The sequence below is a fragment of the Nonomuraea polychroma genome (genome assembly GCF_004011505.1).
GTDB lineage: Bacteria > Actinomycetota > Actinomycetes > Streptosporangiales > Streptosporangiaceae > Nonomuraea > Nonomuraea polychroma.
In genome coordinates this window covers 3,924,567-4,036,854 of the sequence record NZ_SAUN01000001.1, presented here as the reverse complement: position 1 = coordinate 4,036,854, position 112,288 = coordinate 3,924,567, and the positions used below count along the sequence as shown (strand labels likewise).

The following is a 112,288-nucleotide window of genomic DNA, read 5'->3' as shown; positions in this document are numbered from 1 at the left end:
TCAACTCCGAAACCCCTTATTACGCAACCTCCTGGTTCATGTGGGGCGCTTGGGTGTCGAGTTGCTCGAGCTGCTTGCTCAGCAAAGCGCCCAACGCCTGCGGCGCCACCCGATGGCCACGCCGTTGGAGGTGGCCTCCCGGTGCGGGCTCGCCTGGGTGCGCGGGCGACCCGCACCCGAAGTTGGCGATCAAGGCCTCAGGGCACCGTGATGGTCAACGACATCCCCCGGAAGTCGTCGATGTTCGAGTCCAGGATTCGCCCTTCTTGCTGCCGCTCACGCCGACGACCTTGTAGGTCTGCCCCGCCTGCACGGTTATCTCCGAGGTTCCGCCTGATCGCCGGTTGGTGGTCGGTTCGTCAAAGTAATGCTCGTCGACCAGTCCGAAGCCCCGTCGCGCGGTCTCGTAGACCTTGATCCGGCCCGTCCAGCCGGCGCCGTAGCCTTCGCTGTACCAGGCCAGCCGAAGTAGTACTGGAACGTGCCGCCGTACTCGGTTGTGAGCTTCAGGTTGTTGCCACGTTCAGCCCGGCGGCCCGCGCAGCGGTGCCGGAGCTACTCGTTGTGGAGGACGGCGGCAATGGTGAGGCGGGCGGCGGACCGGGCGGGGATGAGCGCGCCGAGGACGGCGATGGCCACGCCCGCCGCGGCCAGGAGGGCGAGTTGTGGCGGCTGCCAGACGTCCTTCATGAATTCGGGGAACACCACGATGCCGACGTTGTCCACGAGCAGGCGGTGCGCGGCGATCCCGCAGGGGATGCCGATGAGGGCGCCGACCAGACCGAGCGCCGCCATCGACGTCACGGTCATGGTGGTGACCTGGCGGGGCGTCATGCCGATGGATTTGAGCATGCCGAGGTCACGACGGCGTTCGCGGGTGTTGAGCAGGACGGTGTTGAAGACGCCCAGCGCCGCCACCACGATGATGAGCGTGGTGAAGACCGAGGCGAGCCCCACGACGGTGGTGGTGACGAGGGAGTCGGGGACCGCGACGGAGGGGTAGAGACCGGGGTCGGCCGCTTTGACGGCCCTGGCGTAGGCCTCTGGGTCGGCGTGCGGGGTGAGTTGCACCTCGTAGTGGTCGGCACTGGTCTGCGGGGCCAGCGTGGCGAGGGTCTGCCAGGAGGACCATAGGAAGCGGACGTCGCCGTTCATGAGCTGGCCCACGATGGTGGCGCGGGCCTGCTTGCCGTCCAGCTGCAGGGTGACCTGGTCGCCGACCGTCAGGTCGCGCTGGGTCAGGAACGGCGGCGGGGCGACGATCTCGCCCGGCCCTTCCAGCCAGCGGCCTTGGACGACCTGCGGCGCCAGGGTGGAAGGGCCGCCCCGCTGGAAGTTGACGTCGCTGCGCTGGGCGTGGCCCGCCAGGTGCACTTCGACGAACACCTGTGCGGTCACCTTGCCGGCTCCCGGCAGTGAGCGCAGCAGCGCCTCGATGCGCTCGTCACTGAGCGTGGGCGCGGTCTGCTGGAAGGCGGGCTTGCCGGCGCGCACGACCACCCGGGAGGCCGAGTCGGCCTCGGCGAAGGCGAGCATGGTGCTGGTCAGGCCGGTGGTGAGGGTGACGGTGGTGACGCCGAGGACGATCGCCGCCAAGGTCATCATGGTACGGCCGGGCCGGGCCAGCGGCTGGCCCAGCCCGAGGCTGACCGGGCGGGGAAGCCATGTGCCGCCGAGCCATCGCTGGACGGCCAGGGCTCGGCCCCGGGCGGGTGCGCTGCCGGCGCTGATCGCCCGGGCTGCTGGCAGCCGATGGGCGCGCAGCGCGGGCACCAGCGCGGCCAGGAGGACCAGCACGAGCATGCTGGCCGGCGCGGCGACCGGCACCCAGGGGCTGATCCCGATGTCGGCGGCGCCGTTCTCGACGCCCTGGAAGGCGGCGCGCAGCACGGGCCCGGCCAGCATGCTGCCCAGGAGCGTGCCGAGGACGCTGCCGGCGCCGGCGGGCACGGACACCATCGTGAGGTAGACGATGACCACCTGGTTGGGGGTGAAGCCCACGGTCTTGAGCACGCCGATGTGCCGGGAGCCGGACACGACCGCGCCGCTGACGACGTTGGCCACGATCAGGACGGCGACGAGCAGGCTGAGAGCGCTGAAGAGAGTTATGAACAGCAGGTAGGCGTCGGCCGAGCCGGCGTAGGCGTGGCGCAGCGCGAGGTGGGACTGGGCGACGCTCAGCGCTCCGGCGGGCAGCCCGGCGGTGGCCGCCTCCAGGGCGGCTCGTACCTCCTGCTCGGTGTCGTGGTCGGTGAATCGGTAGAGCATCTGCATGCTGCCGGGGCGCAGCGCGGCGGCCTGCTGGGGGGTGACCCAGGCATCGGCCGACTGGCTCATGCTGGAGGCGAAGCCGACGACGGTGAGCGGCGGGAGGCCGGGGGCCTGCAGGCGGGAGCCGAGCGCGCCGGGCCGGGGCGGGGCGTCGGCGTTGCGCAGGTTGAGTACGATCTCGCCGGGGGCGGTGGCCCAGCGTCCTTGCAGGGGGCGGACGCGGTCGACGGGGTCTGCGGGCACGGCGCGGCCCACGATCTTGAGGGGACCTTCGGCCTCGGGGATGTCGGTGGTCCGGGGAAAGGTGATCAGGGCCTGGTCGAAGGGGCCGGACGCGGCCTCGACGCCGGGCCGGTCGCGGGTCTCGGCCAGCTGCTGCCTCGACACCTTCGTGGTGTCGAAGACGGCCACCGCGTGGGCGCCGCTCTGCTGGTCGAAGGCCCGGTCGAACGGGGTGGTGGTGGCGTCGAGCAGCCCCAGGGCCAGCATGGTGGTGATGGTGCCGGACAGCACGACCAGCCCGGTGATGACGGTTTGCAGCCGTCGGCGGCGCACGGCCGCGCGGGCGGCGCGCCACACGGCGCTCATTCGACCCCCTCCAGCGAGCTGTGCCGGGTGATGCGGCCGTCGGCGAGTTCGACCAGGCGGCTGGCGCAGCGGGTGGCGAGGTGCGGGTCGTGGGTGACGATCAGCAGGGTCTGGCCGATCTGGTTGAGGTCGATGAGCAGGTCCATCACCTGCTCGCCGGAGCGGCTGTCCAGCGCGCCTGTCGGCTCGTCGGCCAGGAGCAGGGCCGGGCGGTTCATCAGGGCGCGGGCCACGGCCACGCGCTGCCGTTCGCCGCCGCTGAGCGTGGCCGGGTAGGCGTCCTTGCGGGCGGCGATGCCGAGCTCGCCGAGCAGTTCGAGGGCGCGTCTGCGGGCGTGGCGGGCGGAGGTGCCGATGAGTTGCGCGGGCAGCGCGACGTTGTCCAGCGCCGGCAGGTCGTCGATGAGGTTGAAGAACTGGAAGATCATGCCGATGTGGCGGCGCCGGAACAGCGCCAGCCCGGTCTCGTCGAGCCCGCCCAGGTCCTGGCCGTCGACCTCGACCGTGCCCGCCGTCGGGCGGTCAAGGCCGGCGATCATGTTGAGCAGGGTCGACTTGCCGCATCCCGACGGTCCCATCACGGCGACGGCTTCCCCGGCGTGGATCCGCAGGTCCAGGCCGTTCAGCGCCGTGGTCGCGCCGTACTCCTTGCGCACCCTGTTCAGCCGTACGACGGGCTGTCCGGTCCGGTCATCACTGTTCACCTGGAGAACCGTAGGGCAGGCGTGCGGGCGACGGCATCGGCCCGCGGACTGAATCTGGCGGCCGTGTCGTACCACAGATGTACGGCTGTGGGACCTGGGTCTGATGCGCTGTCGGCCGGCATCTGGGAGATTGAAGGTCGTGTGGGATTCGGGGGCCAGGTGGCTGCTGGTGGCGCTGGTGTCGGCCTGCGCCGTGGCGGGGTGGCTGGGCGTGGCGCTGGTGCGTGCGCGCCGCCTGCGCCGGCGGGCGCTGGAGGAGCGCGGCTGGCTGCTCGAGCGGGAGCGGGAGAGCGCGGCCCGAGCCGCGGTGGAGGGCGAGCGTTCCCGAATCGCCCGTGAGCTGCACGACATCGTCAGCCACAACGTGAGTTTGATGGTGGTGCAGGCCGGGGCGGCCCGGGAGGTGCTGGCGACGATGCCAGGGGAGGCGGAGCAGGCGCTCAGGGCGGTCGAGGGCGCGGGCCGGGACGCGATGACCGAGCTGCGTCACCTGCTGGGGCTGCTCGCGCCGTCGCAGAGTGGCGAGGACGAGCCGTACGGGGGCGAGTTGTCGCCGCAGCCGGGCCTGAGCAGGCTGAGCGCGCTGGTCGACCGGTTCGCCTTCGCTGGTCTGCCCATCGAAGTGCGCATTTCGGGGGCGCCGCGGCCGCTGCCCGCCGGGATCGACGTCACTGCGTACCGGATCGTGCAGGAGGCGCTGACGAATGCGCTCAAGCACGGTAGCGGCGTGCAGGCGCAGGTGACGGTCCGCTACGCCGAGCACTACCTGCGGGTGGAGGTGCTCAACAGCGGGCCGAGCGTCCTGACCGGCGATGCGCCGGCCTCCGCCGATCAGCGGGACGGCGCGGGCCGCGGGCTGGTGGGCCTCCGTGAGCGGGTCGCCGTCTACGGCGGCGACCTGGATGCCCGGCGGCGGCTGGGCGGCGGCTTCCGCGTGCGGGCGCGTATCCCGCTGGACCGGCCGTGAGCGCGGGAGAGGTGGTGCCGCGGGTGCTCATCGCCGATGACCAGGCACTGGTGCGAGGCGGCTTCCGGCTGATCCTGACCACGCGCGGCATCCCCGTGGTGGGGGAGGCCGCCGACGGGGCGGAGGCCGTCGCGGCGGCGCGGAAGCTGCGCCCCGACGTGGTGCTGATGGACATCCGCATGCCGAACATGGACGGCCTGGAGGCCGCCCGGCGCATCCTGCTGGAGCTGCCGGACTGCCGGGTGATCATGCTGACTACGTTCGACCTGGACCGCTACGTCTATGCCGCGCTGTCGCTGGGGGCCAGCGGCTTCCTGCTGAAGGACGTGACCCCCGAGCATCTGGCCGCCGCCGTGCGCCTAGTCAGCACCGGCGACGCGCTGCTGGCCCCCTCCATCACCCGCCGGCTGGTGGAGCGCTACGCCTGCGCCGACGTGCGGCCCGCCCCCGCCCCAGCCGCCGCACACCGCGAACTGGTCGGGCTGACGCCTCGGGAGTTGGAGGTGCTGAGGCTCCTGGGGCAAGGGCTGTCCAACACCGAGCTGGCCGAGGCCCTGACCCTCAGCGAGTCGACCGTCAAAACGCATGTCGGCCGCATCTTCACCAAGCTCGGGCTGCGAGACCGGGCGCAGGCCGTCGTGCTCGCCTACGAGACGGGGCTGGTCTCCCCGGGCGAGAGCGGGTAGGAGCCTGCGCCGCGCCGGTGCTGGCCCCTTCCGCCCCAGAGCACCCGCAGCCCGACGTCGCCCGCGCGCGCCTTGGGTCAGCCGCGCACCGTGGTGGTGCGCAGCTCCGGGTCGGAGTTGATCTCATGTTCGGTGAACCCCACGTTGACCCACTTCTTGCGGGAGTAAAGCTCGGTCTGGTCGGTGTGATGGGGTGAGGCGGGGTTGGCCGACTGCGAGTAGGTGAGGATCGTGCGGGCACGGGGCCCCTGCGGGGTCAGCTCGACGGCCATGATGAAGCTGGAGCCGTTCGCGATCTCGGGATAGCGGCCGTCTGACCGCAGCGGCCCGGAGGGCTCGACGAGGTCGAAGCAGCCTTCCAGATCGGTACAGCCGTGCAACGGGACCGCGCCACGGCGCTGGGCCTCACCCAGGGTGACCGCCGGCGACGTGCCGCTGTCCCGGAAGGCCCGTACGGTCTCCGCCAGGGCCCGCCGTGCCGCCAGGTGGTCGCGGTCGAGTCCGCGCGGGGTGGTGAGCGGGTCGTCCCGGTCGAACGGCACCCGCCACCAGCCGTCCTTGGCCGCCTTCTCACCGCCCGGCGCGCGCCTTTCGGCATTGGCCTTCGCGCCCGCGTCGCGGTGCAGCCGGGTGAAGAACTCGCGCCACAGCACGGCGCCGCGGCTGTCGAGGCCGCTGCGGCCGTTCCAGCGTGCCAGAGTGTCGCACGCCTGGCGGACGTTGACCCGCGTGCCGTCGCCGGCGGTCATGACCGGGTGGGCGCGGCAGATCGCCACCAGGTCGGCGCGGGCGAGGTCGGCGCTGTGGTTGCGGCCGCTCAGCGTCGTGGCCTGCAGAGTCTCCAACGTGAACCCGGCTTCGCGCAGCCCGTCGGCGCCGCTCAGCCGCTGGGAGATCATGTCCAGGCTGAGCCGGGGCCGCAGCCCCGGATCGGCCCCTGTGTCGCCGTAGATACGCGGGTAGCCGCTGATCGGCGCCTCCGGGTTGGTGAGCCAGGGGCTGTTGTTGGAGTTGCTCACGTAGTCGGTGCGGGTCAGCCGCGGGTGGCGGCCGGGCCCGAAGACGCCGGGCTCGACGGCGTCGGCGTCGGCGCCCCAGGCGCAGGCCGCCGTCGAGCCGTCCAGGATGAACCTCCCCGGGTACCGGGCCCTGCCCTGCGCAGTGGTGATGCAGCGCCGGGTCTGGGAGTCGGTGACGTGCGGGACGACGGAGGCGTCGGCGAAGGAGACCGTGCCGCCGGAGTCGGCGGCGATGGTGTAGACGAACGGCAGGCCCTGGTAGGTGTTCTGCGCGGCGCGCAACTGGGCGAGGTTCTGCGCGGCGCCCATGGCCAGCCATTCGTTCATGGAGCGCAGGTTCGCGGCGTTGGGGTCGGCGAGGGCGAAGGCGGTGGTGGCCGTCCAGCCCGTGGCCAGTACGGGCCCGTAGCGCGAACTGTAGAGGACGCGGGTGACGGGCCGGGCTTTGCCGTCGGCCCCGCGCACGGTGACGGTCACCCGCTGCTGTCTCATCGGCTCGGCCCTGCCGTCGACGACGTAGCTGGTCGGGTCACCGTCGGCCAGGTCCAGCTCATAGAGCGTGAAACGCCGGGCGTGCGAGACCGTGTGGGTCCAGGCCAGGCCGGCGGTGTGGCCGATCTGGACCACCGGCGTGCCGTACAGGCTGGCGCCCGACACGTTCAGCTGGCCGGGGATGGTGAGATGGACCTGGTAGAAGCGGTTGGAGCCGGTCCACGGGTAGTGCGGGTTGGCCAACAGCATGGCGCTCCCGCCACGGGTCGCCTCACGGCCCAGCGCCCACCCGTTGCTGCCGGGAACGGGGCCGGATGACAGCACCGGATCCGGTGACGGCACCGGGCGCGGCCGCGACGGCCGGGCACGCGGAGGGGCCGCGGTGGCGATGTCCTTCTGGAACGTTCCGCTGCCGGCCTGCCGGTTCACCTCCAGCGCGCCGTGCCAGATGTCGGACGCGGTGATGGGGCCGACCCAGTCCTTGCCGCGGCAGGTCGGATCGGGCAGCCTCGCCACCCCGGTGTCGCGCAGGTAGCGGTTGTACCCGGCGACATAGCCGTCGACCAGGTCGCGCACCTGCCGTGTCGGTCCCAGTGGTGCCGCCCGGTCCAGCAGCCGCCGCACGAGCCCCGACTCCTGGACGGCACGGTGATAGATGTCGCTGTCCAGGTCGGCCACGCCGAAGTACCGTGATCGTTCGCCCCGCAGCGTCACCACCCGCTCGGCCAACACGCACAGGTTGTCCTGCGCGAAGGCGTAGCCATAGCCGAAGCCGAGACTCGCGTGGTCACGCGCGAGGACGTGCGGGATGCCGTACGCCGTACGCCGGATGGTGGCCTGATATCCGGCATTCCCGCCGTCCGGAGTGGTGGACGCCCGGTCGGTCACCACAACGACGGCGACGGTCACCGCGGACAGCGCGGCCACGAGAGCCGTGATCCACCATCTCCGAAACCTCCGGGCATTCGCCATCCGGCGGGAAGGACAGTTCCTCACGTTGATGCGTCCTTTCTGACGCTTCCCGGGTACACCTGGATCCGGCTGCCCCGCCCCTGATCATCGTGCCGAACGCTAGAACCGGCACCGCTCGGCCTGCATCCACCCCCAGGACCAACCCGCAGTCAGTGTCATACCGCAGGCCTACGCCGGTGAGCCTGTGGCATGACGACGCGACCGTTGCCGCCAGCGCGCAGACCTCGGCCTACGTGTTCTCGATCGCCGCCTACGACAGCCCGCCACTGGGGGCGTCCCGTTACGAAATTTGCGAGACCTGCAGCGTTGGCCTGCTCAAGAAGAGATCAGCTTCTCTTGAGTAGCAGTTCTGCGGGCTCGGCGGTCGGGCCCTGCGCGAGCTGGAGATCCGCCCTCCCGGCCTGACGTGGTACACCACTCATCGAGATCGAGCTCCTCCAGCCCGCCACCACGTGACAAAGCCGCAACCCCAGCCACGACCGAGGGCACCGCGCACGTGCGGGCCCTTGTTACGTCCGGCCTCAGCATCACTGACTGATGGCCGGGAAGTGCTAGTCCAGGACATGCGGCACACTCCAACAGGACGATGACGCCGCCGCTCTCCTAGAACCGTCATTGCGTCAATCAGCAGAAACACCATGATCTCACTCAAGGTGGGTTTTCGGCTTATGTGTGCTGACCCCGTGATGCCGATGCTCGGAGTGTCGTTCAGCGGAGCTCCTCGACCAGCCCGTGATGATGCCGTCGGGGCCGCGGACGTAGCAGTACCGGTAGATGTCCCTGTACTGCGCCACCACGAGTTCGGCGCCGTGGGCGTGCAGGCGCTGCTCAGCCGTACGCGGTCGAAAAGGGGTCGTCACGGACACATGGGCGCATCTGCATGTACGCCCGGGAACGGCCCTGTTACGCGGTGCCGGCGAGGTGCTCCGAGACCGGGCCCAGGGTGAGCAGGCCGCTGCCCGCGCCCGCCAGCTCCGCGGCCGCCGGGGTCAGCCGGGCGCGGGCGCGGCGCATCGCCTCCCGGTCGCCGGAGGCCACCGCCGCCCGCGCCACCAGGCACCACATCGCCTCCATCAGCAGATCCCGCGGCGGTTCCGGCACCCCGGCCAGCGCCGACGCGGCCTCGTCACGGCGGCCATCGGCCAGGAGCACCAGGGGACGGACCCACGGCTCGTACGGTCCCCAGTCCACCTCACCGGTCTCGGGCGGCAGGCCGCGGCGCACACGCGCGCACAACAACGCCAGCGGCAGCAACCCACGCTCCAGGCCCGGCATGCCGGCGCCGGCCAACCGCGCGGCCGCCTGGCGGTAGGCCGCCTCGACGTCCTCGATCGCCGTGGCCGCGCCGGCCGCCTGATCGGCCGCCTCCGTCTCATGGGGTTCATCGGGCGGCGTCCGTCCCGTCGCGTCCAGCCGCAGCGCCCGGTACCAGCCGGTGAACACGCTCACCAGCGGCCGCTCATGCCGCTCGGCCAGCCGTTCCGCGGCGGCCGCGTGCCGGTCGGCCTCGGTGAAGTCGGCGAACGCGCACCGCGCCTGCAGGCGGATGAGATGCCCGAGGACCTCGAACGAGGCCAGTCCGTGCCGGGCCGACAACGCCACCAGCTCCGCGCCGATCCTGTCCCGGTGACCGGCCAGCCCGGCGTGGGAGAAGCTCTGCATGAACACCCCGTTGAGCGCGAAGGCCAGCAAGGCGGGATCGTCCAGCCGGCGCGCGATCTCCTCCGCCTGCCGGGCCGCGGCACCCGCACGCGCGGCGTGCGTGCCGCGCGACTCCAGGGCGATCGTGGCCAGCAGGCGGGCCCGCACCGCGTCCGGCGCGTCCGGCGGGAGAGCGGCCAGAGCACGTTCGGCAGCCGCCACGATCCGCGCCGCCTGCCCCGGGTCGTCCGAACGGGTCCATATCGCCGGCACGTCATAGGAGCCGATCACCCGTGCCGTCAGCTCCGCCTCGCCGAGTTCCTCGGCCGCCGCGATCGCCGCCACCCAGTGCCGGCGTGCCGCCTCCAGGCCCGCGCCGCCGGTCACGGCCAGATCGCGCATCAACGTCACCGTCGACTCCAGCCGCGCCCTGGCGCCCGCCGGCACGCTGCGGTCGTAGGCGGCCGCCGCCTGCGCCCACACCGAGTCCGCCGTACCCGACACCGGGTCGAGATGCGGGGCATGATGCAGGATGTCGGACTCCAGACGGCGCAGCCGCGGCCCCGGATCCACCCCGAGGTGCTCCGCCAGCAGCCCCCGCGCCCGCCGCAGCACCGCCAGCGCGTCGCCCTGGCGGCCGGCACGGTAAAGCGCCAGGGCCAGCAGCCGCCAGCCGTCCTCCCGCCACGGGTGCTCGGCCACATGCGCGTCCAGGTCCGGCACCGCCTCGCCGGCCAGCCCGAGGGCCAGTCGTGCCTCGGCCCGCCGCTCGATCGCGTGCAGGCGCAGCTCGGCCAGGCGCGAACGCTCCGCGCGTACCCAGTCCTGGCCGGCGAACTCGGCATAGGCGGGCCCGCGCCACCATCCCAGGGCCTCCTCCAGCCGCTCGAGAGCCTGCCGGGGCGGCAGCGCCGCGGCGGCGGCGACCGCCTGCTCGAACCGCCAGGCGTCCACCGCGTCCGGGGCGGCGCGCAACGCGTACCCCGGCCCTTCGGTCACCAGCAGCCGCGGCGCGGCACGCGGCGGCCGGTCCGGCTCCAGCGCGCGGCGCAGCGCCGCCACGAACGTCCGCAGCGCCCCCACCGCTCCCGGCGGCGGCTCGCCCTCCCACAGGTCGGCGGCCAGGCGCGTCACCGGCACGACGCGGCGGCGGGCGACGATCAGCCGGGCCAGCACCGCGCGATGCCGCGGCCCCTTGACGTCGATCACGCCGCCGGCCTCGTCCCACGCCGTCACCGGCCCCAACACCCCGAACCGCACCGTACGCCCCTCCTCAGCCAGCCACGGTAGCGCGCTGACCGGATGCTCATTCGCGCCCGGCACGCTGAACGCAGTCACCGTCCGCAAAGGAGATCATCATCATGACGAGCACCCCCGCCATCGCCGGCTTCGACTACCGGCGCGTCCCCGTCGCCGACGGCGTGTCACTCAACGTGGCCGTCGCGGGCGCCGGCAGCCCCATCGTGCTGCTGCACGGCTTCCCCCAGACCCACCTGATGTGGCGGCACGTGGCCGCCGACCTCGCCGCCGACCACACCGTGATCTGCCCCGACCTGCGCGGGTACGGAGCCAGCGACAAGCCCGCCGAGGCCGGCGCCGCCACCTACGCCAAGCGCACCATGGCCGCCGACGTCGTGACGCTGGCCCGCACGCTGGGGCACGAGCGGTTCGCGCTGGCCGGGCACGACCGGGGCGCCCTGGTCGCCTTCCGCGCCGGGCTCGACCATCCGGCGGCGATCACCCACCTGGCCTGCCTGGACGTGCTGCCGACTCTGGACATGTGGGAGGTGATGCGCGGCGCCGGCGCGGCCGTCGGCTTCCACCTGTACCTGATGGCCCAGCCTCCCGGCCTGCCGGAGAAGATGATCGCCGCCAGCGCGGACACGTTCTTCGGCCACTTCCTCGACCTGTGGACCGGCGACTCGCAGGCCGTCCCGGACGACGTGCGCGCCGCGTACCTGCGCGCCTGCCGCGAGGCGATCCCCTCCATCGTGGCCGACTACCGGGCCTCTGCCGGGATCGACGCCGAGCACGACCGGGCCGACCGGGAGGCGGGCAACCGGCTGCGGATGCCGGTCACCGTGCTGCAGCAGGACTGGGGTGCCGCGCTCGGCTACGACGCGGCGGCGCTGTGGCGGGCGTGGGCGCCCGACCTGCGGCACGAGACCGTCACCTGCGGCCACTTCATGGCCGAGGAAGCACCCGCCGACATCACCAAGGCGCTGCGCGCCCTGCTGTCTCGCTGACGCAGACGTCGTGCTCGGCGGACAGGCGGGACGAGCCGGCCGCATCGGCAGAGGACGCGGCGTCAGCCGGAAAGCGGCAGCTCGTAGCGGCTGACCCAGGTGAGAGGGCCGTCGTCACGGCGTTGGCCCGGAGCGCCGCCCACGGGCACGTCGCCGCGGTGGAGGAAGCCGCGCGCCTCGTAGTAGGACCGCAGCCGGCCGTTGGAGGCCACACAGTCCAACCGCAGGACATCCCGCCGGTTGCTCCGCACGGTGCCGGCCGTCCATTCGAGGATGACCGCGCCCAGCCCGGCGGCCCGGCGGCGGACGGCCATGCGGTGTACGTACCCGGCGGATCCGGCCGTGTCCGCCCACAGAGGGTCCGACCAGTCCAAGGTGAGCGTGCCGACGGCCGTGCCGCTGTCGCGGACCAGCCACGTCTCTCCCCGCGTGATCGCCTCTTCGATCCAGGAGCGCTCGAAACGGTCCGGCCACTGGGTGATAGCGCGCCGCCTGAGCCAGTCCGCCGCCTCGTTCAGCACGCTCAGCACCTCTGCCGTGTGGGCCGGGCACGCGCGGTGGAAGGTGAGGTGCGCGGGTGTCGACATGCGATCGATCCTACCCATGGCGTTTGATAAAGTGAACGTATGGTTCATGGAAATAGTGCACTGCAGGGAGCGCTCTACCTCGACGACACCCATCTCACTGAGATCACCACGAGCGTGATCGCAGCAGGGCGGGACGAAGCCGGTGGCGAGTGGGTCGCGGTACGGGACAACCTCTTCCACCCGCAAGGCGGTGGCCAGCCCGCTGACCGCGGCTGGGTGGGGGAGCGGGAGGTCGTTCCCGTCCGCCATGCTCCCACCGGCCTGGTGGTGCTCACCGGCGCCGAGCCGGGACCGGTCGAGGGCGACGTCGTCCACACCCGCGTCGACGCCGGCCTGCGGCTGCTGCATGCGGCCCTCCACACCGCCGGCCACCTCGTCGAAGCGGCGAGCCGGGCCCAGGGATGGACGCTGGCCGGCAGCAACCACTTCCCGGGCCAGGCCCGCATCGAGCTGACCCCGTCGGAGACGGGCACGCAGCTCGCCGACGCCGAGGACCGGGACAAGGCCGCCGACCGGCTGCGCGCGTTCGTGGCCACGGCCGTGGCCGACGACCTGCCGGTCACCGCCGAGCACGACGCCGGGGGCCGCCGGATCGTCCGGCTCGGCGACCTGCACGCCGCCCCCTGCGGAGGCACGCACGTCCGCAGCCTCGCCGACCTGGCGCACGTGACGATCTCCGCCGTCAAGCTGAAGAAGGGCCGCGTCCGCGTCTCCTACTCCGCCTCCCACAAACCGCTGCGATGAGCACCGCCGACGAGGGCCCCCGTCCGGCCGGCAGCGCAGCCACCGGAAGCGACCGCCGTCCCGCCGGCACTGCGGCCGCTGACCGCGACCGCCGTCGCACCAGCAGCGCGGCCGCCGCGGCCGGCGCGCAGATTCAGCGGCTCCGCCGGCAGCGCGGCATGAGCCAGGCCGAGCTGGCCCGGCGCACCGGCCTCAGCAAGGCGACGTTGTCGCAGCTGGAGGCGGGCATGGGCAACCCCACGATCGACACGCTGGACGCCGTCGCCGTCGCCCTGGCCGTCCCGCTCACCGACCTGCTGACCCGGGCCGGCGATCCCGGCGTGGTGCACCTGCCGGCGACCGCCGCTGCCGGCGACGGCCCCACTCGTGAGCTGTTGCGCCGCATCAGCGGCGGTCACAGCCTGGAGATCTGGCGGCTGCGCCTCCCGCCGGAGACCGCCGTCGACGGCGTGCCCCACGCGCCCGGCACGACCGAGCATCTCCTGCTCGCCTCCGGCCATCTCGTCGCCGGTCCGGCCGACGATCCGCGCGGTCTGGAGCCCGGCGACATGCTGGCCTTCGCCGGAGACGCCCCGCACTGCTACCGCACCGGTGACCTGCCTGCCGACGTCACCGTCGTCATCGCCTCCCCGGTCGCGGGCTGAGCCCCTGAGCGCTTCGGCACGCTCACCCGCCGGCCTCGTCGTGCCGAGACGACGCGATGTCCAGGCAGCAGCGTACGAAGTCCCGCACCACGGGATTGTCGTCATCGGCCGGCGCCCAAGCGACGCCCACCTGGCTCGGGCTCACACCGCTGACGGGCCGGTACGTGACTCCGGGCCGGGCATAGAAGCGGGCGGCGGACTCGGGGGCCAGGGCGACGCCGTACCCGTTGGCGATCGCGCTGAGCCAGTCGTCGGGCTGCTCGGTGACCGCGCCGATGCGCACCGGGCGGCCCTCGCGTTCGTCGGCGGCCAGCCAAAAGTCCCGCCATCGCCCCGTCTCGGCCGGGGCCGCCACGAACGGCTCGTCCCACAGCTCACGGAAGGCGATCCGCCGAGCTCCGTCCCGTACGGCCAGGGGGTGGGTGGCGGGCAGCGCCACCCACCGCGGCTCGGTGAAGAGGACCTCCACCCGGACGTTCTCCTGGCCGGGGAAGGGCAGCCGGAGCAGAGCGGCGTCGACGTCGCCGCGGTCGAGCCCGGCCGTCGGGTTCGACCAGGCCGCCTGCCGCATGTCGGCCCGCCACCCCGGCCGCCGGCGGGCGAACTCGGCGACGATGTCCTGAGTGGCCTCGTTGGCGGCGCTGGCCAGAAAACCCACCCGCAACACGCGCGCCGCCCGGCCGGCGGTTCTCCTGGTCTCCCGCAGCACCTCATCCCAGCCGCCCAGCAGCGCGGGCGCCCGCTGCGCGAGGGTCCGGCCCGGCTCGGTCAGGGCCATGCCGGTCTTGGACCGCGTGAACAGCCGCACTCCGAGTTGCGTCTCGAGCTGCCTGATCTGCTTGGTCAGCGCCGGTTGCGACACGAACAGCCGTTCCGCGGCACGGGTGAGGCTGCCTTCCTCCGCCACGGCCACGAAGTAACGCAGCAGCCGCGTGTCGACATCCATGCCATCAGGTTATAGATGCGGATCCGGGCCTGTCGGGGCGCCCTTAACCCCGTCTGAAGAAGACCGTAAGGTCTCCCTGGCAGTGTGGAGCCATCACCACGACAGAGGAAACCCCGAAGGAACGAGATCTCATGCGTACGTTCAAGCTCCAGGTCCAGACCACCGTTGACGGCTACATGGCCGGGCCGAACGGTGAGATGGACTGGATGACGTTCCCGTGGACCGACGACATCAACGCCTACATCGATGCGATCACCGATTCGGTCGACTGCATCGTGCTGGGCCGCAAGCTCGCCGAAGGTTTCATCCCGGCCTGGAAGTCCGGGCCGCCCGGGGAGACCGAGGAGTCGATCGACTGGATGAACAACACGCCCAAAGTCGTGATCTCCAACACCCTCACCGAGTCGCCCTGGGAGAACGCCACCGTCGCCGGCGGGGACCTCGCCGAGACCGTCAACAAGCTCAAGGCCCAGCCGGGCGGGGACATCATCGCCTACGGTGGCGGCACGCTCGTCCGGGACCTGATCGCCAAGGACCTGCTCGACGAGCTCCACCTGTTCGTCAACCCCGCCGCGATCGGCACCGGGATGCCGGTGTTCCCCGACCTCGGCGCACCCCAGCGGCTGCGTCTCGTGACGGCGCGGCCGTTCGAGTGCGGGATCACCGCGCTGCACTACGAGCCGAAGCGCTCCTGAACGTTCTCCGGCGATCAGGCGATGGCCTTCCGGATCGCTGGGACGATCTCCCCGGCCCAGCGTCCGAGGGCGAGGTCGGTGGGTGTGCCGTCGGGCGGGAAGTAGACGAAGCCGGAGGCGTCGTGCTCGAGCACCGCACCGGTGAGCTCCTCGGCCCACTGCTCGACCGAACCGCCGACCCAGCGGCCTTCGCCGTCGCGGGTGGCGGCCAGCGGGCGCGGCGTGATGACGCCGGGGATGTTATAGATCGTGGCGATGTCGCGGGGATCGCGGCCGGCGTCGGCGGCCGCCTGGTCGATGACGGGGCGCGAGTCGCGGTAGCGCGGGCTGAGCCAGTCAGCGGCGTGTCCGGGGATCCATCCGTCGGCCACGCGTCCGGTGACGGCCAGCGACTTGGGCCCGACCGAGCCGGTTCACACGGGCGGGGCGGGGATCGGCGCCGGCTCGAGGTCGGTGACCTGGTAGAACTCGCCGTCGAACGTCACCCGGTCGCCGCCGCCGCACAGCGCCCTGACCAGGATGATGGCTTCCTCGAGCGCCCGGACGGCCGCGCCGGGCCCCAGCCGCGGCAGGCCCAGCCTCGCGATGTCGTCCCAGAGGCCGCCTGCGCCCATGCCCAGCACGATCCGGCCCTCGGCCAGGGCGGACAAGGAGGTGATCGTGCGCGCCAGCATCGGGGCGGGACGGCTGGGGAGGTTGGTGACGCTCACCAGGCCCGCGATGTTCGTGGTACGGCCCAGAGCCACGCCCACCAGGGAGTAGGCGTCCAGCCGGTCCGCGAAATAGGGATGATCCGACACGGTGAACAGGTCCAGCCCTTCCCGGTCTGCCTGGGCCGCGTGGCGGAGGGTCTCCTGCGCCGCGCCGACCGCGGTCGAGATCCCGACCCCGAACAACACTTTTCGCGCCGGAATAGTCATGTGCATCCTGCATGACGTGAGTAGTTCGTGTAGCGAATCATGTGGTGGTAATCTAATCGAATGCGTGAGGACGAGGACAATCTGGGGGTGGTGACCGCACTGGTGCGGTCAGCCTTTCTGGTCAACGCCGTCTATGCCGAATCGGCCCGCGAATACGGGCTGACCCCTCAGCAGGGGCAGCTCTTGTGCGTGTTGATGGCGCAGCCGTACGGGATGAGCGCCCTGGGCCCGATGTTGCGGCTGGCCAAGTCCAGTCTCACCGAGCTGGTGGACCGGACCGCCCAGCGTGGCCTGGTCCGGCGCGAAGCGGACCCGGCGGACCGGCGCGTGGTCCGGGTCGCGCTCACCAAGCGGGGCAGCGAGCTGGCCGAGGAGTTCTACACCGCCACCTGCCGGCGGATCGAGGAGCTTCCCGCGACCCTCGACGGCGCGGCACGCGACACGCTCGCCGATCTGCTCAGCCGGGTGGTGCGAGACAACAACGTGCCGATGGTCTTCCTGGAGCGGGACGAAGCCCCGCCCGTCGCAGGCGGCCGCTGACCCGCCGCCTGCCTCGCCTCCGCGGGCGGCCCGTATCAGGCCGCCGTGGGCACGTCGCGGGCGACCCCGAACAGTTCGGCGAACCGGCCGGTGAACAGATCCGCGCCCTTGTACGCGGAGACAGCCTCCGGGGCCAGGACGATCGGCCCCTCGGGGGAGGGCAGCTGACCGACACCGCCCTCCGGCCCGAGCGGGAGCAGCACGAACGGCGTCGCGGACGGCTGGTAGACGGCGTCGGGCCGGCCACCGCGTACGTGGGCGATGATGTTCTGCGCGACGACCTCGGCGTGGCGCATCGCGTTCCCGGCCATCTTGGCCTCGGCGATGTCGGTGATGTCACCGATCGCGTAGATGTGGCCGTGGCCCTCCACGTTGAGCGTCTCGGTCACCCGGATGCGGCCTTCCGGCGTGCGCACGGAGCCCAGATCCGCGCTGAGGTAACCGGTGTCGAGGCTGACCCCGTAGGCGCGGAACCAGATGTCGGCGGAGATGTCCCCGCCGCTGGACGGCACCGTGAACGACCCGGCCCGTCCTGGCTCGGCCGGTGGCTCCGCACCCAGCGTGATTCCCAGCCGTACGTCCACCCCGAGCGCGTCGAGCTGGTGCCGCAGATCATCTCGCATCTGCGCCTCGAAGCCGGGGACCAACTGCGGCGTGGGGTCGACGACGGTGACGTGCTTGTCCGGCCAGACCGTCTTGATCTCCCCGGCAAGCTCCAGGCCGACCGGCCCGGCACCCGCGATCAGCACCCGGGAGGCTCCCGCGAGCTCGGCGTGGGCGGCCAGCAACCGCTCGCGCGCCGTGCCGGAGACAGCGTCGTCGAACTTGAACGGAAAGGGATAACCGGAACCGGTGGCCAGAACGAGATAGTCGGCGTCCACCCGGTCGCCAGAGGCAAGGACGACGCCTCCGGAGTCGACCGAGACCGCGCGGTCATGGACGACCCTGCCGTGCCGAAGCAGCTTGTCATACGGGAAGAACAGGTTGACCGTCCAATCCGGCTGAACCAGCGCGCGCGGGGAGACCGCGTTCTGGACGAAAGCGTCCTTGGGCTCGATCAGGACGACATCGGTGTCCTGATCGAGCGCCTTGGCGGCGGTGACGCCGCCGTACCCGCCGCCGATGATCGCGACCGTACGCCTCATAGTGCCTACTCCTCACAAGGGTGAGCTGAAGTTCGTGTCCCGAACAATATTAGTTCGGGACACGAACTGCAACTCAAAGCCAAAGACGTGGCGGGCCGTCGGGTGTATTCGGTTTGCAGAATGCCGCCCGCGGAGCGGCGGTCGCAGACGCGGGCCGGCATGGCGACCCCGCAGCCAGCACCACGGTGAGCAGGTACCACAAGGGCGGGATGGTCACCGGGCCGTCGTCGAGGTCTCGGCCGGCCCGATCCCTCTGGCGAGCCCCAGCGGGGGCGGCTCTAGTTCCTCGGCCAGCGCCTGGCGGGCGTCGCGGCCGAGGAAAACGGTGCGGCTGGTGCGGCCAGCCCTTGCCCCGCACACCCGCTAAGCGCGCCTATGGCGGCTACGGGGTGATGATCTATTGGCATGGAGGGAGCGGCATCGCGAAACGGGGAGCGTCAGAGGGCCAGTTGCCAGGCTGCTGTTCCTGTGCCAGGGAACCGCGGGCGGAAGAGGGCTGGTCCCGGCAGGCGGCAGAGCGTCCAGGAAGAGGCGCGCGTAGCGCCGCCGGCCGTCGCTTTGGGGTTCCACGGTCCACAGCACGCTGACCAGCAGGGACCGGCCCTGCAGATCACTGCAGAAGCGTCTTCTTCACTGGATTTCGGGCGGTATCTTCTGGAGTCAGGGCAGGCGCCGGCGGATCGGACTTCCGCAAGGTAGATCTTTTGTCCGATTTGTCATAGAAAGGCGACGAACGCATACAATTTTCGAATGCGTTTCGTCCCTTTTGTCGCGATTGCTGCTGCAGTGACCTTCGGTGTCGCCACCCCCGCGTCAGCCATCACCAACGGCTCGCCTGACGGTGACGCGCACCCCGAAGTGGGCGCCCTCATCGGCGACAAGGCCAACCCCGACGGAACGTGGTCCTACTGCACGGGCACCCTCATCTCTCCCACCGTCTTCCTCACCGCCGCCCACTGCGGCGAACGCAAGCAGAAGACCGCCCGGGTCTCCTTCGCCAGCCACTACGAACCCGGCGCCAAGCTCTACACCGGCCGGTACGTGCCCGACCCGCGCTACAAGGACAAGTCCGACCTCCATGACATGGCCGTGGTCATCTTCAACACGCCCATCACGGACATCAAGCCCGCCCAGCTGCCGACAGCCGGCCTCCTCGACAAGCTCAAAGCCGACAACCGCCTGAAGGGCACACGATTCACCCCGGTCGGATACGGCTCCGTGGACCCCGCCAAGAACAAGAAGGGCCGCGGAGGGCGCTACCACTACACCGACACGCGTAACCAGACGTCCATATCGTTCGACGCCCTCTCCCGCAGGTGGCTGGACCTGAAGCTGAGCTCCAAGACCGACGGCAGCACCTGCTTCGGCGACTCCGGCGGACCGAACTTCCTGGGCGGACCCACCTCCCACCTCCTCGTCGCCACCTCGATCAGCGGAGCCGACGACGCCTGCAAGGGGACCAACTTCGACTACCGCCTGGACACCGCCTCGGCCCGGGAGTTCCTCGGCAAGTACGTCACGCTGCCCTGAACCGCCGACACGGGTGACCGCCCGCTCGGGCGCGCTCGGTGGACCCGGGCAAAGGGGCTCGCGCGAAAGATGGGCCTTTGTGAGTGGGTCGCCTCAGAGCACGGCCCGCGCGGGATTCCGTTCGGTTTCACAGCGCAACCTTGATCTACAGAGTGTTACGAGCGGGAGTGCGCCACCCGGGAACTGCATGACACCCTGGCCCTGCTGATCAGCCCGCAGCAGCGGGCGGCCCTTGACCTGCTGCTGGACGAGCTGGCCCGCTACGGCCTGACCGCCCACCCGGCGCAGCTGAAGAAGCATCCCCCCTCGCGGCGCCTGGCCACGCTGCCGGCCACCGCGCAGCGGCTGGATTGCGTGACGTTCTGGTTCTCAGAGCTGTGTGACGGGCTGGTTTGCGACCGCAGAGGCTGCGCAGGAGGCAAGATCCTCGCGTAGCCGGCGCTGCTGCTCCTGCGACAACGGCGCGAAGATCTGCCGTTCGACGCCGCGTACGGCGACACTGGCCTCGCGCAGCGTCGATTGTCCGGCTCGGGTGAGCTCGGTGGGCAGTGCCCGCCCATGAGCGGCGTGAGCAGGCCGGGTGAGCAGGCCCCGCTCTTGTAGCCGGCGAAGGACGACGTTCATCGACTGGCGCGTGACGAAGGCGCGGCGGGCGAGTTCGGAGTTGGACAGCCCCGGATGCTGGCCGAGCAGTTCGAGGCATGCGTATTGGGCAACGGTGAGGCCCAGTGGACGCAGCACTTCATCCATCGCGGTGTGCAGTGACGCTTGCACCTGCTTGAGGACGTAGCCCACCGACTGGTCAAGGTCGCCAACGGCCTCTTCTTGCGTCATGTCAGTAGTATGACATAGCTTCTATGTCAGAAGCCCTGACATACAGAAGGGATAGGCTATGAGTGGCGAGGTCACGTACTTTGAGCTGCCGAGCAGGGACATCGAAGCAACCCAGCGGTTCTGGGGCTCGCTGTTCGAGTGGACCTTCTATGAGGGCAACTTCCCGGGTTACTCGATGATCCAGGGGCCCGAGCCCATGGGCGGATCGCCGCACGATGATTCGTCACGACACCCGCGCATCTTCTTTGCCGTCGACGACATCACCGCCGCTGTCGCTCGGGTGCGCGAACTCGGTGGCACGGCAGAAGATCCGGTCAATATCCCGTCTGGTGCCTACGCCCACTGCACGGATGACCAGGGCGTGGAGTTCAGCCTGTCCCAGCAGGCAGGTAACCACGATTGAATCGCACCGAGACCACCGGGTCGGGACCGAAGGGATCCGGTCACTTCCTTAGACCACTGCTTCCACTGGCGCTGGCCACCTTCGCGGTCGGCACCGACGCGTTCGTGATAGCCGGTCTCCTGCCGGCGATTGCCGCCGACCTTGAGGTAGACATGCCGGCCGCCGGCCAGCTGGTGACCGTGTTCGCGTTGACGCTGGGCCGCGTCCAAGATCGTGGTGTATGAGATTCGACCACTCTGCGATCTGAATCGCTATTTAAGCAGCAATAGCACCATTGGTCACATTGACATCAGCGGCGTCTTCTTTGGCCTTTCTTCCGGCTGCTTTGCGGCAGTCGGCGAGGATTTCCAGGCCGAGGTAGCGCCGGCCTTCGGTCCACTCGTCGTGCTGCTCGGCCAGTACCGCGCCGACCAGCCGGATGATCGCGTCTCGGTGCGGGAAGATGCCGACCACGTCGGTACGGCGGCGGATCTCCTTGTTCAGCCGCTCTTGGGGGTTGTTGGACCAGATCTGCCGCCACACCGCCTTGGGGTAGACGGCGAAGGCCAGGATGTCCTCGCGCGCCTCGTCCAGATGTTCGGCGGCCTTGGGGTACTTGTCCTCCAACGCTTGGACGACCTGGCGGTGCTGCGCGCGCACCGAGGCGGCGTCGGGCTGCTCGAAGACGGTGCGCAGCATGGTCGACACCCACGGCTGAGCCGCCTTCGGAACGCAGGTCGCCAAGTTGCGCGCGTAGTGCGCGCGACACCGCTGCCAGGAGGCGCCGGGCAGCGTGGAGCCGATCGCATCGCGCAGCCCGGCATGACAGTCGGAGATCACCAGACTGACGCCGGACAGGCCGCGGGCGACCAGACCGCGCAAGAACGCCAGCCAGCCCGCCCCATCCTCGCTGGAGACCACGTCGATGCCGAGGATCTCGCGGTGCCCGTCGGCGTTGACGCCGGTCGCGACCAGGGCGTGCACGTTGACCGTGCGCCCGCCCTCGCGCACCTTCTGCGTCAGCGCGTCGATCCACACGAACGTGTACGGCCCGGCATCCAACGGCCGGTTGCGGAACTCGCTCACCATCTGATCCAGCTCCCGGGCCATCACGCTGACCTGCGACTTGGACAGCTTGGTCACCCCGAGCTGCTCGGCCAGCCGTTCCACCCGCCGGGTCGAGACACCCAGCAGATACGAAGTCGCCACCACCGAGGCCAGCGCCCGCTCGGCCCGCCGCTGCCGCTCCAGCAGCCAGTCAGGGTAGTACGAGCCCTGCCGCAGCTTGGGGATCGCCAACTCGACGGTCCCGGCCCGGGTGTCCCACTCGCGCCGCCGATAGCCGTTACGCGAGTTGATGCGCGCCTCGGACACCTCGCCGTAGCCGGCGCCGCAGCGCTGCTCGACCTCGGCGTCCATCATCATCTGCGCCATCCGCACGACCATCTCGCGCAGCACATCGGGCGAGGCCTGCGCCAGGCTCTCGTCGAACCACTCGCCCTCAGCAGGCAGAATGTCCATAGCGGCCACTTCTCGTTCTCCTTCTTATGCCTTCGACAGCTGTGAAGGATCGCGGAGTGGCCGCCCTCATGTCACATCGATCTTCCCTCACGGGCATCAAGGTGACGAGTAGGTTCAAACCCGTACACCACTCCCGTGGACGCTAACTGACGCTGGCCGTCGCTGCGCCGGTTCTGAGTTGGCTGTTGAGCCCACTGGATCCCCTTACGGAACACACCAGCTCACTCCCTCCATCCTTCACGCCTGTCTCCCTCACGAGTCGTCCGTAAGGGAGGTGCGCGCGATCTACCTCGGTAGCATGCGTCCATTCAGAACGGTAGGGAGCTGCCGAGAAGACAGGCTGGCTGGTCAGGCAGGTGAGCGGCTGATTGGGAACGCGGACGCCAGATGTGCAGGTCACCGGTGAGGTCGGTCGGGTCGGAGTTCCTTGATGATTCGGGTGCGCAGGGAGTGCAGGGCTTGCCTGAGTTCGGCCGGTTCGATGTCTGTGATGTCGGCGTCGAAGGTGAGGAGCAGTCCTGCCAGTCCTGGCCATGACCATGCGCCGAGTGGTGAGTCGGCACGTGGTTTCGGTGACGTACCCGACTGTTGATCCGCCGGGGGGAACCGGGCGACGGTGGAGGCGGGCAGCGCGACGATGGCTGAGCCACGGCATGGCCATTCGGCGGCGGCGTCTCCGCGGTCGTGTGCGGTCATGACTAAAGGCGGCGGGATCGCCGTGCGGGATGTCACGTCGGTCGAAGGGGGTGTGCGTGGGCATGTGTGGTTTGATGCGGTCCACGCGCATCGCGCGCCATCGGTCCGCATCCGGGTCGAAGGCGACCATGTACCAGCGTGCGGCCCAGACCACGAGATCGTGCGGCTCCAGCGTGAGCGTGACGGGTTCGCCGTCACCGGTGTAGTCCACGCGAACGAGGTGCTGCCGGTTGATCGCGCTGCCAACGGCGCGGATGATCTCGGCGTCGATCGGTGGCGCGGGGAACTCCCAGTAGTTGCGGGCTGAAAGGACGGTGAACGCTTCGGCGTGCAGGCGGCTGCGCACGGGCATCGCCTGGTGCAGCGTGGCGAGAGCACGGGCCGCGTTCTCGCGGATGCCGGAGAGGACCGTCGGCACGGTCTGGAGGGCGACCGCCATGGCGACGGCAGCGGACGCGGAAACGAACCTGTCTTTGACCCGGCTCTGCTGAGAATCCGCGCCTTCGCAGTCGGCATGAGCGCTTCGGTACTCTTCTTCGGCGGCATCGGGTCGTACTTCCTCACCCTCTCGGTCTACCTCTCAGAACGGAACCGGCCGAACCGCATGGGAGACCGGCCTGGTGATCCTCTCCTACGCGCTCGGCTCGATCATCACCTCCGGCCTCGGCGTCGCTCTCGCCGCCAAGGCGGGCAGAACGCTCCTGATCGCCGGCTCGCTCACCATCGCGGCATCTCAGCTCGTCCTGTGGTACATCGTCAAGGACGGCAACGATCCCGGATACTGGCTCCTCGCTCTCGCACTCTTCATCGGTGGCCTGGGGCTTGGCCTCGCCGCACCCATTCTCGTCAACGTCGTCCTCGCAGGCGTCCCCGGACGCAACGCAGGCGCCGCGGGCGGGGTGCTCTCCACCGTCAACCAGATCGGCGGCGCCGTCGGCATCGCCGTTCTCGGTACGATCTTCTTCACCTCCGTCACCGGTTCAGCCACCGGAGCACCGGTGCTGCCCGACTACAGTCACGCGCTCAGCATTGTCCTGATCGTCTCCGCCGCGCTCTACCTGATCACGGCGCTCGTGATGCTCGCACTCCCGAAAGCCGCAGTCGAGCACGCCGAGTAGAGAACCCATGCCGCCCCACGTCACGAGCGGCTGACTGGTCGGCAAGCCCGTACGTAGAATCCCCCCTTCATGTACGTGGTAAGGGCCGATTATCACGTACATGAAGCGATCATGAATTGTGTGACTTTCACCGGTTCTTGCGATGCGTCTTCAGCGCTAATTGGCGTCGCCATAACAAGATCTTCGGCCCGGCGAGAGCCATCCATCGAACCTCCGTCTGCAGCACCGCCAGAGCTGGAGTTAAGGGTGTTCCCACCACGCAGATCCGGGACGATCACGAAGATCGTGGAGGCGGGGGTCACACAGGAAAGTGTGAGCAGGGTGCCGCCGACGACGCCTATCGAGCGTCTGAGCTTCTGGGGACTGCCGGGCTCCTGCGGCAGAGCCGTCTCGGCAGGGCGGAGCGTATCGGTCATGGGGACGAGTTCCGATCGACTCGTGCGATGGGCATGAGGGGCGAGCGCGCTATCGTCTCCGGCGGCTTCGGGGCGTCCTCGATTCGTCCACTCCCGGCGGCCGTATGGAATACCTAGGGAAACCAGTGCGTCAAGAGGGGTTCGTCCACGAGATCCATGGATCAAGGCGGGCCGCGGTGCATGGGTGGGCCGTTCCGAACCAGGCCACACGGCATAGCGGCGAAGAGCTTGGCCGCCCGCTGTACACGAAGGTGGCTGAAGCCGCTGGCGCGGGCCAAAGTCGGCGAACACCGCGACCGGCCAGGTTTCAGCGGGCGGGCGCCGCGCGTTCGGCGGTGCAGACTCGGGCCGCGGTGGGCGCCGGAGGGCCAGCCGCACAGGGCGGTGACGTGCGCCTCAGTGCTCAGGGAGGAGATCACCGTGCCCGTGACGGCCACCGACAAGCGATTCATCTTCGTAGACTCCGTCTTCGAGCGTTCTTTGGCACTATTGCACGCGATTCGATTGAATGGTTAGCTCTTTCACGCACAGGAGGTGAACGCCATGGACGACATCGACCGGGCCATCCTGCGGGAACTGCAGGTGGACGGGCGGATCCCGTACAGCGATCTGGGGCCGAAAGTCGGGCTGTCGCCCTCGGCAGCCCGCCAGCGGCTGCAGCGACTGATCGACACAAAGGTGGTACAGGTCGTCGGGGTCACCGACCCGATGGCCATGGGCGGGCAGACCATGGCCATGCTCGGTCTGCGCGTGGACGGCGATCCCCGCGCGGTGGCCGACGAACTCTCACGCCACGACGAGGTCGTTTACGCCGTCCTCGTCTCGGGCACCTTCGACCTCTTCGTGGAGGTCGTCTGCCGTCGCCCGTACGCCCTCCTGGATTTCGTCAACGTCGTCGTGCGTCCCATCGAGGGCGTCGCGGCGGTGGAGAGCTTCCCGTACTTCGGGATCCACACCCACCGCTTTCTGTGGGACGTCGATTGAGCACTCCTGCCTCACCACCACCGAGGTGACAGCGCGACCGGACAGAGCAGCTCCGGTGGTCGGCCCGACCTGTCGTCGACGCGGCGCGTCCCGTCCGCCTGTCCGGGGCCTCTCGCCTTTGTGCCGACGGCCGCCACGGCGGCCGATCACGTGCTGCCGATGCTTCACCCACCGCCCCTGCCGGTCAGCATCCACCCATCCCTCCACCGAACCGCTCCGAGGTACCCGGCATGACGCATCACCAGCCCCTCACCATCGACTTCTTCACGCATCAGGGCCTGCCTGCCCCACGGCTGACCACCGAAGAGGCCCGCCGGACCGCCGCCGAGCACTTCGGGCTCGCGGTCCGCGCCGAGGCGCTGGGCAGTCAGCAGGACGCCAACTTCCTGCTGACCCACGACGACGGATCGCCCGTGGCCGTCCTCAAAATCGCCAACCCGGCGTTCACCGCGACCGAGATCGACGCGCAGGACACCGCCGCAGACCTGATCGCCGACGCACATCCCGGTCTGCGTGTCGCGACCGTTGTGCGCGATGTCGATGGTGTCCGCAGGACTGCCACCGTCCCAACCGACAACGGTCCGGTCACCGCCCGCCTGCTGCGGTATCTGCGCGGTGGGACGCTCTCCGGCTCACGTCACCTGACGCCCCGGACGGTCGCGGCCATGGGTCGTATCGTCGGCCAGGTCAGCACGACCCTGCGGTCCTTCCGTCATCCGGGCCTGGAGCGGGTCCTGCAGTGGGATCCCCGCCACGCCGACCGCGTGGTCACGCGACTTTCGGACCACGTCGTCGAGGCGGAGCGCAGATCCGCCGTGCTGGCCGCGACCACGGAGGCCTGGGCCGTTCTCCTGGGGGTCGCCGACCGGCTACCGCGCCAGGCCGTGCATCTGGACCTGACCGACGACAATCTCGTCATCTCGCCCGAAAGCCCCGTGCCACTGCCCGACGGGATCATCGACTTCGGCGACCTGACGGACAGTTGGGCGGTGTGCGAGCTCGCCGTGACACTGTCCTCGATCCTCCACCACGACGGCATGGAACCGCACCACGTCCTGCCCGCCGTCCGCGCGTTCCACGAGATCAGGCCGCTGTCCGGGGACGAGGCGACGGCTCTGTGGCCCCTGGTGGTGCTCCGGGCGGCCACCTTGGTGGTCAGCGGACGGCACCAGGCCGCCGTCGACGGCGACAACGCCTACGTGAACGCCGCGCTCGAGCGCGAGTGGCGCATCTTCGAGCAGGCCCGCGCCGTGCCGACTGCGGTGATGACCGAACTGATCGTCGAGACATTCGGCCTGACCCGCCAACGGGCCACCGCCGCGGTGCCCGCGGTGCCCGTGCTGGCCGGACCGGACCCCGCAGGCATCGCTGTGCTGGACCTGGCCGTCGGGTCCGACACCATGGACCACGGCACCTGGCTGGAGGACGCAGCCGTGGACCGTCTCGCTGCCGGCCTGCTCACCGCCGGCGCCACCACCGTCACCACCCGCTACGGTCAGGCGCAGCTCACCGCTGCCCCCGCCCTGTCCACCACCTCGCCCGCCACCATCGCCACGGGCGTCGACCTGTGGCTCGACGGGCCCGCCGTCCTGCAGGCGCCGGGCGACGGCGAGGTGCTGGCGGCGGTGCCCGGCCGCGCGGCCGTCACCTTCGGGCCCCACGTGCTGCATCTGTCCTTCCCCGACGCCGCCCACCCGATCCCGCCCACTGGCAGACCCGTGCACGCAGGCGACCAACTGGTCGCCCTGCCCGCCGGCGCTCGCGTCCACGTCTCGCTCCGGCGGCCCGAGGCACCCACGATCCCCGCACTGGTGCGGCCCGAGTACGCCGTCGGCTGGCTCGCGCTCACCGCCGATCCCGCCCCGCTGCTCGGGCTGCCCGCTGTCGGCGGTGCCACCCCGGAGGACGACCTGCTCGCCCGGCGCGACGCGGCATTCGCCCCGGTCCAAGAGCACTACTACGAGAACCCGCCCCGCATCGAACGCGGTTGGCGCCACCACATGGTGTCCGCCGAGGGCCGCTCCTATCTGGACATGGTCAACAACGTCACCCCGCTCGGCCACGCCCATCCCCGCGTCGAGCAGGCGATCTCGCGGCAGCTGCGAAGGCTCAACACCAACTCCCGGTTCCACTACGCCGCCGTCGTGCAGTTCACCGAACGCCTCGCCGCTCTGCTGCCGGCCCCCCTGGACACCGTCTTCCTGGTCAACTCGGGCTCCGAGGCCGTCGACCTGGCGATCCGGCTCGCGATCGGCGCCACCGGACAGCACGACGTCGTCGCCCTGCGCGAGGCTTACCACGGCTGGACCTATGCGTCCGACGCCGTGTCCACCTCTCTCCAGGACAACCCCAACGCACTGGCCACCCGCCCGAGCTGGGTCCACACGGTTGACTCACCCAACTCCTACCGGGGGCGTTGGCGCGGCGAACAGGCCGACAACTACGCCCTTGAAGCCGTCCAGGTGATCGATGAGCTGGCCGCGTCCGGCCGCCCGGCGGGCGCCTTCCTCAGCGAGTCGTACTACGGCAACGCCGGCGGCGTCGCTCTGCCCGAGGGCTACCTCCCGCAGGTGTACGCGGCGGTGCGTCGGCACGGCGGTCTGGCCATCGCCGACGAGATCCAGGTCGGCTACGGCCGCCTGGGTACCTGGTTCTGGGGCTTCGAGCAGCAGCAGGCCGTCCCTGACATCGTCTGTGTCGCCAAGGCCATGGGCAACGGCCATCCACTGGGCGCCGTCATCACCACCCGGGCCGTCGCCGACCGCTACCGCGACCAGGGCTACTTCTTCTCCTCCACCGGCGGCAGCCCCGTCTCCAGCGTCGCCGGCCTCACCGTCCTGGACACCCTGCGCGACGAGGACCTGCAAGGCAACGCCGTGCGCACCGGCGCCCACCTCAAGGCAAAGCTCCAGGCCCTCGCCGAGCACCATCCCATCATCGGCGCCGTGCACGGCTCCGGCCTCTACCTCGGCCTCGAACTGGTGCGCGACCGCCACACTCTGGAGCCCGCCACCGAGGAGACGGCCGAACTCTGCGAGCGCATGCTCCACCTCGGCGTCATCGTCCAGCCCACAGGCGACCACCTCAACATCCTCAAGATCAAGCCACCGCTGTGCATCGACCCAGCCGGCGCCGACTTCTTCGCCGACACCCTCGACCGCGCCCTCACCGAACTCGGCCACCGCGGCACGGGCGGGCACACCCGCTGAACGACAACGGCGCTCCTGCTCCCAACGTCGATCGGCAGCCCGACTCAGGCCACGCCTTTGCTCCTCTGCATGGCCACCGACGCCATAGCCCTGGGCAGGCCCCGCCAGTCCAAGGCGAGCGGCAACCCACTGCCCGAGGGCACCGCCACCACCGAGGATCCCCAGAAGTTGATCTTGTTTGAAATCGCGTTTCTCGACAAGATCACCAAGGCCTCTCTTATCTCGTGATCAACTTCCCTGGAGTGTCCAAGAAACGTGTCGAGAAGTCGTGGTGTCCAACAACTTCGCGAGTGCCGTTTCTCGTACAATTGCGGGGTGGCGATCATGCCATCCGACGCCAGGGACGCCGACGCCGCGGGTGGCGAACTCGTCGTTGATGACCCGCTGGCCGCTGAGCCCGCCAGCGCCACCGGCGCCTTGATCGGTTACGCCCGTGTCTCCACCGCCGGGCAGCTCCTGGACCGGCAACTGGCCGCCTTGACCGAAGCGGGCTGCCTGCGCATCTTCGCTGACAAGAAGTCCGGCAAGAACGCCGAACGCGAAGAGCTTTGGAAAGCCCTGGACCATCTGCGCGCCGGCGACACCCTCGTGGTGCCCTCGCTGGACCGGCTCGGCCGCTCCCTACAGGACCTCATCTCCATCGTGGCCGGGCTGCGCAAGCGCGGTATCGGCTTCCGCTCGCTGCACGAGCGCTCGACACCACCACCTCGGGCGGTCGGCTCGTCTTCCACGTCTTCGCCGGGTTGGCCGAGTTCATCCGCGAGCTCATCGTCGAGGGCACCCGCGAAGGCCTGCAGGCGGCACGCGCCCGCGGCCAGCGGCTCGGCCGCCCGCCGGCGATGACACCGGAGCAGATCCGGCACGCCCGCGACCTGCTCACCCACCCGGGCAACACCGTCTCCAGCATCGCCCGCCTGCTCGGCGTCAGCCGCTCCACCATCTACAAGTACGTCCCCGAGCTAACCACCGACTCCCGGCCCGCCCTCTCGGCGAGTACCCCGGCCGCCTTGCCTGCCGCCGAGTAACCCGCCGCCGCTGTCCGGTCTCGGCCGCAGGTCTGTACGCGGCCCCGTACCGGGACGACCGTGAAAGGGTGAGCAAGCCGCGGCGGCAGCTGACCGACCTGAGCCCGACGCGGCGCGAGCAGGCGCTGGAGCGCTACCGCATCCTGCGCCCGCACCTCGAGGACGGCGTGTCCCTGGCCCGCGTCGCCGTCACCGACGGCCGGCCGTACCGGACGCTGCAGCGCTGGCTGGCCGACTACCGCCGCGACGGTCTGGCCACGCTGGCCCAGGACGGCACACGCGGCTATCGGGAGAGGTGTGAGCTGGTGCATCGCCGGGAAGCGAGCCGGCCCAACCACGGCTCCACGATGCGCCCGACCACCATGGACACCGGCCGCCCCGCCACCGCGGCCTCGTGAGCAACCGCCGCAACAAGGCAAACTTCCCAATGCCGCCGGGACCGTGCACGTACAGAACGCTGCAGCCGCCGCCGTACAACGCCGCGTGGAAAAACCGCCCGCCCCAGAAACGCCATCTCGCGAGCTGCTTGCAGGCGCCATCCCAGCAACCCGGACTTATGGGTACTTCCCGATGACGCACCCCTAACCCCAATGCCGGTTAGTTAACGCTTGAGGTGTGACGTCAAGGGTTCACGGAAAACTGGGACAGAAGAACGGAGATCCAGTAGAACGGGTGATCTTCCACAACCATCCGTAACAGACTGGATCTCCGTTGAGCCGACAGTCTGCCAGGTCTGTCCTGGCGTGCGCCATCAGCACGGTCACATCGACCACCCGGACCGCGGCGGGGGTGTTCGCGCCGGGTCATCTGGGCGAGCTGACCCAGCTCATTCCCTTTGAGATGGTCGATGAGGCGCTGGCGGAAACGGGTGCGGTCGAGCGGAGGTTGCGGGACCTGCCCTCGCGGGTGGTGGTGTATCTGCTGCTGGCGGCGGGGCTGTTCGCCGGGCTGGGATATCGGCAGGTATGGGCTCGGCTGGTGTCGGGCCTGGCCGACCCGGGCTCGCTGCCGTCGTCCTCGGCCTTGGCCCAGGCGCGACGCCGGGTCGGGGTAGCGCCGTTGAAGGCGCTGTTCGACCTGCTGGCGGGCCCGCCCGCGGGTGCGCTGCGGTGGCGGGGGCTGCTGGTTTGTGCGATAGACGGCACCACGATGTCGGTGCCCGACAGCCCGGCGAATCTGACCCGATACGGGCATCAAAGCGGTTCACATGGCGGGTCGGGCTATCCCCTCGTCCGGCTGCTGGCCGTGGTGGTCTGCGGCACTCGGACCCTGCTCGCGGTGACCTTCGGCCCGTTCAAGACCGGCGAGACCAGCTATGCGCCCGCCTTGTTCGGCTGCCTGCGGCGGGGAATGGTGCTGCTGGCCGACCGGAACTTCGCGGTCAAGGACCTCGTCACAGCGATCGCCGACACAGGAGCGGACCTGGTGATCCGCTGCAAGAACAACCGGGCCCTACCCCGGCTGGCCACCCTGACAGACGGGTCGTGGACCAGCGTGCTGGGCGGGGTGCCCATTCGCGTCATCGACGCCCACATCACCGTCACCCTGTCTGGCACCCACCGGCGGGCCATCCACTATCGGCTGATCACCACCCTGCTCGATCCGCACCGCTACCCGGCCCGGGACCTCGTCGTCCTCTACCACCAGCGCTGGGAAATCGAAACGATCTACCTCGAGCTGAAGGCGACCATTCTGGGCGGGCGGGTCCTGCGCGCCCGCACCCCGGCAGGCGTGGACCAGGAGATCTACGCCCTGCTCACCACCTACCAGGTCCTGCGGCTGGCGATGGCTGAGGCCACCGCCATCCATCCCGGCATCAGCGATGACCGGGCCAGCTTCACCATCGCCCTGCTGACCGCCCGCGATCAAGTGATCCACGCCGCCGGCATCCTCGCCGACACCACCATCGACCTGCTGGGACGTATCGGCCGCGCCCTCCTTGAAGATCCCCTGCCACAGCGCCGCGAACGCATCAGCCCACGCATCGTCAAACGCGCGATCTCCAAACACCGAGCCAAAGGACAAGTCGACCGCACCAACCACCGCGCGAGCACCACCATCGACGTCCTCACCGAACACCAGTTGACAGCAGCCCAAAGCCCTTAACTTCACGGCATTGCCCCTAACCCCTCTCCGGACACCCGGTCGATACCGCTGTTGAATGCCGGACCGAACCCTTGGGCGCGCTGGTCGGATTATCGGCTACATCTGCTCCCCGTTCTCGATGACGTAGCCCACGCCGGGGTGGGGTCGTCGTGGTGGTGGCGTGCCGCCGCTGTCTGGGCGGTACTCGAAGTGCCACCACTCGTTGTCGTACATGCGGTAGAGGTCGTAGCGGGCGCCGTGTTCCTCGAGCCAGCGCGCGCCTTCGTGGGGGCGCACGTCCAGCGCGATGCCCTTGACGTGGCTGGATTCCGCCGGTGGTAACACGAGCATGCGTGCCGAGGCCGGGGAGCCGGAGCGGCGCACCTCCTCGTCGAACATCCGTTGTTGGACAAGGGGATCGCGGTATCCCGAGGTGAGGCCGATGAGCTGGCCGTGACGCCAGAGCGCCTCGGTGCGCGCCGCGGTGAACGCCGCCATGGCGCCGTCGGTGAGCCCGGTGAGGTCCTCGGCGGGGAATCGCATCCCCAACGCCCAGCGGCAGGCCAGTTCGCGGGCGCGGCCGGGACGGCGAACGAACGCCACGGGCAGCAGGAGCACGGCGAGCACCAGCGTGACCGCAGCGTACAGCCGGTCACAGGGCCGAGGTGGGATGGTGCGTGGTTCGTTCATGACGAACTACGATTGGCACCAAATGTGCGTGCGTTGTCCGCCGCATGTCACCGTTTCTCGACGGCGGCCACCGTGAGCGCGGCGGTGACACAACCATGACACGGCGCGGACGAGGCGGGGACACGGCTGGCCGACAGTGGATGGGGTTGACCGGCGGCGAATTACGGAGCGTGCTGTGAAACTCGGCGGCGTGTCGCGAGTGTTGTTGATCGAGGATGACCCGGCCGTGCGGGAGGGCCTTGAGCTGGCCCTGACCCGGCATGGGCACCGCGTGCGCGCGGTGGAGTCCGGCGAGCAGGGGCTGGACCGGCTGCGTACGGACCTTCCCGACGTCGTCGTGCTCGATCTGATGTTGCCTGGCATCGACGGGTTCGAGGTCTGCCGCCGCATCCGAGCCGCCGGTGAGGTACCGATCATCATGCTGACCGCGCGCGGCGACGACATTGACGTGGTGGCCGGGTTGGAGGCGGGCGCCGACGACTACGTGGTCAAGCCGGCGCAGCCCAGGGTGCTCGATGCACGCATTCGCGCGGTGCTCCGGCGGATCGGCCGGGACCAGGCGGAGCTGGAGCGGCACGGGGACCTGACCATCGATCGGGCCGGGCTGGTGGTCGCCAAGCGCGGCGTGCCGGTCAGCCTCGCCCCGACCGAGCTGCGCCTGCTGCTCGAGCTCTCCGGCACGCCGGGCCGGGTGCACAGCCGCCAGCAGCTGCTTGAGTCGGTGTGGGAGCACGGGTATTTCGGCGACTCGCGTCTCGTGGACGCGTGCGTGCAGCGGTTGCGCGCGAAGATCGAGGACGACTCGGCGGCGCCCGTCTACGTGCAGACGGTGCGTGGGTTCGGGTACCGGTTCGGGCCGGTGTGAGCCGCCGGTGGCACCTTGGCCGAGCCTGGGGCTGCGTGCCCGGCTGTTGTTCGCCTTCGCGCTGCTGTGCGTGGTCACCGCGGCGGCGGTGGCCGGCGGGAGCTACGTCCAGGCCCGCAACGCCATCCTGAAGAGGACCCAGGATGCCGCGGTGCAGGCGGTGACGAGCCGCCTGGAGGCGCTCTACCCGTTGCGGAGTGCGACGCCGGGCCCGGCCGAGCTCGACGAGATCGCCACCGCCGCGGCCGATCAGAACAGCTTTGCGGTCGCCGTCTACCGCGAGATGCACTCGCCGCTCGCCCCGCCGCGGTGGCACTGGACGCCGGGCGGGAGGGCGCCGGTCTTGGATCTCGGGATGATTTCACCGGAGTTGCGGCAAGTGGTGGCCGGCGGCAGTACCGCATGGCAACGTGTGGTGTGGGAGGGCGAGCCCAACCTGATCATCGGCACGCCGTTGCTGATCATCGGGCAGGACCGGACGACGCGAGTGTCCGGCATCGAGGTCTACACCGTGCGCAGCCTGCTTCCCGAACAGCGCAGCATCGACGGGCTCGCCGCATCCGCATGGCTCACCGGCGGGGCGGCCTTGGCGTTCGCGGTCGTCCTCGCGTTGCTGGCCACCCGTGGCGTGCTGCGGCCGGTGCGCGAGCTCGGTCGGGCGGCACGCCTGCTGGGCGAGGGTGAGATGCGGACCAGGATCGCGGTCCGCGGCTCCGATGAGCTGGCCGACGTGGCACGCACGTTCAACAACACCGCCGCGGAGCTGGAACGGCATGTCAAGCAGCTGCGCGAGATGGAGGCCGACGCCCGCCGGTTCGTGGCCGACGTGTCCCACGAGCTGCGCACCCCGCTGGCCGCGCTCGCCGCGGTCGCCGACGTCCTGGACGAGGAGGCGGCCCGGCTGCCCGAGCCCGCCGGCAGGGCCGCCAGGCTGGTCAGCCAGGAGACGCTCAACCTCACCGCTCTGGTGAACGACCTCATCGAGATCAGCAGGTTCGACTCCGGCGTCGCGGCCCTCGCGCTGAACGAGGTCGACGTGGCCGAGCTGGTGCGCGCGACCTTGCGCGTTCGGGGCTGGTCGGAGCTGGTGCACACCGAGCTTGCCCCCGCGGTGACGGCACGGCTGGACCCGCGCCGAGTGGACGTCATCCTCGCGAACCTGGTCGGCAACGCCCTGCGGCACGGCGAGCCGCCGGTGTCGGTACGGCTTTGCGCCGACCCGCACTGGATCGCTCTCGAGGTCCGCGACCACGGAGCGGGGCTGGACGAGGCGGTGCTGCCGCACGTGTTCGACCGGTTCTACAAGGCCAGCGCGGCCAGGGCCAGGTCCGAGGGCAGCGGCCTGGGCCTCGCCATCGCGCGGGAGAACGCGCGCCTGCACCGAGGCGACCTCACCGTCACCAACGCCCCGGACGGCGGCGCCATCTTCACGCTTCGCCTGCCACGCCGGGCACACGATCCGGACGGGGGCCCCGAGTGAGAGCCGGGCTCGCCCGCCGCGTGCTGGCCGCGGGCCTCGTATCGCTCGTCGCCGCGGCCGGCTGCGGCGTGCGACCCAGCGACGTCATCGAAGCCGGCGACCCGCCGAGCGGACGCGTCGCACCAACCACGACGATCACCCTCTATCTGGTGAAGAACGGCCGACTCAGCGCGGTAACGCGGCCCGGGCCCGGTGGTCGTCCACTGTTCCAAGCGGACACGCTCGCGCTGCTGGCAGCCGGACCCACCGCGGAGGAACAGGCGCACGGATTCACCACCGACGTCCCGCCTGAAGCCGGCCCGTTCTCGGTGACCGCCAAGCCGGCAGGCCACTTGGCGGTGACGATGTCCACTGCGGCCGGCGAACTGTCCACACTGGCCGTCGAGCAGATCGTGTGCACGGCCGCCGCCACGGCGCCGGAAAGCATCGCCCAGGTCACCGTCGTCGGTGCAGGGCAGAGCGTCGGCCCCCGGAGCTGCCCGGCTCGGTAGCCCAGGTGGCCGCGATACGCGAGCACTTCCTCCAGGGGCTGCGCGAGCGGGACCCGGGCACCGGGCTCGCTGCCGTCCAAATCGTCGCGGTCCACTGGGCGCTGGCGCAGGACAACGCCGAACGCCTGGCGTACGGGGAGCCGGCCGACGAGCGCCATCCGGGTGCGGTGGCTGACGCGGAACATGCGTTCGCGCTGCTGGAGAACGGATTGCGGCACCCGACGCCGCAGCAGTCAGCCAGTCACTGGCGGGCGAAACGACCGCGGGCGACCAGCTCCACCGTCACCAGGATCGCCGTGGCCTCGGCCGCCAGCAGTGCCACGAGAACCACGAGCTGTACGATCCCCGCTTCGATCGGGCTCGCCCCGCCGATCAGCATGCCCACGAACGCCCCTGGCAGGGTGACCAGTCCCACGGTCCTGGTCTGGTCGAGGGCCGGCACCAGCGCTTGCGCAGCGGCCGGACGGCAGATCTCCAGCGCGGCGTCGCGTGGCGTGAACCCCAGAGACAGTGCCGCCTCCACCTCGCCTTTGCGCTGGACCAGCTCGTCCGTCGCCCGCCTGCCGGCCAGGGTCGTGGCCGTCAGGCAGCCGCCCAGCAGGATTCCCGCGATGGGGATGACGACGATGCCCTGCGTGGAGATCGCCCCGCTGACCAGCAGGATGGCCAGCACCGGCACGGTGCCCGCCGCGATCGGCACCCCGGCCCACCACAGCTCCCGGCCGACCGCGATGCGCCGGCCCGCCGTGAAGGTGGCGACGCCGTACATCAGGAGGATGAACGCCGCGACCGCCGCGGAGTAGGCGACGACCCAGGCGATCACCACCGACACCACGCCGAGCTGCAGCGCCGCCCTGAGGCAGGCGGTCACCACGGCGTTGCGATGGCCCAACCGGCCTGTCCAGGCCACGAGCGCGCCGAACGCGACCAGCAGGACCAGGACAACGGGCAACCACGACGTGAGGGAGATCAATGATGAGCTACGCACGGCAAGCAGTCTCCCGCACCTCGCATAGCGGCCTTGGGGCGGGAGCCGGGGCGGTGGCGTGCCTGCGTTCACCTTGTCCGCGTGAGAATCCATCAAATGGGCTTGATGCATCAAACCAGTTCGATGTATGTTCGTGAGCATGACACGGTCGGGTCATGGCTCCATCCCGCCGGCGTTCGTCCGGCTGGCCGGTCACCCGCTGCGCTGGCGGCTGCTGACCGAGCTCGCCGACAGCGACTACCGGGTCCGCGAGCTGGTGACACGGGTCGGCCAGCCGCAAAACCTGATTTCCTACCACCTGCGACTGCTGCGCGACGGCGGGCTGGTCACCGCCACGCGCAGCAGTTTCGACGGCCGGGACAGCTACTACCACCTGGATCTGGACCGCTGTGCGGACGCGCTGAGAGACAGCGCCGCCGCGTTGCACCCGGCGCTGCACCCGCAGGCCGCGCCACCGGTCCCTTCGGACGACCAGCTGTCCCCGCGCATCAGCGTGCTTTTCGTCTGCACGGGCAACAGCGTCCGCTCACCGATCGCCGAAGCGCTGCTGCGCCACCACACCGCCGGCCGCGTGACCGTGACCAGCGCCGGCAGCCGGCCCAAGCCCCGGCTGCATCCCGAGACCGTACGGGTGCTGCGCGAGGAATTCGACATCGACGTCTCCGGCCAGCGCCCCCGGCACCTGGACACGGTCGCCGGCCACAGGTTCGACCGTGTGATCACCCTGTGCGACAAGGCCCGTGAGGTCTGCCCGGAGTTCTCTCACCACCCGCGCCGGGCCCACTGGAGCATCCCCGAGCCGTCCACGGCCGGCGACAGCGGCCCGGCCGGCTACCCCCCCTTCGAGCGCACCGCCGCAGAGATCAACACCCGCATCCGGCATTTGCTGCCCGTCCTTGCCGCTCCCAGCCATCAGGAGGCTCCGCTGTGACCGCACCCGACCACTACGCCAGCGTCCGTTACCTCGTTGACGACGTTCAGGCCGCCATCGACTTCTACACCACCCATCTCGGCTTCACGCTGAAGACCAGCGCCGCACCCGCCTTCGCCGACGTGGTCCGTGGCCCGCTGCGGCTGCTGCTGTCCGGACCCGCCAGCTCCGGCGCCCGGGCCACACCCGACGAGGCCAACACCGCCGGCCGCAACCGTATCCACCTCACCTTCGACGACCTGGACACCGAGATCGCCCGGCTCCGCGACGCCGGCCTGTCCTTCCGCAGCGAGGTGATCGCCGGGCCCGGCGGACGTCAGATCCTGCTCGCCGACCCCGCCGGCAACCTGATCGAGCTGTTCCAGCCGGCCCAGCGGACCGATCCGCTCACGAACGCCTCGTAGACCGCCGTTCCGATGTCGCCTCGGCCTTGCGGCCCCCTCCAGGCGCTGGACGCCTGGGCCGCCTGGCGACCAGCACCTCGGTCACCAGCACCTGTTCCCACCGGCCTGCCGGGTTGTCGGCGAGCAGCGCCTCTCGCAGCGCGTCGACGAAGGCGGGCAGCTGGTCGCCCAGCCGCGCGGGGGAGCTGTAGGAGTAGGAGAGCTGGAGCCCGATCAGCGCGTCTGCGTCCCAGGTCAGCCGCCGCGCGAAAACTCTGGACTCCACGTCACTGAAGGATGAGGCGGCCAGCACGTCGCGGTGGTGCTCGCCGGTGGCGTGAAAGGAGTTGGCGGCCGTGTGGATGTCGAGGCCGAACTCCTCGCACACCCGCCGCTCGACGGGCTGCCACGGCTGCGCGGCCGGCTGCCACGGCTCTCCCGGCTGCCTCGCCGGGCCGATCACCGCCACCGCGCTGCCGGGCGGCAGCAACTCCTCCAACTCCGCCAGAACGGCCCTGCGGTCCATCCAATGGAACGACCGGCCCATCACCACGTGGTCGAACGGCGGCAGCGCCCGCAGCGTGGTCGAGTCGCCACGCACCCACGCGATGTTGGTGACGCCCCCGGCCAGGCGCCTGCCCTCGGCGAGCATCTCCTCCGCGGGGTCCACGGCGAGCACCGTCTTGACCTTCCGGGCCAGCGGGACGGCGATCGTTCCCGGGCCGCAACCGAGATCAAGGACCCGGCCGCCCGCCTCGAATGCTCGCGCGAGGTGCCCGATCGTCGCCTCGCCGTAGCCGGGGCGGTATCTGGCGTAGTACAGCGCAGCGCCGCCGAACAGATCCTCCACGGTGGGACCATAGACGATCTCCAGCAACTCTGCGGGTACGTGGTCGCTCGCCTCGAGGCCCGTTCCATGGGGCTGCCCGGCATGACGACGCTGGCCCGGTTCGTGGCCCGAGTGCGTGATGAGGCCTACGAGCGGTTGTGGCAGACCATGCATGACCTACTCGCGTCGAGCACCCGGTGGTGCGGCGGCTGGCCACGATGCTTAGTCTGAGCAGAGTTGAGCGTGCAGGGTCTGGAAGGCCCACCGCTCCCAGCGCTCGCGCGGCCAGCCGCGTTCGTGCACGAGCAGCAGATACAGTTCGGGGCTGAGCAGGCCGTAGAGCAGGTCGGCGGCCTCCGCCACCGGCATGTCCGCCGGCGCGCCGGGCTTGCCGACCAGTGCTTTGGCCGCCCGCTGCTGGACGACGTAGCGAGGGTCGACGTCGTGCGGCCACAGTGCGGCGACCTCGGGGTCGCTCGCGGCCGCCGCGTCCAGCATTTTGCCGATCGGCGCGACCCGCTCCAGGACCGAGGTCGTGCCCGTGACGTAGGCGTGCAGTATGTCCTGGACGGTGCCGGCCGCCAGCGCGTGGGTGAACCACGGCCGGTCCATGGTGGCTACCGGCTTGTCATCGCCCGCGATCGTCACGTCGACCAGTTCCTTCAGCAGGGCGCGCTTGTTGCCGCAGACGAAGTAGATCGTCTGCACCGCGACCCCGGCCCTGTCGGCGACGTCCTGCAGGTTCGTCGCGCCGTAGCCGTCCTGCACGAACAGCTCCAGTGCCGCCGCCAGGATGCGCCGGCGGGTCTCTTGCGCCTTCTGCGCCCGCTTGCTGGGCCGCTTGACATCGCTCATAGCTAGAGTCTATCTCTAGACTCGTTCACTAGAAGTCACATCTAGAGATGAGGGCTAGTAATGCCGGTCATCACCGTCACTCGTTTCCAAGCCGATCCCTCTGACGCTGAGGAGCTCCGGGCCAGGCACGCCGCACTGGTGTCGGCGACCAGGGCGGCCTTCCCCGGGCTGACCGAGGCGCGCCTCGGCCGGATCGATGAGTCCACATGGGTCGGCGTCTGGCGCTGGGACTCGGCCGCCAGCCTGCAGGCGGCCCGCCAGGCGGTGCCCGGCGGCGCCGTGGCTGCCGCGGCCTTCGCGCTGACGCGCGAGGCCACCGTGGACGACATCGACGTCCTGGACGAGCACTGATGGCATCCCCGGCCCCGCAAGTGGGCCGGGCCTTTCCCCCGATTGAGGAGATGTCGTGATCGAGATTGACGCGTTGACCAAGGTGTACGGCGCGGCACAGGTCCGGGCGGTCGACGAGGTGTCCCTGCGCGTCGACGCCGGAACGGTCTTCGGCTTCCTGGGCCCCAACGGCGCCGGCAAGACCACCACCATCAAAATGCTGGCCGGACTGCTGACCCCCACCTCGGGCCGGGTCCGGCTGGGCGGCTTCGACGTGGCCCGGCAGCGTCCGTCCGCGATGGCACAGTTCGGCGCCGTGCTGGAAGGCTCGCGCAACGTCTACTGGAGCATGTCGGCCTGGCAGAACCTGATGTACTTCGGCCGGCTCAAAGGCCTGCGCAAGGCCCAGGTCGCCGAGCGCGCCCAAGATCTGCTGACCGATCTGGGGCTGTGGGAGCGTCGCCACGACAAGGTCGGCAGCTTCTCCCGGGGCATGCAGCAGAAGGTCGCAATCGCCGTCGCCCTGATAGCCGACCCTCCGATCGTCCTGCTGGACGAGCCGACGCTCGGCCTGGACGTCGAGGCCACCCGTACCGTCAAGAACTGGATCGCCGAGCAGGCCCGCGAGCTCGGCACCACCATCCTGCTCACCACTCACCAGCTGGATGTGGCCGAGGAGCTGTGTGACCGGGTGGCCGTCATGCGGCAGGGGCGGCTCGTGGCTGACCTGCCCACGCGGGAGCTGCTGGCACGCTTTCGCGAACGCGACCGGTACGAGATCCGCGTCGAGGGAGCGGCGCCGCCTGGCTTCGACGCTGTCAGCCGCGACGGCGTCACCACGATCAGCGTGCGGGTGAGCGATCCGAGCGAGGTGTATGAGGTAGTTGAGCGGCTGCGCGCGCAGGGAGCCGTCCTGGAGTCGCTGATGCAGGTGCAGCCCGATCTTGAGGACGTGTTCCTCGCTTTGGTGAGCGAGCCACCCCATGCATGAGGTCCTGCGCGCGGAGATCGGCAAGGGCCTGCGCGTTCAGCTCGCGCACCCGGCCGGACATGTGATCACGCTGTTGATCAGCACCATGATGTACCTCGGCCTGCAGTTCGTCCTGGGCCAGGGCGAACTGCGGCAGGACCTGCTGCCGCAAACCCTGGTCGCGATCGGCGGCTACTGGTTCCTGCAGTACGCCGGCCTGGTGATGGTGGCCGACCTCATCGAGGAGAAACGCGCGGGCACCTTCACCCAGTCACAGATGAGCCCGGCGCCCCCGTGGCTGCTGATGCTCGGCCGGCTGATCACCGCCTCGGTGTTCGGGCTGGCCGTGGCCGCCGTCGCCGCTCTCGTCCCGATGCTCTTGGCCCAGATCGCAATCCCCTTGCGCTGGGCGGCGCTCCTGCCCGCCGCGCTCCTCGTGGTCAACGCGCTGGCCTTCACCTTCTTGCTGGCAGCCCTCGCCCTGGTCTCCCCGATGATCGGCGCCCTGCAGTCGCTGTTCACCTCGCTGGTGCTGCTGCTCAACGGCTCGTTCCTGCCGCTGAACCTGTATCCGGACTGGCTGGCCGCAGCGGCCAGACTCCTGCCCACCACGCTGGGCATCGAGGCGCTCACCCAGACGCTGTTCGAGGGCCGCACCCTGGCCGAGGTCTGGACCGGCGGCGCGCTGCCCTGGCTGCTGGCCCACACCCTCGTACTCACCGCCGTCGCCGGCCTGCTGTTCGTCCGCAACCACCGACGAGCCCTGGAGTCGTCATGACCTTCGTCCGCGGATTCGCCGCCGAAGTCCGTAAGGGCCTGCTCAACCTGCTCGCCGGATGGCGCGAAGCCCTGCTGGAGATGATCACGTTTCCGCTGTTCTACCTGCTCATCGTGCTGTTCATGGGACGCGGGCAGCTGCGTGCGGATCTGCTCCTGCCGGTGCTGCTCGGCATGGTGGCGCTGACCTTCATCCACGAGCAGGTCAACCGGGTGTTCTGGAGCTACCTGGGCGACATCCAGTCCGGCGTACTGGAACAGACCTACCTGACCCCGCTGCCCTCGGCCGCGAGCATCCTCGGCCGCCAGGTCGCCGCCGTGATCGCGGCCGTGCCCACCGCGCTGGCCGTCCTGGCCACCGGCGCTGTCGCCATCACCCTCCAGGGCGGGCGGCTGCCTGTCGACGCGCAGGTGATCGTACCGTTGGCCGCCATCGTGCTGGGCACCTGCGGGCTCGCGCTCATCTTGTGCGGCCTGACCTTGGTGTTCAAACGCATCGAGATCATCACCCAGGTGTCCGTGGCCGTCTACGCCATCGCGGGCGGCACCCTGGTCCCCCTGGCCGCCATGCCCGACCCGATCGCCTTCCTCAGCCGGCTGGTCGTCCCCATCGCGCCCGGTATCGAGGCGATGCGTGACATCCTGCTCGGCGGGCATTCCCTCGCCGCCCTCCCGACCGGCTGGGGTCTCGGCTGGCTGCTGGCCCAGCCGCTGCTCATCACGGCGGTCGGGGTGGTCCTGTTCAACCGGCTCGAAAATCTCGCCCGACACCGCGGCACCCTCGGCCGCTACTAGGCCAGGAACCTGAAGGAAAGTGAGCAACTGACGTGAATGTGTTCCTGTGGGTACTGCAGGCCGTCCTGGCCGCTGTCTTCGGCCTGGCTGGGATCATGCATGCCACCCAGACCAAGGAGAAGCTGCACCCCATGGCGCCCTGGGTGGAGGACTTCACCCTCACCCAGATCCGCCAGATCGGCGCGGTCGAACTGCTCGGCGCCCTCGGTCTGACCCTGCCCGCCGTCACCGGCATCGTCCCTGTCCTCACCCCGCTGGCCGCCGCCGGCCTGGCCGTCACCATGCTCGGCGCCGCCGCAACCCACGCCCGCCGCAAAGAGCCGGCGGCCATCGCCGTCAACGTGGTGCTGTTCGCACTGGCCGCGGTCATCGCCTGGGGCCGCTTCGGCCCCTACGCCTTCTGACCACCTGAACACTTCGAGAGCCGTCACCGCAGGCGGGAGGTGCATCGATGCCGGGGACAGCCAGAACCAGGAGCTCACCATGGCACCACAGAACGTGACCGTGCGCCCCATCGGCCACGTCGTAGAAGGCCGCGGCGAGATGTATGGAGACAAGAGCCGACTTGGACGACCGAACTCATGACCCACCATTACTGAGGCTTCATGCGCAGGCAGGCCTGGCGAAAGCCTTCGGGTTGCGCCAAGGTCCCAAAGAATCACGCCATGCCCCCCATGGCCTGCAAATCCTCGATGTAGCCGGCGGCGATATCGTCGGGTGGGTTGGTGTACACGCGCAGGGAGCGGTCGTTGGCGTGACCGAGGCGGCGCTCTAGTTCGGCACGGTGGTGCCCGGAGCGTTGCGACAGCTGGAAGGCGAAGGTGTGCCGGGCGTCGTGCGGGCGCAGTACGCCGAGCTTGCGACCCGGGTCGGCGGTCTGGGCGTCGTGCAGGCGGCCGCCCCCCAAGGAGAGTGTTGATCGAACTCGGCGACAACCGGCCGTCCGGGCGGGGGCGGTGATGGACGCGACCGAGAGGAACAGGGCGGCCGCCTGCGCGAGTTGCATGATCCGGCCGCCGCTGACGAGGAGGAGTGACCACGATGGGTGAGCCGCGCGAGGACCTGGGCACGATTGGCGCAGCCGCGGGCGCCGACCCCGCCAGGATTACCCGAACATCGTCGTTCACCTACACCGGCGCCAACGTCGAGTTCGTCGACGAGGGCGAGGAGGCGGGCAGGTCATGGTCATGCGGGTGCAGGCCCGCGCGGCTGGTCAACCCTCTAGTTGAATCCGGTCGAACGACATTCAACCTGGCAAACGTGGCCAACGTGATCGCCGCAGATCGGGGAGATGGGTCATCTTCATCTAAGGCTGTCGTTTCGGCGTGCACTCCACACGGCCAGCCCGGCCACCAGGACGAGAACGCCGGCGAGCCATAGGATGCCCTGGAGTGGCAGGGCATCGACGATTGTGCCGCCGGCCAGCGCGCCGAGACCGATCGAGAGGTTGAACACCGCCACCCACAGCGCGGAGGCTTCCTCGACCGCTTGTGGCGCGGCCTTGATCATCCACGTCTGGAGGCTCGTGGAGACCCCGCCGTACACCAGGCCCCAGACGACGAGCAGCGTTAGCCCGCCCGCGGCGGTGAGCCCTGCTATGGGGTAGAGCAGCACGGTCACCCCCAAGGCGGCGGCGATGGTGAGGACCGTCCGATGGAGCCGCTTCGCCACGGCGGCACCCGCGATGAAGTTTCCCGCGACGCCTGCCACGCCGAATCCGAACAGCAGTGGCCCGACGAGTTGCGCGTCAATGCCGGACAGATCCTGCAGCACGGGGCTGATGAACGTATAGGCCGCGAAGTGGCCGGTCACGATCAGGAAGGTCGCCAGGATGCCGACCCGGACGCCCTGGTTGCGGAACTGGTCGGCGAGCCGCCGCAGGCCGACGGGTTGAGCGGCGGTCAACGGTGGCAGCACGGCCAGCAAGGCGACCAGCACGATCAGTGCGAGGGCGCTCAGCGCGCCGAACGCGATCCGCCAGCTCGCCAGCCCGCCGATCATGGTGCCGATGGGGACGCCGAAGACGTTCGCTGCCCCGACGCCGCCGAAGATGATCGCCGTGGCCCGCGGCACGAGCGGGGCGGGGACGAGCCGGACGGCCAGACCGCCGGCGATGGCCCAGAACCCGCCGACCGACACCCCTACCAGCACGCGGGCGGTGATCAGGAGCGGATAGTTCGGGGCCAGGGCGGAGGCCAGGTTGGCGAGCGTCATGAGTCCCATCAAGGCGACGAGCAAGAGCCGGCGATCCATCCTCCCGACGAGTACCGGGACCGATGGCGCCGCTACGGCGGCGACGATGCTGGGGACCGTGACCATCAAGCCCGCCGCGCCCTCAGAGACCGACAGTGCCGATCCGACGGGGGTGAGCAGCCCGATGGGGAGCTGCTCGGCCGTCACCAGGAGAAATGTGCCGAAGGCCACGGCGGACACCGCGATCCAATGATTCCTCGCTGACGCGTCCCGCCCGGTCATCGTAGGGTGCGTTGCCGCCACGTCGATCTCCCCTCTCTCATTCGGGAGCGATCGCTCCCGTACGACGGCACACCCTAATACGGGAACGATCGCTCCACAACATTGGTAGAGTGGCGACCATGGCACGGCCCAGGGAGTTCGACGAGCAAGACGTGATCGCCAAGGCGACCGACCTGTTCTGGCGTCGCGGTTACAACGCCACGTCCGTCCGCGACCTGGGCGCCGAGCTCAGACTCAAGCAAAGCAGCCTGTATCGGACCTTCAACGACAAGCGCACACTGTTCTTGCGGACGCTGGACCACTACCGGGCGACGGAGTCCACGCAAGCCGAAGAGCAGCTCAGCGCCCCCGGCCCCAGCCTCGAGATCCTGCGGGAGTGGTTGACCTGGATGATCAGCCACGAGGCAGGTCGCGGCTGCTTCGTGGTCAATACGGCTGCCGAACTCGGCACCACCGACCCCGACGTCCAGCAAAGGACCGAGGACGCGTTCGAAGTCACCAGGAAAACCCTGGCGTCACTGCTACGCCGCGGCATCCACGACGGCGACCTGCCCGCCGCATTGGACGTCGACGCCGCAGTGGAGCTGCTGTTCACGACGGTGCTTGGACTGCGCGTACGCGAACGCGCCGGACACGACCCCCAACGGCTCGCCACAGCAATCGACTTCACGATCAAAACGCTCGCGACATCTGCGACCTGACCACACCTATCCCGGTCGCGGAGTATCGAGGCACCGGCCGCCCCTGGAGCTCGTCATCGGCTCAGCAGAGCTTCTGAGACGACGCCTTCTCGGAAGTTCACTCCGGTGGTGACTTTCGAGAATCCGTTCCAGGCCGGATCACAAACGCCCGAGACAACTTCGCCAGGCCGGCCAGAGACGGGCACACCAGCGACGAGATCGCCGCCCAACTGTTCCTCAGCCCGCGCACGGTGGAGTGGCACCTCGGCAACGTCTTCGCCATGCTCGGAGTCAGCTCTCGCAGACACCTCCGTTCAGTGCTGTCTCCTCCGAAACCGGGAACGCCGCAGCGTAGCCGGCAGCGGACGACCCATCGTGTGTGAGTCCGCCGCTTCTAGGAGAGCGCGGATTCCGCTGGGTCGCCGACGCCGAGATTCGTGCCGCCCGAAGGCTGGCCCGGTGCTCGTCGCGCGGTGATCGTCATGACAGCGAGTCCGGCCAGGACGATGGCGGCGCCGACGTACAGGGGAGCGGTGTAGCCGAGGCCGGCGCTGATGGCGAGGCCACCGAGCCAGGCCCCCAGCGCGTTCCCGACGTTGGAAGCCGACACGTTGGCACTGGCAGCGAGCGGGACCCCGTTCGCGTAATCGGTGACGCGGGTGATCATGCCGGGGACGCCGGCGAACCCGAACAAGCCAAGCAGGAAGACCAGGACCACCGATGCGACGGGACTGGCGGCCAGTAGCCCGAACGCGGTGAGCGTGACGGCGAGGCCGGCCAGGGAGACGATCAGCGTGCGGTCCCGGTTGGCGTCTGCGGCCCGCCCGCCGCCCACGTTCCCGATCACCAGGCCGCTGCCGTACACGACGAGCAGCCAGGCGACGTCGGTGCTGGAGAAGCCGGTGATCTGGGTGAAGGTGTAGGCGATGTAGCTGAACGCGCCGAACATCCCGCCGTAACCGAGTGCGGTGGCCGCCAGCGTCAGCCAGACCTGCGAGGAGCGGAACGCGCGTAGCTGGACACGCAGCCCGTTCAGGCCGGAAGCCGTCGAGGGATGCGCGCGGTCCACCGCACCGGCCCAGCCCGGCACCAGCGCCGCGATGGCAATCAGGGCGATCACCCCGATCGCGGTGATCGCCCAGAATGTGGCGCGCCAGCCCCAGCGTTCGCCGACCAGGGCGCCGAACGGAACGCCCAGGACGTTGGCGAGTGTCAACCCGGCGAACATCACCGCCACCGCCCTCGACGCCCGCTCGGCCGGAACCATTCGCCGTGCGACGAGCGAGCCGATGCCGAAGAACGAACCATGGCACAGGGCGGCGACGACGCGTCCGAACAGCATCATCGGGTAGCTGGGTGCGACGGCGGACAGGAGATTGCCGACGACGAACAGCGCCACTAACCCGATGAGGACCGACTTGCGGGACATCCCGCTGGTGGCGGCGGTCACCACGATGGCGCCGACCGCGACGCTCAGCGCGTATCCGGAGATCAGCCATCCTGCTGCGGCTTCGGACACGGCCAGGCTCCGGCTCACCTGGGGAAGCAGGCCCGCGATCACGAACTCGGTCAGGCCGATCCCGAAACTGCCGAGGGTCAGAGCGATGAGCCCGACGGGCATTCGCCGGCTGCCGGTTGCCTGAATTCTCACCCGAACATCATCCACTGGGACACGAGCCGACCGATCGCCGACCCCTGTCGCGCCCGTGCCGGCCGCCGACCACCGCCGATGGACGCCGAAGCGGGCTGGGCCGTGCTCGCGTGCGCCCATGGTGCCGGATGGGGTCGAGCCGGCGAAGGTCCCGAGGTCGAGCCGGTGGAAGCGGCCCGTCGCGGGCGTCGAAGCGGACCATCGCCGCCAGCGGGCTCCCTTCGCTGACGCTCGACCGATCCTGACCTCATGTCCTGCGCCGTTCAGGATCGGGCGCGCGCGCCGTTACTGAACGGCGGGATGTTGTGGTTGATACGGAAAAGTTGGTTCGGGTCGTACTTCGCCTTCAGCGCGGCCAGCCGCCGGTAGTCCGCCTCGGTGTAGGCCCGCCTGACCCGCTCGGGAGCCGAGTCGTGGTCGAACAGGAACCCCGGAAGCATGGCGCCGGTGTCCCACCGCCGGAGCCGCTCCAGCACCTCGTCGGCGGCCTTGCGCGTCGCGTCGGCCTGCCCGGCCGAAGCCGGCATCCGCATCCACAGCTGGAAAGCCGCGCCCTGAGTGCTGACCGCGTGCGGGCGGCCCGGCGGCCGGTTCAGCGCTCCGCCCAGGTGACGTAGCTCGATGCCGAGGAACGGGCCGCCGGGCGTCGACGGGTCGATGAGTGAGACCAGCTCCTGCACGGCCTCGTCATCCAGTTCGTGCAACAGCGCGCTGCGCAGGTGCGTCATGACCGGGTTCTTGGGGTCTTGGTAGATCTCGGTGATCTGCGTGTACGGCATGGCGCCGCAGGTGTCCTTCTCCGGGCCGAGCGCACGCAACGGCTCCACCAGCCGCGCGCCCTGCTCCTCGTCCCCCGTGTAGACCACCCGGACCTGCACGAACGAGCGGCCGCGGAACGCCTCGGGCAGCTGCGGCACGTCGGGGAAGCGCAGCAGCGTCACCGAGGACGACATCTCCTCCGGCTGCTCCTTGGCCCAGGCCAGGTAGGAGCCGAGCACGTGGGCGGCGTGCCTGGGGTCCTCGCCCGGGTAGTAGAGCTCACCACCGTAGATGGTGCGCAGCGGCAGCAGCTCGATCTCGGCCGCGACCACGACACCGAAGTTGCTCTTGCCGCCCCGCACCGCCCAGAACAGGTCAGGCTCCTGGGTGGGCGAGACGGTGCGCAGCAGGCCATCGGCGGTGACGATGTCGAGCGAGCGGACGTAGTCGGCGGCGAAGCCGTACGTGCGACCGGTCAGCGGGAGCCCGCCGCCGGTCAGGTAGCCCATCACCCCGACCTGGCCGGAGGAGCCGCACAGGGGCGCGAGGCCGTGCTCGGCTGCTGCGGTGAGCACTTCACCCCACCGCAGCCCGGCTCCGATCCTCGCGGTGCCGGCACGCGGGTCCACCGACAGCTCGCGCAGCTCCCCGGTGGCGATGAACACGGCTCCATCGGCAGGCACCGACTTGCCGTGCCCGGTCGACTGCACCGCAACCGGGCGTCCTGCCTCCGCCGCGAACCGGACGGCAGCGGCCACGTCATCGGCGTCGGCGGCGACCACGACCGCCGCGGGCCGGTGCTCGACCGTCAGCAACCAGCCGGAGCGGGCCTCCTCAAAGCCCTCGTCACCGGGGTAGAGCGTGCGCCCCCGGATCGGCGCGCCCAGGCTCACCAGGGCGTGCCAGTCCGCCTGCCCGCCGGCGAGGCGGTCGCCGGTGAACGTGGCCGAGGTGGTGGTGTGCACCAGCACGCCGTCGGGGGTGTACACCCTGGCGGTGCCGACCCCGCGATATCCGGCCCCCTCGAGATGAGCCTCGACATGGATCTGCACGCGGCCCGAGTGGCCTGCGGCCGGAGTGAAAATCTCGGTGAGCTCGTAGGAGAAGTGGCCGGGCTGGCCTGCGCTCCAGACTCCGGTGCCCACGCTGCGGGGGGTGCGCAGTGCAAGTGTGCCGTCGGGGGCGAACGAAATGGTGAAGGAGTCGGTCTGGTCGTCGTGGTGCATCAGACCGGTCCAGACTCCCGTGGGGGTCTGGAGCGCGTCGGCTGCGGAGTTCGTATTCAGCATGTCAGTTATCCGCCTTTCCAGGATGTCAGTTATGCGTCTTCTCGAAGGACTTCGCCGCGTCGTCGACCTCCGCGGGCGGCGGAGCGCTCGGCATCCGGGCGTTGCGCAGCAGGGGCGCGGCCGCCATCCAGCGGCGCGCTGTCGGGCGGGCTGTCTGGCGCCTTGATGGTGGCTGTGCTCATGAGAGATCACACCTCTCCACGATGAAAATGTTGGACAAACCAACGTTGGTACGGCCAACCATACATGTAATCGTGGGTGGGGCCAACAACTTGCTAGATTGCCCTTGTGGACACCGCAGAGGGAACGCTGCCGCAGCGGCTGCGCACGCTGCCGAGCAGGTTGACCAACCATGCAGCACTGATCGCCAACCGGATCGTGGATCAAGCGCTCGCCCAAGCCGGCGCTCGGCGCTACCACTACGCCCTGCTCGCCGCGCTGGAGGAGTTCGGCCCGGCCAGCCAGGCCGCCCTCGGTCGCCGCACCGGCATCGACCGCAGCGACATGGTGGCGACCGTCAACGACCTCGCCGAACGGCAACTCGTCGAGCGCGCACCCGACCCAGACGACCGCCGACGCAACATCATCACCATCACCGCGGCAGGCCGAACACAACTCACCCACCTCGACCGGCTGCTCGCCGCCGCCCAAGACGAGTTCCTCGCCCCATTGCCCGCGGCCGACCGGCGGAACCTGATCGACCTGCTCACCCGCCTCGTCAATCCTCACGGCGACAAGCACAACTGATGTGTCATTCGCTGATCGGGAGTACGCCAACCCCTCCCGCCGCTGGTCCGATTCCCCGCGCCCGGCTGCTGGACGGCGCCCAGTGGCAGGCGGTGCGCGACGACGTGCCGGCCGGCCTGAACCTGGAGGCACCGGTCGACGAGCACCTGGCTGAACGGGTGCGGGTGATGGATACCGCGGCCATGCTTCCCCGCATCGACCTGCGGTGACCTGCTGTTTGGGGTGCACGCCTGGATGGACGGGCTGCGCTTCATCGTGCTTCCGGCCGGCGTGGCGGCCGATGGCATCGGCTGGGCGCGCGACGTCGGGGCGGATGCCATCGCCGTGCAGACGGATCAGCCTGGTGACACATCTGGGTGCCGGAACCTCCGGACTGGGCCCCCGGCCCGGTTCCGCCTGTGCGACAGGTCGCGACGGATCCGGCCGAGACCCTGGGCCTGGCTGGTCACCGCCGTGCAGGCACGCCCGATCGCCATGCCCCTTGCGGCACGACGGGACACCGCATATCGTGCCGATGTATCAGCCCGATATATCGAGCCAACGGTTTGCCGGTAACGCGACTGACGCGGGAGCTGCGATGAGGCGGATCGACTACGACACGGAGCAGTACCAGGACTACGCGCGTGGCCGGGCGCTTACCGAGCAGCAACTGCAGACATGGATCAGTGCCTTCGGAGCGGTGCTGCCCGAGCGGCGTCCGCTGGCAGGGCTGGACGTCGGCTCAGGGACCGGCAGGTTCACCCCCGCGCTGGCGCGAGCGTTCGGGCCGGTGACCGGCGTCGAGCCGTCGGTCCGCATGCGGGAGATAGCGCAGGCGCAGTCCCCGCATCCCGGTGTGCGGTATCTGGCAGGCTCCGCCGAGGACATGCCGGTGCCGTCCGGCAGCGCCGACTACGCTCTCATGTTCTTGTCCTGGCACCACGTCCAGGACAAGCCGCGGGCGGCCCGGGAGCTGGCCAGAGTGCTCAGGCCCGCCGGGCGGCTGCTACTGCGCGCGAATTTCAGCGACCACCATCCCAGGCCGTGGTGGCTGGAGCACTTCCCCCGCGGCTTTGAGGTGGACGCCTCGCTGTTTCAGCCGCTGCACGAGGTCATCGCGATGTTCACGTCGGCCGGCTGGCGCGTTGCCGGCTTCGGCACGGTTACCGAGCCGTCCTCCGGCACCCGCGCTGACATGCTCCAACGGCTGCGCCTGCGCACCCTTTCGTTCTTCGCTCAGCTCAGTCCCGACGAGCTGGAGGCCGGCTTCCGCCGCCTGGAACAGGCTGTTGCCGCAGATCCCGGCGCACCAGCGCCTGTGTTTTCTGAGCCGCTGCTCACGCTCGAACGGCTCTAGTAACGCCATGGCGCCTGGTTGACCTGCGTTGTGGTTTGTTCGTGGGAACGGGCTGCGCGTCCCTCCGCCGGCACGCGGCGAGCCGCGCGGATTCTGCATCGGGATCACCTACTCCGGGCCCCGGCCACCTCGACCCGGAACGTGCTGGTGGACCGGCTGGCGGAGTGCGCGGCGGCGGGCGTCGAGCCGCCGCCCGCCGGCCTGGCACAGGCACTGGTGCGGCTGCCGCCGTGTGGGACGGCAGCGTCTTCACCGTGACCAAGTTCGACCGGTTCGCCCGCAACATGGCCGAAGCCGATGAGATCCTGGCCGACCTGCCTGGACGCGGCGTCCTGTACGGCCTGGGCGCATCCGTCTATGACTGGAACGACCCGTTCGGCCGGCTGTTCCTGCAGGCCCTCGCGATGGTCGCCGAGTTCGAAGCCAACCTCGGGCACATGCGCACCCGCGAGGGCATGGCCCTGGCCAAGAAGAACGGCAATGTTCCTGGGTTCCAGTAAGTAACAAGCCCGATGACGCTGGTCAGATGATCCGGAAGTTGGCCATCATCATCATGTCCTCATGTTCGAGGTTGTGGCAGTGGAAGACGTACTTGCCGCGGTAGGAGTCGAACCGGACCAGGACCTCGACCTGGTCGCCGCTGGCCAGGTCGACGGTGTCCTTCCAGCCGGTGGCGTAGGGGCCGGGGTCCAGCACCTGGAAAGGCGTGAGGTGGATGTGGATGGGGTGCGCTACATTCTGCGCGCGCAACGTCCACCGCTCCACAGTGCCGAGCCTGGGGGTGGCCGCGATGTGGTCGGGGCTGAACGCCCGGCCGTTGACGGTCCACAGGCTCGTGCCGTGCCGTTCCGCACCGCCGCGCTGGAAGGTGAAGGTCCGCTCCGCGACGGCCTCCGACGGCGACAGCGGCCGGAAGTCGGTCAGCTTGCCCGGGACGCGGCTGTCGTCGGGTGCCTTGCGAGCCACCACGAAGCGCATGACGTTGGCGGTGCCGTCCTGGCCGAGCCGGTTCGTCAGCGTCACCTCCTGCCCGACCGGATATCCCGAGAAGTCGACCACGACGTCGAACCGCTCCGCCTGCGCGATCTGCAGCCCGGGGTGCGCCACAGGCGCACCGAGGAGGCCCAGGTCGCTGCCGATCTGGATGAAGGATGCTCCGCCGGGCGGCGGCGGGTCGAGCGCGAGCCGGTAGCGGCGGGCGTTGGAGGCGTTGAGCAGGCGGAAGCGGTAGCGGGCGGCGGTGACCTCCATGACAGGCCACGGTGCCCCGTTCACCAGCACGCAGTCCCCCAGCACGCCGCTGATGAAGTCGCTGTGCACGTCGGGGTAGATCATCGAACCGTCCTCGGCGAAGGAGCGGTCGGCGATCATGAGGGGGACGTCCCGCTCGCCCTTCGGCAGCGGCAGCGCTTCCTCCTCATCGTCGTGCACGAGGTGGAAGCCGGCAAGTCCCTTGTAGACCTGCGGTCCGGTGTGGTCCATCCGATGGTCGTGATACCACAGGGTGGCCGCGGGCTGGTCGAGCGGATACACGTACTCGTGGACGGATCCGGGAGAGACGAGGTCGGTGGGATACCCGTCGTGCTCGGCGGGCGTCCTGCCGCCGTGCAAGTGCACCACGACAGGCTCAGGCAGCTCGTTGCGGTGGCGCACGACGGTCTTGTGGCCGCGCCGCGACACGATCGTGGGGCCAGGGAAGATCCCGTTGTACCCCCACACCTGTGTACGCAGGCCAGGCAGGATCTCCGCCTGGCCGACCCGCTGGGTGATCTCGTACACGCCGGCGCTGGAGGGGCGCAGCACCGGCGGGATCGGCAACGGCACGGTGAACGGCTCCGGCAACCGGGCCGTACTGCGGAGCAGGCTTCCGGCGCTGGACTCGGTCTCCACGTTCGCGCCGCCGGTGGACCCGCCGCCGTTCGTGGACCCGCCACAGCCCGCCAAGGGGGCCAGGATCAGGCCGCTCGCGGTGGTCCGCAGAAGGCGCCTCCGGGACAGACTCACGACTTGCTCCTCCGCGCGTTATCGATCAGTACCGCGGCGACGGCACCCACGACGGCCAGGACCTGCGGGCCGAATCCGATGATGAACGTCCACGGTGCTTGTATCGTGCCGTTGCTCACGACCAGCCTCGCCAGTACCTCGCTGAACAGGACGAATCCCACGGCCAGCCCAGCGAAGAGGCCGAGAATGGCCACTCCGAGTGTTCTCATGCCGCCGTACGCTAGATCGCCGTGGCAGCCGTGGTAATCGGCTGGAGGCGACAGCAGGTGTCAACATCGGGCGACTGCGGGCTATCGGCCGGCCTGGCTATCCTCGGGGTGGTGCAGGCAGGAAACCGTCAATTGCTCGGCGACGCGGTGCTGGGCATGGCCGTATCGGCCGTCGTGGCCGTGGCCGTCACGATGGATCTCGGCGGCACGCGTGGTCCCGACCTGGTGGCATACGTGTTCGCGGCCGGGCTGGGCGCGCTCATGCTCGTCCGGCGGCGCTTTCCCGTGCTGGCGCTGGCGGCGACCGCGGTCGGCCTGATCGCCTACCACGCCGCCGGCTATCCGCCGATCGGGCTGGCCCTGCCGGTGGCGGCCGGGCTCTACTCCGCGGCCGAGGCGGGCAGCCTCGTGGTCGCCGCGACGGTGGCGGTGGCCCTCGTGCTGGTGAGCACCACGTTCCGGCTGATGGAGGGCGAGGACCCGGAATACCTGCTGGGGTTCGAGCTGTCGTCCACGATCGGGCTGATGGTGGCCGCGATCGCGCTCGGCGCGGCCGTTCGGGCGACCCGGCTGCTGCGTGCCGAGCAGCGCCGTACGATCGCGCGGGCCGCGGCAGAGCGCGAGCACGAGGCCCGGCGGCGAGTGGAGGAGGAGCGGCTGCGGATCGCGCGGGACCTGCACGACGTGCTCGGCCACACGATCGCGGTGATCTCCGTCCAGGCCGACGTGGCCAGGGAGGCCCTCGACAACGACCAGGCCGGGGCCCGCTCGGCGCTGACGATCATCCGGCGGGCCGGCGACGACGCCATCCGCGAGCTGCGCGGCACGCTCGGGTTGCTCAGGGACGCCGACCAGGGCGACGGTCGCGCGCCCACCGCCAGCCTGCGTCACCTGGACGCGCTCGTGGCGGCGACCACCGGCAGCGGGCTGGCGGTCCAGCTCAGTACCGAGGGCGAGCCGGTGGCCCTGCCCGTGGTCGTGGACGCCACGGCCTGCCGGATCGTGCAGGAGTCGCTGACCAACTGCCTGCGGCACGCCCGGGCGACCAAGGCCGAGGTCCGCCTGCGCTACGAACGCGACCGGCTCGGCATCACCGTCGCCGATGACGGGCGCGGCGCCGACCTGCCTCACGAGCCGGTCGGGCGCGGGCTTACCGGAATGCGGGAGCGGGCCGCGCTGCTGGGCGGCCACCTGGCGGTGAGCTCGCGGCCCGGCGCCGGGTTCCTCGTCGAGGCGTCGCTGCCGCTGGAGGCGCCGCGATGATCCGAGTCGCGCTGGTCGACGATCAGGAGCTCATGCGCGCAGGGGTGCGGGCGCTGCTGGAGCGGGCCCCGGACATCACCGTCGTCGGCGAGGCCGCGGACGGCTTGGCGGGATACGCGCTGGCGGTCGCGGAGCGGCCTGACGTCGTGCTCATGGACATTCGCATGCCGGGGGTCGACGGGATCGAGGCGACCCGGCGGATCGTGGCCGACGAGCGGCTGCGTGACGTGCGGGTCGTCGTGCTCACCACCTTCGACACCGACGAGCACCTTTTCGACGCCATCCACGCGGGCTCGTCCGGGTTCCTCCTGAAGAACGCCGCCCCGGACGACCTGCGTGCGGCGGTGCGTACGGTGGCGGGCGGCGAGGCGCTGCTGTCGCCCTCGGTCACCCGTCGCGTGCTGGCGGCCGTCGCCCACCGGCATCCTCCGCCTCGCGGGCAGTTGCCTGCGGCGCTCACCGAGCGCGAGCGGGAACTGCTCGCCGAGATCGCCGCCGGGCGCTCCAACGACGAGATCTCCCGGCGCCTGTTCCTCAGCCCGGCCACCACCCGCACGTATGTCAGCCGGCTGCTGACCAAGCTCGGGGCACGCGACCGCGCACAGCTCGTACACTTCGCCTATGAGAGCGGCCTGGTTCAGCCGGGCGAAAATGACGGGTCTCCGGTGGCCGACCCGCTGCCGCGCTCCAGGCCATAGATGAAGCCGACACCGACAAGCGAGGCCTGTCCCCGCTGTTCCGGTCCGACGACAACCTCTACGGCACTATCGACATCGATATGGGCCGCCGCCTCGACCTCGACCTCGCAGCCTGACCGCTTCCGCCGGAAAACCGTTTGAGCCTTCCTTCGGTGTTGCCGTAGGTTGCCTGCGGCCCGTCGTAGTGAGGACAGAGGACAAGACCGCGTGACCCCGCCTGCTCTTTAGACCTGACACCTTCTTCCGCTCATCTTCAAGCCGACCCTCCCGTCGGCTCTGCCGGGCTGCACGTGTGCGCCCGGTCGTACAGCGTTTGAGGCCGCGCGCAATCGGCCTCGTGTCAGGTCTAGAGAGATCATGTCTTCACAACCTCATACTGTGCTGCCCTGGGTCGTTCGCCGGACCAGGCTGCCTCTGCTGTCGTTGCGGTGCGTGGACTGCGGGTCGGAGTCGGCCACCACCGGCGAGGGCAGGTTCCGCGTCAACGCCAACGGCAAGCGGCTGCACGTGTGGCTGCTGGTGCGCTGCGTGTCCTGCGATCGGACGAGCAAGCTCGCCGTGTACGAGCGAGTGCCGGTCACCTCCATCGACCCGGCCGAGCTCGACGGCTACCACGCCAACGATCCGGAGCTGGTGGCGTCCACGCTGTTGGATCCGCTGCTCGCCCGGCGCAACCGCTTCACCCTGGACTGGAAGGGGGCCTGGCGGCTGGACACGCCGTCGGCATGGCTCGATGAGGCGTGGCCGGTCAAGGTGGAGGTCGTCTTCGAGGATCCGGTACCCGTGCGCCCCGACCGGCTCATCGCGCACAGGCTCGGCCTCAGCAGGAACGAGGTGCTGCGCCGGATCAAGTGCGACGTTCCGCTACGCCGTCCGACGAGCGCCGGGTTCACCTTTACCGTGATGGCCGGGGACTAGCGGGATGTAGCCGGGGCGCGCGTTCCCGTCTCAAGCATCCGGGCGGAATCCCTCTCGCCCCCTGGGCGGCTCCGGCGGCACGGAGTCGCCCAGGGACAGGCGCCCCCTTCTCCGCCCCTTGATCATCCTGACATCGGGGTCTGGTGGCCACCCTGTCGGGAAGCCGTCTAATTCCGACACCCCTGCAAAGGCGCCGCAGCGCGATCAAGACCTACTTTGGGGCTGGGACACCTTCGGGAGCGGAGGGCCCGAACGAGAGGCGTGGGCTGCGCGGGGTGCTGGTCAAAGTGTCCCGATAAAATAGCCCGGTGATCTTGAGTCTTCCCCCCGGCGAGTTCGGCGCCTACCTCTTCGACTGCGACGGGACCATAGCCGATTCCATGCCGCTGCGCTTTCTCGCTTGGCAGCAGGCGTTGAGCGAGTGGGGATGTGAGCTCTCCGAAGAACTGTTTTACGCGTGGGGCGGTCGGACGGTGGTCGATATCATCACCGACCTCAATGCAAGCCAGGGGCTGGCCATGCCGGTGCTGGCCGTCGCTCGCCGCGGTGAGGAGCTCTGCCAGGAGATGCTGCCCCAGCTGACCGCAGTGCCCGGCGTGCTCGAGCACATCGAAGCTGAATTCGGACGCATCCCGTTCGCTGTCGTTTCTGGTAGCAGTCGTGAGTCGGTGACGGCTACGCTGACCGCCCTGGCACTGCTCGACAAGTTCGAGGTGATGGTCTGCGCCGGCGAGTATCCGCGGGCTAAACCCGCCCCGGACCCGTTTCTGCTAGCAGCCCAGCAGTTGGGCGTCGACCCGAAGCACTGCTTGGTCTTCGAGGACGCCGACAACGGGATCCAGGCTGCTCAGGCCGCTGGCATGGCCTGGGTCCACGTTCCGCCGCCAAGGCGACGCTGACCCTCGCCGACAGGTGGACCTGAACAACTCCGCTCGAAACCGTCCGGAACAAGATGTCGTCCCACAGGTCAGCAGGTGTCCCTTCCGACAACTTCATGCGGAAGGGACAGCAGGATCGTGATGCCCTGCGGTCGGCGGCGCCAACTATGAGGGCGACGTCATCATCACCGGCTCCGGCCCGAGCCCATCACCTCCCGCCCCCGGCTGAGGGGCGGGCGGCGGCCCCAGGTGGCCCAGCGCCAGAGCCACTCGATCGGGCCCTGGCGGAAGCGGCGCAACCAGAGGGCGGACCACAGCCACTGGACGGCGAGGACGGGACCGGCGATCAGCAGCACCGTCGTCGAGGACCAGGTGTCCGGCGAGCCGCCGATGACGCGGGCGGTCACCAGGACCAGGACCGTGGCGGTCAGGTAGTTGGTCAGCGTCATCCGGCCCAGCGGTGCGAACACCGCCTGCATCGCCGGCCGGAGCGGCGTCCTGAGCAGGACCAGGAGGGTGCACACGTACAGGCCCGCCATGAGCAATCCGGCGGGGGCGAACCAGGAGGTGGAACGGCCCGCGCCGGCGGCCTCTGAGTCGACCTGCAGCCACACCGCGGGCACTGCTCCCGCTGCGAAGGCCAGGCCCAGCCCGGCCGGTACCAGCGTGGATCGCTCGATCCGGTCGATCAGGCCGTAGCGGGCCAGTGTGGAGCCCAGCAGGAACAGTCCGGGCGCCAGTGACGGGCCGCTGTGGCCGAGAACCAGGGGCGTCACGATGAGGACGGCGGCGAGCCCGGCGACGGCCCAGCGCGGCAGCCAGGTCGAGGGCAGCAGCACCAGCAGGCCGACGACGGCGTAGGTGGTCAGGATGTCGCCCGGCCACAGCAGGAACATGTGGGCCAGGCCGATGGCGAGCAGCACCAGGAGGCGGCGCAGCAGGAGCAGTCGCGGACGGGGGACGCGACGTCCTGCGGAGTTCAGCAGCAGCGTGAAGCCGATCCCGAACAGCGTGGAGAAGATCGGGAAGAAGCGCTGGTGGACCAGCAGCCCGAGCCAGTCGCTGTCCGAGCTGCCGGTTGTGGCCTTCAGGGCATCGCCGACGGCGGCGATCGACGGGACGCTGGTCAGCACGATTCCGCACAGCGCGAACCCGCGTAACACGTCGAGCGCGATGATGCGGGGCCGACCGGAGGAGAGCGCGGCGGTCTGGGGCTGGCCGGACGCGGGCGCGGCGCTCTGGGGCCGATCGGGGGAGGCGGTGGCGAATCCGTCGTGCGGGAGACGGTGGCCGGGATGGCTGGCCGGGCCCTTGCCGGGGGGTTGCTGGGGGAGATCTTCGCGTGGCATGGGGCCTCATCCTGCGAGGGCCGCCCGGGGGACGGCACCGGTCGAAAGCAGGGTTCACGGCGTCCGAGACCGTACTTTCGACCGGTTGATCGGGCGAGGGCGACCGCCTAGCCTGAACGGCGTGAAGGTCCGGCTGACCAGGGCGCTGCACCAGGTGATGGCCACTCTCAGGCCAGGAAATCCACGGCTTCGGGCGTTTCCCAGGCCGTCAGATGCCGCTCAGGGCCGGTTTCCTCCTGCGCGCACTGGTTGATCAGCTCGGCGAGGGCTTGCCGGTCCTGCTCGGGGAGACTCGGCGGCGGTCTGCGCGGGCCGCGTCCATGCCTCGACGCCCGGCGGGCCCGCCGCCGCCGAGGAACGGTTCACTCCTCGATCCACGCGGTAGCCGCGTAGCCCGCCAACATGTCCGCCACCTTTTTGGGGCGGCTGAGTGCGACGCAGTGGCCGCCCGCGATCTCGTCGGGGACGATACCGAGGCGCTCGGGCACCAGCCGGCGAAAGAAGTCGGGCGGGAAGAAGCGGTCCTCGCTGCAGAGCACGAACTTCGTCGGCACGTTCGGCCACGCATCCAACGGCCATGGAGCGGCCGATGCGGCCCTGGACGGATGGTCGCGCTCCTTGCCCATCGCCTCCTCGGCCAGCTCCCGGGGTACATCGTGGTAGAAGCTCACGAATGGATCCGCGCTGCCGGTCAAACCGCCATCGCGCTTGGCCTGCTCCTCCACCGCGCTCTGGTAGCCGGTGTTGGCCCACCACTCATCCGGCGACTCACCCGGCGACGGGATCATGCCGGCCAGGAGGACCAGCACATCGACGGGCAGCCGATCGGCGACCAACGGGGCGGTGAACGCACCGAACGAGTGGCCCACGACGACCAGGTCCTGCTTGTCACCGACGGCCTCGACCACGGCGTCGGCGTAGTCCGCCAGGGTCTTCGAATCGTCATCACCCGGAAGGTCGGGAGCCAGCACGTCGTGCCCACGCGCTCGTAGCTCGGCCTCCACCAGGTGCCAGGACCATCCGACGTCTCCTCCGCCGTGGATCAACACGAATGTGCTCATTGGACTCTCCCTTGATTGTTGGAACCCGGATCTATCGTTGGAACTCGGAGCGCACGACGACGGCGACCGCGAGCACCACGATCACGCCGCCGACGAGGGTCGGCACCGTCACCGGTTCGGCGAGGATCAGCCATCCCAGGCACACGGCCACCAGCGGATTGACGCACGCGTACGTGGCCGTCAAAGAGGTCGCCGCCGACTGCAACAGCCAGATGTAGGCGGAGAACGCCAGGACGGATCCGAACAGGTCCAGGTAGCCCCACGCCGCCCAGGATCGGGCCGAGTAGGCGACCAAGTCGAAGCGCTCGCCACTGGCCACCCCGATGATCGTCAGCACCCCACCACCGATGAGCATCTCGTAGACCGCGACCACGAACGGGTCACGCGGCAGCCCAATCCGCGGCTGGTACCACGAGCCGAACGCCCACGACAGGCCGGCGACGAGGATGACTGCCATGGTCCAGACCGGAAAGGCGCCACCGAGACCGTTCACGGTGACCACCACGACCATGCCGCCGAAGCCCATCGCCACGCCCGCCACCGTCCGACCAGCGGGGCGTTCGCCCGACAGAACGCGGTGGCAGATCACCCACAGCGGCACTGCCGCGATCAGCAACGCCGTGATCCCCGACGGAGCCCCGCCATACTCGGCAACGGTCACCAGGCCCTGGCCCATCACGAGCAGCAAGAGCCCGATCTGCGCGCACCCCAGCAGCTGCCGACGCGTCACGGCCAGTCGAACCAGACCACCACGCACCGCCAGTGCCCCGCCCACCAGCAGGCCAGCCGTCAGGAAGCGGACACCGGCGCTCACAAGGGGCGGCATCTCCTCGACCATGATCCGGATCGCGAGGTAGGTCGAGCCCCAGACGACGTAGACGATCGCGAGGGCGGCCCCGACGAGCAGGAGAGGGCTTCGAGCTTTTGTCGGTGCAACGGTGCTTACTGGCATGCCGGCCACGCTAGGAGCCAGGCGTCATCGTGAAAAGCGATTGTTTTCGATGAACTCGATCGCTAGGAGCGATGACTAGGGGTACGCTGGGACCCGTGACCGATCTCGAACTGAGGCACCTGGCCGCGATGGCCGCTGTCGGCCTCAACGGCGACGTCGAGCATGTCAAGCTGCTCGACGATCCGTACCTGCTGGTGGCCAGGCGCGGCACCTTCTCCGAGCGTTCCGTTCCGCTGGACCAGCTCGACGGGGCACCGCTGGTGGCCTGGCCGTCGATCTGCGACCAGCCCAGGATGGAGGAGGCATTCACCCGCGCCGGTGCGAACCCGGAGATCGTCTTCCGTACGGCAGGCAACGAGACGCTGCTGTCGATGGTGCGAGCCGGGATGGGATCGGCGGTGCTGCCATGGCTCGCCATCCACGCTGCCGACGCCGAGTCCGACGACCGGCTCCGCGTCCACGAGCTGCGACCGGCCATTCCCCCACGCGAGGTCTTCCTGCACTGGCGGGCCGGCCGTACCCACTCTCCCTTGGCAGCCCGAGCGATCCAGATCGCCATCGAAGTTGCGTCCGACCTGGCCGACGAGCTGGCCCTGGAGTACTCCGGTCCGACGACGTAAGCAGGGTAGCGCGGCACTCGATGAGGTTGTACAGGGAGCGGCCGGGCTGATCGAGTTTGGTGACCAGGAGTTGGTCGCCCTCGCGGGCGATGTGGAGGGCCTTGTCGAGTTCGGGTCGGCGGGCGAGCTTGCCGCTGGCCTTGTCGGTGAAGATCTTCTCGCAGCCGGCCGCGCGGAGGGCGTCTTGCTGGGCTTCGGGATGCTGATCCCGGGTCGATATGCGCGCTTCCCGATTGTAGGTTCGTACACGGGTTGCGTTACAGACCGGACCTGTGGCAACACAATGTTGATCTTTGTGTATCCGACCTGAAAACACGGGGAGTTCGCTGGAGTCCAGGCATCATGCCCAGGAGGGATCACGGATGGGTTGTCTGATCGAGCTCGTCGGCAAGTATGGTTACGTAGGCGAGTAACGACAGCGGCTGTCGGTCAGTTGCGACAGCGATCGTTCAGCGCGGGAAAACGATGTCGGTGAGAAGAAGCAGCGCTCTTGGGCTCGCGGTGGGACGATGAGTGTGCTCCGCAGGGTGAGGGGGGCGCTGGGCCGGCCTGGACATCGGCAGCGGTCCGGACCGGGCCAAGCCGGCCGCTATAGAGACGGTCCAACCAACGAGCTGGACCCGGCAGGGCGTCCCTGGGCCGCTATTGCGGCAGGAAACTGACCGCAATTATCTCTAGCCTCGCGGCATGGAGATGACTAAGCAAGGTCCCGAACCCCGGGGTGAGAACACCGTTAACGGATTCGTTGTCGTTGACGGAGCCGCGCCTTTCATCGACTTCCTCGTCGCTGTCTTTGATGCGAATGAGCGGGGGGAAGCCCGCACCCCTGACTTCTACGCCGGAGACGGAACGCTGATCCACGCCGAAGTCAAATCGGCAACTCGTTGCTCATGGTCGCTGACCGTAAGGCCGGCTGGCCGTTCACCCCGGCCCTGACCCAGGTGTACGTCGCCGACCCCGAGGAGACGATGCGCAGAGCGGTCGAACGCGGTGCGACCGTCGTCACTCCGGTGTCTCCCTTCTACGGCGGGTACGGCATCGCCCGGTTCCTCGACCCTTGGCACAACCTGTGGTGGCTGTTCTTTCCGGCGGCGGAAACCAATCCGGCGGCCGGGGAAGAGTCGGGCTGGGAGGAATCCGCTGAACCCGGCACTGTATACACGACGCTGCTCGAGACGATGGTCACGCTGGCCGACCCCGGTGCTGGTGGCACCGGATAACCTGACCGGCATGTGGGATCTTCTGCTGCGGGGCGGGCCGACTCCGAAGGAACTTCCCACCCACCGCCCAGCTGGCCAACGACAGACGGTGGTCATGGTCTGTGACCTTTGTCGAGCCCAGGGGTGAGGCGAAGACGCTCACGCACGAAATTGAACCGCGCCGGGTTTCATGGAGGCCGAGGAGTGCCCCGGGTTTGATGGAGTGAACCGCGCCGGGTTTCATGGAGGCCCATGAAACCCGGCGCGGTTCAGAGTTCAAGACGCGGGTCTCAACGGCGGTGTGGTGGGGGATGGCGGAATTGGTCAACATGTCCGCGCCGTAGGTGGGTACATCGCGCATGCGGTTAACCCTCTGCAGGCGGCGCTCGCGATTGCGGGCCCGAGTGCGGCCCTTGGATGCAGCCTTCGCGGCGCACGGTTCGTTCCGCGCCTACCGCGCCGGCCGGAACACGGCACGGACCTCACCACGGCCTGGCCAGAGTAGCCCCGCAGATCACATGGAAGCGCGATATGAGGACAACACATCGGGACGCGGGAGCTGGCGCATGGCGAACATCGCTTCGGTTCTTCTTGTCGGTCTGGCTGCTGGCGACGCTTCTAGCCTGTAACCCTGCTCAACGGGAGTCCCCCCTGCCGCAATCCACCCGGAATCGGGAGGGCCTGGTCGATGGGCAGGTCGGTGCTATGCGGCTGTTGCATGTCCACATCCTGGCTCCGCCGATGGACCAGCAGAAGTCCGGCGACGACCTGGGCCTTTACCTGACCCTGGTCAACAACAGCGACAGACCTCAGGAACTGGACGGCGTCAGCACCGTACACGCCGAAAGGGTCGAATATCGCGCAAGTCCGTCCGCCCCCGGGCAAGCCGTCAACGTGACGATTCCTGCTCGCGGCACCCTCTCCCTTCAACAGGGGCAGAATCGTCCGCACCTGGAACTCATCAACATCCACCGCCCGCTCGGGGCCACCCCGATTGACGTCACGTTCCGCTTCACGACCGGCACGACAACCTTGCGCATTCCGGTGCTGCCGCTCGGATCGCCCGCGCCTGGCCACAGCTAAGCCCCGGCAGCAACGCGGCTAACACTGGATCCTGTTCCACATCACTCTGACCCCCGAGTACGGCCTGGCTCATGCTCGCCCTTCTTCTCAATCGACCCAGCCCTATAGCTGTATATACAGCTAGTGCTATGGTCGAGGTGTGAACGCGACAGGCAAGCGGCCCGAGGACTTCGCGCCCCGCTACTTCGTCATCGAGCAGGCGCTGCGCGAGCGTGTGGCCGCCGCGAGGCCGGGCGACGCGCTGCCCTCGGAGAGTGAGTTGAGCGAGGAGTTCGCCGTCAGCAGGATGACCGCCCGCGCGGCAGTGCAGCGCCTGGTCGCCGACGGCCTGGTGGTCCGGCACCCGGGCAGGGGCACCTTCGTGGCCCCGCCGCCGGGCAGCCGCCGCGCCGAGAGCTTGGTGCGCTTCAGCGAGGAGATCCGCCGACGCGGGCAGCGGCCGTCCTCCCAGCTGTTGTCGGCCACCACCCGCGCCGCCACCCCGCAGGAGGCCGACCGGCTGCGGCTGGGAAAACGCGGACGGGTGATCGCGGTGGAGCGTGTCCGACAGGCCGACGACCTGCCGATCGCCCTCGAACGGGCGGTCTTTCCCGGCAGCCTCCGCAGGCTGCTGGAGGCCGATCTTGAGCAAGGCTCCCTGCACGCTGCCCTGATCGCGCTCGGGCGCACCCCGGCGCGCGGCCACGCCCGCATCGGCGCAGCCGTCGCGGGGGAGCGCGAGGCCGGCGTACTCGCCGTGGACCCCGGCGCGCCGCTGCTGGTCGAGCACCGCCTGATCGTCGACCAGAACGACGAGCCGCTGGAGCTCACCGACTCCCTGTACGTCGCCGCCCGATACGGCCTCGACGTCGCCTTCACCGTCGAGTCCTCGCCGATGGACACCCGCCGCCCGTGAACCGTCACCCCCGCATATCCCTCGCCGAACCCCCTCACGAAGGAGCCGTGCTCGTGGCCTCCACCGTCGCCGACGTCGCCAAAATGATCGACCACTCCCTGCTCCGTCCGGAACTGACCAACGAGGACGTCCGCGCGGGATGCGACCTCGCCGCCCGATACGCCGTCGCCTCGGTCTGCGTCAAACCGTGTGACGTGGCGTTGGCCGCCACGCGGCTCGACGGGACCGGCGTGTCGACCGGCACCGTGATCGGGTTCCCGCACGGCTCCTCGTCCGCCCGCATCAAGGCCGCCGAAGCCCGCACCGCCGTGTCCGACGGCGCCCGCGAGCTGGACATGGTGCTCAACATCGGGCGCCTGCGCGGCGGTGACGACGAGGCCGTGCTCGACGACATCCGCGCGGTCGTGGAAGCGGCCCCCGGCACCGTGGTGAAGGTCATCTTCGAGAACGCCTACCTCAGCGATGCCGAGAAGATCCGCGCCTGCCGCCTGAGCGAGCAGGCCGGTGTCGCCTACGTCAAAACCTCCACCGGTTTCGCCCCTGGCGGCGCCACCCTGGCCGACATCCGCCTCATGCGCGCCAACGTCTCCGAGCGGGTGAAGGTCAAGGCCGCCGGCGGCGTACGGACCCTGGACGTGTTGCTGGAGATGAGCGCGGCGGGCGCCGCCCGGTTCGGAGCCACCGCCACCGCGGCGATCCTGGACGATCTGAGCGGAAGACTCGCGCGCACGGGGGTGGCCACCGTGCGCGGCGACCTCAGCACCGACCGCAGGATGGGTCCGGACCGATGACGGCACCGAGCGCGAGTTCGGGGTTGGGGAACCTGGTGTTGGGCGGGATCCCGCCCATCATCATCTTCCGTGCGTCCGCTCAGGCGGTCAGCAGGGGAAGCACCTCGAAGACGTGGTCCTGCCACAGGTGGCGTGAGGTCTCCTCGGGTTACGCCGTGACCGACAGGGGCGCGTCGAAGACCCGGGTCAGGCGCTGCTGGGAGTCGTACGCGGGCCAGCCCCCGGCGTGCCCGAGGTGGCGAAGGATGTCCAGGCCGTGCGGATCTGACAGGTCAGGTCTTGGGCCTCGGCAGTGGGCTCGGGACCGATGGCCGGCGGGCCCAGCTGGGCGTCGTAGGTGCCGAACAGCAGCGGGCCGTCCAGGCCGTGGCAGGCGCGCATCACTCCGCCGTTGCCGGGGGACTGCCAGGTCAGCTCGTACAGGTGCGCCTGCCCGCCCCCGGCGACCTGGGCCTCGGCCAGGTGCAGCGCCTCCGCCGCCTGCTCCTCAGTGAACTTGCCGAGTTGTCCGGAGAAGAGGAGGAACGTGCGCCACTCGTCGCGGTTGTGACCCACGATCAGCTCCACGTCGCGTCCCGCGCCGGCCGCGCTTGGCACCTACCAGTATGGAGCAGTCCGAATCGGTCGGCGGCGGCCCGCAGAAGGCGACAGCTCTCAGGATGACACTGCGTAGCGGGTGGCGATCGCGGCGGCGCGGTTGCGCAGGGAGTCGCGCAACCACTGCGGGGCCAGGGCTTCCGCGTTCGTGGTGAGCTGCCACAGCGCCCATTCGGCGTGTCTCGGATCTTGGAAGGTCACCTCCAGCCGCAGCCAGCCGTCTGAGTCGGCTTCTTCGGCGCGGACGGCCAGCGCGGTGCCCACCAGGTCCTCTCGCCGCGCCGGGTCCACCCGTACCAGCACGGTGACTTGGTCGCCGCCGGTCCGAAACCGGGTGCTGCGTTCCTGCCAGGCCCGGTCCAGATCGACCCGGTCTGGTCGCTGCGCGGGTTCGGCGAGTTCCTTGGCGGCCGAGATCCGGGACAGCCGGTAGGTGCGGTCCGCGCCAGACCTCGTGGCCAGCAAGTAGCCCCGGTCGCGTACGGTGACCAGGCCGATCGGGTCCACCGTGCGCCACTGCGGGGTCTGGTCCACAGCCGCGTAGTGGATCTGCAGCTTGTGTCCGGTGAACACCGCGCGCAGGACCTCGGCCACTATGGCGTCAGGCACCTCCTCATCGACCAGCCGACGCGAGAGGAGGTCGGTCTCCGGGTCGATGAGCAATCGCTCGGCCGCGCCGGCCGCGGTGTCCCGATAGCTTTCGGGTAGCGCGTCAACCACCTTGAGCATCGCCGAAGCGAGCGCCGAGCCGAGGCCGAATGCCTGCGCGCCGCGCCGCGATCCGGCGACCAGCAGGGCAAGGGCCTCGTCGGGGTTCAGTCCGGTGAGCTCGGTCCGGAAACCGGGCAACAACGCGAACCCGCCGTGCCGGCCGCGTTCGGCGTAGACCGGGACGCCGGCCGCGGACAGCGCCTCGATGTCGCGCAGCACGGTGCGGGTGGATACCTCCAGCTCGCGCGCCAGCGCGGTCGCCGACAGCCGACCGTGCTGCCGCAGCAGCAGCACCAGCGAGACCAACCGGTCGGCGCGCACACGAGAACTTTAGCGAAATACACGACACAGGATGTCGTGATTTGTTGGGAGGCTCATCAACGCGACCAAAAAGATGGCGGCTACCGAGCCGATCGACGTACGTAATGTCGACGAATCGAATGGAGCAAATGTGGCAATGGAGCGAACGGCGGTCAACCCGTGGGCGTGGTCGGTGGAGATGGGGTACAATCAGGGTGAGATCGTCTCCGGGCACACCCGGACCCTGTACTGCGCCGGGCAGACCGCGATGAGCGGCGACGGCAAGCCCCAGCATGCCGATGACATGGCTGCGCAGTTGGCGCTGAGCCTCGACAACCTGGAGGCCGTGCTCGGGGAGGCCGACATGTCCCTCGCGAACCTCGTCCGGCTCAACGTCTACACCACCGACGTCGATCGGCTCTTCGAGCACTACGGCGTGCTGGCGTCGCGGTTGGGCGCCGCCGGGGTGGCACCGTCCACCACGATGCTCGGCGTGACACGGCTGGCGATCCCCGACCTGATGGTCGAGCTTGAGGGGACCGCCGTCGCGTGATGCGATCTCGCCGCCTCCGGCAGGGCTGCCGGAGGCGGCACGAGTAGGAGGCAGGTGGGTGATTTCCGGTGCTCAGGTTGGTGACAATCGGCGTCTATGGCTTCGGCGGCGAGTCCTTCCTGCAACGACTGCGGCACGCGGACGTTCGTCTGCTGCTCGACGTACGCCAGCGCCGCGGTGTCCGCGGACCCGAGTACGCCTGGGCGAACTCACGCCGGCTGCAGGCGGCCCTCGCCCATGCCGGGATCGCCTACGAGCACCACCGTGAGCTCGCCCCAACAACCGAGTTACGCCAGCTCCAGTACGCCGAGGATGACCGCCAAGGGGTCGGCAAGCGCTCGCGCCGCGAACTCGCTGCCGAGTACACCCGCCGCTACACCACCGAGATCCTCGACCGCGCCGACCTCACGCCGATCGTGGCGGCGCTGCCGAGCAGCGGGACCGCAGCGCTGCTCTGTGTCGAGCGCGACCCTGAGGCCTGCCACCGCTCGTTGATCGGCCGGCGGCTGACCGAGCAGCACCACGTCACGATCGAGCACCTGCGCCCGTTGTGACGCGTGAATTCCTCAGGCCTGTCCGCTACGGAGCATGGGCGATCTTCGCCGGGATGTCGCGGGCAAGACCCTCCACCTGCTCGGTATCTTCGACCCGATCGACGACACCTACCGCCTCCGCACCCGCCCAAGCCTTCGGCCGCGCGGCGAAGTCCCCGACCCGCCCGTTACCGCCAGTTGAGCCGAAGGCGCGTGGTTCATCCTGGTTTATCTGTTGGGCATAGGGTTGGCGGCATGGCGCTGCGACTTGTTCAAGTGAATTTCAAGGCTCGGGATGACTCGGCGCTCGGCCGGTTTTGGGCGGAGGCGCTTGGTTGGGGTGTGTCCAGCGAGGGACCCGGCGTGACCAACCTCGAGCCCGAGGGCTTCGTCTGGCCGGACCCCGCCGGCTTCTACATCGATGTCGTCACCGTCCCGGACCCCGAAACGGTGAAGTACCGCGTGCACATCGATCTCGCCACCACCTCTGCGGCCCATCAGACGGAGTTGGTCGCGCGCCTGAAGGAGCTCGGTGCGACGCCCGCCGATGTGGGCCAGGGTGACGTGCCATGGACGGTTCTGGCCGACCCGGAGGGCAACGTGTTCCGCGTGCTGGAGCCTCGGGAGGTCTACCGCGATACCGGGCCGATCGCCGCGGTGGTGGTCGACTGCGCGGACCCGCGGGCCATGGCGCGGTTCTGGGGCGAGGCGGTGGACTGGACCCTGCACGAGGTTACCGACGATCATGCGCGGCTGCGGTCCGCCCAGGGTGTCGGGCCGTATCTTGAGTTCCTCCGCACGCCTGACGTGAAGCCCGTGTGGAACCGGGTCCATATCGACCTGCTGCCGTACCCCGTTGACGATCAAGCGGCGGAGGTGGCCCGGCTGCAGTCCCTCGGTGCGACGCTCGCCGATGTGGGCCAGGGCGACGTCCCGTGGGTCGTCCTCGCCGACCCGGAGGGCAACGAGTTCTGCGTCCTCGGCCGGGCCTGACGCGGAGCCTCCCCCGCCTGCGTGCCGGACAGCGGCAAGCCGCTCAACGTAGTACTTGATTTCCAGACGGTGAGAGCGTGGCGATGAGTTGCGGGAAGTGTCAGCTCTCAGCGACCACCCGCTCACCAGGTCACCAGGTCACCCGCAGCGTGCAGGCCGGGGAAGCGCCGCAGTGGGGCCGGGAGGGCGCCAGCGGCGCCCCCACGCAGTGGTGCACGCCGTGGCCGGAGGCGACGTGGCCGGCGGCTCCCCGGGTGATGTCGAGGGTGTCGGGATTGTCGATGAAAGCGGGGTCGCGGCTGGCGGCGGGCAGGGAGGAGATCACGAGGGGGCCTGCGGGGATGGCCTGTCCGGCGATCTCCGCATCCGTCGTGGTGGTGCGCGGCGGCAGTGAGTGCACGATGGACAGCCAGCGCAGCAGTTCCTCAATGGCGGGCTCGACCTGTGCCGGATCGTCGCGGATCATGGCGAGCTGGTCTGGGTGCCGCAGCAGGGCCAGGGTTCCCAGGGCGAGCATGTTCGAGGTGGTCTCGTGCCGGGCCAGCAGCGGCAGTCCGGCGATGCCGATGAGCTCGTCGGTGCTGAGGTCGTTGCCGTGTTCGCGTACCAGCATGCCCACCATGTCCTCGCCCGGGTCGGCCTGCGCGCGGGCGACCAGGCCGGCCATGTAGGCCCGGTCCTCGCGCCGCGCCGAGAGCTGCTCCTCCAGCGGCAGCGAGGTGTCCAGCAGGCGAGCGGACCGGTCCTGGAACTCGGCGCGGTCGGCGTACGGCACACCCAGCAGTTCGCAGATCCCCAGCGACGGCACCGGCAGCGCGAAGTGCGCCACCAGGTCGGCAGGCTTGCCGGCCCGCTCCAGATCGTCCAGAGCCGCCTCGAGCCCGCGCATCCGGCGCATCGTGAGCTCCGGGGTGAGCATCCGGCGCAGCCGCGTGTGCTCCGGCGGATCGAGATCGGTGCCGTAGAAGGCGCCCCAGGTGCGCTTGGTCGGGGTCCCAGTAGCAATGCAGAAATTTTCAACGAAGTAGCCTCTGACCTGCGATAACGGAGGAGGCTGACCGCCTGTGGCGGGTTGATGATCACTGCCGCTACGTTCGTCCCGGTTTCGAGCTGGCCCCGATGCTGCCGTTCGCGCCGATCGCCTCGCTGCTGATCGAGCTGGACGCGCGCACGCACTTCCTGGACTGCTTCACCCACGCCGGCTGGCGCAAGCTGACCAAGACGGCCGAGACCAAGCGCAACATCCTCGCCGTGCTCATCGCGATGGCCACGAACCTGGGCCTGGCCCGGATGTCGGAGGCCTCCGGGGTGTCCTACGACGTGCTGGTCTGGACGATGGAGTGGTATGTGCGGGAGGAGACGCTGCGCGAGGCCAACACCGATATCGTCGACCACCACTGCCAGCTGGGACTGGCCAAGGTGTTCGGCGGCGGCACCATTTTGTGCTGTTCGACCTGGTGGGCAAGGCACTGACCCCGCGGATGCGGGACCTGACCCGGGTCACCTTGGTCCGTGACGACACCCCGACCGAGATCGCCAAACGCTATCCGCACGCCGGGCCGCTGCTGGGCGCGCGCTGGAATGAGGACCTCATCGCCGGCTGCTGGCCGGATCTGCTGCGCATGGCCGGATCGCTGAAGTACGGCCAGGCCACCGCCTCGCTGATCGTCGGCAAGTGGTCGGCCGCCTCCCGGCAGAACATCCTGGCCGCCGCGCGGAAGCGCGGATGGGGATGGTCAGGCCTGCAGGTAGTGCAGGACGGCGAGTACCCGGCGGTGGTCGTTGTCCGACGGAGACAGGCCGAGCTTGGTGAAGATCTGCGTCACGTGCTTCTCCACCGAGCCGTACGACAGGAACAGCGCGGCGGCGATGGAGTTGTTGGAACGCCCCTCCGCCATCATGGCCAGCACCTCGCGTTCCCTCGGGGTGAGCGTGCCCAGGGTCTCCGCGCGGCGGCTGGCGCCCATGATCTGGGTGACGACCTCGGGATCGAGGACGGTCTGCCCGACCGCGATCTGGTCGAGCGCGGCCAGGAAGTCCTTGACGTCGGCGACGCGCTCCTTCAGCAGGTATCCCACGCCATGGGCGCCGCCGGCGAGCAACTGGGTCGCGTAACGCGTCTCGATGTACTGGGAGAACACCAGCACGCCCACCTCTGGGTGATCACGGCGAATCTGGATCGCGGCTCGCAGGCCCTCGTCGGTGTGGGTAGGCGGCATGCGTACGTCGACCACGGCGATGTCGGGACCGTGTTCCGCCACGGCGGCCAGGAGCGCGTCGCCATCGCCCACGGCGGCCACCACCTCGTGGTCGCGGGAGGTGAGCAGCATGCACAGGCCCTCCCGGAGCATCACGGCGTCCTCGGCGATCACGATGCGCATGCACTGCTCCGTTCAGATGTGCAGGGGGAGTTCGACTGTGATCACCGTAGGTCCTCCGGCCGGGCTGTGAATGTCGATCATGCCGTCCAACGTCTGGACCCGGGCGGCCAGTCCGCGTAATCCGGATCCGGTGCCGATCGCCGCGCCGCCGGTGCCGTCGTCGCGCACCCGGAGGGTCAGCAGTCCATCACGCACCTGTACCTCGATGGCGGCGTGCCTGGCGCCGCTGTGCTTGACCACGTTGGCGAGCAGTTCCGTCGTGCAGAAGTAGGCGATGGCCTCGATGGCCGGAGCCGGTCGCTCGGGCAGGTCGGCTTCGAACCGGGCGGGGATCGGGCTCCGTCCGGTGAGCGTGGCCAGGGCGACCTCCAGCCCTTGGTCGAGTGCCGGCGGGTGGATGCCGCGGATCAGGTCACGCAGCTCCGCCACGGTCTCCTTGGCGCTGCGGTGCGCGCTGTCGACGAGGACGCGGGCGCGCTGGAGCCGTTCGGGCTGGTCGGCCTGCTCGAGCTCGTCCTGGGCCATGCCCAGGCTCATGGCCAGCGTCACCAGCCGTGCCGCCGTCCCGTCGTGCAGGTCTCGCTCGATCCGGCGGAGCCTGGCGATCGCGTCCTCTGCGGCCAGCGCCCGTGCCTGCTCCAGTCGGCGGATCCGGGTGTCGCCCGGCGCGGGCCCGAGCAGCGTACGGGCGAGCATGCGCTCGGGGGCCAGAGCGAGGTGGACGCCCCACGGGGCGAGGAGCAGCAGCGCCAGTCCGGCCGCGCTCACCAGCGCCGCAACCGGCCAGCCGGGGGGAGACAGGTGCGCCAAGGCGGAGAACTGCGCCCACAGGGGGCAGCCGAGCAGGAGCAGGCCGCCTCCCCACAACGCGGCGGCGGCCGCACAGGCGACCACGGCCACCGGCAGCCGGAGCAGGCTGTGGATGACGGCGCGCCATCCCGTCACGTCACCGAGCGCCGCGCCGAGCCGGTTCAGCAGGCCCGGCCCGGCACAGAACGGGCCGGGATCGGGCACCCGCACCCCGGCCCACGCTCGTGCCAGCCGTCGATTGGCCGTGCCGAGCCCTCTGGCCGCCATCACGCTCAGGGCCAGCATCGGCACTCCGACGAGATTCGCCGTCAGCATGACGCTCAGCAGCACGAGAACGAGATGGACCAGGCCGGCTCCCACCATGAACGGCAACATCAGCGCGTAAGCGAGCTCACGCTGCGACCGCTCCCGCACCGGAGTAGTGATCAGCACACGCCACCTCTCTGCTTGCCTGTCCACGCTCCTCCTCGCCAGACGCCGCACGCCGTCCAGCCTGACGGACACGCTCGCGCGAGAACAGCCGGACAGCCCGTGGGGGACATCCCGAAACCAAAACGGAGGACGTCCCGGTGGTGGCCATCCGGTCGGTGTCACCAGAGTGATCACCATGACGACAACCAAGCAGCGGCGCAGGCGCGCGAGGACCAGAGGGCTGGTCATCGGTGTAACGGTGGCGGCGCTGGCGGGAATGACCCCGGGGGCCTCCGCCGCTCGGGATGCGCAGCCGACCTGGCGGGACTGCGTCGGCCAGGGCATACCGGCGGGCATGCAGTGCGCTGAGATCGAGGTGCCGGTGGACTGGGCCAAGCCGGACGAGTCGAAGGTCAAACTGGACCTGGCCCGGCTGCCCGCCACCGAGTCTGCGCACCGGATCGGCAGCGTGCTGGGGGTTCCCGGCGGTCCCGGGGCCAACGGGATCGACGACCTGAAGCGCGCTGCGACCGACCTCACCGAACTGCGGCGCAGGTTCGACCTCGTCGCCTACAAGCCGCGCACCACCGTGTGGCGTGATCAGATGCCCCCATCTTGCATGCAGCCTGGAACGTCACTGTTCGAGCCACAGGGGCAGAAGCAGTACAAGGCCTTGGCCGCGGCGATGACCAAGGCCCTCAAAGAGTGCCAGAACGCGGACAAGACCGGCCTGTTCGCCCACATGGACTCTCTGTCGGTGGCCAGAGACATGGACGCGGTTCGCGAGGCTCTGGGCGAGGAACGGCTGAGCTTCATGGCCAACTCCTACGGAGGGGTGCCCGCCGCCGCCTATGCCCGGCTGTTCCCGCAGCGCATCCGAGCCATGTACCTCGACGGGACGATCAACCAGGTCGACGGCTGGCGCGACCAGACGCTGCGGACTCTGCCCGTCCTGGAACGGGTCTTCACCAGATTCACCACCTGGTGTGCGGACACCCCCGCCTGCGCGTTGCACGGACAGGACGCCGGGGCGGTCTGGCGCAAGCTCATTCGAGACGCCGATCGCAGGCCGATCCCGGTCACGTCGTCCGAGTTCGGCAAGGGCGAGCTGACCGGATGGCATCTGAGGAGTTTCGGCTTCATCGGCGACCCCGGACCGAACAACTCGCGGTGGCTGGCCTTCGCCGAGGCGGTCAACAAGGCCCGGGGCGGGGACGGGTCCGGTTTCGCCGATTTCGCTCTCGGCAACGCGCGGATCTGGGCCGCGCCCGGAGCGCTGGCGATGACGTGCGCAGATGACCGTGGCTACAGCAGCTACGCGCAGCTGCGGAAGTTCCGCCGTCAGGCGGAGAAGATCTCGCCGAACTTCGGGGGAGCGTCATTCGACGCGCTCGGATGCACCGGTTGGCCGCTACCGGTCGCCAACCCTTCCCGCCCCCTGCTGACTCGTGGCCTGCCGCCATTCCTGGGAGTCGGCAGCACGTGGGGCGACTACGCATGGACCGAGAGCTTCACCAGGATGATCCCGGGATCAGTGACCGTCGGCTACGACGGGCCCGGCCATGTCATGTACCTGTCGGGCAAGACGTGCCCTATCCAACACGCCACCACGTACCTGACCGACCTGAGGCTGCCCAAGCCGGGTACCACCTGCCCTGCCGAATGACAGCCATATCGATTGGAATCGGCTGCCCGATCAGCACCACCGCGAGACCATGAGGAGGCACGCAGGTTGATCGGGTGACGCAAACAGCTCTCACAAACGAGCGATTCCGATAGAAGATCATCAACGTGCGTCTCAGGGGATGGCCGGAGGTCTCGAATCCTTCTCACAACTCGTTCTCACTCAAGTTCCCGATCGAGGCGGTTCTGAGAAATGTTTGTGAGAGGATTCGGGGCACGGTCGACCTCTCCCAGCCCCGAATGAGCGCCGTATCCGCCGCCGATTCCGGTACTGCCGACGACGTCACCTGTGACGCCGATGAGGTCTAACGTCACCCCTGTCCGCGATGCCACGTCCAGCCCGGATCGCCCTGCCGGTCACGGTCCGGCGCCGTCGCCGGCACCTACCACACCGGCCGCTTCACCAAGGCCCCCGGCAGGCCAAACGGCTGCGCGTCCAAACTCCCGCCGACCACGGACCAGGCCAGCCCTGACGGCCCGGCACCCCGCCGCCCGCCCCCATCGACCCCGATCGGCCCTCGGCCGACATCCGCATCGGCTACGCGCGCTGCTCCTCCCTCATCCAGGAACTTCAGTCACAGCTGGACGCCCTGACCGCGCACGGCATCAGCCGCGACAAGATCTTCAGCGAGAAGATCTCCAACCGCCTCAAGGTCCGCCCCGCGTTCGAGAAGGCCCTGGCCACCGCCCGGCAGATCAAGGCCCACGCTCCGCACTGCCGCGTCATCCTCACCGTGTACGGCCTGGTCCTGGAAATGCTCGCCGCCCCCTCGCCGGAATCTACGACCCGGCCGGGCCCGGCCGCATGCTTTTCGCGTTCTTCGCCGCCATGGCCGAGACCGAGCGAGAAGCGATCCGCGAGGCGACGCTGGAAGGCCTGGACGCCGCAGCCCGCAAGGGCAACCACGGCGGCCGTCCCACCGTCATCACCGACGACATGATCCACACCATCCTACGGCGCCGCGCGGCCGGCGAACCCGTCGAAAAGATCCGCAAGGACCTGATCATCCCTACTGGCAAGCGCAAAGGTCACAACCCCTCCCTCGCCAGCATCTACCGCGCCCTTGCAGAACACGAGAAGGCCCAGCGCCACCCCAACGCTGTCGAACAGGCCCGCGCCGAGTACGCCGCCTTCCACAAAGGGCTCTAACCTCGCTGACCCGCGGATCAGCCGTCAGCACCAACAACCACGACGAAGTTCTCCTACCTCGGCGCGGAACACCACGTCACTGCAGGTCAGAGGCAGGTTCGTTGGATTTTGCTCCATTGCTACCGGGACCCCTGCTCGTGTGGACAGCGGCCCGAGCGTTGATCTGCTGCTCGCTCCACGGCTTGACGTCCTTGTCGAGCACGGCCTGGGCGGCGGCTGGCGGCGATGTGGTCCGGGTGTAGCTCTTCCGCAGTGACTGGTTAGATCAGGCTGTGGGGGTGTATCCGTCCTGGTGACGGCTGCGGCGAATGCGCTGGTTCTCGCGGTCGACATGGAAAGCCCAGTACCGATCGAGATCGCTGTTGGCGATCACAGCGCGGAGCTTCAAGATAGCCTCGGCTCCGGCCAGTCCCCACCTGGCTCCGGTGATCTCCAGGCGGTCGCCGACCAGATAGCGGGCGGTCCCCTCCACGACACCGGTGGCGATCGGCCAGCCCTGCTCCAACGCCTGGTCATAGCGGAGGAATGCGCGGTGGCTGGTCAGGTAGCGAACAGCGGCCTTGAGGCCGTCGCGCCGGTCGGTGGGCAGGCAGGTGGCCTGAGCCTTCAGATCGGCGATCACCTCGTCGATGCGGCCGGCCAGCAGCCCGAGCGCCCAGCCGGCGACGCGTTGCTCGGCGGCCGGATCATCGGCGGCATGCAGGCAGCGGGCCCCGCGCCAGAGGTATTCCAGCACGTGGATCAGATCACAGACGATATGGATCGGCACGTGGCGGCGATCGGCTCCCAGTCGCACTTGGCGCGCCTGCGAAATCGCCAGGGGAATCTACGCCGTCCGACGAGAGTGCGCGACTTTCTTGGGCGGCTTGTGTCTCACACGGTGTGAGGTCGTATTCAGGAGGTGCCGACTTCAGGAGGTGCATCGTGGGAATGGCAGGGCGTGTCGATGAGGTCCTGCGTTCGGGTAAGGCGCCGAACCTGCACGGGCTCGTGGTGATGCGGGACAGGCAGGTGCTGGTCGAGTGGTACGGGGCCGGGCGCGATTGAATGTAGCCATCGTCCCACAGGTCAATTCGCGCCCCCAGCCGTTGCGTCCCCGGAGGTCCGCATGTTTCCCTTAGCCGCTCATAAAAGAAGGGGGGTGTGGCGAACCATCTCCGGCCTCGCTGTTCCTCTTTTTGTGGCCGGGTCCCTCAATTTCGCTGCCCAGCTCGGAATTATCGCCATTCTGGGGCGTATGGGGGGAGAGGCCATTTATGTGCGTTCCCTGTATCAGCCTGTCAGCCTCATCGTCCTTGCCCTGAGTGTGGGCTTCGCGGTCTGCAACCAGGTCGCCGCCGCGATCAGCAAGGGGGCCGGGCGCCCCCAGGACGTCATGTCGAACGCCGCCAGCCTGGCCAGGGTATGGCTCGGGCTCGGCGCGGCCCTGTACCTGGGCCTCGCGGTCGCGGCTCCCTCCCTGACGGGTCTCCTTCATGTGGACGCCGGGCTGCGGGACACGTTTGCCTCCTTCCTGCGCTGGACCAGCGCCGCCAGTCTGCTGGCCGTCGGGGCGGAGCTGTGCGCGTCCAGCCTGCGCGGCTATGGGTATGTGCGACAGGCCACCGTCCTGGTCATCTGGACGGCGACCGTGAGGATCGGCCTGGTGGCCGGCCTCGGGCTCGGTGCCGACATCGGAATCGCGGCAGTGCCCATCGCCGAGGCGGCAGCGGGTCTGACCGGCCTGACCATGGGCCTGGTGCTGCTGCGCCGCACCGAGCTGTGGCATCCGCCCACCGTCCGGATCTGGCGGCGCGAGGTGTTCACCGACCTGCGCCGCATCGGTGTACCCATCGCCATGTCCTTTCTCGTGCTCTCCGCGTACAACCTCGCGGTCATCGGCGTCCTCGGGAACTACGGGGAGAACGCCGTGGCCGGGTTCACGGTCGCTTCCACCCTGCAGAGCGTCGTGCTGCTGCCGGGCATGGTCCTGGGTACAGCCACAGCGATCACCATTAACCAGCAACGCGGCGCGGGCGAATGGCGGCGAATACGTGAATCGATGCGCGGTGGCATTGAGGTCACCGTCGTGACCTACGTGGTGATCGCGGCGCTGGTGTGGTCACTGCATGACCCGCTGGCGCGGCTGATAGGCGGCGACGCCGGGGTGGCCGCAGCTACGGGCAGTTACCTGGGCGCCGTGGCGCTCACCTACGCCGTCCAGGGACCCGTGCTCGCCTCGCTGACCGTCATGGAGGAGACCGGCGGCGGCTTCCGGGCCATCGTGCTCAACGCAATCTACTTCGGCCTGATCGTCGCGGTCGGCGCGGCGGCGGCACACGCCGTCGGCAGCGCGGACGGCTTCTACGCCGCGGTGGCGTACTGCAACCTGATCGGCGTGACGGTGCCGCTCATCGCCGTACGACACATACGAAAGCTGTCGGCCAGGGGCAGCGCCGCTCAGGCAGCCGTCGCGACCGGCTGAAGCACAACGGGAGCCAGACGACGACGGGCACGGGGCGGTGTTCCGTTGCAGCCGCGCCCCGTCGACAACCAGGCCACTCTCTCCGACTACGCGATCATCGGCTCCAAAAATCTTGTACGAGCAAGTGGGCCGTCACGCAACCTTGGCTGGGTAACTGGTCCGGGTGTAGCTCTCTTCCGCAGTGACCTGCTGAGCTGGGCGTTTGCTGGCCTGGCTGTTTGATCCTGAAACCGCCTTCTACCGTGGGTGCAGGCGTGTGAGGCGGTGATGGCGATGGCTTCGTTGCTGGAGGAGCTGGTCCGGCGGCAGGCGGAGTTCCGTCAGCGGATCGAGGAGCTCGGTGAGCAACTCGCCGAAGTGCGGGCACGGCTGGAGGCCGAGGAGACCCGGCTGTCGCGGTTGCTGATCGCGCAGGAGGTGGTGGAGGAAATCCTGGACAAGGCGGGCCGGCTGGTCGCGGACTCGGTGCTGCAGGGTGAGGATGCCGATGTCGCTGAAACGCCGCAGGACGGGCAGGAGGTCGAGGTGGTGCGGCGGGGTGTGGTGACGGTGCCGCCCTGGCGTCAGGACCTGGAGCCTTCGGTGTTGCCTCGAGCGTATCGGGATGTGCTGGAGGTGTTGACCGATGCCGGGGGAGCGATGCGGGCCGGGAAGATCTCATCAGCGATGGGGCGGGGTGAGTCGGCCGCGGCGGTGGAGAGCCTGCGGGGCAGCTGGTGCAGATCAATGGCGGCCCGGGGTTGCTCGTCCGAGTCAACGGCGAGACCGACGGCGTGGTGGCGGTGCGCGTGGAGAACGGCTACGTCACCGGCGCCTACCACGTGCGCAATCCGGAGAAGCTGTCGCGTATTGAACAGGAGACCGCCGTGAGCCGCTGAGAACCCGTCCTTGAACCAGCCTGCCGGTGCCGAATTCCAGGACATCGGCACCGGCGAGGAAGTTCACGGCCGGATCGAGGACCGCGTGGGCAAAGGTGGTGAGAGGTACTTCCTCGGTGCGGGCACGACTCCCAGCCTTCTCAGTCTGGGGCCCTCCAACCAGGCCCGGAACTCCTAAAGCTACGGCGAGCCGCAAAGTAGCGGTGAGCTACCTTTCGGGTTCGTCGCGTAGTGGTTGCAAGTAGGTCAATCCCGGTGAAATGGGCGACCTTTTCCTTGATCGTGAGCCATGTCCTGGTGGTGGTCTCGGTCTGGGAGTGGTGGGGATGCGCGCGGAGTGGGAACCGGATGAGCTGATCGGTTCGTGGACGCTGGTCGAGGGTGATTGGAAGCTGATCCGTAACAAGTCGGGCGCGACGCGGTTGGGGTTCGCGTTGTTGCTGAAGTTCTATGAGCTTGAGGGCCGGTTCCCGGACGGTCCGCAGGCGGTTCCGCTGGTCGCGGTCGACTATGTGGCGTCGCTGGTGAAGGTCGACGCCGGGGAGTTCGCGAAGTACCGGTGGACGGGGCGGACGATCGAGTATCACCGCAAGCAGATCAGGGAGGCGTTCGGGACGCGGCCGGCGACGGAGGAGGATGAGGACCGGTGGGCACGGTGGCTGGCGGAGGAGATGTGCCCGACGGAGACGAGTCGCCAGCGGCTTGCTGAGGCGCTGCGCCGCAGATGCCGGAGCGAGGATGTGGAGCCGCCGACGCCCGGCCAGGTGGAGCGGGTGGTGGGGTCGGGCCTTTCCAAGTTCGAGGTGGCGTTCTCGGAGGGCGTGGTGGGCACACTGGGGTCGGTGGTGTGCGGCAGGTTGCAGGATCTGCTGGACCGTCCGCATGTGCTGGCGGAGTTGAAGTCCGACCCGGGTCCGCTGGGGTTGGACACGTTGCTGGCGGAGATCGGGAAGCTGGCGACGGCTCGGTCGCTGGGGCTGCCGGACGGGGTCTTCTCCGGGGTGTCGGATCGGATCGTGGCGGCGTGGCGGACGCGGCCGATGCGGATGTACCCGTCGGACTTCGAGGACAGCTCCGAGCCGGTGCGGTACACGCTGCTGGCGGCATTGTGCTGGACGCGGCAGGCCGAGCTGGTCGACGGGCTGGTCGGGCTGCTGATCGACCTGATTCACCGGATCAACGCGCGGGCCGAGCGGCGGGTGGAGCGGGAGCTGGTCGGCGAGTTGACGAAGGCACGGGGCAAGCGCGGCATCTACGTCAACATGATCAAAGCCGCGATCGAGCGCCCCGACGACACGGTGCGGGAGGCGGTGTATCCGGCGGTGCCGGGTGGGGTGGGAACGCTGAAGTCATTGGCGCGGGAGCTGATGGCCACCGAGCGGGCTGTCTCCGAGCGGATCCGCTACCAGCTGCGCGGCTCCTACTCCCACCACTACCGGCGGATGCTCGGGCCGATCCTGGCGGCGTTGGAGTTCAAGTGCAACAACACCGCCTACCGACCGGTGATGGACGCGATCGACTTGCTGTCTCGGTACGCGGGGGTCGCAGCGACCGAGCGGTACTACGCCGAGACCGAGCGGGTGCCGATCGAGGGCGTGGTGCAGTGGGCGTGGCGGGACGCGGTGGTGGACGCCGAGTCCCGGCGGGTCGAGCGAATCCCGTACGAGCTGTGCGTGCTGATCGCGTTGCGGGAGGCGCTGCGGCGCCGTGAGGTGTACGTGCAGGGCGCTGGCCGGTGGCGCGATCCGGACAAGGACCTGCCCGGCGACTTCGAGACCAACCGCGACGTCCACTACGCCGCCCTGTCCAAGCCCCTGGATGCCACCGAGTTCATAGCCGACCTCAAAAGCCGCCTGACCGTGGGCCTGGACCGGCTGAACACCGGCCTCGTCGAGGGCACCACAGGAGGCGTGAAGATCACCACCCGGAAGGGCAAGCCGTGGGTGTCGGTCCCGAAGCTCGACAAGCTGCCCGAGCCGAAGAACCTCACTGCTCTGAAGGCCGAGGTGCAGCGCCGCTGGGGCACCATCGACCTGCTGGACATCCTGAAGAACACCGCGTTCATCACCGACTTCCCCGACCTGTTCACCTCGGTCGCGACCCGCGAGGTCCTGTCCAAGGAGACCTTGAGCAAGCGGCTTCTGCTCGTGTTGATCGCGCTCGGCACCAACATGGGGATCCGACAGATGTCAGCGACCGGTGAGCACGGCCATACCGAGGCCGAGCTACGGCACGTCCGCCAGACCTTCATCACTCGGGAGAACCTGCGTGCCGCGATCGTGTCCGTGGTGAATGCGACCCTGGAGGCCCGGGACCCGAAGTGGTGGGGGAAGGCGACGTCGACGGCATCGGACTCAAAGCGGTTCGCCTCCTGGGACTCCAACCTGATGACCGAATTCCACGCCCGGTACGGCGGCTACGGCGTCATGATCTACTGGCATGTCGACAAGGGTCGGCTGTGCGTCTACTCACAGCTGAAGTCGTGTTCCTCCTCGGAGGTTGCGGCGATGATCGAGGGGCTGCTGCGGCACGGCACCGACGCCGACATAGAGGCGAACTACACCGACACCCATGGAGCTTCGCTGGTGGGTTTTGCCTTCACCGAGGTCCTGGGGTTCAAGCTGCTGCCCCGGCTGAAGAACATCGGCGCGATCCAGCTGTACGCGCCGACCGCGAACCAGGCCGCGTGGCCGAAGCTGGCGAAGGTCCTGAAGCAGCGGCCGATCGACTGGGATCTGATCGCCCGCAACTACGATCAGATCATCAAGTACGCGACCGCGCTCCGCCTTCGCACTAACGAGGCCGAGCAGGTGCTGCGCCGGTTTATGAAGTCCAAGAGTGGGGGCCCCAAGCAGCCGGTCTACCTCGCCCTGGAAGAACTCGGCCGGGTCGTGCGCACCATCTTCGCCTGCGACTACCTCGCCGATGAGGAACTCCGCCGTGAGATCAACAATGGGCTGCAGGTCGTGGAGAACTGGAACAGCGCCAACGACAAGATCTTCTACGGTCGTGAGGGCACCCTCACCGGTTCCGATCGCGAGCACGCCGAGGTGTCCATGCTCGCACTGCACCTACTCCAGTCCTCGCTGGTGTTCATCAACACCCAGCTCCTCCAGGCCGTGCTACGAGATCCGAAGTGGGCGCGGAAGCTCACCGACGAGGACCACCGGGCGCTCTCACCCCTATTCTGGGTCCACATCAACCCCTACGGCCGGTTCCGCCTCGACATGAACACCCGCCTCGATCTCAGTCTGGCCGCCTGAGGACGAGTTCATGCCGATCCCCGGTCGTTCCGGGGCGCGCGGATCGGATGTCCCAGGTCGGCTCGTGGAGCTGATCGTTGTACACGATGATGTCAGCGTGATCGGTCGGGCGGGCTGTCGCGAAGTAGAGCTGTTGGGATGGGATGTAGCGGTGGCGCCAGGACCGTTCGATCTCGGCGGCATCGGCGGATCCGGCCATCGCCATGCTGCGGGTCAGGGCGCGATCTATGGTCTGCTCGAAGTCGACGGACACGAAGATCCGCAGATCCCATTGGTCGATGAGTTCTGGCCGCAGGAGGAAGACGCCGTCGAAGAGGAGTACGGCGTCTTCGACGGCGGTCGTGGCCGGTGAGGACAGCGGGCCGGTCAGCATCGCGGTCGTAGACCGTGTGCTGGAACTTGCGGTCTCCGCCTGGGCCGAGCGGATCAAGCAGGACTTGGCACAGCGCTTTGTGATCGTGAGCGTCGTGCCGCCATCGAAGACACAAGCCACGAGAACCCGGGCGGCGCGGCCATCGTCGCCTATCTGGTCGGCGAACGGCGACCCGACGAGCTGCTCACGAGCCAACTGGGTAGTTGGCTACCCGCGCCGATGATTCCACGCGTCTACGTCTGGCTGGACGAGATGCCTCTCAACCGCGCGGGCAAGATCGATCGTCGAGCGCTCGCCAAGACGCTCGATCCCGCACTGCCCCGCCCGGACGCAACACGCAACCCTCACGTTGTGCCATTCACTGGCGCGGGCGGGACGGATACGGGAAACTGTCCCGATGCCTGCTGAATACACCCAAAGTGACCAGTTCCGTGGTGCCCGCATCCACCTGTGCGACCTCTCCGGCCTCGAGATTCGCGATTGCGACGTCACCGGCCTGAAGATCGTGGACTGCTATGGGGGCAACGTCTCCCTCGGTGGCAGCTTCGAGCGTGTCGTTGTCAACGACGTCGACGTGACCGCCTACGTCGAGGCCGAGCTCGACCGGCTGCATCCCAACCGGGTGCTGGCCCGTGAGGCCACGTCCGCCGCCGAATACCGGGCCGCTTGGGATGCCATCGAGAAGCAATGGGAGGAGACGCTCGACCGCGCCAGGCGCCTACCCGAGGCGAAGCTGCACGAGCAGGTCGACGGCGAGTGGTCGTTCGTCGAGACGCAGCGGCATCTGCTGATGGCCAGCGATGCCTGGATCGGCAACGCCGTGCTCGAGGAGGACGCGCCGTACCACCCGTTGGGCCTTCCTGGCGGCGGGATGCCGGCCGAAGCATCGGCGAAGCTCGGGCTCACCCTCGATGCCACCCCGACGCTCGACGAGGTACTCGCGCCGCGGCTCGCCCGCATGGCCACGATGCGCCGGGTCGTCGACGAGCTCACCGAGGCCGAGCTCGACCGGGTATGTGGTCGCAAGCCGGCCGACCCCTACCCGGACAAGGAGTACGTCGTGCGCCGTTGCCTCACGGTGGTGTGCAAGGAAGAGGCCGAGCATCACCGGTATGCGGTCCGCGACCTCACCGTACTCGAGGCCGGTGCCCGAACCGAGTGAAGGCGCGTCCCGGCAATGGACGGCGATCTCGCGATCCTGCGCTTGACCAGCCCATCTGTCGGAGCCCCTCATCGCACCCGCACTGCCCAGCCAGGGCGCGGTGCCGACCGGCGAGGTAGTCACGACCGGCTACGGAAAGACCAGCAATGCGGGCTTCCCCAACGAACGACGCGAGGTCTTCCTCGATGTCACGCCGCGGTGGACCTGCGAAGGCATCTACCAGTTCGTGAAGCCGATCACGCCCGGGATGAACTGCACCCGCAAATCCGGCCAGACGGCCGGAGCATGCGGCACTGGGTGATGTCGTCATCGGAATCGTCTCCTGAAATATCTCTGGCCAGTGCGGCAACCCGACCTATCCCACCGTGAATAGGAATGTTTCTCAGCACCGAACCTGGATAAGCGGCAACGTGGGGAGGTAGCCGGCGGTTCATCCACCTGCCTTCAGCCGGAACGCGAGGCGGCGGGGCGCCTGCACGCGATAGCTGTCCGTCACCAGCTCGGCAACCTCGACCCAGTCCGTCTCGTCGTCCAGCACCATTCCCACGACATTCACACCCCAGTCGGCCCGGAAGAACGGAGGGCCGGCATGCGCCAGCGCGGCCAACTCCCCGGGCGGCGCCCGGAAGGTCATCAGGATGGCCGGATCGTCCATATCGATGTACGCCGACCCCCTCCCGTCGGTGGTGTAGACGTGCAGGAACGTCCGCCGGCGAATCCGCCACCGCAGGCCGATCCACGCCGGCTCCTCGTACGCCTCGGGCAGCTCCCCGCAGATCACCCGGAGCCGGCCCACAACGGCGGGTGGAACGTCCGCGATGTCGCTCATCTGTACCTCCCGCGCCCATCCTGCCCGCCGGGTAGGACATCAGCACATCAGAGTCTCCGGGGTTGGCGGGGCCGCGCCGACGTCATAGGACTATCGGGCCCAGCTCGGTGACGACGCTGGCAAAGGTTCGGATGAGATCGGTTTCGGCGGCGGTGCGCCAGACAAGCGCGAAACGGGCGAGTGGTGCGTCGCGGATGAGCGGGTAGGCGATGCCGGGGTGTGGCGCCAGGCGTCTGGCTTGGGCCGTCACGGGTGCGATGGCCTCGCCGGTGAGCAGGAGTGGGATCTTCTGGTCGAAGCTGGCGACTTTCGGGCCGATGGTGATCGGTCGGCCGCTGGGGGTGTGGGTGGGGATGAAGGTGTGGCGCCAGTAGTCCGGCGCGGCGCCGCCGTCATCTGTGACCTCGGGCAGGGCCGTACCGCCTTCGGGGGGACCGTTCTGGTGGAATGAGATCTGTCCTCGAGGACGCGGTTCACACCCAACCGCGCTCTTGGCCAGGGCGCGGGGGTGGACCTGCAACGGAACCGTTTCTCCTCTTACAGCGATCGCGAGCCTGATATCCGCGTGAGCCTTGGAGGGTCGACGACGACAACGCAGTGTTTCATAGGTGGAAACCTATGAAACCCCGCCTCCGGCCGGACGCGTCCAGGGCGAACGCTGTTTCATAAGTCGGTGCAAATGGATGGCTGTCTGAAACGTTCCTATGAAACACTTCCGGGGTGTACGACGACGAGTTCCTCCGCGTGGAGGCCCACGCCTGCCCGATGACCTCCTGCGCTGCCCCGGCCAGCTCCCCCTGCCGAACCGGCAAGGGCAAGGTCGCCGTCCAGTACCACACCGCCCGCTTCCGGCTCGTGCCCGCGTTCGCCAAGGCGCTCAACGTCCCCACTCCGGCCATCCGCAAGCCGGGCGCACTGTGGATCGAACTGCCCCGCCCTGCCACGGCCGACGCCGAACCGGCCGGGCACGCGCGGATCGGCTACGCCCGCGCCTCCACTCTTCGCCAGTCCCTGGACACCCAGCTCGACGCGCTCAAGGCCGCCGGCGTCACCCGCGTCTTCGCCGAGAAGATCTCCACCCGCGCCACCATCCGCCCCGAGCTCGACAAGGCCGTCACCCTGGCCCGGGAACTGCGCGCGGCGGGCGTGGCGGTCACGCTCGTGGTGCACGAGCACAAACGGCTCGGCCGCGGCCTCGACCTGGCCGCCCTCGCCGAGCAGCTGCGCGCCGCCGACATCGGCCTGGAGTTCCTCACCGGCGAGCTGCAGGGCTCCCACGACCCCTCGGGCGTGGTGTTCACCGTGCTGGCCGCGCTGTCGGGGATGGAACGCGAGTACATCCGCGACCGCACCCTGGAAGGCCACGAATCCGCCCGCGCCCGCGGCAAGGCCATCGGCGGCGCCGCCGTCACCGACGAGAACATGCTCGCCATGGCCCTGCACCTGCGCGGCCAGAACCTCAGCCTGCGCGACATCGCCGCCCGCCTCGTCATCACCAGCGGCGCGAAAAAGGGCGGTCACCCCTCGGCCGCGACCGTCCTGCGCATGCTGCGCGACCACGACCAGCAGAGCGCGACCTGACGGGCCCGGCCCCGTCAACGCCCGGGGTACGGCTGAACGCGGAGCTATCGCGGGCGGATCGCCTCGGCCGCGCGGCGGCAGACCGGGTAGACCGGGTTCCCGCCGGCGTCCAGCCCCTCCACCAGACGGTCATCGATCACCACGACGTCCCACTCGCCCGGGGCGACCCTGCCCACCACCAGGCCCATCAGCCACGGCCACCACGTCTCATCGGTGTCGCCGGCCGTCAGCGGGTGGCGGACCTGCGCCGGGGACGCGTCCGGGAACGGGTTCGCCTGCCGGGCCAGCGCGTCGGCCAAGGTCTGCACGCCCAGTTCCAGGTCCGACTTGGTCGGCGTCGCCTCGATCGTGCCCGCGGCCAGCTCATCGGCCAGCGCCAGGATGACCGTGTTGCTTGCCGCGGACGCCTTCACCGCGGCCACGTGCTGGTCGGCCTTCGTGGCCGTGGCCGTGGCCGTGTTCAGGTTCTGGGCCTACCAGCGCTCGCCGGTCTCGACCCACAGCCACAGGTCATCGGGCTGCTCCCCGAACAGCTGCCGCTGTGCGCGGGGTTTCGATGGGGATCCGGTCGATCGCCTTGCGGTTGGCGGTGGTGGTCAGGAGCCTGTGACGAACCAGCCTTTGCCCGTCTGTCTCTCCGTTCTGGGATGTTTACCAGGCGATGGGGCCGAGGCGGTCGATGAAGGTCCCGGTTGGCCCGTCAGAGGCGAGCGTCGCGCGATCGATGATCGGATCACTGCCCTCGGTGACCGTCAACACGCCCACGGGGTTCATGTCGGTGGCGGGAAACCTGCCGTTGGCGACCTCGCCGGGGGTCACGGCGTTGAACTTGATGGCCGGCAGCGCCTGAGCGTATCGGACGGTGATCATGTTCAGTGCCGCCTTCGACGAGGTGTAGGCGAGTTCGTACATCTTCGAGACGGCTTGCCCGGGGTCGGTCACGAACGCGATAGACCCACCGGCGCCTGTGACCATCACCACCCGCGGGTTATCGGCCGCCTGCAACAGCGGCAGGAACGCGTTCGTGACCCGGACCGGCCCGTACACGTTGGTGTCGTAGACGGCGTGGATGTCCTTGGCCGTCGCGTCCGCCGGGTTGACACCGCCGCCGGGCGTGCCGGCGTTGTTGATCAGCACGTCGATCCGGTCGGTGTGCTCCCGGACTTGCCGCACAGCCCCGGCCACCGACTCCTCCGAGGTCACGTCCAAGGGGACCATGATGACGTGTGCGCCGTCGGCGGCCAGCTTCTGCGCGGCGGCCCTTCCCCGGCCCTCGTCGCGTGAGCCGAGGAAGACCCTCCAGCCCAGCTCTCCGAGCCTGCGCGCGGTCTCGTAGCCCAGGCCTTTGTTCGCTCCAGTGATCAATACTGAGGTCATGTTCTCTCCTGACGTTGTTGTACTTACGACCATGTGGCGGTTCCGGCCCGATTCCTGTGACACTGCCGAGGTGTGATGTAGGCCACCAGCGGCGGTTGACACAAGCCGGCGGGATCGGCATCTTGTGTGCAGGCGCCGTCGAGATCAGCGTGGAAGGCCAGCAATATGTAAGGGCAGCGACCAGACGGACCGCACCACCGAGGCGTTCGTCGTCCATCCCAACCTGCTGTTCACCGTCGCCTACGAGATGCTCGGCTCGGCCGCCGATGCCGAAGATGTTCTGCGGGAGACCTGGCTGCGATGGTCGGGCGTCGATCTCGACGCAGTGCCGGACCAGCGGGCCTACCTGGTCCCGCTCGCCATCCGGCGGGCCCTGGACCGGCTGCGCGCCATGAAGCGCCGCAAGGAGTCCTACGTCGGCCCCTGGCTGCCTGAGCCGCTGCTCACCGCGCCGGACGTGGCCGAGGACATCGAGCTCGCCGAGAGCATGTCGATGGCGCTCATGCTCGTCCTGGAGACGCTGTCGCCGACCGAGCGCGCCGTGTTCGTGCTGCGCGAGGCCTTCGCTATCGGCTACGACGAGATCGCCGACGCCGTCGGCAAGAGCCCCCGCGGCCGTCCGCCAGCTCGCACACCGCTCCCGCCGGCACGTCGATGCCCGCCGCCCTCGTGAAGTAGTCTGCCCGAGCCAGGCCCAGCTACGGCCGCTGCCTTCACGACCTCATCACCATGGTGGGTGACCTGCGCAAGCGCGAGATCGGCTGCACCAGCCGGCACGAACGCCTGGGACCACCACCCCCGGCGGCCGCCTCGTCTTCCACGTCTTCGCCGTACTTCTCTCTTCCTGAAGGATTGAGCCGTTCTGAAGGATTTAGCCTTTCCGAAGGGGTGAGCCGAACGGCGATCCAGCCGCGTCCCTGGCTGCCGGGCGCGTCCCTCGGGACGCGCCCGGCGGCCGGCGGGTGCCGCCTATCGGTCAAGCCGGCGCTGCGCCGAAGGCGGCGGCGTGGTCGGCGACCCACTGTGCGTAGGTGAAGGGCGGTCGGCCGGTGACCTGTTCGACCGTCGGCAGGACCTCCGCGGTCTTGCCGACTCTCGCGGTGAGCGCGTCGACGTAATCGTCGATCCCCGCAGCGGGCATGCCGTGGCGGGCCATCTGGTCCCGGAACCAGTCCTCGGACTGCTCCTCCCACCGCAACGGCCGCCCGAGGGTCTCCGCGATGATGCGCAGGCGGTCGATCTGGGTCAGCGACTGCGGTCCGGTCACCGAGTACCCCTCGCCGGCACGCCCATCGAGGAGGCTGCGGACGGCGACCGCGGCGATGTCGCGCGGGTCGACCGGGGCCGTCGCGGCCTCGCCGTACCGGCCGCGCACGACATCGCCCTCGATGATCTGGGGCGCCCAGACCAGGTCGTTGGTCGGAAGCCCGTCGGGCCGCACGAAGGTCCACGCCAACCCGGACGCTTGGACGGATCGTTCGAGCCGCAGGTGCACCTCGCCGACCCAGCCGGGCTCGGGCCACGTGACCGACACCGAGGACAGCATCACGACATGGCGCAGGCCGGCTCGCTTGGCCACGTCGAGGAATCCGTCGATGCCCTGGAGGACGGGGAACAGGAAGGCCCGCTCGATGCCGGACAGTGCCTCAGGCAGGGTCTCCGGCCGGGTCAGGTCGCCGGTCACGACCTGGACCTGGTCCGCAAAGGCATGGCCGCTGGGGTTGCGGGTCAGGACACGGACCTTCTCACCCTCCTCCAGGAGTTGGCGGACGACGTGGGAACCGACGTTTCCGGTGGCACCGGTTACCAGGATCATGGTTGAGATCTCCTTAATTTCTTTCTCTTTGTGTGAGCCGGGGGCCGGTCGGTGACGATCGCGTCACTCGACCAGCCGCCCGGTGGATTCGAGGTCGGCCGTGCGTTCCACGAGGCGGGCGAGCTCCGGGGCGGGCTTGAGCACGGCGCGGCTGGCGAGCCGGAGTCCCGACTCGGTCGAGGACACTTCCAGCGTTCTGGTCAGCGTCTCGTCCAAGGCCGGATAGTCGCTGCGGTTGTGACAGCCTCGGGTCTCCCGGCGGGCGATGGCCCCCAGGACGGTCGCCTCGGCCACGAGCAGCGCCGCCCGCAGGTCGAGCAGATGCGCGAGGTCCTCGTAGCCTTCGGCGGTGGGCGAGACGTCCACGTCCCGCGCTCGTTCGGTCAGGGCCTCGATGCCGGCCAGGGCTTGCTTCAGCCCGTCCTCGTCGCGGACCACGCCGCAGCGCTGCCACATGAGGGTGCGCAGGTCGCGCTGGATCGGCCGGGCGAACTCGCCGCCACGCTTGACCAGCCCGAGGAGCGCTTCGTTGACTGCGGTGACGACGGCGGAGGGGCGGCTGATGGTGGTCCTGTCCCTGGCCCAGGCGGCCGCCGCCTGGCCGGCGCGGCGGCCGAAGACCACGGTCTCGGTGAGTGAGTTACCGCCGAGCCGGTTGGCGCCGTGCAGGCCCGCGGTGACCTCGCCGGCGGCGTACAGGCCGGTCAGGTCGGTGGCGGTGGTCTCGGCATCGACGACCACGCCGCCCATGGAGTAGTGCGCGGTGGGCGCGACCTCCATGGGGGTGGTGGAGATGTCGAGGAGCTGGTGTTCGAGGAACTGCCGGTACATGCGCGGCAGCCGTTCCAAGATCAGAGCCTTGTCCTGGTGGGAAATATCGAGAAAAATCCCGCCGTTCGGTCCGGAGCGGCCCTCGGTGATCTCGGTGTAGCAGGCCAGGGCGACCCGGTCACGGGTGGACAACTCCATGCGCTCGGGGTCGTAGGCGGTCATGAACCGTTCGCCGAGCGCGTTGTACAGCCGTCCGCCCTCACCGCGCACCGCCTCGGTGACCAGGGTGCCGGCCACCTCTTCCGGATGGACCATCCCGGTGGGGTGGAACTGCACCAGCTCCAGGTCCGCCAGCCGGCAGCCCGCGCGCAGAGCCAGGCTCATGCCGTCGCCGGTGTTCTCGTCGCGGCGTGAGGAACTGCGCCGCCACAACCGCGTGTGCCCGCCCGCGGCCAGCACCACGGCGTCGGCATAGATGGCGGTCCTGGTCCCGGTGTCCAGGTCGAAGCCGAAGGCGCCGAAGCACTCGCCGTCGGCGTGCAGCAGGCCGGAGACGTAGAAGCGCTCACGCATCGCGATGCCCGCGCTCCTGCGCGCGAGAGTCTCGAGTACGGCACGGCCGGTCCAGTCACCGGCGAAACAGGTGCGGCGATAGGTGTGCGCGCCGAAGAAGCGCTGGTCCAGCCGGCCGTCGGGGAGACGGGTGAAAGGGGTGCCCCAGTCGGCGAGCTCACGGATCGCCTCGGGCGCCTCGCGGGCCAGGATCTCGATCATCGCCGGGTCCCCGAGGCCGTAGCCCTCCTTGTAGGTGTCGGCGAAGTGTTGTTCCCAGGTGTCCTGCGGGTCCCGGGTGCCCAGGACGGCGTTGATGCCGCCGGCGGCGAGGACGGTGTGGGCGTCCGTCCTGGCGCGCTTGCCGACGATGAGCACCTCGCATCCCGCCTCGGCGGCGGCGATCGCCGCCCGCAGCCCGGCCGCGCCGGAGCCGATGACCAGGACGTTCACCGCGTGGATCTCGATGTCAGTGTTGATTGGCATGGATACCTCTCTGAGCGGGGGATGCGATGACCTCGGTGTACTCACCGCGGGGCGAGCGGCGCAGGACGCCGGTCTCGATGCCGTGCGTGAGCTGCTGCCTGTCTTGTTCCTGCAGGGCCAGGCAGATGCGCCGGGTGAGCTCGAAGACCACGACCGGCCCGGCCACGATCGCGACGCGGAAGAACCAGGTGACGGCGAACAAGGACAGGTTGAAGTGGTGGGCGAGCTGGTCATTGGCGGCCGCCGCCCACAGCAGGCCGTAGAAGGTCATGCCGGCCGCGCCTGCGGCGGTGCGGACGGCGGCCTCACGGGGCCGGTCCAGGGTGTGGTGGATCCGGCTGTCGCCGGTGAGCCAGCGTTCGATGAGCGGATAGGCGGCCAGGACGGTGAAGAAGGCGCCCGGCACCATCAGGGCGGGAATGAGAACGGACAGGGTGAGCGGGCGACCGGCGACGATGGGTTCCCAGGCGGGCATGATGCGGATGGCACCGTCGAGGAAGCCCATGTACCAGTCGGGTACGGCTCCGGCGCCGGTGGTGCCAGGGCGGGCTGGGCCGTACAGCCAGATGGGGTTGATCTGCCCGACGGTGCCCAGCAAAGTGAGCATGCCGCAGGTGGCGAAGAACAACGCCAGCGAGCTGAGCGGCGGTATGTGGGTGGCGCCCGGGTAGTGGCTGTGGCCGTGCCGCCGCAGCAGCCAGCGTCCGACGACGAGCAGCTCGACCATGATCACCGGGATGAGCAGTACGTGCAGCCGGTAGAACAGCGGGATGACCTGGCCGCCGGGGACGGCGCCGCCGAACAGCAGGCCGGTCAGGTGGGTGCCGACGAGCGGGATGGACTGGGTGACACCCTGGATCAGGCTCAGGCTGCCACCGGAGAGCATGTCGTCGGGCAGAATGCCGCCGGTGACGCCCGCGGCGATGCCCAGGACGAACAGGGCGACCCAGATCAGCCAGTTCAGGCCGCGTGGCCGCCGGAAGGCGCCGGTGAAGAACAGGCGCAGCAGGTGCACGCACACGGCGCCGATGAAGATCAGCGTGGCCCAGTGGTGGACCTGCCGCATCAGCAGACCGCCGCGTACCTCCAGGCTGACCTCCAAGGTGGAGGCGAAAGCCTGGCTGACCAGCACGCCGCGCAGCGGAGTGTAGGCGCCCTGGTAGATGACCTGGGTCGTGTCCGGGTCGTAGAAGAAGGTCAGGAATGCTCCGGTGAGGACCAGGACCACCAGGCTGTAGATCGCGATCTGGCCGAACAGGAACGACCAATGGTCGGTACGGCTGAGTGGCCGCTTGCCCACAACGTGCGCCAGCCGTACCTGCAGGCCCTTCATGCGCCGACCACGCGGAAGAGTCCGGCGGAGTCCTTGGACTCCCGCCGATGCATGTGATGCGAAACTCGCGCGGGGTTGTCAGTCCCGTGTGCCATTGCTTGCTTACTCCTCAGCCCGTGGGCTGCTTGATGGTGGCGATTGATGCGGTTGACGGGGTTACTCACGGCGACCAGGCGGCACGGTTTCTCGCGTCTTGTCGGTGTACGGCGGGCGTCACCGCCCGCTGGGCGGAAGCCATTGCGTGAGCTGGACGAGCGCGCCGGCGGGGTCGGTGAGCTGCACCACCAGTTCGCCCCACGACTCGGTGCGCAGCGGGCGGGAAACGGCGGCGCCTCCCGCGACCGGCCGCGCGTATTCGGCCGGAAGGTTCGTGACGGCGAAGGACACCACCGCACCGGCCGGCCCCTCGCCGACCGCTGAGCAGCACCGACCGGGCCAGATTGCGCCTCCAGATGGAGGCCGGCCCTGCAGACGCACCGCGCAGGGAAACTCTGGTGACGTTGAAGGGTGCGGTCCAGCAGAGGGTCACCGATCTTCTTGATCGAGCGTGCCGTGAGCCTGCGCCGAGAGGTCCTGCCAGTCGGCCCAGGTCTTGAGCCGGTCGCGCAGATCAGACCACAACCGGGCCGGGATGCGCGCTGAGAACGCGGTGGCATTGCGCCGCACCTCCTGCGCCGAGCGCATACCGACCACGATGCCCGCGACCGCGGGGTGGCGCAGCGGGAAGGCCATGGCGGCCTGGGGAACGGTCACGCCGTACGCCTCGCAGACATCCGCGATGCGGTTGACCCGTTCCAGCAGCTCCGGGGCGGCGGGTGCATAGTCGAACCGCGCCCCCTCGGCGGGCCGGTCGGTTGCCAGCAGACCGGAGTTGAAGACGGAGGCGGCCAGGACCGAGACTCCGCGTTCGGCGCAGGCGGGCAGCAGTTCGTCCAGGGCGGTGTGGTCCAGCAGCGTGTAGCGGCCCGACAGCATGACCACGTCCGCGTCGGTCTCCCGCACCAGGCGGGTCAGCTTGCCGGGGTGGTACATGCCCGCGCCGACGGCGCCGACCACGCCCTGGGAGCGCAGCTCGGCCAGTGCCGGGTAGCCGTCGCGCAGGGCAGTCTCGAAGTGCTCCTCGGCATCGTGCAGATACAGCACGTCGATCCGGTCGACGCCCATGCGGGTCAGCGAGTCCTCGACGCTGCGCAGGATGCCGTCGCGGGAGAAGTCCCAAACCCGGCGGTGCGTGGCCGGCACGGCGAAGCCCTCGTCCATCCGGCCGTTCGGATCCTGCGGGACCAGCAGCCGGCCGACCTTCGTCGACAGCGTGAACTCTGCCCGCGGCTTGCTGCGCAGCAGCTCGCCGATGCGGCGCTCAGAGTGCCCGATGCCGTAGTGCGGCGAGGTGTCGAAGTAGCGGATTCCCGAGTCCCAGGCGGCCGCCAGTGCCTGCGCCGCGGTGTCGTCGTCCACCGGTTCGAACAGGCCGCCCAGCGGCCCGCCCCCGAAGCCCAGTTCGGTGACCTCCACCGTGCTGCGACCGAGGCGATGAGTGCGCATGTGACTTGTCTCCCTCGTGTGCGGTTCCGGCTTCCGGCCGGACATTATGATGTTCATGCCGATCTGATCCGCTTCGGCGCCCGGTGTGATGAGGACTCCGGTGAGACGGCCGTCCGAACCAGCACGTTCCGGGGACCAGGTCGTCGTGGCTCACCACCTCGGCGCCGTTGCGCGACGGTTGCCGCAGTCGGCTCCAGATGCGGCGAAGCCGCGGCACGTCCAACGCCCCTCGCCTTCCCGGAAGCACTGCTCCATCCAGGGTCGCGGTGGGTGCGATCGTCGCCGCGTCCTGCGCCGCTGAAGCGCCGGCTCTCCAGTGGAGTCCGCCAGGCGACGTCCTTGGTCTCCAAAGCGCCCGTCAGAAGGCGGGGAAGGCCCAGCCCGAGGGGTGGAAGGGCTCGCGCTCGCCACGGAAGGCGAGCGAGGCGGCGGTGACCGCCCCGGGGCGCAGTTCCTCGACGCGGCCCGCGGCCGCCAGGGCCGCCAGGGTGGTGCCGCCCAGATAGGCCGCACCCAGCTCGGCGGAGGTCAGCCGCAGGCCCGGCCGGGCCTGGGTGCGTTCGCAGGTGACGGAGTCGCCGTCGGCCCACAGGTGGTAGCGCCCCGCGTTCCATGGGCAGAACGTGTCCTGAACCTCCAGGACCAGGTCCAGCGGAGTCGAGTAGCGGCGTGCCGCCAGCGCGCGGTCGACGTCCACCAGGCGGACCCAGAGGTTGTCGATCACGCTGGTGCGAGCCGCGCGCGGGTCGGTCAGCAGGTGCTTCAGCGGTTCGTCGACGGCGCCGTCATAGGTGAGGCCGGCGTGAGCGTCGAGGTCGATGAGGTAACGCCACAGGGCGGCGTAGGACTGCCTAGTGGTGGCCGCGACCTCGATGACCTGCACCAGCCGCGGCTTGGAGCGGTAGAAGACGTAGCCGCTGACCTCGCCGCCGGGCTCGGTGTGGACGGCGAAGCGCAGGGCCGTCCCGCCGTCGCGCGCGCGTTCGCCGTCGGCCAGCCGGGCCTCCCAGAACTTCTCCGTACGGTCCACCCAGCCGACCCCGGTACGGCGGGCGGTGTCGTAGACCTTCTCTAGCAGCGGCCGGGCCTGCCGGCGGTCGAGCAGGCGGATCGTCCCGTCGCCGAGGTCGGTGCCGGGCCTCAGGGCCAGGAGCTTCTTGTCCGCCTGGATCTCGGCCACGCAGCTGGCGACGCCGTACCCGAAGCGGCCATAGATCGTGGCCTCGGCGGCGTTGAGCGCGGCGATCGGCTCGCCGCCTGATTCGTGCAGGTCGGTGAGCTGCTTGCGCATCATCGCGGTGAGGATGCCGCGGCGCCGGTGGGTGGGCAGGACCGCGACGAGCGTGATGCCGGCGACGGGCGTCACCGCGCCGGGGACCGTCATGACGCGGCCGTAGATCGACGCACCGCCGACGATCTCCTCGCCGTCGTAGGCGGCGATCGTGCGTCCGGGCTCGATGGAGTCGGCGGCGTTCCGCAGGCCGCCCTCGTACCAGTCCTGGCCGTAGGTCGTGGTGATCATGCGAGCCCACGCGTCGAGCTCGTCGGCGCGGATCGTCCGCAGGGGGTAGGTCGCCGTCATGCTTCGAGAATGGCCGGGTAAACAGGCACCGCACATCGGGTGATCTGTGTATTTATATGCTGGCGTCGTGGTGGCGGAGCGCGTGGTCAGCCCGGTGTTCGTCGGCCGGGGCGAGGAGTTGTCGGCGCTGGTGGCGGCCCTGGACACGGCTGTCGAGCAGGGGCCGGCGGTGGTGCTGGTGGCCGGGGAGGCCGGGATCGGCAAGTCGCGGCTGCTCGCCGAGTTCGCGCGGTCGCTGGGCCGGGGCGTGCGGGTGGTCGAGGGCGCCTGCGCGGAGCTGGGCACCGACGGCCTGCCGTACGCGCCGTTCGTGACGGTGCTGCGCAGGCTGATCCGGGTCGAAGGGGTGCTGCCGGGGCCCTACCGCCAGCTGGCCCGCTGGTTCCCCGAGCTCGGCGAGGCGGGCGACGCGGAAGGCGGCAAGCATCTGCTGTACGAGGAGGTCCTGACGCTGGTCGAGCGGGTGGCCGCGAACCAGCCGCTCGTCGTCTCGATCGAGGACCTGCACTGGGCCGACGCCGCCACCCGCGAGCTGCTCGGCTTCCTGGCCAGGAACCTGACCCAGGCCGGCGTGCTCCTGGTGATCACCTACCGGCCGCCGGAAACTGGCGACGGACTGCTCGGGCCGCTGCTGTCCGAGCTGGCCCGCCGCCCGCGCACCACCACGCTGCGGCTGCATCGCCTGGACCGGCAGGGCGTGGGCCGGCAGCTGGCCGCGATCCTCGGCACCGAGCCGGACGCGGCCGCCGTACGCCGCGTACACGAACGCAGCGACGGCACCCCGCTGTTCGTCGAGGCGCTCGCCCGCGCCGGTGAACGGACCCCGGACAGCCTGCGCGACCTGCTGCTGCACGGCCCGCGGTCGCTTCCCGGCCCGGCGCGCGAGCTGCTGCGCATCGCTTCGGCAGCGGGCGGCCGGGTCGGCCACCGGCTGCTGGCGCAGGTGGCCGGGCAGGACGGGACCGGGCTGGATGCCCTGCTGCGCGAGCTCGTCGACCGCAGCCTGCTCGTCACCGCAGGGGACGGCTACGACTTCCGCCATGCCCTGATCCGGCAGGCGGTGTACGAGGACCTGCTGCCCGGCGAGCGGGCGCGCCTGCACGCGCGCTACGCCGAGGCCCTGCGCGATTCCGGCGCCCACGCGGAGCTGGCCGCACACGCCCACGCCGCCGGTGATCGCGGGCTGGCCTTGTCCGCCGCTTACCTGGCCGCGGGCCAGGCGCGCAGGTCCTACGCCTACGAGGAGCAGGTCCGCATGCTCGACCAGGTCCTCGAACTCTGGGACCCGCAGGCGCGGCTGGGCGTCGACAGGATCGACGTACTGACCGGCGCGGCCGAGGCATGCATGCTCAGCGGCGACTACGCTCGCGGGGTCGAGTACGCCAGCGCCGGGCTGGCCACCGTGGACGAGCGGCGCGAGCCCGAGCGGGCCGCTCAGCTGCTGGAACATCGAGGCAGGCTGCGGCACCGGCTGGAGGCGACCGGCGTCTCCGACTGGGAACGAGCCCTGGAACTGGTGCCCGCCACCCCCGGCGGCGTTCAGCGAGGGCGGCTGCTCGGCGTGCTGGCCATGGGCCTGCTGCCGGAGGTGGACCGGGCTCGCGAGCCGTTCGAGGAGGCGCTCGCCATCGGTCGGCGTACCGGCGATGCCACGGTCACGGTCCGTGGGCTGCTGGGCGTCGGGTCCATGACGGGCGACCTCGGGATGCTGGCGCAGGCCCGCACGCTGGCCGATCGGCTCGACGGCCACGATCTGCTCATGACCGTCCCGATGTACGAGGCGACGCTGCACACCAAGGCCGGTGACCACGACCGCGGCATCGAGGCGGCCCGCGACGGCATCCGCCACGCCCGCCGGTACGGGCTGGGCCGCAGCCGGGGCGCCGAGCTCGCGCGCTTCGCCGGACACAGCCTGATCCTGGCCGGGCGGTGGGACGAGGCCGCCGCCGTGCTGGAGGAGAGCCTCCAGGAGGACCCGCCACCGCTGCCGCGGCAGGCCCTGCGCGTGCTCGCCGGCTACCTGTCGCTGCTGCGCGGAGACTTGGCCAGGGCGGCCGACGCCGCGGCGGCCGTGGAGCACACCGGCAACGGGGGCCTGTTCCCCCGCTATCAGCTGCTCTGCCTGCTCGCCGTCGCCCAGGGCAACCACGAGAGGGCAGACCTGCTCCTGGACCGGGCGCTGGCCGACCCGGCGCTCACCCGGATCTACAGCAGCGACGCCCGGCCGGTCCTGGTCGCCGGCGCATTGGCGCAGCGGGCCCGGCTCGCGCACGGCGACGGCAGGGACCTACGGCAGCGGGTCGCGAAACGACAGGCCGAGCTCTCCGCGGCCGATACGGCGCTCGGCGTGGACGGGCCGCTCGACCGAGCTTGGCAGATCATGCTGCGCGCGCTTATCAAGGACGACGGCTGGGACCACGCCGCGGGTGCCTGGCGGGAGCTGCGGCAGCCGTACGAGCTGGCGCTGAGTCTGTTCCACGGCGCGCGAGCCGCGCTGGCGGCGGGCGACCGGCCCGGGTCAACGGCCCGCCTCAGGGAAGCCGCGTGGCTGGCCGAAGACCTGGGCGCCGCGCCGCTCACCCGCGAGATCGCCCTGCTCGGGCGACCCCGACCGGCTCAGGGTGGGCTCACGGAGCGCGAGCGTGACGTGCTCAGGTTGATCGCCGAGGGCCTGAGCAACCGGCAGATCGCCGCCCGGCTGCACATCTCACCGAGTACGGCGGGGGTGCATGTCTCCCACATCCTGACGAAACTGGGCGCGGCCACCCGCACCGAGGCGGCGGCCATCGCGTTCCGCGAGGGGCTGGCGGGGGTCCTTCCCCGCTTAGTTTGACGTTTACCTTTCCTGGTCCGGTGACCGTCTCGACGCGCTTGGTGGCCTTGCCCACATCGTGCTGCGGGCAAGACTGGCCTGGTCGGATCTACAGCGTCAACGAATGTGACACCAAGCCCGGTTCGCCGTTCCACTCCTACTGGCAGGCCGGCTTGAGGGCGGCACGTCGTCCGCCGGGCAGCCGCTCCACCTGGACGCAGATGACCGTGCCGGACAGGATCGGCGCTTCGGCCCGGTGGGCGAAGTGGTCTTTCTTGTCCAGCTTGGGGTGCAGGCCGTGCCAGGCGGTGACGCTGACCTGGCCGTAGTGCCCATCGTGGAGGGTCAGCTGCTGGTCGGGCTCGCCCCAGGTGTCGGGGCGGGCGCAGGAAAACGGCTCGCCGTGGCGGCCGGGGACGTCCGGCGCAGCCGCCGTTTCCGGCTCGCGCGGCGGCGGATCACGATACAGCAGCCGGTCGTTACGGATGCCGACAAGAGCTATTGCAGGCGGATCGCCTCGGCCGCGCGGCGGCAGACCGGGTAGACCGGGTTCCCGCCGGCGTCCAGCCCCTCCACCAGACGGTCATCGATCACCACGACGTCCCACTCGCCCGGGGCGACCCTGCCCACCACCAGGCCCATCAGCCACGGCCACCACGTCTCATCGGTGTCGCCGGCCGTCAACGGGTAGCGGACCCGCACCGGAGACGCGTCCGGGAACGGGTTCGCCTGCCGGGCCAGCGCTCCCGCCAATGCCTCCACGCCCAGCTCCAGGTCCGACTTGGCCAGCGCCGCCTCGATCGTGCCCGCGGCCAACTCATCGGCCAGCGCCAGGATAACCGTGTTGCTCGCCGCGGACGCCTCCACCGCCGCCACGTACTGATCGACCTTCGCCGCCTCGGCCGCGGTCAGGTCCTGAGCCTGCCAGCGCTCACCGGTCTCGACCCACAGCCACATGTGATCGCGCTGCTGCCTGATTACCTGCTTGATCCGCTCCACGGTGTGGTCGTCCAGCAGATGCGGGGCGCGCCGCGCCGGCTCCAGGGTCCGCACCTGATCGCGGTTGGCGCCCAGCTGCTCCAGGACGACCGCGGTCATCATGTCCACGTCGGCCAACCGGGCGCCACTCGGGTTCGCCCCGGCCGTCCCTGCCGCCACCATCACCACGCGCCATGCCTCAGATCGTCCCAGACCCCCACCAGCCGCCCGCTGCACCTTCACCACATAGAGACCCAGGGCTGCCTCCCACACGTGATCATTATCAGCGCCAACCGTCTGTGCGATGGAACGGAATCCGGCGTCAACCACGTCCGGAAGACCGCAGCGGCAGGGGGTTGCTGACCTGGGAGAACCCCGTTAACGCCGGATTCCGTTCCAAATCTCTCTGACCCCCTTCTCCGAGAAGGTCTCCACCCGCATCACGACCCGCCCCGAACTCGAACGCGCCATCGCGCACGCTGCGGACCTGCGCGCCTCCGGCGTCGCCGTCACCCTCGTCGTGCACGAGCACAAGCGGCTCGGCCGCGGCCTGGAACTCGCAGAGCTCGCCGAACGGCTGCGCGCCGGCGACATCGGCCTGGAATTCCTCACCGGCGAACTCCAAGGCCACCACGACCCCGGCGGTATCGTGTTCACCGTCCTGGCCGCCCTGTCCGGCATGGAACGCGAGTACATCCGCGACAAGACCCTCGACGGCCACGAGTCCGCCCGAGTCCGCGGCAAGAACATCGGCGGCGCCACCGTCACCGACCCCGCCATGCTGTCCATGGCCCTGCACCTACGCGACCAAGGACAGAGCCTGCGCGACATCGCCGCCCAACTCCTCATCACCCAAGGCAAGAAGAAGGGCAAACGACCCTCACCCGCCACCGTCATGCGAATGCTCCGCGACCACGACGAACACGCCACAGCGGCCGAGACCAACGAGATAGAGCCAGCCCGCTGACGAGCACCAAAGCTCTACCTTGCGGCTCGCCGTAGCTTCAGGAGTCCTGGGCCAACCAACCCGACCCCGTGGCGGGCGTGCGTTCGCTACTCGCCCGCGGCGCCGGCGCGCTCAAGGAGCTCTATCGCGTCTCTCCCAGCTTCCGCGAGGCCGCGGGAACAGGCGCCGTCGGGACGTCGGAAGTGACGTGGACGTACATGTACGACGACCGCGGATGGCCGTACCGGATCTTCTGGGGCTTCCACGCGCACCTGCGGCCCGAGGTCCACGGGCACGGAGACGACCGGATCCCGCAGGCGTGGCTGGCCACGCAGTACCGGAACTGGGACAAGCCGATGACGATCAAAGCGCCCGAGGCGACGCCTGGCCGGGGCTGGCGGTGGACGACCTCGCCGACGTCCTGAGCGCCCCGAGCGCCGCGAGTGAGGAGCACACTTCGGGTGCCACCGGAAGACGGCAGATTCGGGCCGCCATCTCTCTGAGCTGTGGCTTTGCACGCGGCGCAAGCATGGTGTCCGGAAATGCATACATTCCTGGACACCATTTCCCACCTGCGAGGACACCGTCCAGAAACCTACGCCCGGGAATTCTGCGGCCCGATGGGACCTCTGCCGACCTGACGCATGTGCGAACCGTCACATTGAGCACGACTCATGAGCGGCGGTCGTGAGCCAGTGGTAATCATGATCACACCAATGGCCATCGAAAGGACATTCGTGCGTACACGTAAACTGGCGACCCTCCTCGCCGGCGCGACCCTGGCCGCCTCTACCACACTGGTGGCGGGCGCTGCTCCGGCCAGCGCAGCTGGACCCTGCGGCAGCAGCTACTCCCGGGTCGGCGTCTACGCCATCTCCAGAGGAGACGGGACCCGCACGGGCACGCTGGAGGTGTACTACAGCTCCAGCGCCCGAAAGAACTGCGCCCTGACCTACGGCTACGGCGCCTACGCCAACACCAGGAGCTGGAAGAGAGTCACGATTTCGAGAGCCGACGGCAGCCAGGAAGACACCGATGCCAACTACTACACGTACTACGCCGGCCCGGTGTACGTCTCGGCCCCTGGCGCGTGTATTGACGTTGCCGGAACGGTACCGGACTGGGTGACCCGCGAGCTCAACAACGTGCACTGCGGCTGAACTCTTGTGACCTGACCGGGTGCCCTCCAAAGGCAATTGGGAGGGCACCCCAGCGGGGCGCTGCGTGGCTGGCTGTGATTCTCCGATCTGACGCCGAGCGCAGCTCGGCCTCCGCCTCCACGCCGACCACGCCCAGCACGCCCAGCACGCCTGCACGGCATGGCCGACATCCTGATCGTGACAGCCGAGCACGACGCGCTGCGCGACGAGGGCAACGCCTCCGCCCGTCGCCTGGCACAGGCGGGTGTACGGGTGACGTACTGGCAAGAACCTGGCCTGATGCACGGCTTCGTCCAGAACATGGACCTGACCTCCCCGGAGGCGGCCGCTGCCCACGACCGGCTGTTCGGCGACATCGCCTCCCTGCTGCGCAGGTGAGGGGCCACCGGCACCGTCCGGCACCTGGCCCGCCCGCTTTCCACCGGCCGCGCCACTCCGCTCTGCAGCACCTGGCCGCTGACGGACGAACCGCTCCCGAGCACCAGGCCAAATCCCGCCACCCGCACCTCGGGAGCTTCGGCCGCTACGTCCGACTCGGGGAGGAGACCTCCGCCCGCATCGCCGCCGGAGCCGATCCTGCCGCCCGTCGCTCGCCCTCTGGGTGACGCGGGACGGGCTCCAGCCCCAGCGGCGGCATCCACTCCTGCCGCTCCTCCAGTCCGCCACTGAACCCTCACGGACGTTCTCAACCCACCTGACCAGCCCTCGTGCTCGCCGTCGACCATGCGATGTCGCGTCAGCGGCCGCGTCAGGACGGCAACGGCCCGGTGTCAGGGCTGGCGGCGATGGTGGATGCCATGAACGGTTCAGCGTCTGTCCGTTCAGTTGAACTTCGTAACAGTTTTGAAGGAGCACACAACCATGTCCGTCACCCTTACCGACCAGGACAAGCTCACCCTGCGGACCGCCGCCTACGGCGCCGTCACGCTGCTGGCCGCCACTGGTGCCGCCGGCTCGCCCCACAAGGTCGCCACCGAGGGCTCCATCGCCCTGGCCTCCGCGACCGGCCTGGTCGGGCACGTACTCTCCGAGAAGTCAAAAGGCATGAACCTGAACGGCACGTCCGTAGCCGCCCTCGCCGACCACGTGCTGCCGGCCCTGACGGCAGCCATGAGCCTGCTCAACCAGCAGGCTCCGGCAGAGGCCGACAACTTCCGCAGCACCGTCATCATCGCCATGAGAGCAGCCACCCGAACCCAGAAAGGCCAGCCCAGCCCCACCATGGCCGAGATGGCCCGCAAGATCACCGCAGCCCTCGACGCCGCTTCGGTCATGCCCGGGGTGGCCGCCGCGGACAGTGGGGCCCTGCCGAACGCCCCTGCCGGGCAGGATCGCCTGGAGCTGCAGAAGGCCATCCAGGAGATCGTCGATTCCGGTTTCGCCGGGGTGCAGTTGCGCGTGCACGATGAGCGGGGGGAGTGGGTCGGCAGCGCCGGGGTGCGCAGGCTGGGCGAGGCCGCGAAGCCGCTGACGAACGGGCGGTTCCGGATAGGCAGCTCCACCAAGACCTTCGTCGCGACCCTGGTGCTGCAATTGGTGGCCGAGGGCACGATCGGGCTGGACGACCCGGTGGCCGACTACCTGCCCGAGTTCGGGCTGGACCGGCGGATCACGGTGCGGATGCTGCTGCAGCACACCAGTGGAGTGTTCAACTTCACCGGCGAGTACTACGACGACGGGACGGTCGTGCCGGGGATCCCCTGGTCGGGCCAGGAGTGGGTGGACAACCGGTTCAAGACCTACCGGCCGGAGGAGCTGGTACGGCTGGCGTTGTCCAAGCCGGTGCGGTTCGCGCCGGGGACGGACTGGAGCTATTCCAACACCAACTACGTGCTGGCCAGGCTGCTGATCGAGAAGGTCACCGGCCGCTCGCTCGCCGAGGAGATGCAGCGGCTGATCCTGGGGCCGCTCGGCCTGTCGGGCACCGTGGTGCCGGACACCCAGACGGACATCCCCGGGCCGCACGCCCACGCCTACTACCGGTACGAGGACGCCGGCCAGCAGAAGACGGTCGACGTCACCCGCCAGAATCCCTCCTGGATCTCCAGCGGCGGTGACATGATCTCGACCACCCAGGACCTCCACACGTTCATCTCCGCGCTGATGGGCGGCAAGCTCCTGCCGGCCCCGCTGCTGGCCGAGATGTGCAAGCCGCATCCCAAGGTCGGCTACGGCCTGGGAGTGTTCGTGCAGGACGCGGGCCCGAACGGCGGCACCGTCATCACCCACAACGGCGGCATCGCGGGCTACGCGGCGCTGATGTACAGCACGCCCGACGGCGGTAAGACCCTGACCGCCTCGCTGACCTATGTGGACGACGCCGCAATGTCCCTGGCAGAGGCGTTCCAGAAGGCGACGCAGAGGCTCGTCAACGAGGTGTTCTGCAACGGGCAGGCCGAGCCGGCTCAGTAGACAGCGCTGAGCACCGTGGACTCCTTCCGGTCGTGCATCAGGTAGAGCGCGAACTGGGCCAGGCCGAGCTCGCTGAGCTCGGCCGCCGGTCCACATGCGCGGGCGCCGGGCCGAGCAGGTTGAGGAACGTCCCGATAGGCAACCAAGCGGAGACGGTGTAAACCGCAGGACGGCGAACGATCTGATCAGCTCACCAGCTGAGCCAGCGCCGTGAAGGCCTCGTCGTGGTCACGCAGCATGCGCCAGGACGGTGGTGGGTAAGAGGGGCCGCCCATACTTCTTGCCCTTGGTGATGACGAGCTGGGCGGCGATGTCGCGCCAGCTGCCCGGGCGCTGCGTCGTCAGGTGCGGGCGGACCCGGTCCGCTGGCGGCGGTATCTGGTGAGCATCTGGCTTCCGACGTCGACATAGCCGGCGAACAATCCGATCACATCGTGGAGCCGCTCTTGTGCCGGGCCGGGATTCACCAGGGCCTCGCCCTCGCGCAGGGCGGCGATCAGGGTCCTGGCCCGCGCCTGGCTGGCCTCCAGCAGCGACTCGATTCCTCCCGTGGCTTCAACCAGGAGCCGGCGGCTGCCGGGCTGCGGGATCACCTTGGCCAGTCCCCAGGAATCCAGCTGCCGTACCGCGGTGCTCACCGCCCCCTTGCTCAGCTCGAGCTCGGCGGCGATCGTATCGAGAGAGACCGGCTCCTCGCTGAGGAGCAGCAGCCCGTAGGCGCGCCCGGTCGCGTGTGGGAGGTTCCATGAGGCCAGCAGGTCACCCACCGAGGTGATGAACGCATGGCGCGTGCTCATCGCTGTGCCTCCTTCGATGCCGGGATCGTGCGCAGGAACGCGTCGATCGCTTCATTGACCGCCTGCCGGTTGTCCTGGTTGGCGATATGGCCCGCGTCGGGGATGACGACCTCATCGATGTCTTCGGTCTCGGCCCACCGGGGCATGGCCGAGGCGATGTTGCCGGTGCGGTCCTGCTCGCCGCGGATCAGGCACAGTGGCACGGGCGTGCGATAGCCGGGGTCCGGGGAGAGGAACTCGACGGTTGCCCGCCACACCTGGACGAACTCCTTCTTCGATAACTGACCAAAGGCCCGCCGCGCATCCGCCTGCGCGTCCTGGGTGATCGCGGAGGCTTCGGCCATCAGCCGCGGGAGCTCCTTGGCCGGGATCGTCAACAGGATCAGCGCAACCGCCTTCACCAGCAGGCGTTCCTTCCGGGACAACGGTGCGGTGTTCGGCGTCGCGTCGATGACGATCAGGGCGCGGGCGAGGTCGGGATGCCGCTGGACGACGGCCTGGCTGAGGTTGCCACCGAGGGACTGTCCGACGAGCACCGGCCGGTCCAGCGCCAGGTGCTCGATCAGCGCGCATAGGTCCGCGATCGCCTGCTCGGCGGTGAACCGGACACCGGCCGGGCGCGAGAGGCCGTGGCCGCGCATGTCCCAGGTGACGGTGCGATACCCCCGGGCATGCAGGTACTCCCGTTGGGCGTCGAACATCACGTGGTCGGCCCCGGCCCCGTGCGAGAACACCAGCGGCACACCGTTGCCGCCGCTGTCGGCGTAGCGCAGGCCGCAGTTGCGGAGAGAGAGCATGGACGGCAGATTCACCATGTTCTAAATATAGTAAACACGTCGTCCGGGATGTGGATCAGTAAGGTGAAGGGGGATTGCGCCTGCTCATCTCCCGTGTGGTGCGGCTCCCTCCATGGAAAATCGATACCACGGGACCGGTGAGACTAGGGCAGGCTTGCTGGCGTGATGGCGATTCATTCGCTGCCCACGCAGCCGCAGGCGGAGCCGTACCAGATGATCGGCCGCCTCTCACCGCCGCACCTGCGGCCGTACGTGCTGGGGTGGGCCGGCTTTCGCACCCGGGCGGGAGAGCCCGCCCACCCCAGCCGGATGCTGCCGCTCAACGCGGCCACCCTGATCATCGACTTCACCGGCATGAGCCCCATCGTCACCGGTCCCCGCGCCACCGCGACGTTCTCGGCCCATACGCCGTGGCGTCACGGGGTGGCGGTCGGGCTCACCCCCGCCGGGATGTCGGCGCTGATGGGGACGCCCATACGCGAGGTGGCCGGCACGACCGCGCATCTGGAAAACCTCCTCGGCACCCGTGCCGCGGAGCTGACCGACCGGCTGATCGCGTCGGCGAGCTGGGCGGACCGCTTCAGCCTGCTGGAGGAGCGACTGACGGCGTGGCTGCGCCCCGACGCCGCCCCCAACGACCTGATCATGCACGCCTGGTGGCGGCTGCAGGAGCCCGCCGGCCCGTCCACCATCGGGTCCCTCGCCGGTGAGCTGGGCGTCAGCCGTCGTTATGTCGAGCTCGGATTCCGCCGGGTGGTGGGCTTGTCGCCCAAGACGGTAGCCCGGATCGCCCGGTTCCAGCGGACCGTGGACACGTGGAGACGGCCCTCGGCCACGCTGAACGAGGCCGTCGCCTGCGGTTACGCCGACCAGCCTCACCTCACCCGAGAGATCCGGGCGATGGCGCAGATGACACCGAAGCAGCTGTTCGCATTCGTTCAATACACCGATCGGCTCACCGGCTAGCGTGACCTTCCGCTCCGGACCGAACGAGTGCCGGGGGAGAGGAAGGGGCAACACGTCATGGCAGGCGTTCTCGCGGTCGATCCCACCCTCACCGACTTCGGCGACGACCCGGTGTGGATCACCATCGTCAAGGCCGTGATGTTGTTCCTCTTTCTGGCGCTCGGGGTCGTCTTCGGGGTCTGGTTCGAGCGCAAGCTGATCTCTCGGATGCAGAACCGCTACGGCCCCAACCGGGCCGGCAAGTTCGGCCTGCTGCAGTCGGTCGCCGACGCGATCAAGATGGGTTTGAAGGAGGACCTCTTCCCGCGCACGGTGGATCGGGTGCTCTACCTGCTGGCGCCGGTCATCATGGTGGTGCCGGCGTTCCTGGCCTTCTCCATCGTGCCGTTCGGGCCGGTCGTCAGCCTGTTCGGCGAGCAGACGCCGCTGCAGCTGGTCGACCTGCCGGTGGCGGTGCTGTTCATGCTGGCCATGGGCGCGGTGTCCGTCTACGGTGTGGTGCTGGCCGGGTGGTCGTCGCGCTCGCCGTACGCGCTGCTCGGTGGCCTGCGGTCGGCGGCCCAGGTGGTGTCGTACGAGATCGCGATGGGTCTGTCGTTCGTGGCGGTGTTCATCTTCGCCGGGACGCTGTCCACCTCGGAGATCGTCGCGGCGCAGCAGGACACCTGGTTCGTGGTGCTGCTGATCCCGTCGTTCCTGATCTACGTGGTCTGCATGTTCGGCGAGGCCGCCCGTATCCCGTTCGACCTGCCGGAGGGCGAGGGCGAGCTGGTCGGCGGCTTCCAGACCGAATACTCCTCGTCGCTGAAGTTCGCCCTGATCATGATGGGCGAATACCTGCACACGTTCACCGCCTCCGGCATCGCGGTGACGCTGTTCCTCGGCGGGTGGCGGGCGCCGTTCCCGATCTCGCTCTGGGAGGGCGCCAACACGGGCTGGTGGCCGGTCCTGTGGTTCCTCATCAAGTTCGTGCTGACCTTCAGCTTCATCATCTGGGTGCGGGCCTCGCTGCCGCGCGTGCGCTACGACCAGCTGATGTCGCTGGGCTGGAAGGTGCTGATCCCGGTCAACCTGGCGTGGATCCTGCTGGTGGCCGGGGTGCGCAACGTGATGCTCAACCAGGACAACAGGGTGCTCAACGTCGCCCTCGGCCTGCTCATCGTGGTCGCCGCTCTGGCCATCTGGATGCGCTTCGACACCGTCGACCAGCGACGCAAGGAAGAGAAGAAAGCCCAGGTCGACGCCGAGTTCGAGGAACTGTCCAACGAGCCGACGGCCGGTGGCTTCCCCGTGCCGCCGCTGGACCTGCCGCACTATCACGGCGTTTCCCGGCCGTGAGCGCGAAGTCGGCGCCCGTTCCTCATTGGGGTCAGCCCGCACGCAACTCCGCCGCGACCGCCCGTTCCCGTAGCTGGGCCGCCTCCGCTCGGGCCGCCTCCAGTTCGGCCCGCAGGTCTTCAAGACGTATCCGCTCCAGCCGCAGCTCCGCCCGCGCCTGATCACGTTCCCTGACCGCGGCCTCGGCGCGGGTCTTCTCCCGCGTCACTAGCTTCCGCTCCCGGGCGAGCGCGGCCGCGGCCTCCTCCTCGACCGCCGTCAGCCGGCCCGTCAACCGCTCGACCTCGGCCGCCGCCCTTTCGGCCTCCTGCAGCGCCACTGCCCGGTCGCGCCCGGCCTCGGCAGCGGTGCGTTCGGCCGTGGCCGCTCGCTCCACGGCGCGTTCCCGTTCCTGCGCCGCCGCCTCCTCCCGGGCTCTGGCCGCGATCAGGTCACGCTCGGCCTGCTCACGGGCCCGCGCGGACGACGCCATCTCTTCCCGGGCCGCGTCGGTTTCCTCCCGTGCCCGGTCGGCCTCCTCGCGAGCCTGTACGGCCTGCGCCCGCGCTTCCGCGACACGCCGGTCTGCCGCCTCCACCCGTTCGGCCAGTTCCTGTACGGCCTGATCCCTGGCCCGTTCGGTCAGCTCGACCTGGTGAGCCGCCTCCTTGGCCCGCTGCTCGGCCGCATCGGCGCGCCGCTGCGCCTCCTCCGCCGTCTGCAAAGCCTGCCGTTCGGTGCTGGCGGCCTCCCGCAGTGCGGCCAGTGCCTGCTCACGCGCCCGCTCCGCGTCCTGGAGCGCCGTCTCCTTCTCGTTCTCCGCCTCCTCGAGGCGGGCCCGCATCTCGGTGGTCTGCCTGCGGGCGTGCTCGGCGGCCTCGCGCGCCAGCCGTACCTGCTCGAACGCCTGCTCCCGCTCGGTACGCGCGATCGCCACCCGCGTATGCGCCTCCGCCTGCACGGCGCTGAGCTTGGCCTCCACACCCGCGGGACTCAGCTCGTCGGCCAGCGCCCGAGCCAACGGCTCGATGGCCGCCGCCAGCCCGCTCTCCATGCGGTCATACAGCTGCTCGGCCCTGGCCAGCGCCCCCTCCAGGCCCGGCGTGGCCCGGCGCAGCTCCCGCTCCCGCTTGGCGGCCGCCTGACAGTCCTTCTCCGGGCAGTACGCCTTGGGCCGCCCCCGGCCGCGCCGTTGCTCGATGGGAGCGCCGCAATGCTTGCACGGCGTCACGACAGTGGTCTCCGCAGTCACAGCAGGACCATATCATTTTAGATTTTCTAGAAAATAGAAATCAGAAAAGCTGGTCTGTTGCGTCGTAGTAGCCGTCTAACAACTTGCGAGAAGGTAGGTTCCCGCAAGTAATCAGCGATCTCGCGTCACCGGAGACTTGTCATCTAACTGTCCTGCTGTGCGGATTGCCACGAAGTTGTCCTGGGCTTTTGCCACGAGATGTCAGCAAGATCTTTTGTGTAAGCCCACAACGGGGGCCGCCCTCGCGGCATCTGATAGTGCGGATTGCCACGAAGTTGTCCTGGGGTTGTGCCACTTGGTGTCAGTGGGAGTGCCACGAGGTGCCAGCAAGATCATCAGCGCCGCTGCGCGCAGGACGCCGTCGAGACGACGGTCGCGGTTAGTCGACAGGTATTTTGCCTGGTCACCAGTGCACTGCCTGGGAGAGTGACCTCACCCGCTCGGTCGCACTCGCCATCTTCAACCGAAACCGAAGACATCCGGGCTTCCGTGCGGCTCGGCCGTTGCTCGCGGCCTGGAGTTAGTGCCGTTCTACTGGGCCCCGGCTGACAAACCTGGCAATGTTGCCACTTGCTGACAGCCGCAATTGGGCCTGCGACCTGCAGTTTTGCCATGTTCTGTCAGTGGCGTGTGCCGTCGAATTGTCAGTAGGTGGACCGCAGTGCTGTTGTCTGTGAATCGGCGCTTGATGTTCACCCATCTCACCTGGTCTTGGAGGGCCAGGACATGCGCCAATGCTTCCACGCGTCCCGGGGCGCCCTTGTGGGCCTGGATGCACGAGGCCCTTCCCTGGCCACCGGCAGCTCCAAACCGTGCGAAAAGTATTCATCATGCAACGCCAAGTGGCTTGACGAGCCTTACCAGCCCGCTGGTAGCGTTCGTATTGATTCCCCTACCTGCTTCGGTGGGTAGGTGCGGGCCCTGCCTCCGGGCGGGGCCTTTGCGTTGTCACCGCCTCCCTGGTGAGCGAGCTTTTCCAGGTGATGTGGTAAGGGCCCTTTCTGCTTGCCTGGATAAGCCTGGAGCGTGTCAGAGGCCGACATTACGCATGGCGTTGTCCCGCCAGCGGTCGACGGCCCTGATGTACCGCAGCACGACGGGTGAGGCAGGGGCCCAGCGGCCGTGCTTGGCGATGACGGCGACCGGGACGCCGGCGGCGTAGGCGACGGTGGCGCCCCCGGCGCGCAGGCTGTGCGCCGTGACCGTCTCAGCGAAAGGCACGCCGGCGCGCACGGCGAGGTCGCGGACGATGACGTTGACGGCGTCGGCGCCGAGCGAAGGGCCCATACCGCCGTGCCGGTTGACCCGGCGCAGCAGCCGCCCGGCGGTGTGTCCGGCCTGGTCGAGGACGTGCAGCCAGTCGCGCCAGGCGGCGACCGGGTCAGTGAGCGGGTGGCTGCCGCGGGGAATGGCGATGGTCTCGCCGGCCGAGTCCTTGTCGGTCTTGGAGGTGCGGATGACCACCTCCAGGCCATCGCTGACCTCCCGCACGTCCTCTCTGGTCAGGGCGACAAGCTCGCTGCGGCGGCCCATCAGCGCCAGGCCGAGCACGAGCAGCAGCCGGTCACGCAGCCCGATCGGGGTGGTCAGGTCGCAGGCGGCGACCATGGCGCGCAGCGCGTCGATGGTGATGGGCGGGGCCTCACGCTGGCCGCGCCCGCCGTCTTCGGCGCGCCGGCGCTTGTAGGCGCGCAGCGCCAGCCGGGCGGCCTCGGTAGACGGCTGGCCGGCATGGCCGGCCAGCCGGTGCATGGTGCGCACCGCGGCCAGGGCCTGCTCGATGCTGGCCGGGGCCTGCCCGGCGGCGCACAGCTGGGCGGTGTATTCGGCCAGGGTGGCGGCGGTGGCGGGCAGCGCGAGGCGGTTCTGCGTGGCGCACCAGGTGGTGAAGGCGGCCCATTGGCGGGCGTAGGCGCGGCGGGTGTTGGCGGGCACGCCATCGGCGATGAGGCGCCGGGTGTCGGCGCTGAGTGCGTGGTCGGCGGCGGTGTGCGCGCCGCCATTTTCTGGCGTCCCGGAAATCAGCGGCTGGTCTCCCGCCGCTGGCAGCCGCCCGCCCTCACCCATGTCCGCTTTGTCCCCCTTCCGGGAGCGTCCGCGCGATCGCCTCTGGCCCGCGATAAGGAAGGTTATCACGGGTCAGGATTGATGTGAGATGCGTTTGCGAACGTTCGGAACGGATTCGTTCGAACGTTGCGAACGATAGCCTGCGACCTGTGGCAGACGATCAGGAAACTGTGGTGGCGAGCATTCCGGCCGAGACCGGTCAAACGGTCGGGAACGGGGCGGGTCGGCAGGAAACGGAGCCGCGATGCGCGGGGCCCGGCTGCGCCAAGGCGCTGCCCGGGCGCAGCAGCCGCGCCAGGTACTGCAGCGATGCCTGCCGCGCCGCGGCCTACCGGGCGCGCACCACCGCGCATGCCGCTCCCGTGGCGAACGCGCTGCTGCGCGCCCAGGACCTGCTCGCCCCGCTGCTGGCCGCGGGCGAGCAGTGGCAGGCCGCCCAGGACGCGCTGCGCGCCCAGCTGGCCGAGCTGAGCTCAGGCGCGCTCGCCCAGGTCGAGGCCGCCGAACAGGCCGCCGAGGAGGCCCGCGCCGCCGCAGCGGCCGCCGAGCAACGCGCCACCGCCGCGGCCAACATCGCCGCCGCCCGGATCGCCGCCGCCGAGCAGGCCCAAAAGCAAGCCGAGGTCGCACGCGACCGCGCCGAGGATCGCGAACAGGACGCCTGGCGGCAGGTCGGCGAGCACCAGGCCGCCCGCACACAGGCCGAGCAGGCGGCCAGCGAGGCCGCCGACCGGAAGCAGCAGGCCGAGCGCGACCGCGACGCCGCCCGGCGGCAAACCGCCCAGCTCACCGAGCTGCATACCGCGGCGACCGCCCGTATCACCGAGCTGGAGCAGGAGGGCGCGGACCTGCAGCGCGAGCTTGCCGACCTGCGCTATCAGGGGCAAGTTCAGGAGGAACGGGTGCGCGAAGCCGAACGCGAACGCGACCAGGCCCGTGGCACCGCTGCCGCGCACGCCCAGGAGCTCGAGCGGCTCCGCCAGGCGCTGGCAGCCGAACAACAGCGGCGCGAGCAGGCGGTCACCACAGCGGCCGTGGCCGAGCAGGCCCTCACCGTCGCGGACCGAGCCAGAGCCGCTGCCGTCGGAGAGGCCGACCGGCTGCGGGGCGAGCTCGCCGACCTCAGAAGGGCGCTGAAGATCGCTCACCAGCGGCGCGAAGAGGCCGTCACCGCCGCCGCCGTTGCGCAGGCGGTGCTGCGCGAGCAGCGTGCCGCTGCACGGCCCGATCCCCCTGGCCAGGCTGCATCGGCGGAAGACTCTGCGCCAGCGCGGTGACGACAGCAGGAGTGACTTCGACGGCGCCAGCTGGAGATCGGATCCGAGACAACACGACACGCCCGAGGTTTGCGCATTGCGAGCGATGTGCTGGCATTTCTCGGATTACCACCGCCTGTGATTGCGTGCCAACGGCGGCACTCCTAGCTTTGAACCACAACATGTAGCAGGGCCGCCAGCGCGGCCCTCCACAAGTTGTGGTTGGCATGCCTGGACGCTACCCCTTCCAAGTTTCGTGTTCCTCGCCTGCCGTTATGCGTCCTGCGAGCTGCGGGACTCGCTACATCTACGACGATTGGCGAGGGGACTATGGCGCCTGGCGAGCTCGCCACCGGTACGATTGCAGAGACTGCTCTGATCGAGCTGGGTGAAGGCCAGCCGGGTCCCGCGACCGTGGCGCTTCTGCAGCAGCTGGGGCGGCAATGTACACGATCTGCACGTACCAACTTCCCGCCACCTGAGGGCTACACAAGTTGGAGCAACGATGCCGTCGATCACCTGCTCGCCGACATGTTTGAGCGGGAA

General features: G+C 69.4%; 111 protein-coding genes and 8 pseudogenes (1 of these 119 running past the window's edge). 70 read left to right on the top strand and 49 right to left on the bottom strand.

All coding sequences use genetic code 11. The features are described from left to right. Positions 1–555: 555 nt before the first annotated feature. Both EDD27_RS18370 and EDD27_RS18365 read right to left on the bottom strand, forming a co-directional pair. A complete protein-coding gene (locus tag EDD27_RS18370) occupies positions 556–2,859 on the bottom strand; it encodes an ABC transporter permease (RefSeq protein ID WP_127933515.1) in 2,304 nt (767 codons plus the stop codon). Then, the gene (locus EDD27_RS18365; protein ID WP_127933514.1) at positions 2,856–3,563 is read right to left on the bottom strand and encodes an ABC transporter ATP-binding protein; all 708 of its coding nucleotides are present in this window, start codon (positions 3,561–3,563) and stop codon (positions 2,856–2,858) included. The genes EDD27_RS18370 and EDD27_RS18365 overlap by 4 nt, the downstream gene beginning before the upstream one ends. 139 nt (positions 3,564–3,702) lie before the next feature. On the opposite strand from EDD27_RS18365, the gene EDD27_RS18360 reads away from it, so the two are divergent. Continuing rightward, complete coding sequence (locus EDD27_RS18360) at positions 3,703–4,530, top strand: sensor histidine kinase (RefSeq protein WP_241564107.1); 828 nt, start codon at positions 3,703–3,705, stop codon at positions 4,528–4,530. Next, positions 4,527–5,216, top strand: coding sequence for a response regulator (locus EDD27_RS18355; RefSeq protein WP_277750729.1), 690 nt, complete (start codon positions 4,527–4,529; stop codon positions 5,214–5,216). The genes EDD27_RS18360 and EDD27_RS18355 overlap by 4 nt, the downstream gene beginning before the upstream one ends. A 77-nt stretch (positions 5,217–5,293) precedes the next feature. Here the strand turns inward: EDD27_RS18355 and EDD27_RS18350 are convergent, their stop codons facing one another. Together EDD27_RS18350 and EDD27_RS18340 are read right to left on the bottom strand one after the other, a co-directional pair. Continuing rightward, the gene (locus EDD27_RS18350; RefSeq protein WP_241564106.1) at positions 5,294–7,654 is read right to left on the bottom strand and encodes a penicillin acylase family protein; all 2,361 of its coding nucleotides are present in this window, start codon (positions 7,652–7,654) and stop codon (positions 5,294–5,296) included. 948 nt (positions 7,655–8,602) lie between these two features. Next, complete coding sequence (locus EDD27_RS18340; protein WP_127940775.1) at positions 8,603–10,600, bottom strand: AfsR/SARP family transcriptional regulator; 1,998 nt, start codon at positions 10,598–10,600, stop codon at positions 8,603–8,605. A 101-nt stretch (positions 10,601–10,701) separates the two neighbouring features. Here EDD27_RS18340 and EDD27_RS18335 point away from each other — a divergent pair, with 101 nt between their 5' ends. Then, positions 10,702–11,586, top strand: a complete 885-nt coding sequence (locus EDD27_RS18335) for an alpha/beta fold hydrolase (RefSeq protein WP_127933511.1) — start codon at positions 10,702–10,704, stop codon at positions 11,584–11,586. A 62-nt stretch (positions 11,587–11,648) separates the two neighbouring features. Here the strand turns inward: EDD27_RS18335 and EDD27_RS18330 are convergent, their stop codons facing one another. After that, positions 11,649–12,173 carry a GNAT family N-acetyltransferase gene (locus tag EDD27_RS18330; protein ID WP_164903678.1) on the bottom strand — a complete coding sequence of 175 codons (525 nt, stop codon included), beginning with the start codon at positions 12,171–12,173 and terminating at the stop codon, positions 11,649–11,651. Between the two features lie 39 nt (positions 12,174–12,212). Between EDD27_RS18330 and EDD27_RS18325 the strand changes: the two genes are divergently transcribed. Both EDD27_RS18325 and EDD27_RS18320 read left to right on the top strand, forming a co-directional pair. Then, positions 12,213–12,917: an alanyl-tRNA editing protein gene (locus EDD27_RS18325; protein WP_127933509.1), complete on the top strand. Its 705-nt coding sequence runs from the start codon at positions 12,213–12,215 to the stop codon at positions 12,915–12,917. Then, on the top strand, positions 12,914–13,561 hold the full coding sequence (locus EDD27_RS18320; protein WP_127933508.1) for a helix-turn-helix domain-containing protein: 648 nt from the start codon (positions 12,914–12,916) through the stop codon (positions 13,559–13,561). Before EDD27_RS18325 ends, EDD27_RS18320 begins: the two co-directional genes overlap by 4 nt. 22 nt (positions 13,562–13,583) lie before the next feature. Here the strand turns inward: EDD27_RS18320 and EDD27_RS18315 are convergent, their stop codons facing one another. Further along, entirely contained in the window at positions 13,584–14,507 is a 924-nt protein-coding gene (locus EDD27_RS18315; protein WP_127933507.1) for a LysR family transcriptional regulator, read from the bottom strand. 131 nt (positions 14,508–14,638) lie between these two features. Here EDD27_RS18315 and EDD27_RS18310 point away from each other — a divergent pair, with 131 nt between their 5' ends. Then, positions 14,639–15,202: a dihydrofolate reductase family protein gene (locus EDD27_RS18310; RefSeq protein ID WP_127933506.1), complete on the top strand. Its 564-nt coding sequence runs from the start codon at positions 14,639–14,641 to the stop codon at positions 15,200–15,202. Positions 15,203–15,216: 14 nt separating this feature from the next. On the opposite strand, the pseudogene EDD27_RS18305 reads toward EDD27_RS18310, so the two are convergent. Continuing rightward, a pseudogene (locus EDD27_RS18305) lies at positions 15,217–16,122 on the bottom strand (LLM class flavin-dependent oxidoreductase). 60 nt (positions 16,123–16,182) lie between these two features. Between EDD27_RS18305 and EDD27_RS18300 the strand changes: the two are divergent. After that, positions 16,183–16,662, top strand: coding sequence for a MarR family winged helix-turn-helix transcriptional regulator (locus EDD27_RS18300; protein WP_206641488.1), 480 nt, complete (start codon positions 16,183–16,185; stop codon positions 16,660–16,662). Between the two features lie 35 nt (positions 16,663–16,697). Here EDD27_RS18300 and EDD27_RS18295 read toward each other — a convergent pair whose 3' ends face one another. After that, positions 16,698–17,807 carry an NAD(P)/FAD-dependent oxidoreductase gene (locus tag EDD27_RS18295; protein WP_127933505.1) on the bottom strand — a complete coding sequence of 370 codons (1,110 nt, stop codon included), beginning with the start codon at positions 17,805–17,807 and terminating at the stop codon, positions 16,698–16,700. A 750-nt stretch (positions 17,808–18,557) separates the two neighbouring features. Here EDD27_RS18295 and EDD27_RS18290 point away from each other — a divergent pair. After that, positions 18,558–19,337 carry a S1 family peptidase gene (locus tag EDD27_RS18290; RefSeq protein WP_127933504.1) on the top strand — a complete coding sequence of 260 codons (780 nt, stop codon included), beginning with the start codon at positions 18,558–18,560 and terminating at the stop codon, positions 19,335–19,337. A gap of 369 nt (positions 19,338–19,706) precedes the next feature. Here EDD27_RS18290 and EDD27_RS18285 read toward each other — a convergent pair whose 3' ends face one another. Continuing rightward, on the bottom strand, positions 19,707–20,171 hold the full coding sequence (locus tag EDD27_RS18285) for a MarR family winged helix-turn-helix transcriptional regulator (protein WP_127933503.1): 465 nt from the start codon (positions 20,169–20,171) through the stop codon (positions 19,707–19,709). A gap of 58 nt (positions 20,172–20,229) precedes the next feature. Here EDD27_RS18285 and EDD27_RS18280 point away from each other — a divergent pair, with 58 nt between their 5' ends. Both EDD27_RS18280 and EDD27_RS58710 read left to right on the top strand, forming a co-directional pair. Continuing rightward, a complete protein-coding gene (locus EDD27_RS18280) occupies positions 20,230–20,574 on the top strand; it encodes a VOC family protein (RefSeq protein ID WP_127933502.1) in 345 nt (114 codons plus the stop codon). Continuing rightward, positions 20,571–20,798 carry a hypothetical protein gene (locus tag EDD27_RS58710; protein WP_421915424.1) on the top strand — a complete coding sequence of 76 codons (228 nt, stop codon included), beginning with the start codon at positions 20,571–20,573 and terminating at the stop codon, positions 20,796–20,798. Before EDD27_RS18280 ends, EDD27_RS58710 begins: the two co-directional genes overlap by 4 nt. 31 nt (positions 20,799–20,829) lie before the next feature. Here EDD27_RS58710 and EDD27_RS18270 read toward each other — a convergent pair whose 3' ends face one another. Together EDD27_RS18270 and EDD27_RS58705 are read right to left on the bottom strand one after the other, a co-directional pair. Further along, positions 20,830–22,074, bottom strand: coding sequence for an IS256 family transposase (locus EDD27_RS18270; RefSeq protein WP_241564048.1), 1,245 nt, complete (start codon positions 22,072–22,074; stop codon positions 20,830–20,832). A 142-nt stretch (positions 22,075–22,216) separates the two neighbouring features. Continuing rightward, on the bottom strand, positions 22,217–23,122 hold the full coding sequence (locus EDD27_RS58705; RefSeq protein WP_421917297.1) for a helix-turn-helix transcriptional regulator: 906 nt from the start codon (positions 23,120–23,122) through the stop codon (positions 22,217–22,219). Between the two features lie 268 nt (positions 23,123–23,390). Between EDD27_RS58705 and EDD27_RS18260 the strand changes: the two genes are divergently transcribed. Continuing rightward, complete coding sequence (locus tag EDD27_RS18260; RefSeq protein ID WP_206641487.1) at positions 23,391–23,888, top strand: MFS transporter; 498 nt, start codon at positions 23,391–23,393, stop codon at positions 23,886–23,888. A 92-nt stretch (positions 23,889–23,980) separates the two neighbouring features. On the opposite strand, the gene EDD27_RS55550 is transcribed toward EDD27_RS18260, so the two are convergent. Further along, entirely contained in the window at positions 23,981–24,304 is a 324-nt protein-coding gene (locus tag EDD27_RS55550; protein ID WP_206641486.1) for a hypothetical protein, read from the bottom strand. A 543-nt stretch (positions 24,305–24,847) separates the two neighbouring features. Here EDD27_RS55550 and EDD27_RS18250 point away from each other — a divergent pair. From EDD27_RS18250 to EDD27_RS18230, 8 genes and pseudogenes are all read left to right on the top strand, one after another. Further along, positions 24,848–25,288: an Lrp/AsnC family transcriptional regulator gene (locus tag EDD27_RS18250; RefSeq protein ID WP_127933500.1), complete on the top strand. Its 441-nt coding sequence runs from the start codon at positions 24,848–24,850 to the stop codon at positions 25,286–25,288. A gap of 230 nt (positions 25,289–25,518) precedes the next feature. Further along, the gene (locus tag EDD27_RS18245) at positions 25,519–28,497 is read left to right on the top strand and encodes an aminotransferase (RefSeq protein ID WP_127933499.1); all 2,979 of its coding nucleotides are present in this window, start codon (positions 25,519–25,521) and stop codon (positions 28,495–28,497) included. Between the two features lie 69 nt (positions 28,498–28,566). Then, positions 28,567–28,725, top strand: a complete 159-nt coding sequence (locus EDD27_RS54325) for a hypothetical protein (RefSeq protein WP_164903677.1) — start codon at positions 28,567–28,569, stop codon at positions 28,723–28,725. Between the two features lie 96 nt (positions 28,726–28,821). After that, positions 28,822–29,136: pseudogene (locus EDD27_RS59210) on the top strand (recombinase family protein); the annotation flags it as partial. Beyond that, positions 29,046–29,261 (top strand): annotated as a pseudogene (locus EDD27_RS59205) (hypothetical protein); the annotation flags it as partial. The pseudogenes EDD27_RS59210 and EDD27_RS59205, both read left to right, overlap by 91 nt. 75 nt (positions 29,262–29,336) lie before the next feature. Then, positions 29,337–29,522 carry a helix-turn-helix domain-containing protein gene (locus tag EDD27_RS59200; RefSeq protein WP_479680943.1) on the top strand — a complete coding sequence of 62 codons (186 nt, stop codon included), beginning with the start codon at positions 29,337–29,339 and terminating at the stop codon, positions 29,520–29,522. A 68-nt stretch (positions 29,523–29,590) separates the two neighbouring features. Further along, positions 29,591–29,920, top strand: a complete 330-nt coding sequence (locus tag EDD27_RS18235; RefSeq protein ID WP_164903676.1) for a helix-turn-helix domain-containing protein — start codon at positions 29,591–29,593, stop codon at positions 29,918–29,920. 313 nt (positions 29,921–30,233) lie between these two features. Continuing rightward, positions 30,234–31,628 carry an IS4 family transposase gene (locus EDD27_RS18230; protein ID WP_206641400.1) on the top strand — a complete coding sequence of 465 codons (1,395 nt, stop codon included), beginning with the start codon at positions 30,234–30,236 and terminating at the stop codon, positions 31,626–31,628. Between the two features lie 96 nt (positions 31,629–31,724). Here EDD27_RS18230 and vanY-N read toward each other — a convergent pair whose 3' ends face one another. Beyond that, positions 31,725–32,297: a D,D-peptidase/D,D-carboxypeptidase VanY-N gene (gene vanY-N, locus EDD27_RS18225; RefSeq protein WP_127933498.1), complete on the bottom strand. Its 573-nt coding sequence runs from the start codon at positions 32,295–32,297 to the stop codon at positions 31,725–31,727. Positions 32,298–32,487: 190 nt separating this feature from the next. Between vanY-N and EDD27_RS18220 the strand changes: the two genes are divergently transcribed. The 3 genes from EDD27_RS18220 to EDD27_RS18210 are packed head-to-tail and all read left to right on the top strand — an operon-like array spanning position 32,488 to position 35,133. Beyond that, positions 32,488–33,162 carry a response regulator transcription factor gene (locus tag EDD27_RS18220; protein WP_164903675.1) on the top strand — a complete coding sequence of 225 codons (675 nt, stop codon included), beginning with the start codon at positions 32,488–32,490 and terminating at the stop codon, positions 33,160–33,162. A 7-nt stretch (positions 33,163–33,169) separates the two neighbouring features. Next, positions 33,170–34,642 (top strand): sensor histidine kinase, encoded by a 1,473-nt coding sequence (locus EDD27_RS18215; protein WP_127933497.1) that lies wholly within the window; start codon positions 33,170–33,172, stop codon positions 34,640–34,642. Then, positions 34,639–35,133: a hypothetical protein gene (locus tag EDD27_RS18210; RefSeq protein ID WP_206641485.1), complete on the top strand. Its 495-nt coding sequence runs from the start codon at positions 34,639–34,641 to the stop codon at positions 35,131–35,133. Before EDD27_RS18215 ends, EDD27_RS18210 begins: the two co-directional genes overlap by 4 nt. 241 nt (positions 35,134–35,374) lie before the next feature. Here EDD27_RS18210 and EDD27_RS18200 read toward each other — a convergent pair whose 3' ends face one another. Continuing rightward, complete coding sequence (locus tag EDD27_RS18200) at positions 35,375–36,121, bottom strand: ABC transporter permease (RefSeq protein WP_241564104.1); 747 nt, start codon at positions 36,119–36,121, stop codon at positions 35,375–35,377. A gap of 139 nt (positions 36,122–36,260) precedes the next feature. On the opposite strand from EDD27_RS18200, the gene EDD27_RS18195 reads away from it, so the two are divergent. Beyond that, positions 36,261–37,052, top strand: a complete 792-nt coding sequence (locus tag EDD27_RS18195) for an arsenate reductase/protein-tyrosine-phosphatase family protein (RefSeq protein WP_127933495.1) — start codon at positions 36,261–36,263, stop codon at positions 37,050–37,052. Further along, positions 37,049–37,456, top strand: coding sequence for a VOC family protein (locus EDD27_RS18190; protein WP_127933494.1), 408 nt, complete (start codon positions 37,049–37,051; stop codon positions 37,454–37,456). The genes EDD27_RS18195 and EDD27_RS18190 overlap by 4 nt, the downstream gene beginning before the upstream one ends. Here EDD27_RS18190 and EDD27_RS18185 read toward each other — a convergent pair. Both EDD27_RS18185 and EDD27_RS18180 read right to left on the bottom strand, forming a co-directional pair. Continuing rightward, complete coding sequence (locus tag EDD27_RS18185; RefSeq protein ID WP_164903674.1) at positions 37,440–38,285, bottom strand: class I SAM-dependent methyltransferase; 846 nt, start codon at positions 38,283–38,285, stop codon at positions 37,440–37,442. The two genes, EDD27_RS18190 and EDD27_RS18185, sit on opposite strands and share 17 nt — an antisense overlap. Positions 38,286–38,486: 201 nt before the next feature. After that, on the bottom strand, positions 38,487–39,119 hold the full coding sequence (locus EDD27_RS18180) for a TetR/AcrR family transcriptional regulator (protein WP_127933492.1): 633 nt from the start codon (positions 39,117–39,119) through the stop codon (positions 38,487–38,489). A 60-nt stretch (positions 39,120–39,179) separates the two neighbouring features. Here EDD27_RS18180 and EDD27_RS18175 point away from each other — a divergent pair, with 60 nt between their 5' ends. From EDD27_RS18175 to EDD27_RS18155, 5 genes are read left to right on the top strand one after another with little or no spacing between them, the layout of a single operon-like run. Then, complete coding sequence (locus EDD27_RS18175) at positions 39,180–39,470, top strand: antibiotic biosynthesis monooxygenase (protein ID WP_127933491.1); 291 nt, start codon at positions 39,180–39,182, stop codon at positions 39,468–39,470. Between the two features lie 55 nt (positions 39,471–39,525). After that, positions 39,526–40,440: an ABC transporter ATP-binding protein gene (locus EDD27_RS18170; protein ID WP_127933490.1), complete on the top strand. Its 915-nt coding sequence runs from the start codon at positions 39,526–39,528 to the stop codon at positions 40,438–40,440. Beyond that, complete coding sequence (locus EDD27_RS18165; protein ID WP_127933489.1) at positions 40,433–41,197, top strand: ABC transporter permease; 765 nt, start codon at positions 40,433–40,435, stop codon at positions 41,195–41,197. The genes EDD27_RS18170 and EDD27_RS18165 overlap by 8 nt, the downstream gene beginning before the upstream one ends. Continuing rightward, positions 41,194–41,991 (top strand): ABC transporter permease, encoded by a 798-nt coding sequence (locus EDD27_RS18160; protein ID WP_127933488.1) that lies wholly within the window; start codon positions 41,194–41,196, stop codon positions 41,989–41,991. The genes EDD27_RS18165 and EDD27_RS18160 overlap by 4 nt, the downstream gene beginning before the upstream one ends. A gap of 32 nt (positions 41,992–42,023) precedes the next feature. Further along, positions 42,024–42,395 carry a DoxX family protein gene (locus tag EDD27_RS18155; RefSeq protein ID WP_127933487.1) on the top strand — a complete coding sequence of 124 codons (372 nt, stop codon included), beginning with the start codon at positions 42,024–42,026 and terminating at the stop codon, positions 42,393–42,395. Between the two features lie 254 nt (positions 42,396–42,649). Here EDD27_RS18155 and EDD27_RS18150 read toward each other — a convergent pair whose 3' ends face one another. Both EDD27_RS18150 and EDD27_RS18145 read right to left on the bottom strand, forming a co-directional pair. Next, on the bottom strand, positions 42,650–42,997 hold the full coding sequence (locus EDD27_RS18150; protein ID WP_127933486.1) for a tyrosine-type recombinase/integrase: 348 nt from the start codon (positions 42,995–42,997) through the stop codon (positions 42,650–42,652). A gap of 296 nt (positions 42,998–43,293) precedes the next feature. Further along, positions 43,294–44,424 (bottom strand): MFS transporter, encoded by a 1,131-nt coding sequence (locus EDD27_RS18145; protein WP_241564103.1) that lies wholly within the window; start codon positions 44,422–44,424, stop codon positions 43,294–43,296. A 161-nt stretch (positions 44,425–44,585) separates the two neighbouring features. Here EDD27_RS18145 and EDD27_RS18140 point away from each other — a divergent pair, with 161 nt between their 5' ends. After that, a complete protein-coding gene (locus EDD27_RS18140) occupies positions 44,586–45,167 on the top strand; it encodes a TetR/AcrR family transcriptional regulator (protein WP_127933485.1) in 582 nt (193 codons plus the stop codon). Positions 45,168–45,304: 137 nt separating this feature from the next. Further along, a complete protein-coding gene (locus EDD27_RS57810; RefSeq protein ID WP_206642154.1) occupies positions 45,305–45,529 on the top strand; it encodes a helix-turn-helix domain-containing protein in 225 nt (74 codons plus the stop codon). Positions 45,530–45,540: 11 nt separating this feature from the next. On the opposite strand, the gene EDD27_RS18130 is transcribed toward EDD27_RS57810, so the two are convergent. Next, positions 45,541–46,797 (bottom strand): MFS transporter, encoded by a 1,257-nt coding sequence (locus EDD27_RS18130; RefSeq protein WP_241564101.1) that lies wholly within the window; start codon positions 46,795–46,797, stop codon positions 45,541–45,543. Positions 46,798–47,060: 263 nt separating this feature from the next. Then, positions 47,061–48,845, bottom strand: a complete 1,785-nt coding sequence (locus EDD27_RS18125; protein ID WP_241564100.1) for an FAD-binding oxidoreductase — start codon at positions 48,843–48,845, stop codon at positions 47,061–47,063. 288 nt (positions 48,846–49,133) lie between these two features. On the opposite strand from EDD27_RS18125, the gene EDD27_RS18120 reads away from it, so the two are divergent. The 3 genes from EDD27_RS18120 to EDD27_RS18110 all read left to right on the top strand — a co-directional run bounded on the left by EDD27_RS18120 (position 49,134) and on the right by EDD27_RS18110 (position 51,428). Beyond that, on the top strand, positions 49,134–49,592 hold the full coding sequence (locus EDD27_RS18120) for a MarR family winged helix-turn-helix transcriptional regulator (protein WP_127933484.1): 459 nt from the start codon (positions 49,134–49,136) through the stop codon (positions 49,590–49,592). Positions 49,593–50,169: 577 nt separating this feature from the next. Continuing rightward, entirely contained in the window at positions 50,170–50,928 is a 759-nt protein-coding gene (locus tag EDD27_RS18115) for a class I SAM-dependent methyltransferase (protein WP_127933483.1), read from the top strand. A gap of 41 nt (positions 50,929–50,969) precedes the next feature. After that, positions 50,970–51,428 carry a recombinase family protein gene (locus EDD27_RS18110; protein ID WP_338324648.1) on the top strand — a complete coding sequence of 153 codons (459 nt, stop codon included), beginning with the start codon at positions 50,970–50,972 and terminating at the stop codon, positions 51,426–51,428. Between the two features lie 22 nt (positions 51,429–51,450). On the opposite strand, the gene EDD27_RS18105 is transcribed toward EDD27_RS18110, so the two are convergent. Both EDD27_RS18105 and EDD27_RS18100 read right to left on the bottom strand, forming a co-directional pair. After that, positions 51,451–52,932: a multicopper oxidase family protein gene (locus EDD27_RS18105; RefSeq protein WP_127933482.1), complete on the bottom strand. Its 1,482-nt coding sequence runs from the start codon at positions 52,930–52,932 to the stop codon at positions 51,451–51,453. Beyond that, positions 52,929–53,141, bottom strand: coding sequence for a DUF5957 family protein (locus tag EDD27_RS18100; protein ID WP_127933481.1), 213 nt, complete (start codon positions 53,139–53,141; stop codon positions 52,929–52,931). Before EDD27_RS18100 ends, EDD27_RS18105 begins: the two co-directional genes overlap by 4 nt. 111 nt (positions 53,142–53,252) lie before the next feature. On the opposite strand from EDD27_RS18100, the gene EDD27_RS18095 reads away from it, so the two are divergent. From EDD27_RS18095 to EDD27_RS18080, 4 genes are all read left to right on the top strand, one after another. Further along, on the top strand, positions 53,253–54,404 hold the full coding sequence (locus EDD27_RS18095) for a sensor histidine kinase (protein ID WP_206641484.1): 1,152 nt from the start codon (positions 53,253–53,255) through the stop codon (positions 54,402–54,404). Then, a complete protein-coding gene (locus tag EDD27_RS18090) occupies positions 54,401–55,102 on the top strand; it encodes a response regulator (RefSeq protein ID WP_127933480.1) in 702 nt (233 codons plus the stop codon). Before EDD27_RS18095 ends, EDD27_RS18090 begins: the two co-directional genes overlap by 4 nt. A gap of 378 nt (positions 55,103–55,480) precedes the next feature. Beyond that, the gene (locus EDD27_RS18085) at positions 55,481–56,020 is read left to right on the top strand and encodes a DUF1062 domain-containing protein (protein ID WP_241564098.1); all 540 of its coding nucleotides are present in this window, start codon (positions 55,481–55,483) and stop codon (positions 56,018–56,020) included. 308 nt (positions 56,021–56,328) lie between these two features. Beyond that, complete coding sequence (locus EDD27_RS18080) at positions 56,329–56,919, top strand: HAD family hydrolase (RefSeq protein WP_127933478.1); 591 nt, start codon at positions 56,329–56,331, stop codon at positions 56,917–56,919. A 164-nt stretch (positions 56,920–57,083) separates the two neighbouring features. Here the strand turns inward: EDD27_RS18080 and EDD27_RS18075 are convergent, their stop codons facing one another. The 3 genes from EDD27_RS18075 to EDD27_RS18065 all read right to left on the bottom strand — a co-directional run bounded on the left by EDD27_RS18075 (position 57,084) and on the right by EDD27_RS18065 (position 60,260). Further along, on the bottom strand, positions 57,084–58,247 hold the full coding sequence (locus tag EDD27_RS18075) for a DUF418 domain-containing protein (RefSeq protein WP_127933477.1): 1,164 nt from the start codon (positions 58,245–58,247) through the stop codon (positions 57,084–57,086). Positions 58,248–58,609: 362 nt separating this feature from the next. After that, the gene (locus EDD27_RS18070; RefSeq protein WP_127933476.1) at positions 58,610–59,308 is read right to left on the bottom strand and encodes an alpha/beta hydrolase; all 699 of its coding nucleotides are present in this window, start codon (positions 59,306–59,308) and stop codon (positions 58,610–58,612) included. Between the two features lie 31 nt (positions 59,309–59,339). Continuing rightward, positions 59,340–60,260, bottom strand: coding sequence for an EamA family transporter (locus EDD27_RS18065; protein WP_127933475.1), 921 nt, complete (start codon positions 60,258–60,260; stop codon positions 59,340–59,342). Between the two features lie 95 nt (positions 60,261–60,355). Between EDD27_RS18065 and EDD27_RS18060 the strand changes: the two genes are divergently transcribed. After that, entirely contained in the window at positions 60,356–60,880 is a 525-nt protein-coding gene (locus tag EDD27_RS18060) for a LysR family transcriptional regulator substrate-binding protein (RefSeq protein WP_206641483.1), read from the top strand. A gap of 13 nt (positions 60,881–60,893) precedes the next feature. On the opposite strand, the pseudogene EDD27_RS58700 reads toward EDD27_RS18060, so the two are convergent. Beyond that, a pseudogene (locus tag EDD27_RS58700) lies at positions 60,894–61,196 on the bottom strand (recombinase family protein); the annotation flags it as partial. Positions 61,197–61,770: 574 nt separating this feature from the next. Here EDD27_RS58700 and EDD27_RS55545 point away from each other — a divergent pair. The 4 genes from EDD27_RS55545 to deoC all read left to right on the top strand — a co-directional run bounded on the left by EDD27_RS55545 (position 61,771) and on the right by deoC (position 64,848). Further along, the gene (locus EDD27_RS55545) at positions 61,771–62,100 is read left to right on the top strand and encodes a VOC family protein (protein ID WP_206641482.1); all 330 of its coding nucleotides are present in this window, start codon (positions 61,771–61,773) and stop codon (positions 62,098–62,100) included. Positions 62,101–62,784: 684 nt separating this feature from the next. Further along, positions 62,785–63,162, top strand: a complete 378-nt coding sequence (locus EDD27_RS54320; protein WP_164903673.1) for a copper chaperone PCu(A)C domain-containing protein — start codon at positions 62,785–62,787, stop codon at positions 63,160–63,162. 139 nt (positions 63,163–63,301) lie between these two features. After that, on the top strand, positions 63,302–64,057 hold the full coding sequence (locus EDD27_RS18040) for a GntR family transcriptional regulator (protein WP_127933472.1): 756 nt from the start codon (positions 63,302–63,304) through the stop codon (positions 64,055–64,057). Between the two features lie 53 nt (positions 64,058–64,110). Beyond that, positions 64,111–64,848, top strand: coding sequence for a deoxyribose-phosphate aldolase (gene deoC / locus EDD27_RS18035; protein WP_127933471.1), 738 nt, complete (start codon positions 64,111–64,113; stop codon positions 64,846–64,848). 186 nt (positions 64,849–65,034) lie between these two features. Here the strand turns inward: deoC and EDD27_RS18030 are convergent, their stop codons facing one another. Together EDD27_RS18030 and EDD27_RS18025 are read right to left on the bottom strand one after the other, a co-directional pair. Further along, entirely contained in the window at positions 65,035–65,445 is a 411-nt protein-coding gene (locus EDD27_RS18030; RefSeq protein WP_127933470.1) for a hypothetical protein, read from the bottom strand. A gap of 57 nt (positions 65,446–65,502) precedes the next feature. After that, positions 65,503–66,477: a helix-turn-helix transcriptional regulator gene (locus EDD27_RS18025; protein ID WP_127933469.1), complete on the bottom strand. Its 975-nt coding sequence runs from the start codon at positions 66,475–66,477 to the stop codon at positions 65,503–65,505. A 136-nt stretch (positions 66,478–66,613) separates the two neighbouring features. On the opposite strand from EDD27_RS18025, the gene EDD27_RS18020 reads away from it, so the two are divergent. From EDD27_RS18020 to EDD27_RS18010, 4 genes are all read left to right on the top strand, one after another. Beyond that, complete coding sequence (locus EDD27_RS18020; protein ID WP_127940766.1) at positions 66,614–67,009, top strand: RidA family protein; 396 nt, start codon at positions 66,614–66,616, stop codon at positions 67,007–67,009. 68 nt (positions 67,010–67,077) lie between these two features. Further along, entirely contained in the window at positions 67,078–67,563 is a 486-nt protein-coding gene (locus tag EDD27_RS18015) for a DUF488 domain-containing protein (protein WP_127933468.1), read from the top strand. A 34-nt stretch (positions 67,564–67,597) separates the two neighbouring features. Further along, positions 67,598–67,744, top strand: a complete 147-nt coding sequence (locus EDD27_RS54315) for a hypothetical protein (RefSeq protein ID WP_164903672.1) — start codon at positions 67,598–67,600, stop codon at positions 67,742–67,744. A 53-nt stretch (positions 67,745–67,797) separates the two neighbouring features. Further along, a complete protein-coding gene (locus tag EDD27_RS18010; RefSeq protein WP_127933467.1) occupies positions 67,798–68,535 on the top strand; it encodes a VOC family protein in 738 nt (245 codons plus the stop codon). A gap of 130 nt (positions 68,536–68,665) precedes the next feature. On the opposite strand, the gene EDD27_RS18005 is transcribed toward EDD27_RS18010, so the two are convergent. Continuing rightward, the gene (locus EDD27_RS18005; RefSeq protein WP_241564097.1) at positions 68,666–69,424 is read right to left on the bottom strand and encodes a cytochrome P450; all 759 of its coding nucleotides are present in this window, start codon (positions 69,422–69,424) and stop codon (positions 68,666–68,668) included. Positions 69,425–69,654: 230 nt separating this feature from the next. Between EDD27_RS18005 and EDD27_RS56595 the strand changes: the two genes are divergently transcribed. Beyond that, a complete protein-coding gene (locus EDD27_RS56595) occupies positions 69,655–70,008 on the top strand; it encodes a transposase (RefSeq protein ID WP_241564096.1) in 354 nt (117 codons plus the stop codon). Between the two features lie 8 nt (positions 70,009–70,016). Beyond that, positions 70,017–70,190 (top strand): annotated as a pseudogene (locus EDD27_RS58695) (Tn3 family transposase); the annotation flags it as partial. 81 nt (positions 70,191–70,271) lie between these two features. Here the strand turns inward: EDD27_RS58695 and EDD27_RS17995 are convergent. Both EDD27_RS17995 and EDD27_RS17990 read right to left on the bottom strand, forming a co-directional pair. Beyond that, positions 70,272–70,916, bottom strand: coding sequence for a LuxR C-terminal-related transcriptional regulator (locus EDD27_RS17995; protein WP_127933465.1), 645 nt, complete (start codon positions 70,914–70,916; stop codon positions 70,272–70,274). A gap of 12 nt (positions 70,917–70,928) precedes the next feature. Beyond that, entirely contained in the window at positions 70,929–72,185 is a 1,257-nt protein-coding gene (locus EDD27_RS17990; RefSeq protein ID WP_164903671.1) for a sensor histidine kinase, read from the bottom strand. A gap of 148 nt (positions 72,186–72,333) precedes the next feature. On the opposite strand from EDD27_RS17990, the gene EDD27_RS17985 reads away from it, so the two are divergent. The 4 genes and pseudogenes from EDD27_RS17985 to EDD27_RS57805 all read left to right on the top strand — a co-directional run bounded on the left by EDD27_RS17985 (position 72,334) and on the right by EDD27_RS57805 (position 74,970). Then, complete coding sequence (locus EDD27_RS17985) at positions 72,334–73,803, top strand: alpha/beta fold hydrolase (protein WP_127933463.1); 1,470 nt, start codon at positions 72,334–72,336, stop codon at positions 73,801–73,803. Positions 73,804–74,141: 338 nt separating this feature from the next. Continuing rightward, positions 74,142–74,414 (top strand): annotated as a pseudogene (locus EDD27_RS58690) (zinc finger domain-containing protein); the annotation flags it as partial. Further along, positions 74,348–74,503 (top strand): annotated as a pseudogene (locus EDD27_RS58685) (recombinase family protein); the annotation flags it as partial. The pseudogenes EDD27_RS58690 and EDD27_RS58685, both read left to right, overlap by 67 nt. Positions 74,504–74,625: 122 nt before the next feature. Next, positions 74,626–74,970: a serine integrase family protein gene (locus EDD27_RS57805; protein ID WP_206641481.1), complete on the top strand. Its 345-nt coding sequence runs from the start codon at positions 74,626–74,628 to the stop codon at positions 74,968–74,970. A 265-nt stretch (positions 74,971–75,235) separates the two neighbouring features. Here EDD27_RS57805 and EDD27_RS17975 read toward each other — a convergent pair whose 3' ends face one another. After that, positions 75,236–75,739 carry a hypothetical protein gene (locus EDD27_RS17975; protein ID WP_127933462.1) on the bottom strand — a complete coding sequence of 168 codons (504 nt, stop codon included), beginning with the start codon at positions 75,737–75,739 and terminating at the stop codon, positions 75,236–75,238. A gap of 489 nt (positions 75,740–76,228) precedes the next feature. Here EDD27_RS17975 and EDD27_RS17970 point away from each other — a divergent pair, with 489 nt between their 5' ends. The 3 genes from EDD27_RS17970 to EDD27_RS17960 all read left to right on the top strand — a co-directional run bounded on the left by EDD27_RS17970 (position 76,229) and on the right by EDD27_RS17960 (position 81,575). Next, on the top strand, positions 76,229–77,434 hold the full coding sequence (locus EDD27_RS17970; protein WP_164903670.1) for an MATE family efflux transporter: 1,206 nt from the start codon (positions 76,229–76,231) through the stop codon (positions 77,432–77,434). Positions 77,435–78,150: 716 nt separating this feature from the next. Continuing rightward, complete coding sequence (locus EDD27_RS17965; RefSeq protein WP_206641480.1) at positions 78,151–78,312, top strand: hypothetical protein; 162 nt, start codon at positions 78,151–78,153, stop codon at positions 78,310–78,312. A gap of 326 nt (positions 78,313–78,638) precedes the next feature. After that, a complete protein-coding gene (locus tag EDD27_RS17960; protein ID WP_127933460.1) occupies positions 78,639–81,575 on the top strand; it encodes a Tn3 family transposase in 2,937 nt (978 codons plus the stop codon). Here the strand turns inward: EDD27_RS17960 and EDD27_RS17955 are convergent. Beyond that, on the bottom strand, positions 81,559–82,143 hold the full coding sequence (locus tag EDD27_RS17955; RefSeq protein WP_206641479.1) for a nucleoside/nucleotide kinase family protein: 585 nt from the start codon (positions 82,141–82,143) through the stop codon (positions 81,559–81,561). The genes EDD27_RS17960 and EDD27_RS17955 overlap by 17 nt on opposite strands. A 202-nt stretch (positions 82,144–82,345) precedes the next feature. Here EDD27_RS17955 and EDD27_RS17950 point away from each other — a divergent pair, with 202 nt between their 5' ends. Together EDD27_RS17950 and EDD27_RS17945 are read left to right on the top strand one after the other, a co-directional pair. Then, on the top strand, positions 82,346–83,110 hold the full coding sequence (locus tag EDD27_RS17950; RefSeq protein ID WP_127933459.1) for a DinB family protein: 765 nt from the start codon (positions 82,346–82,348) through the stop codon (positions 83,108–83,110). 100 nt (positions 83,111–83,210) lie between these two features. Continuing rightward, on the top strand, positions 83,211–83,411 hold the full coding sequence (locus EDD27_RS17945; RefSeq protein WP_164903669.1) for a serine protease family protein: 201 nt from the start codon (positions 83,211–83,213) through the stop codon (positions 83,409–83,411). A 129-nt stretch (positions 83,412–83,540) separates the two neighbouring features. Here the strand turns inward: EDD27_RS17945 and EDD27_RS17940 are convergent, their stop codons facing one another. Beyond that, positions 83,541–83,939 (bottom strand): MmcQ/YjbR family DNA-binding protein, encoded by a 399-nt coding sequence (locus EDD27_RS17940; RefSeq protein WP_127933457.1) that lies wholly within the window; start codon positions 83,937–83,939, stop codon positions 83,541–83,543. An 82-nt stretch (positions 83,940–84,021) separates the two neighbouring features. Beyond that, on the bottom strand, positions 84,022–84,459 hold the full coding sequence (locus tag EDD27_RS17935) for a hypothetical protein (RefSeq protein WP_127933456.1): 438 nt from the start codon (positions 84,457–84,459) through the stop codon (positions 84,022–84,024). Between the two features lie 200 nt (positions 84,460–84,659). Here EDD27_RS17935 and EDD27_RS17930 point away from each other — a divergent pair, with 200 nt between their 5' ends. Continuing rightward, positions 84,660–85,520, top strand: coding sequence for a recombinase family protein (locus EDD27_RS17930; RefSeq protein WP_241564095.1), 861 nt, complete (start codon positions 84,660–84,662; stop codon positions 85,518–85,520). Between the two features lie 44 nt (positions 85,521–85,564). Here EDD27_RS17930 and EDD27_RS17925 read toward each other — a convergent pair whose 3' ends face one another. Then, on the bottom strand, positions 85,565–85,942 hold the full coding sequence (locus tag EDD27_RS17925; protein ID WP_127933455.1) for a hypothetical protein: 378 nt from the start codon (positions 85,940–85,942) through the stop codon (positions 85,565–85,567). 229 nt (positions 85,943–86,171) lie between these two features. Next, on the bottom strand, positions 86,172–86,897 hold the full coding sequence (locus tag EDD27_RS17920) for an SDR family NAD(P)-dependent oxidoreductase (RefSeq protein WP_127933454.1): 726 nt from the start codon (positions 86,895–86,897) through the stop codon (positions 86,172–86,174). Between the two features lie 247 nt (positions 86,898–87,144). On the opposite strand from EDD27_RS17920, the pseudogene EDD27_RS17915 reads away from it, so the two are divergent. Then, positions 87,145–87,595: pseudogene (locus EDD27_RS17915) on the top strand (sigma-70 family RNA polymerase sigma factor); the annotation flags it as partial. 278 nt (positions 87,596–87,873) lie between these two features. Here the strand turns inward: EDD27_RS17915 and EDD27_RS17910 are convergent. The 6 genes from EDD27_RS17910 to EDD27_RS17890 all read right to left on the bottom strand — a co-directional run bounded on the left by EDD27_RS17910 (position 87,874) and on the right by EDD27_RS17890 (position 94,982). Further along, positions 87,874–88,713, bottom strand: coding sequence for an NAD(P)H-binding protein (locus EDD27_RS17910; protein WP_127933453.1), 840 nt, complete (start codon positions 88,711–88,713; stop codon positions 87,874–87,876). A gap of 63 nt (positions 88,714–88,776) precedes the next feature. Continuing rightward, the gene (locus EDD27_RS17905; RefSeq protein WP_127933452.1) at positions 88,777–90,522 is read right to left on the bottom strand and encodes an L-aspartate oxidase; all 1,746 of its coding nucleotides are present in this window, start codon (positions 90,520–90,522) and stop codon (positions 88,777–88,779) included. Continuing rightward, a complete protein-coding gene (qcrB, locus tag EDD27_RS17900) occupies positions 90,506–91,855 on the bottom strand; it encodes a cytochrome bc1 complex cytochrome b subunit (protein WP_127933451.1) in 1,350 nt (449 codons plus the stop codon). Before qcrB ends, EDD27_RS17905 begins: the two co-directional genes overlap by 17 nt. Before the next feature lie 213 nt (positions 91,856–92,068). Continuing rightward, positions 92,069–92,242, bottom strand: a complete 174-nt coding sequence (locus EDD27_RS54310; RefSeq protein WP_164903668.1) for a VOC family protein — start codon at positions 92,240–92,242, stop codon at positions 92,069–92,071. A 138-nt stretch (positions 92,243–92,380) separates the two neighbouring features. Beyond that, entirely contained in the window at positions 92,381–93,400 is a 1,020-nt protein-coding gene (locus EDD27_RS17895; protein WP_127933450.1) for an aldo/keto reductase, read from the bottom strand. Between the two features lie 358 nt (positions 93,401–93,758). Next, positions 93,759–94,982 (bottom strand): GNAT family N-acetyltransferase, encoded by a 1,224-nt coding sequence (locus EDD27_RS17890; RefSeq protein ID WP_127933449.1) that lies wholly within the window; start codon positions 94,980–94,982, stop codon positions 93,759–93,761. A 67-nt stretch (positions 94,983–95,049) separates the two neighbouring features. Here EDD27_RS17890 and EDD27_RS17885 point away from each other — a divergent pair, with 67 nt between their 5' ends. Then, complete coding sequence (locus EDD27_RS17885; protein ID WP_164903667.1) at positions 95,050–97,815, top strand: helix-turn-helix transcriptional regulator; 2,766 nt, start codon at positions 95,050–95,052, stop codon at positions 97,813–97,815. A 477-nt stretch (positions 97,816–98,292) separates the two neighbouring features. On the opposite strand, the gene EDD27_RS17880 is transcribed toward EDD27_RS17885, so the two are convergent. Next, positions 98,293–99,045 (bottom strand): hypothetical protein, encoded by a 753-nt coding sequence (locus tag EDD27_RS17880; protein WP_127933447.1) that lies wholly within the window; start codon positions 99,043–99,045, stop codon positions 98,293–98,295. A gap of 115 nt (positions 99,046–99,160) precedes the next feature. Between EDD27_RS17880 and EDD27_RS17875 the strand changes: the two genes are divergently transcribed. From EDD27_RS17875 to EDD27_RS17850, 5 genes are all read left to right on the top strand, one after another. Then, the gene (locus tag EDD27_RS17875; protein ID WP_127933446.1) at positions 99,161–99,739 is read left to right on the top strand and encodes a recombinase family protein; all 579 of its coding nucleotides are present in this window, start codon (positions 99,161–99,163) and stop codon (positions 99,737–99,739) included. A gap of 77 nt (positions 99,740–99,816) precedes the next feature. Continuing rightward, positions 99,817–100,143, top strand: a complete 327-nt coding sequence (locus EDD27_RS17870) for a hypothetical protein (protein ID WP_127933445.1) — start codon at positions 99,817–99,819, stop codon at positions 100,141–100,143. A gap of 312 nt (positions 100,144–100,455) precedes the next feature. Continuing rightward, complete coding sequence (locus EDD27_RS17865; RefSeq protein WP_127933444.1) at positions 100,456–100,878, top strand: spore-associated protein A; 423 nt, start codon at positions 100,456–100,458, stop codon at positions 100,876–100,878. An 87-nt stretch (positions 100,879–100,965) separates the two neighbouring features. Continuing rightward, positions 100,966–101,256, top strand: coding sequence for an alpha/beta hydrolase fold domain-containing protein (locus EDD27_RS17860; RefSeq protein WP_338324754.1), 291 nt, complete (start codon positions 100,966–100,968; stop codon positions 101,254–101,256). A gap of 483 nt (positions 101,257–101,739) precedes the next feature. After that, a complete protein-coding gene (locus tag EDD27_RS17850; protein ID WP_241564094.1) occupies positions 101,740–103,290 on the top strand; it encodes a serine hydrolase domain-containing protein in 1,551 nt (516 codons plus the stop codon). Here EDD27_RS17850 and EDD27_RS54305 read toward each other — a convergent pair. The 3 genes from EDD27_RS54305 to EDD27_RS17840 all read right to left on the bottom strand — a co-directional run bounded on the left by EDD27_RS54305 (position 103,284) and on the right by EDD27_RS17840 (position 104,902). Next, positions 103,284–103,436 (bottom strand): hypothetical protein, encoded by a 153-nt coding sequence (locus tag EDD27_RS54305; RefSeq protein WP_164903666.1) that lies wholly within the window; start codon positions 103,434–103,436, stop codon positions 103,284–103,286. The genes EDD27_RS17850 and EDD27_RS54305 overlap by 7 nt on opposite strands. Positions 103,437–103,631: 195 nt before the next feature. After that, entirely contained in the window at positions 103,632–104,087 is a 456-nt protein-coding gene (locus EDD27_RS17845; protein ID WP_127933442.1) for a GbsR/MarR family transcriptional regulator, read from the bottom strand. Beyond that, positions 104,084–104,902, bottom strand: coding sequence for an alpha/beta fold hydrolase (locus tag EDD27_RS17840; protein ID WP_127933441.1), 819 nt, complete (start codon positions 104,900–104,902; stop codon positions 104,084–104,086). The genes EDD27_RS17845 and EDD27_RS17840 overlap by 4 nt, the downstream gene beginning before the upstream one ends. Positions 104,903–105,049: 147 nt before the next feature. Between EDD27_RS17840 and EDD27_RS17835 the strand changes: the two genes are divergently transcribed. Continuing rightward, positions 105,050–105,850, top strand: coding sequence for a helix-turn-helix transcriptional regulator (locus EDD27_RS17835; protein WP_241564810.1), 801 nt, complete (start codon positions 105,050–105,052; stop codon positions 105,848–105,850). A 57-nt stretch (positions 105,851–105,907) separates the two neighbouring features. Continuing rightward, positions 105,908–107,188: an NADH-quinone oxidoreductase subunit NuoH gene (gene nuoH, locus EDD27_RS17830; protein ID WP_127933439.1), complete on the top strand. Its 1,281-nt coding sequence runs from the start codon at positions 105,908–105,910 to the stop codon at positions 107,186–107,188. Positions 107,189–107,219: 31 nt separating this feature from the next. Here the strand turns inward: nuoH and EDD27_RS17825 are convergent, their stop codons facing one another. Together EDD27_RS17825 and EDD27_RS17820 are read right to left on the bottom strand one after the other, a co-directional pair. Further along, positions 107,220–108,419, bottom strand: a complete 1,200-nt coding sequence (locus EDD27_RS17825) for a coiled-coil domain-containing protein (RefSeq protein WP_127933438.1) — start codon at positions 108,417–108,419, stop codon at positions 107,220–107,222. A 1,029-nt stretch (positions 108,420–109,448) separates the two neighbouring features. Further along, a complete protein-coding gene (locus EDD27_RS17820) occupies positions 109,449–110,486 on the bottom strand; it encodes a tyrosine-type recombinase/integrase (protein ID WP_127933437.1) in 1,038 nt (345 codons plus the stop codon). A gap of 149 nt (positions 110,487–110,635) precedes the next feature. Between EDD27_RS17820 and EDD27_RS17815 the strand changes: the two genes are divergently transcribed. Both EDD27_RS17815 and EDD27_RS17810 read left to right on the top strand, forming a co-directional pair. After that, positions 110,636–111,763 carry a coiled-coil domain-containing protein gene (locus tag EDD27_RS17815; protein WP_127933436.1) on the top strand — a complete coding sequence of 376 codons (1,128 nt, stop codon included), beginning with the start codon at positions 110,636–110,638 and terminating at the stop codon, positions 111,761–111,763. A 309-nt stretch (positions 111,764–112,072) separates the two neighbouring features. Next, positions 112,073–112,288 carry the 5' portion of a hypothetical protein gene (locus EDD27_RS17810; RefSeq protein WP_127933435.1) on the top strand. Its footprint extends 216 nt past the window's final position, so only the first 216 of its 432 coding nucleotides appear in the window; it begins with the start codon at positions 112,073–112,075; its stop codon lies beyond the right edge, outside the window.

Excerpts from the sequence above, each read along its gene's own strand:
- EDD27_RS18370 (WP_127933515.1), bottom strand. The coding sequence starts at position 2,859 with ATGAGCGCCGTGTGGCGCGCCGCCCGCGCGGCCGTGCGCCGCCGACGG.
- EDD27_RS18335 (WP_127933511.1), top strand. The coding sequence starts at position 10,702 with ATGACGAGCACCCCCGCCATCGCCGGCTTCGACTACCGGCGCGTCCCC.
- EDD27_RS18330 (WP_164903678.1), bottom strand. The coding sequence starts at position 12,173 with ATGTCGACACCCGCGCACCTCACCTTCCACCGCGCGTGCCCGGCCCAC.
- EDD27_RS18325 (WP_127933509.1), top strand. The coding sequence starts at position 12,213 with ATGGTTCATGGAAATAGTGCACTGCAGGGAGCGCTCTACCTCGACGAC.
- EDD27_RS18320 (WP_127933508.1), top strand. The coding sequence starts at position 12,914 with ATGAGCACCGCCGACGAGGGCCCCCGTCCGGCCGGCAGCGCAGCCACC.
- EDD27_RS18315 (WP_127933507.1), bottom strand. The coding sequence starts at position 14,507 with ATGGATGTCGACACGCGGCTGCTGCGTTACTTCGTGGCCGTGGCGGAG.
- EDD27_RS18310 (WP_127933506.1), top strand. The coding sequence starts at position 14,639 with ATGCGTACGTTCAAGCTCCAGGTCCAGACCACCGTTGACGGCTACATG.
- EDD27_RS18300 (WP_206641488.1), top strand. The coding sequence starts at position 16,183 with ATGCGTGAGGACGAGGACAATCTGGGGGTGGTGACCGCACTGGTGCGG.
- EDD27_RS18295 (WP_127933505.1), bottom strand. The coding sequence starts at position 17,807 with ATGAGGCGTACGGTCGCGATCATCGGCGGCGGGTACGGCGGCGTCACC.
- EDD27_RS18290 (WP_127933504.1), top strand. The coding sequence starts at position 18,558 with ATGCGTTTCGTCCCTTTTGTCGCGATTGCTGCTGCAGTGACCTTCGGT.
- EDD27_RS18285 (WP_127933503.1), bottom strand. The coding sequence starts at position 20,171 with ATGACGCAAGAAGAGGCCGTTGGCGACCTTGACCAGTCGGTGGGCTAC.
- EDD27_RS18280 (WP_127933502.1), top strand. The coding sequence starts at position 20,230 with ATGAGTGGCGAGGTCACGTACTTTGAGCTGCCGAGCAGGGACATCGAA.
- EDD27_RS18270 (WP_241564048.1), bottom strand. The coding sequence starts at position 22,074 with ATGGACATTCTGCCTGCTGAGGGCGAGTGGTTCGACGAGAGCCTGGCG.
- EDD27_RS58705 (WP_421917297.1), bottom strand. The coding sequence starts at position 23,122 with ATGCCCGTGCGCAGCCGCCTGCACGCCGAAGCGTTCACCGTCCTTTCA.
- EDD27_RS55550 (WP_206641486.1), bottom strand. The coding sequence starts at position 24,304 with ATGACCGATACGCTCCGCCCTGCCGAGACGGCTCTGCCGCAGGAGCCC.
- EDD27_RS18250 (WP_127933500.1), top strand. The coding sequence starts at position 24,848 with ATGGACGACATCGACCGGGCCATCCTGCGGGAACTGCAGGTGGACGGG.
- EDD27_RS18245 (WP_127933499.1), top strand. The coding sequence starts at position 25,519 with ATGACGCATCACCAGCCCCTCACCATCGACTTCTTCACGCATCAGGGC.
- EDD27_RS54325 (WP_164903677.1), top strand. The coding sequence starts at position 28,567 with ATGGCCACCGACGCCATAGCCCTGGGCAGGCCCCGCCAGTCCAAGGCG.
- EDD27_RS59200 (WP_479680943.1), top strand. The coding sequence starts at position 29,337 with ATGACACCGGAGCAGATCCGGCACGCCCGCGACCTGCTCACCCACCCG.
- vanY-N (WP_127933498.1), bottom strand. The coding sequence starts at position 32,297 with ATGAACGAACCACGCACCATCCCACCTCGGCCCTGTGACCGGCTGTAC.
- EDD27_RS18195 (WP_127933495.1), top strand. The coding sequence starts at position 36,261 with ATGACACGGTCGGGTCATGGCTCCATCCCGCCGGCGTTCGTCCGGCTG.
- EDD27_RS18180 (WP_127933492.1), bottom strand. The coding sequence starts at position 39,119 with ATGAGCGATGTCAAGCGGCCCAGCAAGCGGGCGCAGAAGGCGCAAGAG.
- EDD27_RS18175 (WP_127933491.1), top strand. The coding sequence starts at position 39,180 with ATGCCGGTCATCACCGTCACTCGTTTCCAAGCCGATCCCTCTGACGCT.
- EDD27_RS18165 (WP_127933489.1), top strand. The coding sequence starts at position 40,433 with ATGCATGAGGTCCTGCGCGCGGAGATCGGCAAGGGCCTGCGCGTTCAG.
- EDD27_RS18160 (WP_127933488.1), top strand. The coding sequence starts at position 41,194 with ATGACCTTCGTCCGCGGATTCGCCGCCGAAGTCCGTAAGGGCCTGCTC.
- EDD27_RS18150 (WP_127933486.1), bottom strand. The coding sequence starts at position 42,997 with ATGCAACTCGCGCAGGCGGCCGCCCTGTTCCTCTCGGTCGCGTCCATC.
- EDD27_RS18140 (WP_127933485.1), top strand. The coding sequence starts at position 44,586 with ATGGCACGGCCCAGGGAGTTCGACGAGCAAGACGTGATCGCCAAGGCG.
- EDD27_RS18125 (WP_241564100.1), bottom strand. The coding sequence starts at position 48,845 with ATGCTGAATACGAACTCCGCAGCCGACGCGCTCCAGACCCCCACGGGA.
- EDD27_RS18115 (WP_127933483.1), top strand. The coding sequence starts at position 50,170 with ATGAGGCGGATCGACTACGACACGGAGCAGTACCAGGACTACGCGCGT.
- EDD27_RS18100 (WP_127933481.1), bottom strand. The coding sequence starts at position 53,141 with ATGAGAACACTCGGAGTGGCCATTCTCGGCCTCTTCGCTGGGCTGGCC.
- EDD27_RS18090 (WP_127933480.1), top strand. The coding sequence starts at position 54,401 with ATGATCCGAGTCGCGCTGGTCGACGATCAGGAGCTCATGCGCGCAGGG.
- EDD27_RS18075 (WP_127933477.1), bottom strand. The coding sequence starts at position 58,247 with ATGCCACGCGAAGATCTCCCCCAGCAACCCCCCGGCAAGGGCCCGGCC.
- EDD27_RS18070 (WP_127933476.1), bottom strand. The coding sequence starts at position 59,308 with ATGAGCACATTCGTGTTGATCCACGGCGGAGGAGACGTCGGATGGTCC.
- EDD27_RS18065 (WP_127933475.1), bottom strand. The coding sequence starts at position 60,260 with ATGCCAGTAAGCACCGTTGCACCGACAAAAGCTCGAAGCCCTCTCCTG.
- EDD27_RS55545 (WP_206641482.1), top strand. The coding sequence starts at position 61,771 with ATGGTCGCTGACCGTAAGGCCGGCTGGCCGTTCACCCCGGCCCTGACC.
- EDD27_RS54320 (WP_164903673.1), top strand. The coding sequence starts at position 62,785 with ATGCGGCTGTTGCATGTCCACATCCTGGCTCCGCCGATGGACCAGCAG.
- EDD27_RS18020 (WP_127940766.1), top strand. The coding sequence starts at position 66,614 with ATGGAGCGAACGGCGGTCAACCCGTGGGCGTGGTCGGTGGAGATGGGG.
- EDD27_RS54315 (WP_164903672.1), top strand. The coding sequence starts at position 67,598 with ATGGGCGATCTTCGCCGGGATGTCGCGGGCAAGACCCTCCACCTGCTC.
- EDD27_RS18010 (WP_127933467.1), top strand. The coding sequence starts at position 67,798 with ATGGCGCTGCGACTTGTTCAAGTGAATTTCAAGGCTCGGGATGACTCG.
- EDD27_RS18005 (WP_241564097.1), bottom strand. The coding sequence starts at position 69,424 with ATGCGCGGGCTCGAGGCGGCTCTGGACGATCTGGAGCGGGCCGGCAAG.
- EDD27_RS56595 (WP_241564096.1), top strand. The coding sequence starts at position 69,655 with ATGCTGCCGTTCGCGCCGATCGCCTCGCTGCTGATCGAGCTGGACGCG.
- EDD27_RS17995 (WP_127933465.1), bottom strand. The coding sequence starts at position 70,916 with ATGCGCATCGTGATCGCCGAGGACGCCGTGATGCTCCGGGAGGGCCTG.
- EDD27_RS17985 (WP_127933463.1), top strand. The coding sequence starts at position 72,334 with ATGACGACAACCAAGCAGCGGCGCAGGCGCGCGAGGACCAGAGGGCTG.
- EDD27_RS57805 (WP_206641481.1), top strand. The coding sequence starts at position 74,626 with ATGCTTTTCGCGTTCTTCGCCGCCATGGCCGAGACCGAGCGAGAAGCG.
- EDD27_RS17960 (WP_127933460.1), top strand. The coding sequence starts at position 78,639 with ATGCGCGCGGAGTGGGAACCGGATGAGCTGATCGGTTCGTGGACGCTG.
- EDD27_RS17950 (WP_127933459.1), top strand. The coding sequence starts at position 82,346 with ATGCCTGCTGAATACACCCAAAGTGACCAGTTCCGTGGTGCCCGCATC.
- EDD27_RS17940 (WP_127933457.1), bottom strand. The coding sequence starts at position 83,939 with ATGAGCGACATCGCGGACGTTCCACCCGCCGTTGTGGGCCGGCTCCGG.
- EDD27_RS17920 (WP_127933454.1), bottom strand. The coding sequence starts at position 86,897 with ATGACCTCAGTATTGATCACTGGAGCGAACAAAGGCCTGGGCTACGAG.
- EDD27_RS17910 (WP_127933453.1), bottom strand. The coding sequence starts at position 88,713 with ATGATCCTGGTAACCGGTGCCACCGGAAACGTCGGTTCCCACGTCGTC.
- EDD27_RS17905 (WP_127933452.1), bottom strand. The coding sequence starts at position 90,522 with ATGCCAATCAACACTGACATCGAGATCCACGCGGTGAACGTCCTGGTC.
- qcrB (WP_127933451.1), bottom strand. The coding sequence starts at position 91,855 with ATGAAGGGCCTGCAGGTACGGCTGGCGCACGTTGTGGGCAAGCGGCCA.
- EDD27_RS17895 (WP_127933450.1), bottom strand. The coding sequence starts at position 93,400 with ATGCGCACTCATCGCCTCGGTCGCAGCACGGTGGAGGTCACCGAACTG.
- EDD27_RS17890 (WP_127933449.1), bottom strand. The coding sequence starts at position 94,982 with ATGACGGCGACCTACCCCCTGCGGACGATCCGCGCCGACGAGCTCGAC.
- EDD27_RS17850 (WP_241564094.1), top strand. The coding sequence starts at position 101,740 with ATGTCCGTCACCCTTACCGACCAGGACAAGCTCACCCTGCGGACCGCC.
- EDD27_RS17845 (WP_127933442.1), bottom strand. The coding sequence starts at position 104,087 with ATGAGCACGCGCCATGCGTTCATCACCTCGGTGGGTGACCTGCTGGCC.
- EDD27_RS17840 (WP_127933441.1), bottom strand. The coding sequence starts at position 104,902 with ATGGTGAATCTGCCGTCCATGCTCTCTCTCCGCAACTGCGGCCTGCGC.
- EDD27_RS17835 (WP_241564810.1), top strand. The coding sequence starts at position 105,050 with ATGGCGATTCATTCGCTGCCCACGCAGCCGCAGGCGGAGCCGTACCAG.
- nuoH (WP_127933439.1), top strand. The coding sequence starts at position 105,908 with ATGGCAGGCGTTCTCGCGGTCGATCCCACCCTCACCGACTTCGGCGAC.
- EDD27_RS17820 (WP_127933437.1), bottom strand. The coding sequence starts at position 110,486 with ATGGGTGAGGGCGGGCGGCTGCCAGCGGCGGGAGACCAGCCGCTGATT.